Origin of the sequence: Natronoarchaeum philippinense (assembly GCF_900215575.1) — an archaeon.
Classification (GTDB): Archaea; Halobacteriota; Halobacteria; order Halobacteriales; family Natronoarchaeaceae; genus Natronoarchaeum; species Natronoarchaeum philippinense.
Window position 1 is genome coordinate 1,107,894 of the sequence record NZ_OBEJ01000001.1, and the last position, 109,026, is coordinate 1,216,919.

Here is a 109,026-nt window from a genome sequence, read left to right on the forward strand (position 1 = left end):
GGCATGGACAAGGACACCTCCCAGAACGTCGAGCACATCCACGGGACGAACGTCCTGATCGACGACACGAAAGGTATCCAGCACCTCAACGAGACGATGGAACTCGTCATCGAGGGGCTCGAGGACGCTCTCGACGACGGTCCGCTGGCCGCCGAGCCCGTCCAAGGCGCACTGCTGCGTCTTCACGACGCCAAGCTCCACGAGGACACCATCCACCGCGGTCCCGCGCAGGTCATCCCCGCGGTCCGCAACGCCGTCCACAACGCGCTGATCGACGCCGACATCAAGCTGCTCGAGCCGATCCAAGACGTCCGGATCGACGTGCCCAACGACTACATGGGCTCGGCGTCCGGCGAGATCCAAGGTCGTCGTGGCCGCGTCGACGACATGTACCAAGAAGGCGACCTGATGGTCGTCGAGGGCATCGCGCCCGTCGAGGAGATGATCGGGTTCGCCAGCGACATCCGCTCGGCGACCGAGGGGCGTGCCTCCTGGAACACCGAGAACGCAGGCTTCCAGGTCATGGCCGACAACCTCCAGCGCGAGCAGATCATGGAGATCCGCGAGCGCAAGGGCATGAAGCTCGAACTGCCCGAAGCGATCGACTACCTCTAAGCCGTCGACGCTCTCTCCGTCTTTCTCCCGTTTTCGCGGTGCATAGCCGTGCGGCTGCCGCGCCCGTTTCGAGCAGTCACTAACCGAGAGCCTTTTACGTCCGCGCCATCCAGCCACGAGGGGTCATGAACGATATACGCACCGGTCTGAGCTACGGTGACGTGCTCCTCGTGCCGAAGCGCTCGCCAGTCGACAGCCGCAGCGACGTCGATCTCTCGACGACGCTGACGCCGAACGTCGAACTGGAGACGCCGCTGGTCTCGGCAGCGATGGACACGGTCACGGAAGCCGAACTGGCAATCGAACTCTCGCGCGCCGGCGGCATCGGCGTCCTGCACCGGTTCCTCGAACCCGACGAGCAGGCTGCACAGGTCGAGGAGGTTGGCGCGGCAGGCGAGCAGGTCGGCGCCGCGGTCGGCATCGACGAGGACTACGTCGCCCGGAGCGAGGCGCTGGTCGACTCCGGCGTCGACGCGCTCGTCATCGACGTCGCCCACGGACACATGGAGCGGACGATCGACGCCGTCGAGACGCTCGCAGAGACGTTCCCCGAGACGGATCTCGTCGCAGGCAACGTCGCAACGCCGGAAGGCGTCGAAGACCTCGCGGCCGCCGGCGCCGACTGCGTGAAAGTCGGTATCGGGCCGGGGTCGCACTGCACGACGCGGAAGGTCGCAGGCGCAGGCGTCCCGCAGCTAACCGCGGTCGACGACTGTGCCGACGCCGCCGAGGAGGCCGGCGTGACGATCTGTGCCGACGGCGGCATCCGCACGTCCGGCGACGCCGTCAAGGCCCTGATGGCTGGCGCCGACACCGTGATGCTCGGGAGCCTCTTCGCCGGCACCCGAGAGGCCCCCGGTGCAGTCGTCGAGGTCGACGGCGCACGATATAAACGGGCCCGAGGGATGGCGACGACCGCCGCCGCCGAGGAGCGCGACGACAAAGAGGAGAACGTCCGCGCCGACGAGGGCGTCGAGTCGCTGACGCCGTACAAAGGCGAGGTCGGCGATGTCGTCCAAGAGTTCTGTGCCGGCATCCAATCGGGGCTGTCCTACTGTGGCGGTCACACGATCACCGACGCTCGCGCAAACGCCGAGTTCGTCCGCGTCGCCGCCAGCGCCAAAGAACGCGAAGGGTTCCACGCGGACCACGACTGGGAGGGCGTGAGCGTCGACAGCGAAGCGACCGAGTCGACGACGGACGGGTCGTCTACGACCGGCACAGCCCAAAGCGACGACTGATGACAGAAGACGGCGACCCGACGCGTGCACGGATCGAATAACCGAGTTCTTATACCTCCCACCCGTCATGGACGGGTATGACCACGGTCGCCGCACAGACGACGCCGGAGGTGTTCGGGCGCGCATGAGCGACGAAGAGGAAGACGAGGGTGCGCCCAGCACCGACGGCGGCGAAGACCTGCAGGCGTACACCATCCGGCTCGAACTCGTCGACGAGCCGGGCGAACTGCTCAACGCGTTAGAACCGATCTCCGAACGCGGTGGGAATCTCCTGTCGATCTTCCACGAACGTGGCAACCTCACGCCACGCGGCCACATCCCCGTCGAAGTCGACATCGAGTCGCCCCCGGATCGGTTCGAGGAGATCGTCGCCGCGCTTCGGGACGCCGGGATCAACGTCATTCAGGCCGGCGCAGAACGCTACAGCGAGGAGTTGACGGTGCTGCTCGTGGGCCATCTGATCGACACTGACCTCTCAGATAGCCTCCGACGGTTCCAGCAGTGCTCGCAGGCGTCGGTTGTCGACATGTCGCTGTCGGCGCCCGAAGGAACCGAGGAAATGTCGAGCGCGCGTCTTCGACTGGCGACCGAGGCCGACCGGGCCGAGCAAGTGCTCGAAACGATCCGCGAGATCGCCGCAGACAAGGACATCCGCGTGATCGAGCCACAGCTACCTACGGAGGGATCCCAATGAAACTCGCAATTCTCGGCGCCGGTGCAGTCGGTGGATCGGTCGCAGAACTCGCTGGCGGATACGGCCACGAGATCGTCGCTCTCGCGGATTCGAGCAGCGCGGTCGTCGACGAGGACGGCGTCGACACCGCGGCGGCACTCGACCGCAAGGCTGCAAACGGTGCGGTCGGCGGCGACGATCCCGCCGACGCGCTTGCAGCGGACTACGACGCGCTCGTCGAGGCGACGCCGACGACGCTCGGCGACGCCCAGCCCGGGTTCGATCACGTCGCGGCGGCGTTGGAGCGCGATCGCCACGTCGTGCTAGCCAACAAGGGACCCGTCGCCGAACGCTACGGTGAGGTCATGGCACTGGCCGACGACAGCGCCGGCGAGGTGCTGTTCGAGGCGACCGTCGGCGGCGCGATTCCGGTGCTCTCGACGATCTCCGACTTTGGCGCCGGCCAGATCACCGCCGCCCGGGGCGTTCTCAATGGGACGGCGAACTTCATTCTCTCGCGGATGGCCGCCGAAGGGTTGGATTACGAGCACGTCCTCGCGGAGGCCCAAGATCTGGGCGTCGCAGAGGCCGATCCGACCTTCGACGTGGACGGCACCGACGCCGCACTGAAGTGCGTGATCCTCTCGAACGTGCTATCGCGGGGCGAGCGCGAGTACGCTCTCGAGGACGCCGCTGTCGAGGGAATCGAGGAGATTCCCGGGACTGCGCTGGAGTTGGCCGCCGAGGACAATCGGACGATCCGGCTTATCGGCGAGGCGACGCCCGACGGCGTCACCGTCGGCCCGAAACTGGTGCCCAAGAACAGCGCGCTGGCGGTCACGGGTACGCGCAACATCGTCCAGTTCGAGACCGAACACGCCGGCCAGCTGAACGTGAGTGGTCGGGGTGCCGGTGGACCTGAGACCGCGTCGGCGGTGCTGGCTGACGTTGGTCGGTTGCCGCCGCTGGAGTAGGCTGCACGTAGCAGCAGAGCGGATCATTTTGCTGTACGACCGACACACAACAGCGCCGAAACAGCCGCGGCTCAAGTTGGCAATGTCACGTTCTCAATGCGGACCGCAGCGCGTACGACGTTTGTCATGACCGACTTGTCCGGCCGAGTAGCTGCCCGGTTCCATCCCGGTGCAGAACGTTCGCTGAGATGCGCGACCGGGGCATCGGGCGTGTGAGAGACACACAAACCGCAAGAAGGCGCCGGGGGTGGGGGAACACCGTATCGAAATGGTTTTAACCGCCTCGCGGCAAAGAGACGGATATAGCGCCTCTGCGCGTGAGATACCAATGAGCGACGAACAACATCAGAACTTGGCCATCATCGGCCACGTTGACCACGGTAAGAGCACGCTCGTCGGGCGACTCCTGTACGAGACAGGATCTGTCCCGGAGCACGTCATCGAACAGCACAAGGAAGAAGCCGAGGAGAAGGGCAAGGGTGGCTTCGAGTTCGCCTACGTCATGGACAACCTCGCTGAGGAGCGAGAGCGCGGTGTAACCATCGACATCGCCCACCAAGAGTTCAGCACGGACGCCTACGACTTCACCATCGTCGACTGTCCCGGCCACCGTGACTTCGTGAAGAACATGATCACGGGCGCGTCCCAGGCCGACAACGCAGTCCTCGTCGTCGCGGCAGACGACGGCGTCGCACCCCAGACCCAAGAGCACGTCTTCCTGGCCCGTACGCTTGGGATCGACGAGCTGATCGTCGGCGTCAACAAGATGGACCTCGTCGACTACGAGGAATCCAGCTACAAGGAGGTCGTCTCCGAGGTTTCGGACCTGTTCAAGCAGGTTCAGTTCAACTCGGACGACGCTTCCTTCATCCCGATTTCGGCCTTCGAGGGCGACAACATCGCCGAGGAGTCCGACAACACGCCCTGGTACGACGGCGAGATCCTGCTCGAGGCCCTCAACGACCTCAAGCCCCCGGAGCCGCCGACGGACGCGCCGCTCCGACTCCCGATTCAGGACGTCTACACCATCTCCGGTATCGGTACCGTCCCCGTCGGACGTGTCGAGACCGGCATCCTGAACACCGGCGACAACGTCTCGTTCCAGCCCAGCGACGTGGGCGGCGAGGTCAAGACGGTCGAGATGCACCACGAAGAGGTGCCCAAGGCCGAGCCCGGTGACAACGTCGGATTCAACGTCCGCGGCATCGGCAAGGACGACATCCGCCGTGGCGACGTCTGTGGCCCCGCCGAGGAGCCGCCGTCGGTCGCCGAGACGTTCCAGGCACAGGTCGTCGTCATGCAGCACCCCAGCGTGATCACGTCCGGTTACACGCCGGTCTTCCACGCCCACACCGCACAGGTCGCCTGTACGATCGAGTCCATCGACAAGAAGATGGACCCCTCCAGCGGCGAGGTCGCCGAGGAGAACCCCGACTTCATCCAGTCGGGCGACGCTGCGGTCGTCACCGTGCGCCCGCAAAAGCCCCTCAGCATCGAGCCGTCCTCCGAGATTCCGGAGCTCGGTTCCTTCGCCATCCGCGACATGGGTCAGACCATCGCGGCCGGCAAGGTCCTGAGCGTCAACGAGAAGTAAGATGCAACAGGCACGAGTCCGCCTCGCGGGGACCAACCCCGAGGACCTCGACGATATCACCGAGGATGTCCGCGAAATCGCGGACAAGACCGGCGTCGCGCTGTCGGGCCCGATTCCGCTCCCGACCAAGACGCTGGAGATCCCGGCCCGGAAGTCCCCCGACGGAGAGGGGACGGCCACCTGGGAGCACTGGGAGATGCGCGTCCACAAGCGTCTGATCGATCTGGACGCCGACGAGCGCGCGCTCCGTCAGCTCATGCGGATTCAGGTGCCCAACGACGTCAGCATCGAGATCGTCCTCGAGGACTGAAGCGACGGGTGCTCGCACGCCTCTCGCAGGCTGTGCGTCGCCGTCGCCATCCACGCGTTCGATCTCGGCGTCGTTTTCGCTACGACCGGTAGCGACTGCGACGCGGAACCGATCTCGCTCGACTCACGTTTCTCCGATCGTTTTTGTAACTCGCTCTCCTAGATGCGGTACATGCGAACCAGTCCGACGATCGAGACGCTTGGTGTCTTCGCGGTCGTGTTTGCTCTCCAGCAAACGCTCACGCTCGTCGACGCCGGGCTGTCATTCGCACTGTTCGTCCTCTCGGCGCCGCTGGACGTGCGACCTTGGACGGTCGTGACGAGTGTCTACGCCCATACAGGCTGGCAACATCTCCTCTCAAATTCGATCGCACTGGCACTGGTCGGGTTCGCGCTCGAACGCCGGACGACACGCTGGCGGTTTCACACGTTTTTCATCGTCACAGGTGCAATCGCAGGCATCTTTCAGGTCGTGTTCAATCGGCTGCTGTTACAGCTCGGGCTTGTCGAACACCAAGCGCTCGTGCTCGGCGCCAGCGGGGCCGTCTTCGCACTGTTCGGGTACGTGATCGCTGGAAACCGACTCACGGGCGGGCTGCTCGACCGGATCGGCCTCGATCCACGCTGGCAGGCGTTGCTGTTCGGAGTTGCTGCCGTGCTCGTCACGCTAGCGACGGCTGCACCGGGCATCGCGCTGGTCGCTCACTTTGTCGGCGTCCTCCTCGGGTTCGCGGCCGGACGGATGAATCTATTGCGTCCGACCGATCCCGAGCCTGATACACCACCGATGCCGGAGTACTAACGCCGTGGGAAGCACTCGCGCTCGTTCGGCGAAACGCAAGCCTGAAATACCGCCCGCGGGTTATACGTTGATGTCGCGGGCTCGTAGATCAGTGGCAGATCGCTTCCTTCGCAAGGAAGAGGCCCCGGGTTCAAATCCCGGCGAGTCCATCCCGATTTTGGTGTCTGTCGAAGTATTGCCGTAGCGCCCGCTCTCGGCGCTGATACCGTATTCTACAACCCCACCTACGCCCGTAGAAACCCGTCTCGAAATCGAGTGATTGCGGGCGCGGGATTCGCCCCGGCGCTGTCGGGCGATTTAATCGAAGGTTTCCGGGGGTGGTCGGCATGACGATCGCCCCGTGGTCGGCACCGACCAGTACCGACTGCCTCCACTGCGAGGCCCACGTTTCGAGCGACTTCCGGCGCGTCTACGGCGACGCCGACGACCGCGCCCATCGTTGCCCACGGTGCGATACGTGGGTCCGGCTGCAGGAGGGAAGCGGCGCCGGACTCGACGTACCGACGCCCGATCCTGAAACGTCGCTCGGCCGCCATGGCGGCGATTCGGCCGAGGGGTGGTCGGCGTGACGCCCACAGACGAGACTGCGTGTGAAGCCTGCGGATCGACGCCCGCCCACGAGCGTCCCACAATGGGGCTGTGGCTGTGTGAAGGCTGCCACGACGCCGGCGTCCGGGCGTATCTTGACGCGACAGTCGGCCGATCAGGAGGTGACGGGCAGTGAGTTCGCAGTCGCGGACGGCCAGCTCGAAACGCGCGGGCGAGCGCGCCGAAGGGAACGTGATCGACGCCGTGCCCGAGCTGGCGCACCTGCCGGATACCGAGGTCGAGCACGTCGACGCCGAGGTCGAGACTGCGATCTCGCCCCGGCCCGCCCTGCCGACCGTTGCGCTGCCGGTGGTCGAACAGGGAACGCTCGTCGAGATCAAGAGCGCGATGGTCCGCCTCGACAGCGGTGGGCATGGGCGCTTCTACCTTCGGCGTGAACAGCACAAGGCAGTCCTCGACGCTGAAGGCGTCTACCTGTTCGCCGTCTGCGAGCCGACGCCCGACCGCGCGATTCTCGCACTGAAGTTCGTCCCAGCAACCTCGATCGACGACGTAGTGAGTTCGTGGCGTCGCGCCGGTCCCGATCGGCCGGAGTACACACAGTTGCGCTGGGGTCGAATCTTCGACGCCGACGAGATCGGCGCCGCTGCTGGAGGTGATCGGCGTGGCGAGTGAGCCGTCCGACCGCAATCGCGCCGCTGAGTTCGACGCGCCCGAGGCTGGCGAGCGCGGTATCCCCTTCGACGCGGTCTGTACCGGCTGTGGACAGGTCCGGGTGAAGCGGGCCGACGAGGATCCGGACAACCCCACGTCGTTCAAGCACGTCTGCCACAAGTGCCAGAAGTCGACGTGGTGGAACCCGATCCGGACACTGACCGGCCTGATGCGCCAGAACGGCCATCCAGCGGTTGAGGGCGGTGATCGGTCGTGAGCCACGTCCGAACGTCACCCCACGAACTCGAAGGCAACTTCAATTTCTTCGAGCATGGGCTTGGGCCGTACTGGGCCGTCTCGAAGCTGCTATTCGACGGGTTCGACGGCGATTCGGACGTGCTCGACGCCGAGATCGGCGGCGAGGAGTGGACGGTCGAACTCCGGTACCAGAAGGGCGGTATCGCGCCCCGGCCAGAAGACAGCGACGGGATCGAACGCCTCTACGAGTTCCGGATCGGCATGAGCGGCCGCGGCGAACGCAAGATCAACTTCCACGTCCGCCCGCGGTTCGCCGGGATGGAACACTACGAGAGTGGCGACGAGATCACGTCGCCGTGCGACCACGACCAGTACGCCAACGAAGCAACGAACGTCCGCTTCAGCGGGAGCAACATCGAACCGGATTCGTACCCGGTGCTGCTCCGGAAGGCCGTCCAAGCGCTCGCCGAGGCCGCCGAGATTCGGGTGAATCCGAACTACTTCGTCCAGCTCCACGAGACGAGTAACATCACCTCCTACGAGCGCTACGTCCGCGTTCGGCGCACTATGGCCAAGAAGTACGTCCGCTCGACCGGCGCGATGCGACGGATTCTCGAATTGCTGGCCCAGATGGAAGGGTCGGACACGGTCTACAAGCCGGGGAACTCCGGACCGAACGAGGATATTGTGGGCTACAACCACCGTCTCGTCCTGCCGAAAGCCGATGCCCGCGAGTTGATCCCCATGCACACCCGCGGGAAGCAGCTCAAGCACTACCACCCACAGTACGTGAACGGCGACGAGGAGAACCCGCTGCACCATCCGAAGATCGGCGTCTTGCTGAAGAAATCGCTGAACAAGAGCCGCGCGTTCGCGTGGAGCGAGCGCGATGGGCTCCGGCAGGAGATCGACGAGACGCTGATCAACACGCTCCGGTGGTCGGGCATCCCGATCGGCGCCGACAGCACCACCTTCGTCGCCGATGACCACTTCAACGCGACCGCGGCCGACGAGTCGGTCGAGTTCTACGAGGACCCCACGCCCGAGATCGAGGCCCAGCAGGAAGCGCTGCTGGTGACGACGCTGCGGGAGATGACCGACGCCGATGTCGACGTGCTCGAAGCGCTGGTGTCGGACGGCAGCGGCCAGCACCCGCAGGAGTTGGCCAACAACGCCGAGCGCGGTATCTCGACGCTGTACCGGGCGCTCGACCGCCTCGATGGGCTGGTCCACAACGACAACGCCTCGGTCGAGTTCGTGAGCCGGAAGATCGAACAGGAGATCGCCGGGATCGTCGATAGCACCGAGCATCGGATCGAAAACGCGGCCGACCGCGCGGCGAAGCTCATGAACGTGAACGCCCGGCAAGCGGCGTCGAGCGCGTTCCAGAAGTGGATGCAGAAGTACACCGCGAGCTTCGAGTTCGACGAGGACCGCGGCGAGCGTACCGTCCGGATCGACACGCTGCTGGGCGAACTCAAATCGTCATCGTTCCCCTACATCGCCGACGTGATTGACGCGGCGAAGACGGCGTGGGTGAAGGACGGCCGTGATCCGCGCGATCTTCGAGAAGCGTGGGTCGAGTGGCTGAACGCCGACGGCGATCGGCGCCGCTCGAAGCTGTCGACGCTCACCCGGTAGCGCCGCCCTCGGTAGTGGCAACACTGTTCTTCGGTCGGGTTTCTACAAGCGAGCTTGTGCTTTTCAGCTGGTTGCGGACAACTTAGGATTAGTTGCGCCCAGCGGCGTCGACGCGATCGAGGCGCTCGACGCCAGCTCGGCACCGGGGGATTCCCGCCCGGCGGGAGATCCCCCTTAGGAAGTGTGCCTAAGGGCACCCGGCGGAAAAAGTACCACAGCCCCCGCAGACTCCAGTTGAAACACTCGAAACACTCGTCATGCAGGACAGGAAGATGACTTCTATGTCATCACCATACAAGACCGGACTTTATTGTCATGGGACAAGTTTGAGTAGAGTAGTTGAATGAGATGGAGATCGCTTACGGTGCTGAGTTTTGCGTCTCTATTTTCATATGGTACTGCAGTTTTTATTCTTGTAACCCCGATGGCGATTTTAGGACATCTCTTGGGATCTGCAGGACCGGCTTTCACCCTGATCATTCTGCTATTTTCAATACCGTTAGTTGCCTTTCTTTTCTCATTTATTACACATGCAATCATAATCTCATTCATAACGCTTAGATCCAGCCTTCGATACTACTGGGCGAGACACACACCTCCCTACTTTATTGAGAAGTCTGATCTTCCAGTTCGAAAACCAGAGTCGCAGGAGATCTTAAAAGAAATGACTCAGCTATTCTCGTCTCTGGTTAAAATATACGCTTTTTCTGCCACATCGTCGATATACATAGCTGTACATGAGCCGAAGATCATCTCAGTGGTGTTCAAGTCAGATGTTGTCGAGATCTTTCTCATCATTTTCCTTGCTATTTTGCAAGTGCCTATTGCTGTTCTTGATTTTGGCCTCCTCCCACAGACACTTACAACAACGCCCAACAATCTCGCAATAATACTTTTACTCATCATTTTCCCGATGCCAATAATGACAATGATAATAGACAACCTCATATACTATATGGAACAGGTTTATTTAAATAACATTATATTATATTTCCCTGACAGTGAGATCGACCCGTCATTAAAACAACAGGCAATAACAACCACTGGAGTTATTTCGACAGTCACAGTATGTCTTGTGGCACTCTCATATTTAACACTCTGAGCACGTGTATCCTGTCATAAAGAGACTTCGTAACTAATAGTTCGGTCCGTTCTTGCACAATTCTTAAATGACTGTGGCACCTATAACATCACATGGTGAAGTATTGGTGCAAGAACTGTCAGGCATGGTTAGAAGAAGAAGATGTTTCTGAAAAGATAGAGCAAGCAAAGCGCGGCACTCCCCCCGGAACTGTGTATATCCATGATAGTTGTGGGAATCACGTAGAGCGGGCCGATGAAAATTCAGCGGTATAGTCACCCTATATATTAAATATATCTGGTAGGTCTATTTTAGCTTGTTGCGTATCCCGGTGATCGCCGCCACCGTGCCACTGGATTAGCGGGAGATCGCCCGCGCGAACCATCTTGTCGTCGAGCACGGTACAGCCTGAGCGCCCGTGTGGCCGGTACACCACGAAACAGTACCAGCCGTCAGCCCGCCGAAGCCGGTCGTGGTACTTCCGATAGATCTTGAAGTTACCCGGCTGGCCGTCGGCGTGCTCGACCATCGTGCTCTTGATTTCGACCGGCGTTCCGTTCTGAAAGCGCGCGTCGTGCCAGCTCGCGCGGTCGAGATCGAACCGGCGCTTCTTGGCCATCCGCTTCTCGCAGATCGTCCCGAAGTGGTTCGCTCGGTGGGACCGACTCATCGCGCACCACGCGCTCGCCGCGCGCCGATATATATACGCCTCCGCTGGGTGCTCGACGCCGCGCCCATCGGAGTCGCTCGACTCCCGGCAGGGAGGCGAGCACGCGGTGGGCCAGCACGTTCTCTAAAGGGGGGTCGGTTGAACTTGCAACGTTGGAACCCCGATGCCGTCATGCTATCACTCGGTCGACGGTTTCAACCCACTCGCGCTTCTCTCGGTCGCCCTCGTCGTAGTCGTCGAGCCAGTTGTAGACCGTCGTGTTGCTGAAGGGTACGAACTCGGCGGCCTGATTCGGCGTCATGCCTTGATCGCGCACGCACGTTTTGATGGTCCACATGGCGACGCGCTTGATGTCGTCGCGCTCCAGATCGTCTGTGGCGGGTTCGTCGTTCGACGGGGCTTGCCACGACCACTCGCTTGCCTCCTTGGTGTTCATCGACCAGTCGGTCGGCGGGATGCCTTCGAGCGGGCGTGGGTCCACGTCGACGAGCTTCCCGCCCGAGATCCGGTCGGCGACGACCGCTTTCTTCTTCGATTGCTTTTTGATAATCGTCCCGACGCGCCACAGCATCGGATGAATCGAACTCTCGTCGTGGCCGATGTAGATGAGAGCGCCGCCGTACTTGCGGATCTTGAACACGAGCGGCCCCATCAACTTCCGCACGAGGTGGCCGTCCTCACCGGTTCCGCTGGCGTTGCTGGAGAACTCGTCGCCGATGAACAGCTTCGGTTGCTGGGAGTTCTCGACAGGATCGCCGTCCTGTTCGACCCACTCGGTCAGCAGCGGGTAGTGGGGAATGTAGCCGTCCTCAACCGAACCGTCCTCGCGGACCCAGTCGTCGTTGCGCGAGAGCGTCCGGATATTCGAGCCCACAAGGAGATCGCCGTCGACCCAGCGCTGTCGGAGCTGGCCCAACAGCCCAGCGAAGTCTGACTTGCCGGCGCCCATCTCACCGAGCACAACGATCACCGGCGCCGGGCCGGCGACGAGTTCCTGCATTCGCGTGACGGTTTTGATACCGGCCATGTCGGCGTGCTGGGACGGATCGCCGACGTAGTGTTTCAGCGTCACCGTGTCGCCGTTCTGCATGGCGTTGCGCGCCGTCTCGCTTCCCTCAGCGCGTAAGATATCGCGGTTCTTCTGGACGCTCAGGTAGTCCGCGGCAGGCTTGCCGGTCCACCGGTCGGCGTCGTGGTGGATCGCCCGCATCGTCATCTGCCGATCGACCTGTTCGTCCCGGACGAAGCCCGAGTGAGGCAACACTTCGTCGGGATCGCGTTCCAGATTGCCCTGCTGGAACTCGCGGAAGCCGCCGACTGTGTAGTTGTCCTGTTCGTCGGTCATTTCTCCAGATCACCCTCCGGTTCCAGTCCGGCGAGTTCTCGCGCGTGTTCAAGGTCGTCGGCTTCCTCAAGTACCTGTGCGACCGTCTCCTGAACGATGTGAGGGAGTTGGGTGCGTAGCGCGGTCGCCTTCATGGCTTCCTGCTCTAGCTGTTGTCGCTGTTCGCGTTCTGCCTCCCTGAGTAGGTCATCTACTGTCATTGGTCGGTCCCTCCGTCGGTGGCTGCCTGTTCAGACGAGAGCGTTGCTGGCGGACCGTGGGGCGCGTCGTGTTCCTCGGCGTAGTCTTCGACGTAGCCGCCAATGTCCTCGATCTCCTCGACAGCATTGTCCTCGGCGTCGTCTTTGGCGTCCTCGAAGCGTTCCTTGACGGCCGTCTTGGGGTTCATCAGCCCGCGCTCGTCGGCCTCGGCTTCCTCGTTGATCACGTCGCTCTGGATCTGGAGCCCCATCTTCGAGATACGGCCCCGAAGCCGGTTGAGTTCCAGATACGCCTCGACGAGATCGCCGTGAACATCGTCGAGCATCGCCTTCGTCGTGACGAGTTTTGAGTCGGCCATCTGGCTCATGTAGCACCCGCGAACGGTCAGGTTCTCAGTGTCCTCGAACCAGTTGAACTCGCGCACCTCGAAGGCGTCGCCATCGTTGCAGAGGTATGGGCTTGGGCCGTCGACGGTCTTCTCCGACCAGACGCCGGGCTCGACGTAGAACTTCCGGCGCGTGTCGGTCTGGCCGTTGATGTGGTAGACGGTGATCATGTTCCGATTGCGTAGTGCTCGGGCACCCGTGACGAACAACCCAACCAGTGGCGGCCCGAGCAACAGGAGCGCCGCGAAGATCCCGCCGACGATCGGCGGGATGCCCGGCAGGCTGGGCTTGAACCAGACGAACAGGATGCCGACCGAGACGGCCAGCCCCGCCGCGAGGAGCTGGCCTTCGGCCAGCAGGTAGGTGAGCCGGTCGGACCATCCACTGAAGGTGCCACTTGTCTCGGTCATGCTTCGATCACCCCGGTGTTCTCCGAACGGACCACGTACCACGCCGAGAGCGCCGCCAGAACGATCGTCATGATGACGCCAGTGAACAGTCCGGACTCCCCGCCGAACGTCTTCAGCGGGTTCGCCTGCACGTCCTCGGTTGCTGTCGAGATGACCGCGCCGCCTTGCTCGGCTTCGCGCGCCGTCTCTGACATGATCCCGACGCCGGCGCCGTCGCGTTGGTAGACCGTGAACGTCACCGAGGTCTCGCCCGACGTGATCACCTTCTCGGAGTAGGCGAACCGCTTGCTGTCCTTACTCCAGTCGCTGGCCTCGGTCAGACCGATTGTTTGGGGCGAATCCGCCTCGGACCAGAAGGTGAGGGTAAACGTCCCCTCGGCGTAGCTCCAGTCCGTCACGCACGTCTGCGAGTCTACCACGCGCTCGCAGGTCACGTCCGTCGACGCGTTCGCTTCGATCTGTGTGGCCGCGCTCGCGTTCGCCGTGGATTCCTGCGCGATCGCGCCGCCCGCGCCCATGCCCATCGCCAGAACTGCCGCTGTCGCCAGCAGCAGCGCGAAAAATAATCGACGCATGGGTTAGGTCCAAGGCAGCAGGTCGGTCACGAGACTCACAACCAGCAGAATCACCGCGCCGACTATCACGAGCCCGACGAACGGACTCCCGCCGAATCCGGGCACGTCCACGTCCCACGTCGGGAGTGTGAGATTGGTATCGTTGTCCCCGCCCTTGACGTTCTGCTCTTGCTGTTCCAAATCTTGCTGGAGTTCCAGAACCCGCTGAGTCAACTTCTTGATATCGCTGCTGTTGTAGGTGCTATAGTCGTTTTCCTGCCACGAGAGATTACCCACCTCGTTTCCATCGCCGTCGACCGCTTTGGTGATGTTCAGGTGGCCGCGCACATCGATGATCGACCCGTTCTGAGTGGCGATCGCTTGGACTCCGCCGACCTGCCCAGAGTAGTATTCGGTGCCGATCTCGAAGCTTCCCGAGGCGGGCATCTGATCGCTGAACAGGATTCCTTTGACCGTCTTCTCCTGCTCGACTGTCGCGTTTTCAGCAATTCCGTGTAACACCTCGACACTCACGTTGCTGACATTCTTATTGATTCCATGATCCCAGTCCTGCACCGAGACGTTCGTGGTCGTGTAATCAGGGACCAGCCACTTTTCTTCAGGAGCCTGAACGCTGGTGTGGTCCTCGAAGTTGACCCGAACCTCATAGACACTCATATTGCTTGCCGTCAGGTTTTGCCCAGTGTCGATTTCGACAGGTAAAGAGCCATTCACGCCGGAAATGCTGGTGCTGTCGTGTCCCGGCGGGGTTGCTTTCACGCCGTCGATGACAACAGTCTCTTTCTGCACCTGATCTATCGCAGTCGAGTCCAGTCCCAGCTGGGCGAGCGTCGCAATCGCCAGCGAGTAATCGCTCGTGTTGGCGATCGAGGAATCAGACATCTCCTCGACCAGCAGCGACGGAGGGAGCAGGTCCGATGTCGAGATCGTGCCGTTGTCCAGACCGTTCCATATTGGGTCAATGGTCTGGTCGATATTGTTTTTCAGATATGCTGAAGATTGATTCATCTCGTGGAACTGATCTCCCCAATTAGAGGCGTAGAACACAGGCCGAGATTTGCTATATACGTCTGTCTTCTGCCACTGGATATAGACCCGTTCTCGGTAGGTGTCAACTTGGTTGTTTACTTGGTCGAATTCGAACGTCTCAGAGTAATTACCCGGCTTATCAAACGGATCGAACACTCTCGACCCATATTTCTCATTCGTGTATTTCCAGTCAATCCCGAGCGTCTCATACTCGTAGGTTGAACCATTCGCAAGAGTGACCGTCTGGTTAACCATGCTCCCATTAAGCCAGTAATCCATGTAGGTCGCACCAGTCAGATAGAACATCTGATTATTGAGGTCGTCGTCAGTGGTGCTGAGATTAGCATTATACTGGAATTGAGCAGCATGAGACTCATACCGGTTGAGCAGATTTACCTGCATTCGAGAATAGTAATTCTCGATGGTCATATTGGCCCGCTGGCGGGCGGTTGACCGGGTTGTGCCGTTCGCGTAGGAGTTGGCAATATCCTCCCGTGCGAACCCGTCCGCAACCATCCGCGAGTCTTGCAGATAGTTGTTATAGAGGCCAGCTAGGAACTGCTCGTTCTCGTAGCGAGCGTTCGCAGTGTACCAGAGTTCGTTTCGGCGTTCCTGTGTGCTCAGGTCGTCCATCCGCTCGACCTGATACTCGACACACCCGAGTTCGTGAACGCCGACGATGTCCATCAGGTGCCGCGCGTCGGAACAGGCGTCGGCCGCCGTCTCACCGGTCTGTGCCGAGGCTGTTCCGGCGACCGGACTCACGGCGAGCGAGCCGACGAGCAGCACGACGAGCAGAAGTGATCGAGCGCGGTGGGCTGTGGGCCGTGCCACTCAGACCACCCCCGCCGTCGCCGCGATCAGGCCGCCGGTCCCGGCCAGCGCGGTCGCCGCACCCGAGAGCGCGAGGAACGCGACTGTCCACTTGTCGATCTGTGCAATATCGTCCGAAATATGGTCCGTCATGAGTTGTGAGTCGGGTTTCCGCGATCTACTTGTAGGCGATAATCCAGAAGCCGGCGCCGTTCAGCATCACCATGAACACGCCGATGTACCACGCCGCGCCGACGGCCACCGAGACGGCCGGCACGAGCGCGATCAGGATGTTCAGAATCACCATCAGGAGGACGATCACCGTCTCGATGTCGGTCAGGTCCTCGCGCGTCGTCTGGCCGTTCGTGATCCACGCGATGAAGATCACCGCCATCGTCACGACGAACGACCACGTGATCTCGGTGCCGTGGGCGGCGTAGAGTGCGTCACTGAACGACCACTGGTAGGGGAACGTCCCCGTCTGCAGGGTGAACAACTTCGTCATGGCGATCGTTGCCATCACGAAGATCGGGGAGAGGACGCTGTCTGTGAGGTCAATACCGTTCTCCCGGCGAACGCCGGACGGAACCATATTCTCTGGTAAGTTCAATGCCATGCGAACACGGCGGCTATCCGCTGCATTATCAAACTCCGGATTTCGGGGATAGCGTGGCGATGCCGTGGCCACAGTACAAACCATTAAGTGCAATCGGGTAGCCGCCGATTCCGTCGATGTTCAGAAAGCTCTGTGACCGCGACGGAACGCCGATGGTCTCGCTCGACAAAGGAGAACTGCGATTAGACGGTATTGTGGATGCTGACGGCGAGATTCCGGAGGATCAGAAAATGTACGTCAACCGCGTGGCCGAAGGCGCGTATCTCGTGCGCGCGGTCGACGGCGACGACATTCCCGAGGTTGGCGATGCGCTGTGACGCCAGCCCGCTGGAACCCGGTCTTCAGCCCCGACCCCACGGAGTCCGGCGCGGATTGAATGGCAAACCCGGATTGATGTATTTTTGCGGGGGCCACCCCACCGCAGGAGTACATCAAACGCGGGCGATCTCCGGCGCCGATCACCGCGATGGGCATGGGCGCCGAGCACCGTTTATGAATAGCGGCCGAGTTCGTCACTCCCGAGCGACGGTTTCGGCCGGTTTCGAGCAGCGGTACATCAATCGGTATTTATGAGCCACTACAGCTACCCCCTGAACGACGAGCGCGAGCGACTCCTCGGCCAGCTCGAAGGCGCGACTGATGCAAACACTCGTGCCGACGCGATCGACGCCGCGATCCGGCACTATCTGGAGGATAAGGAGAATCGGCAAGAGCACTGGCGGGAGTTCACGCCCGAGCAACTGGAACTGTTGAGCACGTCGGAGTTGTCGATATCGTACTACCCAAAAGTTCGATAGGCACCTAGACAAAGATCCGTTGAGTCGGATACCTGCTGCTGGTGATCGAGTTCTTTGAAAAATGAGACTAGTGGGGATTATCCACTAACGTCGTATTCGTGCGTCGAGAGTTCCGTGGACTGACTTCCATCAGACGACTGCCAAGTGAGCGTTGCGGTGCCCGTATCACTGGATACCTCAAAGCTGGCAGATTGCCCAGCCGTCCATGATGAGGCATTGTTGTCCAGCGTGAATGCACTCGGCACCATGTTGTCAGCATCGAGTGTTATTTGGCTAGGGGAATTAACAGTGTCACCGCCTCCGTGGGAGGTAGTGACCGTTCCTGCGTTCCCGTCAAAGGTATTTGTTGAGTTATCACTCCAGTCCCACTGCACCTGTGGCGCGCTCTCTTGACTACCACCGATGTCGAGGACGAACGCCCCAATCACAGCGGCCAGAATGACAGTTATCGCAACCATCAGGATGACGCCGATAACCGGCGAGACGGCGTCATCGTCGGTGAAGAGTTCCTTCAGATCCATCTTAGTAGTTGTACTCGTGACTGGTCAGTTCCGTAGACTGGCTACCATCTGAGGATTCCCAGACTAGGGACGCAGTACCCGATGCGCCAGAACCGGGCGTGACTGCACCTGCGTCACCTGCTGTCCAAGTCGAGCCACCCCCCATAGTATCTAATGTTTTGTCATTGAAGTTCCCATTGGAGTCGGTGATGGTGATCTGGCTCGGACTGTTAACGGTGTCACCACCGCCGTGAGCAATCTGAAGCGAGTAGTCAGTGCTTCCGCCACTTGCGGTGGTATTGTCCGACCATTCCCACTGAACTTGCGGTGCACTCTCCTGACTGCCACCGATGTCGAGGACGAAGGCCCCGATCACGGCGGCCAGAATGACGGTTATCGCAACCATCAGAATGACGCCGATGACCGGTGACACAGCGTCATCGTCGGTAAATAGCTGTTTGAGTTTCATTGTTTTGATCGTTCACGCCGGGTGAACGACGGCAAAGACTTTATCATAAGCCTAAGTGGCTCATGACGAGGAACGAAGGGATTTGTGATCCCATCCCTTACCTCAGATGTCCCTTCTGTCGCGGTTCCGGCGTTACAAGTCACATATGAGCTATCCGTAATAAATCCATCCCTAACAATGACAGTCCAATACGTAAATAGGTCAATTCGAACCTATACTGCAATAATCAATGCCTAATCCATCGCTGATCACCGACGCCGATCTCGCCCGCACCTACCACAGCGGGGCGTACGAAGATCCGTACGAGCGCATCGAGGACTACCGACGCGTGATCGAGTACGCTGCAGAACATCCAAACCGGGGTTCGCAGGCCATCGCCACCGCCTTGGAGTTGCCCCGCGGTCGGATTCGCCCGTGGGTCGACAGCGACGCGAAGCCCGATCCGATGCGCGGCGTCGAGGCCGCCGAGCGCAACGGGTGGCTTCGGTTGGCCTACGACGACCCGGAGTTTCGGGCGTTGAATCGACTCGTCGCGTGGGTGTTCTCCGGCGGTAGCATCGCAGAAACGAACTTCACGCCGAAGTTCACGGTCGAGTCCGATGCCGAAGCCGATCAGCTTCGGTCGGACTTCGAGACGCTCGGCGTCGAGCCCACGACCGAGCGCGACGACGACCCCGATCGGGCGACCGAACTCCGGCCCACCGAACACGGGACCGTGCTTGGGCGCGTGTTGCACGTGCTCGGGGCGCCAGTCGCCCACAAGAACCCGGACGCGACGATCTCGCTTCCGGCGTACCTCGACGACGCTCCCGACGTGATCCGGCGGGACTTCGTCGACGTGTACCTTTCGAATCGCGCCGTCGACTTCGAGGACAAGCGGATGCTACAGGTCACTGAACAGCGTTCGTCGGAGTTCCTGAACGAACTCGCCGCGCTATTCGAGGATGTTTCGGGCGAGTCCGTGAACGTCTCGGCGACGAACGTCTACCTCTCGGCAGCGGCCGCGGAAGCGCTGTGCGAAAAGTAGCGACTCAGTCGGTGCTCGCGTCGCGCTCGCCTTGGAGGTACGCCCGACCGCGCTCGGTGATCTCGAAATGCGAGCTGTAGTCTTCGTGGCGAGCCACGTACTCGCGCGCTTCGAGTTCTTCCAGTGCGGATTTGATCGTTCGATAGGACGGCTGTAGCTCAGTGTCGAGCACGCCGATCGGGACCGCGATCTCGTGCTCGTCGAGAAATTCGAGGACGGGGTCAGTCGCCGAGTTCATCCACGGACCCCGTTGTCGCCGCGCCATTGACCGTCCTCACTCCCACTCGATACTTACCGAGTTTGGTTCTTAGCTCGGTTTTCTATTTTGAGTGCGGATATTGCAGTTTAGACTGCAATCTATAAGTGACTGGCATGGAAACCCAGTGGATACGGAAGCTACACGGCCCCGTCGCTCGGCGTCGGGATTCCGTGAGAATCGCGGACCCGGTGTATGGGCACCGGCCCGCTGTGGCCTCCGTAGCTACGATACGGAAGCATGACCGGATTACAGCACTCGGGGTATAAATTCCCCGCTCGACAGGAGGTATCGCCGCCGACTACTTTCACCGACACCCGCCGAAGCGATTGCGGTGGGCTATGGGCGTCGCCCCCGGCAGATCGGCGTTTCAGTCGCTGGACTGTTCAGTTTCACTTTCACCCTCCGGCCTTGACTGACTCCTTTAGTACCACATTCCAAACTGGTCAGGTGGACATGTCGGTGACGATCAATACAGACGACGACGCAGACCGCTGGAAGTGGGTATGTCCACAGGGCCATCGGACGTGGGAGCCGACGAACTACCACTTCTGGTGCGCCGAATGCGCGAAGAATTGGAGCCACAACGAGGATCTCGATCCGGAGTTCGACGAGCTGCGGAACAAGAAGACCGGCGAGACGGTGACGCGCGACGAGATCGTGCTCATGACGCCCGCCGGTCCCTACGAACACACGGGTGGTTCGGCGTGAGCGGCGACCTGCAGCCACTCGGTCCCGAGGAAGGCGTCGAGCGATTCCTCCAGCATCGAGAGCCTTCAGTCAGAGAGAGCACGCTACAGAATGCACGCACGCGGCTGGCGGCGTTTCTCGACTGGTGCGAGGAACGAGAAATTGAGAACCTGAACGAACTGACTGGGCGGGACTTGGCAGACTTCGTGGCGTGGCGTCGCGGTGATCTCGCGGCGATCACACTCCAGAAGCAACTGAGTACGATCCGCGTCGCGCTCCGGTGGTGGGCTGACATCGAGGCCGTGTCTGAGGGGCTGGCCGAAAAGATCCACGCGCCCGAGCTACCGGACGGTGCCGAATCCCGCGAGGTGTTTCTCTCGAAAGACCGGGCCGAAACGGCACTCGCGTACTACTCACAGCACCACTACGCGAGTCGAGAACACGCCCTACTCGCCCTGCTGTGGCGAACAGGGATGCGGCGCGGCGCCGCTCGTTCGATCGACGTAGGAGATCTGGAACCGGACGAGAACGCAATCCGGCTTGAACACCGTCCGGAGACGGGAACGAAGCTCAAGAACGGAGAGGATGGGGAGCGATGGGTGTTCCTCGGTCCGCGCTGGTTCCAAGTGCTCGACGACTACGTCTCGAATCCGGACCGGACCGAAGGATCCGACGACTACGGCCGTCGGCCGCTATTCACGACGCAAGACGGCGGTCGGCCTGCCGGCGGAACGATCTACAAGTGGGTGATCCGGTCGCTGCATCCCTGTATGTACGACGAGTGCCCGCACGACCGGACGCCGAAGTCCTGCGAGGCACGCAGTCGCGCTGGGACGGTCAGCCAATGCCCGTCGGCGCGATCTCCCCACGCCGTCCGCCGCGGCGCGATCACGACGCACCTGAACGACGACGTTCCTCCCGAAGCCGTCAGCGAGCGCATGGACGTTTCGCTCGACGTTCTGTACCAGCACTACGATGCCCGTACCGAGCGCGAGAAGATGGAAGTTCGAAAGCAACACGTCAACAACTGAAATTATGAACGCAAACATCGAAGCCAACCCGCGAAATCGCTGTAGGGCACCTTCCCGGCGAGTCCACTCGTCTCACTGCATCCGACTCGTTTCCTCGCCGACTTCTCGTTCGCGCCGCTCACGAGAATCCCGACGAGTCCATCCCGATTTTGGTGTCTGTCGAAGTATTGCCGTAGCGCCCGCTCTCGGCGCTGCTTCTGGTGGTGTTCGGCGTGGCGAGTGAACAGGCTGGAAGCGTTGCTCAGTTCGACCGCGCTTCACGTTGCTGCTCAACAGCATCTAAAATCAGATCGACCGCTTCCCAAACCTTCCCGTCGGAATAGAGGTTTTCAACAGCAGCAACGGCCTCTTGATCTTCCAGAATATCTTCTTCGAGGTAGCGCTCAACAACTTTCTCGGCGTGGTGCCGAGAATTGTTTCTTTGATTGTTGTGGGCGGGACCACTTGCCATATCTGACACAATCAGTTACTGGTTTTCAAAAGTTCGCCCTAAATGAGTATGCCATCATGATATAACAGCCTCATATATTAGGAATCGAAATAGTTCTGGCTCTCCCGACATGTCAGTATTATCCAGTCTCTCCGGGGAGGCATCGTTGAGTCGGATTTTACCCCGAATCCGATAGCAAAGCCAATCGCATCTAGTCAGGCGTTGAAACGCGTCGAGGTTGCGGTCGATGGGCCAACACCGATGGAACGACGAAACGACCGTCAGTGGAAGACAACTTGACCAAACAAAGTAGGCGTTAATAAGTGACTCGACATAAAAAGCCATTTACTGTCCTATACGAAATTCTAGTTCGCGGTGGTCGGGGGAAATGGCTTCCGCGCGTCTATCCACGTAGCTCATGAGTGTAGTACGCAGGTGACCATCTGCGGGCGGATGGGAATCCGCCACTCGATTCGAAAGTACTACGAAATAAGTGTTCACAAATACATAGATATCGATCAGTAACGCGACGTACGAGCACAATTCTGATATATGTCTGGTTCCTACGTACGGCTGCCAGCGCGGCGCTGGGATACCACCACAGACGGATCGAGCATCCCCATCCCTGACAGTATCCTTGCGTGATGGTATCGGGTGTAATACGCGGAATCGGCCGCGGGCGGGATGATAGCCCCGCCACCCCGTGTTTCCACTTCTGACGCCGCGACTGTGCTGAGTCAGAGAGCGCCGTCGGAACGTAAAAGTACCCGCCGTCCGGTCGTTGGGCTATGCTCGACAGGGTGCTCGGCCGCGCGTCGCTCAAAGAGCGCATCGCCGAATTGGAAGACGAGCGCGACAGCCTGCAAAACAGGCTCGACGCCGAGCAGGAGCGCCGCGCCGACGCCGTCAGCGACAGGCAGGACGCCCAAGAGCGGGTCAACCGGCTCGAAGACAAGGTCACGCAGCTGGAAGATGCTCTCGATCGGACGCAGGACGGTGACGACGACATCGACTTTCGAGGCGTCGAGGAACTGCAGGGGCCGCGAGTCGACGCCGTCCTCGATCGGCTAGCGAGTGTCGACGCGGGGCCAGAAGGCGTCATGACCGCGATGGTCGAAGAGACGCCGTCCGAACCCGTCCGCGAAGCGTTCGGCGAGCGCGCGCCGCTCGTGGCCCGCGCGGCGCCGTGTCTCGCTGTCACCGACGATGCAGGCGTCGTTTCAGCCGCCCTCGACGTACCAGCCCCGCCGACGCGCTTCGAGCGATGGAGCGACGGCGTCGAGCTGGACCGTGAGTGGTTCCGGCCGACGGGGCGATACGCCGTCGCGCTGGTCCGCGCGGACCTGTTCGCGCTCGGCGAGTACGACGGGCGCGAGCAGCGCTCGGTCTCGGGCTTTCACAGCGGCGTCAAGAGCGACCACTCCAAGGGCGGGTTCTCGCAGGGGCGGTTCGAGCGCCTGCGCGAGGAGCAGATCGACGAGCATCTCGGGAAGTGCCGCGACCGGATCGCCGAGCGCAAGGCCGAGCGGCTGTATCTTCTGGGAGACCGCGAAGCGATCGATCGGCTAGATGTCGGCGCCGAGGCGACCGATGCCGTCGACGCGACCGGCGATCCCGAGTCGGCGCTGGCAGACGCCGTTCGCGAGTTCTTCTCGGTCAGGCTGTATCGGCTGTGACGGTCGCCACCGGGAACAGCCGTCCCGAACGCCGGCGGAGCGTGCCACGGCCCCGTTTTTTATCCGCGTCGACGCCGTAGTGGGGCCGATACCAGCGGTGCGGCTGGAGAGGATACAGCATGACAGATCACGATACCCAGACTGGCGACGGAACCACTTCGGGCGTCGACGCGCCCGGGAATGTGGCATCGGTTCTTCGAGAACGACTCGCCGACGGCAGCGCCGCCTACGCAGTCGGTGGCGTCTCGTTGGTGCGGGCGCTCAAAGCAGTGCGCAGCGACCGCAAGCGCGCGGCGGGACACGCCCTCCTCGGGACAGCCCTGATCGCACTCGGTCGCGCCCAGCGACAGCGAGATGGCGACGGCGGCGAACCGACCGGGACGACGACAGAGCAGTTGAGCAGTTCGACGCCGGAACACCGCGAGGACGACGAACTGTCCGAGACGAGCGTCGCAAACGAACCCGCAGAAGCGACCGGTCCCACCACGTCCGACGCCGTCCCCGAACAGACCGAGTCGACCGAGCCCGAGACGACACCCGAAGCGGATCCGAACATCGACGCGGAGGACGATGCCGACGAGGCCGCTGCGAAAGACGACGGCGCGGACGACGAAGCCGACGAGTAGAGCACGAGAATCGAAGAACGCCCAGAACTGCAAACGCCCGAGGCGGAACGTCCCCACGGCCGTAACTGTCGGCACACTTTTTTGTCGGCTATCGAAATACGGTCCAATGGCCGGAAACAGTAAGTCAGTCGTCCTCGCTGCGCTGGTCGCTAACGGCGCCATCGCTATCCTGAAGTTCGCCGGGTTTCTCCTGACACAGAGCCCCGCGATGCTGGCCGAGACGTACCACTCGCTCTCGGACACCGGCAATCAGGTGTTCTTGCTCATCGGCATCAGATACGGCTCCAGAGAGCGCGACCGGGAGCACCCCTTCGGCTACGGTAAAGCGCAGTTCTTCTACAGCTTCCTCGTAAGCGTGTTTCTTTTCGGCATCGCGGGCTGGGAGAGCGCCAAGCACGGCTACAAGGCGGTGATGCACGGCGAGACGACCGCCGTCGAAGGATCGGTGACGATTCCAGTGATCGCCACAGAGGTCCCCGGCGTCTACGTCAACTACGGCGTCTTGCTCGGCGCAATCGTCTTCGAGACGTACGCGCTGATCAAGGCCAGAGCCGCCATGCAGGCCGAGATCGAGGAGAAAGGATACAGCGGCTACGTCGAAGCCTTCCGCAAGACCAGCCGGACGACGCTTCTCACAGCGCTGACCGAGGATACCATCGCGCTGGCGGGGCTCGGCCTCGCGCTCGGGGGGATCTTCCTCACGCGGTGGACGGGCAACTACATCTTCGACGCCTCGGCGGCGCTGCTGATCGGCATCATGCTGATGGGCTTTGCACTCGCGCTGGCGTGGGAGAACAAGCGACTGATCATCGGCGAGAGTCTGCCGGCCGACGAGGAGCGCGCGCTTCGCTCGACGATCGAAGGCGTCGGCGGCGTCGCCTCGATCGTCGGCTTCCGGACCGTCTACTTCGGCCCCGAGGAGATCCTCGTCACGGCCGACGTTGCGTTCGACGACGGTCTCGACACTACCGAGATCGAGCGCGCCGTCGCCGATGCGGAAGCCCGCGTCAGGGAGCAGAATCCCGATGTCGTGAAGGTGTACGTCGAACCGGAAGTCAGGTCGGCCGACTGACCCGCGGCGCTGATCGCTCGCAGACTCACCGATCGCCGTGTTCGTCGAGCGCCTCGTCGAGCGTCAACTCGCCGGTCGCGACCTGCCGGGCGAGGGCTTCGTCGATCGCTCTGTTTTCGGCCGAGCGCTCCCGGGACCGGTTTTTGATCACCTGCAGCTCGCCGTCGGTGGGCTCGATCTCGCGACTCTCTATCGGCTCGCCCTCCAGCCGAGCGATGTTGACCGCCGCGAGCACGTCGCCCATGCCGCGGGCGCCGGTGCCGAGATACGGCGTCGTGCCGGTCTCGTCGACGAGTTCGACCCGAACCTCGTCGAGGCCGTCGACGATCCGTGCGCCCGCCAACCGGGCGCCGTCGCCGATCCGCACCACGGGGTCGTCGGCGTCGCCGACTTCGCGGCGGACAGTCTCGACGGCGTCGTCCAACGGGACGTGGAACGCGCTGATCACCATCTCGCCGGACAGGACGGCGATGCCGGGGTTTCTCCCCGGATCGACGCCGACGATCAGCCGGCCGCCGGCCTCGCGGAGCAGCGCCATCGCGGCCTCGACGGCCCGACGCGGATGCTCGGGGTCGGCAACAACGACTTCGGCGTCTGTGTGGTCCTGTCCCGCAGATTTCTCGGGGCCCGTGATGACGACGCTGGTCGCGTCGGGGAGGTCGTCGTCGGGTTCGACGGTGGTGAACTGGACGCCGCGGTCCCGCAGCTCGTTGACGACGCCGTGGTACACCTCGAAGTCCTCAGTGGCGACGACGATCACAACCGGCGGTTGGCGTCGGGCCGTGTTAACTCTTAAGACGGAGCCGAGTCGTGAGACCGAGGAGTTTTTGCGGAGACCGAACCAACCGCCGGTCGTGAACGCGAGCGAGCCGATTTCGACGGGCTGTAGCCCGGTCGACGAACTGCTGGATGGCGGCTTCGAGCGCGGGACCGTCACGCAGGTGTACGGCCAGCCCGCAGCGGGCAAGACCAACCTCGCGCTCGGCGCCGCCGTCGAGGTGGCCGCCGACGGCGGCCGCGCGGTGTACGTCGACACCGAAGGCATCTCCGTCGACCGGTTCGAGCAGTTGCTCGAAGCCCGCGTAGGCGAGGATCAATCGGCGGTCGAGGCCGCTGCGGGCCGGGTCGTCGTCGAGAGCGCCCACGACTTCGAGGAGCAGGCCGAGGCCGTCCGCGACGCCGAGGAGTTCGCCGCCGACGCCGACCTGATCGTCGTCGACAGCGCGACCGGCTTCTACCGGCTCGAACGCACCGCCGACGCCAACGCCGGCGACGCGTTGCGACAGGTCGCAAGCCAAGTGACTCATCTCCTGTCGCTGGCTCGCAAGCACGATCTCGCGGTCGTCATCACCAATCAGGTGTTCTCCGACCCCGACAGCGACCGCACCCGGGCGCTGGGCGGGCACACGCTGGAGCACTGGACCGGCACCGTCGTCCGCGTCGACCGGTACCGGGGTGGAAATCGCAAGGCAACGCTGGAGAAACACCGCGCCAAACCCGCCGGCCAGACCGCGCAGTTCCGGATCACCGACGAGGGCTGTGTGGCCGTCGACGAACCGGCACCGTAGCTGAATCGGCGGAAGCGCTCGCACTATCGTGGGGCTGTCTCGGCTCCGACGCGCAAAAAATACTGACGCTGCCTTACAGCTCGCCGAGCTTTCGCAGGAGCTGCCCGCGGTGTTCCTCGTCGCTGATCATCCCCTTGCGTTCGAGGACGTTGCGCTCCAGTTTGTCGAGCGCGACGTGGAACGCGTTGTCGGCGCCGTACCCCTCGCCGGTGCCGGCGAGTTGGCCCTTGTTGGTCCGCATGCGGATCTGGGCCTGGATCAGCGGCGTCCCGCGGAGTTTCTCTTTGTGCTTGTGGAACCGCACGTGGACGTGTTGGACCTGCATCTTCCGGTACTTATCGGCGACCTGCGTGATGGCGTCGCGCACGTCCTGCCGGGAGAGCGTATCGAGCAGTTGGATGTTGGTGATCTGAACGTCCATCTGCTCCTCTTCGGTGTAGGACAACGCCCGGAGCACGTCGGTCTTGGTGAGGACGCCGACGACGTTGCGATCGTCGTCCTCCGGCGTCACGACGAGTCCGCCGAAATCCGAATCCAGCATCTGCTGGACGGCGTCCCGGACGGAGGTGTCGACGGTCGTCGTCTCGACGGGACTGGACATGGCGTCGTAGACCGGCACGTCCATGATCCGGTCGGCGTCGCCCGAGCGGTCGCCCGTCGTCTGGCGCTGGCTCTTGCGGACGGCGATCTCGCTGATGTCGTGGGTCGTAATGACCCCCGAGAGGTAGCCGTTCTCGTTGAGCACCGGGAGCCGCGAGACGCCGTGCTCTCGCAGGCGGTTGATCGCCTTTCCGATCCCGTCGTCCTCGCCGACGGCGATCACCTGATCGGTGTAGATCTGCTCGACGGTCAGCGCGTCGAGGTTCTCGATGACGGCCTCGAGGATGGCATCGGCCGTGATGATGCCCCAGAGCTCGCCGTCTTCGAGCACCGGCGCGACCTTGGTGCCGCCCTCGACGAGTTTGCGGGCGACATCGCGGATGTTCTCGGTCCGGTCGATCTTCGGCGCCGGGTCGTTGCGACTCGGCTTGATGTGAGACCCGACCTTCGCGTCGTCCTCGACGTGAGACTGCAACAGGTCGCGTTCACCGACCACGCCGGCGTACTCGCCGTCGCGGGTGACGATGATCCCCTTGGGGTTTTCGTCGTCGAACAGGGAGCGCACCTTGCCCAGTCTCGTCTCGACATCCACTTCGGCGAACTGCTGTGACGCGATGCCAGAAATATCCATAGTGCTCACAATGGGTGTACTCCGGCGACCCTATTTAAGCTACCGGCGAATGTTAACACGTGAAAATTGGAATCAAAGTTGATAGTTAAGTGGAAAACAGGACGGACAGCGCCGCCGGCCGAGCAGCCGCGACGGCGACCGAACGCCGGCGTCGAAGCGGGAATCTAAACGCCGCGGTCCTGCAACTGCTCTTCCTCGGGAAGATCGGCGTTGGCGTCGCCTTTCATGCCCGATCCGATGTTCGAGGAGATCTCGGCCAGCGCCTCGGGATCGTCCCAGTTGTTGACGGCCTCGACGACGGCCGTGCCCATCGCCTCGGGGTCCTCGGCGCCGAAGATGCCCGAGCCGACGAAGATGCCGTCACAGCCGTGGTGCATCATCAGGGCGGCGTCGGCCGGCGTCGCGATGCCGCCGGCGGCGAAGTTGACGACGGGCAGGCGACCCATCTCGGCGGTCTCGTGGACCAGATCGGCGGGCGCCTCGTGCTCGCGGGCCCACTTCTCGCGTTCCTCGTGAGTCATCCCTTCGAGCTTGCGGATCGCACCCTTGATGTTGCGCTGGTGGTGGACGGCTTGGTTCACGTCGCCGGTGCCGGCCTCGCCCTTGGTGCGGATCATCGCCGCGCCCTCGTCGATCCGGCGCAGCGCTTCTTGGAGGTTCCGGGCGCCACAGACGAACGGCGAGGTGAACTCGCGCTTGTCGATGTGGTAGCGGTCGTCGGCGGGCGTCAGCACTTCGGACTCGTCGATCATGTCGACGCCGGTGGCTTCGAGAATCTGGGCCTCCTTGGTGTGGCCGATCCGGGACTTGCCCATCACTGGGATCGACACCTCGTCGATGATCGACTCGACGTCGGCGGGGTCGGCCATCCGCGCGACGCCGCCGCGCTTGCGGATGTCGGCGGGGACGGCTTCGAGAGACATCACGGCGACCGCGCCGACGTCCTCGGCGATGCGGGCCTGCTCGCGGTTGACCACGTCCATGATGACGCCGCCCTTCTGCATCCGGGCGAAGCCGCGCTTGACGAGGTCGGTGCCGCGCTTGAGATCCTCTAGATCGGTCTCCTCTGGCATACTCGCGTGTTAGGACTCACCCACTTAACGCGTTTCGTTGTCGCGGCGACGACTCGACGCCAGACGGCAGACCGGACCGACGCCGCGCCCGCTACTGCCGCAGAATCGCCATCGCCATCGGCCCCGACACGAACAGCGACAGGAAGACGAACAGCCACCCCAAGAAGTACAGCACCACAACGTTGAGGCCGACGATCGTGAGGAGGGCGACGAACTTCTGGCCGAGACTCATCATGCGTGTGTGCCGATTCGTCCCGACTGACAAGTGCTTTCCGCAGGGGCGGGTACCACCCGACAGCCAGCCGGAACCGCTATCGTTTTGAGCGCGTCCGAAAATCCATAGACGATGCGAACGACTCCCGAACGCGACAGGTTGCCGCGGTGGCTCGCTCCGGTCCCCGACGCCGTCGAGGATCTCGGACTCCGGTTCGTCTGGGTAGTCGTGGCGATCAACCTCGTCGGGACCGCCTTCGGTTTCTGGTTCTACGCCTTCGAGACGGGCCAGTTGCTCGACACGCAACTGGTCATGTGGCCGTGGGTCCCCGACAGCCCCGCCGCGACGCTGCTTGCAGCCGGTGCCTTCGCCTCGTGGGCCCGCGGAAATCGCCGGGAGTGGCTCAGCGCACTGGCCTTCTTCGGCAACGTGATTCTCGGCCTTTGGACGCCGTACGTCCTGCTCGTGTTCGCCGACACGTACCTCGCGTACCAACACCCCGCGATGTACCTCTTCTTGTTCTTCAGCCACCTCGCCATGGTGGTGCAAGCGCTGGTGATCTACCGGATCAGCGACTTCCCGCCCGAGGCGGTCGGCGTCGCCGTCGCGTGGTACGGGCTCGACCTCGTCGTCGACTTCTTCGTCCCCGTCGTCGGCGAGCCCCACCACACGATCATTCCCGTCGAGCGCTCGACGCCGATGTGGCTGGGGGCCGACGCGCTCGATGTCGTCGCCGCGGGCGCGGTGGCGTTCACGCTGCTGGCGACGTATCTCTCGCTGGCGATCCGCTCGAAGAAGCTAGAGCGCCGGCAGTCAGGATCAGGGAGCGGCTGAACCGTCCGGGTCGCTCAGCGCGTAGCCGAAGCCGACCAGAAACGCCCCACAGAGCGCGATTACCGGGAGCAGCGGCGCCGACGGCGTCCCGCCGCGGACGACGGCGATCGCCGAGAGGATGGCCGCCGCGCCAGCAGCGCCGACCGCCACCGCGGCGGCGCGACGCCGCAATGCGACGCCCAGCAAGGGCAAAAATGCGACGGCGGCGACCAGCGCGCCGACTGGCCATCCGCCGGGGTCGACGACTACGTCGATCGCCAGCCACGCGAGAAGGGCGCCGACAGCCGGACCGGTCGCAGCACCAAGCGTGAGCGCGTTGCCGGACGGCGCTGCTGACTTGTCAGTGGCCATGATCGAAGCGACGGCGCCACCGAGCAAAAAATTTTGCACGCGATGCGGATTGTAGCTGTCGACGAGCGGCTGACGCTCAGTTCTGAACGACGACGACCAGCTCGTCGGCCTCGATCATCTCGCCCTCGCCGGCGTAGGTGCGTTCCTCGCGCACCTCGAACAGGTCCGCGCCGAGTTCCTCGTCGGCGACGTGGAGCGCGCCGTCGTCGAGTTCGTACTCGCCACTCTCTAGGGCGGCGTCGATCTCGCCGACCTTCTCGCCGTACTTCGGCCCGACCTGCGAGTAGTCGAGGCTGATCTCGGCGATTTCGGTCGTCACGTCGGCTGCCTCGTCGAACGCGTCGAGTTCCTCGACGTGCATCACGTCGCGGACGACGTCCTCGAACCCGTCGATGCGGCCGTACACCTCGACGCGGTCGAGTTCGGCGTTGAGCGCGAGCTGGTGCTCGCTCTTGTATCGGCGGAGCGCGCCGATGACTTCGAGCGCCGTCTCGCCGGATGCGAGGTCGGCGTCGTAGCCCGACGGCGTCGGCCAGTCGCGCAGGTGGACGCTGTCGTCGTCGGTCGACTCGTCGGCGTACAGCGACTGCCAGATCTCCTCGGTGATGTGGGGCAGCAGGGGAGCGAACAGCTCGACGAAGCGCTTGTGAGCGGTCTGCAGGGCGTAGGCCGTCGACTGGCTGTCCTCGCTGTCGAGGCGCTGCTTGGCGATTTCGAGGTAGTCGTCGCAGAACGTGTTCCAGAAGAACACGCGCAGTTCGTTGCGCGCCTTCGAGATCTGGTAGTCCTCTAACTTCTCGGTGAGGCTCCCGATCACGGCGTCTTGGCGGGCCAGCAGCCACTCGTCGATCGGGTCCAGTTCGTCGGGCTCCTCGACGGCGCCGTCGGGCGTGAGCTGGTCGACCAGCTTCGAGGCGTTCCAGAGCTTGCGCAGCAGCTTCTCGCCGGTGACGAGATCCTGTTCCTTGAACGGGAAGTCGTCGCCGACCGACGCGCTGGCGGCCCAGTAGCGGATCGCGTCGACGGGGTATTCCTCCATCACGTTCTCGGGGTCGACGACGTTGCCCCGCGACTTGGACATCTTCTCGCGGTTCTCGTCCAAGACGTGCCCGTTGATCAGCGTCGCGTCGAAGGGCACCTCGCCGGTGTGCTCGTAGCACTTGACAATCGTGTGGAACAGCCAAAAGGAGATGATGTCGTGGCCCTGCGGGCGCAGGTCGAAGGGGTAGAGTTCGGGGTGATCCATCGAGAACGCCTCGTCCTCTGCGTCCCAGTCCCAGCCGGCGTTGATCAGCGGCGTCAGCGAGGAGGTCGCCCACGTGTCGAAGACGTCCTCTTCTGCCTCGAACTCGTCGTGGCCACACTCGGGGCAGGCGTCGACCGGCGGCTCGTCAGAGAGCGGATCGACCGGCAGGTCCGCCTTGTCGGCCATGACTGGCTCGTCGCAGGACTCGCAGTACCACACCGGGAACGGGATGCCCGAGTCGCGCTGGCGCGAGATCAGCCAGTCCCACTCTAGGCCCTCGATCCAGTGTTCGTACCGGGTGAACATCTTCTCGGGGTACCAGTCCATCTCCCGGCCGGCATCGAGGTACTCCTCTTTGTGGTCGAGGATCTCGACGTACCACTGCTTGGAGACGCGGTACTCGACGGGCGTGTCACAGCGCTCGTGGACCTGCACGGCGTGGGAGATCTCCCAGCGGTCCCGAAGGTCGCCGGTTTCTTCCAAATCCTCGACGATGGCCTCGCGGGCCTCCTCGGTCGACATGCCCTCGTAGTCGCCGGCCAGATCGGTCATCGTCGCGGACTCGTCGATCGCCACGCGCAGGGGGAGGTCGTGGGCCTGATACCACTCGATGTCCTTCTGGTCGCCGAACGTACAGCACATCACGACGCCGCTGCCTTTCTCCATGTCGACGCGCTCGTCGGCGATGATCGGCACCTCGTGGCCGAAGATCGGGACGCGCGCGGACTCGCCGACGAGATCCTGATTGTCCTCGTCGTCGGGGTGGACGAACACCGAGACGCAAGCGGGGATCAGCTCGGGACGGGTCGTCGAGATGACGAACTCGTCGCGGGGAGCGTCGTCGCCGACAACGTCGAACGCGATGTCGTTGAAGTGCGAGCCGCGCTCGTCGTCTTCCATCTCGACCTGCGAGATCGCCGTCTCGCAGTCGGGACACCAGATCGCTGGCGCCTTCTTGCGGTACTCGCGGCCCTTCTCGTAGAGATCGAGGAAGGAAAGCTGGGAGACGCGCTGGACGCGCGGTTCGATCGTCTTGTACGTGTGATCCCAGTCGATCGAGCAGCCCAGCGACTGCATCTGGTCGGTGAAGGCCGCCTCGTAGTCCTGACAGACCTCGCGGCACTTCTGTTGGAACTCGCGGCGCTCGAACTCCTGATGGCGAATCCCGAGATCGCGCTCGGTCAGGCGTTCCGAGGCGATGCCGTTGTCGTCGTAGCCGAAGGGAAAGAGCACGTCGCCGTCGTACATCCGCTGGAAGCGGGCGGCGAAGTCTTGGAGCGTGTGACCGTAGAGATGCCCCATGTGGAGGCTGCCCGACACCGTCGGCGGCGGCGTGTCGATGGCGTAGGTGGTGTTGGGGTCCTGCTCGGGGTCGCCCTCGTAGGCGTAGGTCTCGGCCTCGACCCAGTGGTCCTGCCACTTGGGCTCGACCGCGTCGGCGTCGTAGCCGCCGTCGAGGCCGTCTCCAGCCTGCTCGTCGCCGTCAGCGCTCATGCTCTCACCGCCCGCGACGGGCGTCGTCGATACCTGCTCGTGGCGTCGTGTCTGTCGTACATACTGATCGTTGGTCTCTGAATGCCGGTCGGGTGCAATACATCCGTCGAAACGGGAGGAGAGATAGGGGCTAGGACGCCCCTACGAAAACGCCGTGCGAGCCGTCGTGCCCACGCGGATCGACAGCGGTGACGGACATACCTACGCGTACCGGCGCGCGGATCTTAGGGGTTTCGAGAGCGTGGCGAAGCCACACAGCGGCGTCACGCGGCGTCGAGGCGCAACACGGCCAGCGCGTCGTTTCGGTATCGCACCTCGGCGTCGAGATACTCCGCGAGTCGGTCGACGTGCGCGCGGTCGTCCTCGTCGTCGAGACGGAGCGAGATGCGCTCGTAGTCGTCGAGCGCGCGCTCGCCCTCCATCACCAGCGAAAATAGCTCGCGGGGCGCGACGGGGTCGCCGTCGTCGAGGCGTTCGGCGATGCCGTCGAGTCGGGCCTCGACGGTCGTCTCGACGTCGAACTCCACGTCGACGGTGACGTTGGCCGACTGCTGGTCGATGCCGTAGGCGCGCTCGGCGCCCTCGATCGCCGGGACGAGCGCGCGCTCGAAGTCGACGCCCTGCTCCTTGAGCCCGATGTAGGCAAACGAAAGCATCGCGGTGATGCCGTCGAGGAACGTCTCTTCGTCGGTCGCGCGCTCGAACACCTGCCTGCGATCCCTCCGGTCGAGCGAGTGAACGAGTAGGTCGAAGTCGACGATCCCCTCTCGGATTCGATCGCGGATGCGCGCCTCGGCGTTGCGCTTTGACTGTTCGTGGCTCATCTCGGCCTCGCCGAGCAGGTAGGCCCGGTCGGCGGGCGTGAGGATGCCGCGGTCGCGGTCGATGTCGGTGTTCATAATCTAAATCCGATTATACACAGTCGGATACCATCCGAACGTATATCAGTGCTGGGATGTCACCCCGAGGTATGTACGATCCCGCGGACCGGCGTCGAGGCGAACTTGGGGAAACGAGGCGACAACTCGACGGCACGCCCGTAGACGGTGAGCGAGCACGAACCGCCGACGGTCCGCGGACAGCGAGCCGATGAACCGGGGACCGGTCGATCGGTACGCCGACGCGCTGGTCGAGCACAGCCGGCTCGTGATCGTCGTCCTGCTGGCCGCGACGCTGATCGTCGGAGCCGGGGCGGCGCTGGGGGACGCCGGCGACGGCGGCATCGGCCAGTTCGAGACCGAGTCCGAGGAGCGGGCCGCGCTCGACGAGATCGAAGCGACCTACGGCACCGACGACGCCATCGTCACCCAGATCGTCGTCCGCGACGAGGGCGGCGACGTGCTGACGAAGGAGTCGCTGCTCGACGGGCTGGAACTCCAACAGGAGCTGCGGACCGACGACTCGATCAACAGCACGCTCCAGGCCGAGAGTCCGGTCGTCGGCGTCGAGAACGTCGTCGCCACGGCGGCGTACTACGAGGAACAGGCCGGGGCGGGCAACCAGACGAACGCCAGCGCCGCCGGGCCGCCGACGATCGACCAGCAGATCGCGGCGCTGTCCTCGCGGTCCGACGCCGAAGTGGAGTCCTTGCTCGACCGCGTCCTCGATCCCGAGACCGAGACGCGCGGCGGCGACCCCTACCAGTTCCTGCCGTCGGACTACCAGCCCGGCTCGACCACCGCCGACGCCCGGATCACGTTCGTGTTCCAGACCACCGGCGAGGAAACCAGCCAGCAGGCGGCCTACGACGCACAGCTTGCGATCGACGCGCTGGTCGAGGAGCGGTTCGACGACGCGTTCGTCTTCGGGCAGGGGATCACCGACGACGCGTCGACTCGCGCCGTCGGGGACAGTTTCACCATCATCACGCCCGTCGCGCTGGTGCTGGTGCTCGGGGTGCTTGCGATCGCCTACCGGGACGTCGTCGACGTGCTGATCGGCGTGTTCGGCATCGCCGTCGTGATGGTCTGGCTCGCGGGGATACAGGGCTGGCTGGAGATCCCCTCCAGCCAGTTGCTGATCGCGGTCCCCTTCCTGCTGATCGGGCTGAGCATCGACTACTCGCTCCACGTCGTGATGCGGTATCGTGAGGCCAGAGAGGGCAATCTCGATACCGACGACGGATCGACCGGCCGGCGCGATCCGACCACGGCGATGCGGATGGGCGTCGCCGGCGTCGCGGTCGCGCTGGCGGCGGCGACGTTCTCGACGGGGATCGGCTTCCTCTCGAACTACGTCAGCCCGCTGGTGGCGATTCAGGACTTTGCGCTGTTGTCGGCGGGCGGCATCCTCGCGGCGTTTATCGTGTTCACCGCGCTGGTGCCGGCAGTAAAAGTAGAGGTCGAGCGCCTGTTCGATCGGTTCGGCCGAGAACGCCGGAAACCGGCCGTCGGCGTCTCCAGCGGGCGGATCAACCGAGCGCTCTCCGCGGCGGGCTCGCTCGCCCGACGGGCGCCGATCGGCATCGTCGTCGTCGCGGTGGTGTTGGCGTCGGTGGGCGCCTACGGCGCGACCGGCATCGACACCGAGTTCAACCGCACCGACTTCCTGCCCGAGGACGCCCCCGACTGGGCCGAATCGCTGCCCGGACCGCTCGCGCCCGGCGAGTTCGACGTGCGCCAGAACGCCGAGTACCTCGGCGAGAACTTCCGCCAGCGCGGGCAGGGCGCCGAGGCACAAGTGCTGATACGTGGGTCGGTGACCGATCCAGCCGCCCTGACGGCGATCGAGAGCGCCACCAGCCAGAGCGACCCGAACGACGCGCTGGCCGACCGGCCGGGCGGCGCCGTCGCGGCCGAGACACCGGTGACGGTGCTCCGTTCGGTCGCCGCCGAAAACGAGTCGCTGGCGGCCGCGATCGACGCCCGCGATAGCGATGGCGACGGACTCCCCGACGAGGACGTTGCGGGCGTCTACGACGTGCTGTTCGACGTGGCGCCCGAGCAGGCCGCCGGCGTACTCTATCGCACGGACGGCGGGGACTACGAGTCCGCCCGGCTGACGGTCGGCGTGCAGGGCGACGCCTCCGCTCAGACTGTCGCAGACGACGTGCGCGCGTTCGCGGCGTCGATTGAGGCCAACGCCCCGGTGACGGCCGTCGCCACCGGCGGACCCGTCGTCACGGCGGTGCTGCAGGACGCCCTGCTGGAGACGCTGATTCAGGCGCTGGCGGTCACGATCGTCGTGATCGGCGTCTTCCTGACCGGGCTGTACTGGTGGCGTCACGGCACGCCCGAGATGGCCGCCGTCACGCTCGCGCCGGTCGTGCTCGCGCTGGCGTGGCTGCTGGGCACGATGGCGCTGTTCGACGTGCCGTTCAACAGCGAAACGGCCGTCGTGACGAGCTTAGCAATCGGACTGGGCGTCGACTACAGCATCCACTTCTCCGAGCGCTTCGTCGACGAACGCAGGCGACGAGACGACGCCGACGAGGCGCTGGCGGCGACCATCGCCGGCACCGGCGGCGCGCTGCTCGGAAGCGCCGCGACGACGGCGATCGGCTTCGGCGTCCTCGCGCTGGCGCTGGCGCCGCCGCTCCAGCGCTTTGGCATCGTGACGGGACTGAGCATCATCTACGCCTTCGTCGCCTGTATCACGGTGCTGCCGAGCCTGCTGGTGCTCCGCGAGCGCGCGCTCGAACGCTTTACCAGCCACGGGAGCGCGGCCAGCGGCGACTGATCGCGGCCGGCAGGTTTCCAACCTAACATTCAACAGACCGGCGCCGGACCAGTCGAGTGATGGTCCGGTTCGAGAACTGGTTCGATTACTACGCGCTGGTCTGCGGCGTGCTGTCGCTGTGTGGCGCCGCCGTCGCCGTCTATGGAATGACCGAGGGAGCGACGATGACGATCGTCGGGGGGTCGGTGCTGGTCGGTGGCGCCGGCGCCGCGCTGCAGGTGGGTCTCACTCGTTACGACGCCGACGACTGATCGCGCCCGTGCGCTACCTTCATCACGCTCGGTTCGCTACCGGCACCTGATGGATCTCGAGGAGGCAGGACGACGGGCCGCCGCGTACGACTCCGTGCTCGGCGCGGTGCTCGTCGTCGTGTATCTGCTCACGGTCACGGTGGTCGGCGGGGCGCTCGCCGGCGATCCGACCGCCACGACGCCGATCGTCTCCGACGCCGTCGCGCTGGTGCTGGTCCTCGATGCCTATCGCCGGGACAGGCTGTGGGGGCTCGGCGTCTCGCTGGTCGTCGCCCTGATTCTACTCGCGTGGGCGCTGGCCGCGCTGCCGGCGGTCGGCGCCGACGCCGCCGCGGCGCTGCCCGGCTGGCTGGTTGGCGATTCCGGAAAACCACTGGCGCTGGCGGGTGCGCTCGTCGTCGGCGACGCGCTGGTGCGCCGCGGCGTCGTGCCGACGCCCGGCACGAGTCGTGGATGAAACGCTACAGTTCGACGCTCTCGCCGTCCTCGTTCGAATGGGAGCGCACCCACAGTTCGCCGATCCGCGAGAGGCGCGTCCGGTAGGATTTCCCGCGGGACTCTTGCTCGATATAGCCCTTGCCGCCGGGGCCGAGTCGATCGACGTTGTAGATCACTTTCGACCGGAAGCTGTCGGTGTACTCCTCGTTGAGTTCCGACGCGAGCGCCTTGGCCAACTCGGAGATGCTGTCGAACTCGCCGTGCTCGCCCAGCGTAAAGAGGATCAGCTCCTCGAACGGTTTGACGTTCGAGAACGAGGCGACCGGCAACTCGACGATGTGGCGGCCGTCGATCTCTTTGGCGCCGATGGTCGTCCCGCGCTCGTCGAACTCCGAGAGCAGTTCCCGGGCGCTGTCGAGGCGCTCGTCGACCCGTTCGTCCTCCGGCGCGCCCTCGTCTTGCAGATCGGCGAGCAGTTCGCGCTGCTTGCGCAGTTCCTTGGCCAGTTCGGTTTCGAGGTACTTCTCGGGGGCCGTGTAGTAGGTGTGGATCTTCTCGCGGTCCTCCTGGCGCTCGACCATGATCGAGTGGGCCGCCGTCGCAAAGGCAAAGGAGACGGGCCGGGGCATCGCGCTGATGTTGACCCAGACCTCGTTGCCCCGATCGAGTTCGTCGTTGATCATGGCGAAGGCCTCCTCGAAGGCGGCGTCGTAGTCGTAGACGTCTTCGAGGACGAACCGGTCGGTTTCGGCGCCCAGCAGATTCCTGAAGTCCTTTTCGAGTTTCTCGGAGAGGTTCTGGGCGTACTCGACGTTGGCCTCGCTCCCGACGGCGCCCTCCAGCAGGATGACCCGATCGACGTCCAACTGATCGCGCACGAGCGGCGCGATCAGCCGGTCGTAGTCGAACCCGACCGGAACGATGTGCGTTTGCATACGTGAGACGTGGGGCCGGTGTTTATAAAAATCACCAGTCTCGGGCCTCGGACGCTCGGCGGGCAGTGTTGCGTGTAAGAAAGCCAGCGGTCGCTACTCGTCCGTGGTGTCGATACCGAGCGCCTGATTCAACCCGCAGAAACACGTCGTCGCGTTGAATCCGAGCCCGACGGCGCCGAGCCCGGCGAGCAGCCCGGCCTTCTGTTTGCCGTTCCGCAGAGAACTGATCGCCACGACGGTCAGCACGGCGGCGAGTAGTGCGCGGACGAGTCGGTCGCGGCCACCAACGTTCGTGTCGGCCATGTCAGAACGATAGGGGCCCGTCGGGCTTGTATCTTTCCGGAGGAAGCCGATTCGGAGAGAACGGAGACCGCCGCCGCGCGCAGAGCAGACAGCCGACAGTATCGAGAGGGTCGCTACTCCGCACTCTGGAGATTTGCGAACTTGGCGGTGCGCTCGTCGGCCGTCTGGGTCGTCGCCGCCGAGACGACGATAGTCAGGACGAGCCCGATGAGCATGCCGAGGATCGAGGCGTCCCAGCCCCAGTACGTCGCCGGGACGGCGCCGAGAAACACCGAGGCGAGATAGAACGCCTGACTCGCGCCGACGCCGGCGAGCATGCCCCGCCGAGTCGTCCCCGACCAGTACAGCGCGACCAGCACGGGCAAGGCGAGCTGGGCGAATCCGCCGAAGGCCGTCGAGCCGATCTGGACCAGCCCGCCGGGCCGGTAGAGGCTGGCGACGAACGACGCCGTTGCGAAGACGACGACGCCGACCCGTCCCAGCAGATCCTCGCGCCGGTCGCTGGCGTCGGGCGAGACGAACGGCCGGTAGAGGTCCCGCGTGAAGTACGACGAGCCAGAGAGCAGCATCGAGTCGGAACTGCTCATCATCGCCGCCATCGCGCCGGCGATCACGAGCGCGGCGAACCAGCCGGGCGCGTACTCGTTGAGCAGGATCGGCAGGACGTTCTCGCCGGCCGGGACTTCGATGCCGAGTCCGGCCGCCCACGTGCCGAGGAGGAAGGCGGGGACGAAGAGCAAGACGACCAGAATCGGCCAGAGCGCGAACGTGCGCTTGAACACTTTCTTGGAACCGGCGGCGAAAAATCGCTGGTTCACCTGCGGGAACATGGCAACGCCGAAGGCGATGCTGACGGCTTGGGAGAGCATCCACGCCGGTGAGTAGACGCCGCCGCCGAGCGAGAGGAACTCGGGGTTCGAGTCAGCGACGGCAGCGGTCGCGGCGCCGGCCCCACCGACGGCGTCGAGCACCCACAGCGCGGCGGCCCACGTCGCAAGCAGCATGAACGCGCCCTGGATCGTGTCGGTCCACGCGATGCCGCGCATCCCCGCCAGCACGACGTAGACGATCATGAACACGGTCACGAGCGCCGCGCCGGACCAGTAGGGGAGCCAGCCGCCGGTCAGCCCCGCCAACGCGGTACCGGCGCCCATCTGCTGGAGCATGACGTAGGGGAAGAGCCAGAACAGGCTGACGACCGCGACCAGTCCGCGCAGCGCCCGCGAACCGAAGCGATCGCCCAGCATCTCCGGCAGCGTGACGTAGCCGTGGCGCTTGCCGACGAGCCACTGCTTGTAGCCGATCACGTACCACAGGATCGCAAACAGGATGCCGTCCATCACGCCCATCACGAGAATCCACTCGGGGCCGGAGGCGTAGGCGATGTTCGGCCCGCCGAAGAAGGTAAACGCCGATAGCAGAGTCGCAAACGTCGTGAAGAGCAAAACGACGGTGCCGAGCGTCCGCGAGGCCAGATAGAAGTCCTCGGCGGTGCGGTCGGTCAGCCGATAGGCCAGCAGGCCGACGCCGAGCGCGAGCAGGAGGTACGCGACGACGATGCCCAACTGGAGAGCGACCTGACTCATCGACCGTCACCTCCGGTGTCAGACGCCGCCGCGCCCGACGCGGACGCCTCGGCGGCGCCGGCGTCCTGACCGGGCGGCGTCGCGCCCGGCCGGTCGTCGGCGTCGCTCTCGATCCAGACGCCCCAGCCGCGCCGAGTGAACAGCCAGAACACGCCCGCGGTCACGACCATCCAGCCGACGTGCCACCACAGCCAGACGGGCAAGCCGGCGGCGACGCTGTTTGTTCCCCACAGGAACCATGGGATGCCAAGCGCCGCCAGCACGAGAAAGGCGACGGCCCACCCGATGCGCTCTATCGTCGAGGTCATTGCTATGCCGCTCACGGTCAGACTCGCTTAAAGATTGCCGTTTTTCACCAGTCGGAGTAACTGAAGAGAAAATTTGTTCAACGTCGAGAGATGGATGCAGATCACCGGAATCGGTCGGTGGATGCGCCATAAGAGTGGCTTGAGGACGGCGGGGACCGGGTAGATGGCATTTTGATGAGACGCCACTGGTCTCGCAGATTCCGGGAAAATGCCAGTTTACTGCCGCTAGCCGAGCAGTACCGACCGTATACTGGTCGTTATTTGCTCTATTCGTCACCGCAGCGTCGCTCGGTTTCGGTCCAGCGGAGAGAACTGACGACAGGTATTTGAACGATCCGACCCAAACATATATAACGTACCATGAGGCCGTTCATGGGTCATTCACAATCACGCCCCCCATCGGGGCAGATCATCAATGGACGATACAACGAAATATCTCATTCACGCCGACGTGACCGCAAACGGGGTGGTCGAACGAAGTGACGTGGTCGGCGCCATCTTCGGGCAGACCGAGGGGCTCCTCGGGGAGGAGCTCGATCTGCGAGGTCTCCAGCAGTCCTCGAAGGTGGGCCGCATTGACGTCGAAATCGACAGCAGCGGCGGGGAATCCCGCGGCGACGTGACGATAGCGACGAGTCTGGACAAAGTCGAGACCGCGACGCTCGCGGCCTCGCTGGAGACGATCACGCGCGTCGGCCCCTGCCGGGCCACGCTCGACGTGACAAACATCGAGGACGTGCGCGCCGCCAAGCGCCGCCAGATCGTCGACCGCGCTCACGAACTCCTCGTCGAGGCGTTCGACGAGACCGCGATGAGCAGCCAAGAGATCCTCGAAGAGGTTCGCCAGCGCGTCCGCGTCGCCGATGTCACCGAGTACGAGGGGCTGCCCGCAGGCCCTCGCGTCGAGGACAGCGACGCGGTCGTGGTCGTCGAGGGCCGGGCCGACGTGCTGACGCTGTTGCAGTACGGCGTCAAGAACGCCATCGCGGTCGAGGGGACCGACGTGCCGGAGGTCGTCGCGGACCTGACGGCCGACCGGACGGCGACGGCCTTCCTCGACGGCGACCGCGGAGGCGACCTGATCCTCCAAGAACTCTCGCAGGTCGGCGACATCGACTACGTGACGTTCGCGCCCGACGGCCAGTCGGTCGAGGACCTCTCGCGCCACGAGGTGTTCGAGGCGCTCCGGGACAAGGTTCCCTACGACGCCGTTTCCGACGCCTCGACGCCGCGAACGGCCGTCGCCGCGACCGACGGGAGCGCGACGCCGGCGCCCGAGGCCGACGACGCCGGAGTCGAACCGGACGCCGAGACCGAGTCGCCCGATGCGCCGGCGGCTCCCGACGCGGCCGCTGGCGAAGACGATGTCACCGTGGAGACCGACGACGAGGACGAAACACTCGTCGATCCGGACGCCACCGCCGAGGTGTCGCCAGCCGACGCATCGGCGTCATCCAGCGCTGAATCGGACGACGAGGCCGAAGCCGCTGCCGACAACGAGGCGAGCGACGAGGATACCGAAGTTGCCCCGGAGACGCTGCAGGGCCACGTCGAAGCGGTCGTCGGCGACGAGCAGGCCACCGTCCGCTTGCTCGACGGCGAGTTCGCCGAGGTCGACGAAGCGCCCGCCGGGGACGCCGTCGAAGTCCTCGACGCGGCGTCGACGGTGCCTCACGCGATCGTGCTCGACGGCGAGTTGAGCCAGCGCATCGCGGACGTGGCGGCCCAGCGAGGCGTCGCGCAGGCGGTCGCGCGCTCGCTCGGCGAGTTCACGAAACGACCGACGAGCGTCCGGCTTCGCACCGCCGAGCAGTTGCTCGACGCCGATCTGTAGGCGGCGTCCGACGCCGACGCTGGGCACGCACGACACAGGCCGGGCGGCGCGCTCGGCTCAGAGCGGGCGAGCGAGCAACAGCGCCGGGTCGCCGTCGTAGTACTCCGGATCGCGGTCGACTTCTCGGAACCCCCACTGTTCGTAGAACTCCAGCGCGGCGTCGTTGTCCGGCGCGACCGCGAGCGTGACGAGCCGAGCGCCGCGCTCGTCGAGTCGGTCGAACAGCGCCTCGAACAGCGCCGAGGCGACGCCCTCTCGTCGGTGGTCGGGGGCGACGACGAGTTCGGCGACGTACGCGCGCTCGTCGCCCGGCATCGCAAACACGTAGCCGATCGGGCGACGGCGGTCGCGGTCGGCAACCGCTCCGACGGGCGCCGACGTGGCGACGAGTACCTCGCCAGATCCATCGAGTGCCGCGTCGAGCGCCTCGGGCGCCGGTTCCGGAAGCAGCGACTGGAGCGCCAGCAGCGCCGGCCGGTCGGTCTCGACGGGGTCGCGGATCACGTGAACGCGGCCAGCCCGACGGCCAGTGCGAGCAGGGTTCCGGCGATGCCGCCCGACAGCGTCGCCAAGAAGTTGACACTCTGATTGCCGATCCGATCGCCTTCGATGGTCGCCCCGAGCAGGCTGTCGACGGTCATGCCGACGACGCCCGCGCTGGCGATCACGAGCGCGCCGCGCCCCGCGATACCCGAAAACAGCGCGCCCGAGAGCGCGGCGACGACCGCGGCGCCGGCGATGCCCGCGAGTTCGCCCTGCCACGTGACGCCGCCGTCGGTCCCCGGTTCGACGCGTTCCAGCGTGGTGATCAGCCGCGGGGTGTCGAAGACGCCGCCGACCTCAGAGGAGAGCGTGTCGGCCAGCGCCGTGGCGAGTGAGCCGGCGAAAGCAAACGTGAAGATGGCGGGATCGACCGGGAGAAGTCCAGCGGCGGCGGTGGCGTAGCCGAGCACGGCCACCAGCGCGACCGCGGCGTTGCCCAGCACGTTTGCGCTCCCGCGGGCGCCGTCGTTGTCCTCTGCGACGCCGCGGTCGCGCTTCTGGTCGTAGCGGAACTTCGTCGAGAGCCCGCCGATGCCGAAGAAGGCGATCATGACGGCGAACCACGGGTACCCTCCGAGGACGATCGCCAGAAACGCCAGCACGACGCCCGCGAGCATCCCCTCGACGGAGGCCGTCTCCAACGCGTAGGAGGCATAGCCCAGTGCGGCCGTCACCGCAAGCGCGACGAGCACGTCCGGCGTGGACGTGCCGAGATCGAGTTCGGCGAGCAGCCACAGCAGGAAGCCGACCGAGAGGAGCACCGGCGGATCGTCGCGGCCGAGCAGGATCGAGCGGAGCAGTGCGCCGACGAGGGCGCCCGAGGTCGCCAGCACCGTCACCTCGGCCAGCGGGAGGACGGCGGCGTCCGTCGACATCGCAGTCGCCTGAACGCCGACGACGCCGGCGATCAGTCCGCCGACGACAAAGCCGACGGCCTCGAACACCTCGCCCCCGAGGCGGTTGCGGGCGATCTCGCCGACGAAATTCCCGTACGAGTACAGCACGACCGTCCCGACGAACACGGTCGCCGGAAGCTCGCCGAACGCGGCGAACGCGCCAAGCAGTCCTGCGGCGACGGCGAAGCCGACCAGCCCCTTGAGGCGCTCGTCGCGCCGGTCGCCGGGGCGGGCAAACAGCTCGAAGGCGGCGCCGTCGGTGATCGTCGCGGCGCCGATGGCCACCGCCGCGAAGGCGGCGACGGCCACTGCGGGTGCGACGGCGGCGAGAAGCGAAAGCGTCCCGACCGCGGCGAACGCACCCGCACGTCTAACGGTCGATGTCACGTTACTGCCTTCCTTTTGCTGAGGCTTACTTAACCTTCCCGAACCGACGAGGCGAGTGACTACGACCGGGTCGCATCATTTACGACCGTGCGCGATGACCTCCCTCGCGTGGGACTGTACGACCGATATCTCGCTCTGCGGGTTCGGCGCGACGACACCCCGCCGCCGGATCACGTCGCGCTGATCGTCGCCGAGCGCGACCTGCTGGAGCGAGGTTCTTACGAGACGCTGGAGACGTTCTTCCGGTGGGCCGTCGAGTACGGCGCCGAGCGAGTGACGGTGTACGTCAGCGTCCTCGACGAAGCCGCCGTTCCGACGCTCGAACGGTCGCTGGCGGACGTGTCGGCACCGCGCGAGATGGCCGTTCGCGGGCCCGACGACCGGACGCGAGCCGACGCCCCGATCCAGATCAGCATCGGGCTCGGCGGGAAACACGAGTTCACCGCCGCGGTGCGGTCGCTGGCCGCCGAAGTCGAGGCCGGCGAGGTCGCGCCCGAGGAGATCACCGAGTCCGACGTGGAGGGGCGGCTCGTGTTCCCGGACGCCCCCGACCTCGTCATCAAGACGGGCGCCGAACGGCTCTCGGATTTCATGATCTGGCAGTCGGTGTACTCCGAACTGTACTTCACGGACGTGAACTGGCGGGACTTCCGCAAGCGAGACTATCTGCGCGCGATCCGCGAGTACAAGAACCGGACGCGGCGGTTTGGACGCTGAGCAACGCGAAGCGTCCAAACGCCGGAAGACGAACGGAGCGAGTCTTCCGGAAGTTTGGGCGCTGAGTCATGCGAACCGGCCCGGTCGTCGGCGTCAGTCCGCAGCCCGGTCGTCGGCGTCAATCCGCAGCCCGATCGTCGGCGTCAATCCGCAGCCCGATCGTCGGCGTCAATCCGCAGCCCGATCGTCGGCGTCAATCCGCAGCCCGATCGTCGGCGTCAATCCGCAGCCCGATCGTCGGCGTCAATCCGCAGCCCGATCGTCGGCGTCAATCCGCAGCCCGATCGTCGGCGTCAATCCGCAGCCCGATCGTCGGCGTCGAATTCCTCGGCGTCGAGACGTTCGCGCTCGCCGCTGGGGAGGGCGTCGCGGAACCGCCGGAGGACGCTCTTTGCCTCGTCGAGTTCGGCGCTCCCGGTCGCACGGAGTAGCGCGAGCGCGCGGCGGGCCCGCGCGGTGCGCCACGACTCTTGGCGGTGTTCGTAGGTGCGGATCGCTCGCAGGAAGTCGACCTTGCGGAACTCCGGCCAGTAGGGCGTACAGAAGAACACGGCGGCTTCGTTGCCGTTCGCGTACCACGGCAGGAAGTTGCTCGTGCGCTCGTCGCCGCCGGTTCGGATGATCAGGTCCACGTCCCGGACGGGGCGCTCGTACAGCCGATTTTCGACGGTTTCGATGTCGATCTCGTCGGGCGAAATGGCGCCGTCCTCGACGCCGCCGAGCACCGACTGGGCGGCAGAAAGCAACTCGGCGCGGCCGCCGTAGGCCAGCGCGATGTTGAGGACGAACTGGTCGTACTCTTCGGTTTGACCCTCGGCGTAGTCGACTGCATCCCGTACGCGCTCGGGCAGTCGATCGATGTCACCGAGCGCGCGGATACAGACGCCGTTGTCGTGGACGCGTTCGGCGTCGGCGAACTCGCGGAGTTTTCCCTCGATCAGATCGAACAGCGCCTCGAGCTGGTCCTCGGGGCGATCGAAGTTCTCCGTCGAAAACGTGTACAGCGTCAACTCTTCGATGCCGAGGTCTTGGCACCACTCCAGAACTTGTTCGGTCGTCTCCGCGCCGTGTTCGTGCCCCTCGGTCGCGGAGTCTCCGTTCTGCCGGGCGTAGCGTCGGTTGCCGTCTTGGATTACCGCGATGTGGGTCGGGACCCCCTCGATCTCCCGCCGGAGTAGCCGCTCGTACCCCGATCGGACGCGTCGTCCGAACCACTCTCTCATACTGGATCGGTCACGACGGCCACGTATGTGTCTTACGTCAGGCGAGACACGCTGTACCCCGAGAACGGCCGAGATAAAAGTAACCCCCTCCGTTTTTATGTTCGGGGCCCCTCTGGTCACATGCAATGGCGAAAGGCGAAGTTGATTTCTTCAACGACACTGGCGGTTACGGTTTCATCGACACTGACGAGGCTGACGAGGACGTTTTCTTCCACATGGAAGACGTCGGCGGTCCTGACCTCGAAGAAGGGCAGGAAGTAGAGTTCGAGATCGTGCAGGCCGACAAGGGCCCGCGCGCAAAGAACCTCGTTCGCCTGTAGGTGGGCGACGCCACAGGTGCGGTTCCGGGCGTCGCGTGGACCCAGTCCGCCGGGTCGCCCGTGCAGCGAACTTTTCCGTATTTTTCCGTTTCGTAGTGGTTACGCCGTCGTACCGTCTCGGTAGGACGCCGCTGGCACGCTGTTAGACACCGCCGTAGCGCCGCGGCAGGACGCCGCCGATCAGAGCGACAGACCGTAGGCCGTATAACCGTCCTGGCGAAACCTCAGGACATGACCGAAGTACTCGACGAGGAACTCTACCGACGCACGAAGCGACTGCTCGAACCCGGCGAGGTCGATCTCAACGGCGCGATCGTCCACACCGAGTTCGACGGCGACGACGAGATCGACATGATGCAGGCGACGATCGACGCGGGTGAGATCATCGCCGAGCACTCCGGACACGACCCGAAAGACACGTACGTCTACTCGGGCAACGACGACAGCGATTTCTCCTCGAACCAGCACCAAGGGCTGACGCTCGACGACGAGGAGTTCGTCTGGGAGTGCCAGCAGCTCCTCCGAGAGGGGAGTTTCGACATCGTCATCTACTACGAGGCCAGCGCGGACCACGAGGCGATTCTGGAAGACATCGAAGAACTGGGCTTCGACGTGACCGGCGTCGAAGGCGATCACTGAGGCCGAGATCAGTCGGCGGCCGTCACAGCTGTAGGTGCGATGTCGAACTGGGACCGCCGTCGTCATCGTCGTCGCGGCTCGGTCCAGCGCGCAGGAACGTGACATCGTCGTCGACGAGGTACACCTGCCCGTCGTCCACGTCGATCTCGACGCCCGGAAGCGTCGTGTCGGCGGCCTCGCCGTTGTCGCAGTAGCCCGAACAGGAGTCGAACATCGAGCCGTGTTTCGGGCAGACGACGCCGCCGTCGCGGACGATTGCGCCCACATCTTCTCGATACAGGCGCTGGTTTTCGTGCGTACAGCGGTTGCGCCACGCTTCGACGGGCGGGCGGTCCTCGTCTGCACAGGGGACCAAGAAGAACTCCTCGTCGTTGCCGTGCTGGTCGCGGGCGGTGAACAGCCACGAGCCCTCCGATTCTACCGTCTCGACGCTCGTCAGTCGATAGCGACCGGCCATGGAAAATCCTTGGAGTCGCCGGGTGTCAATGGTCCGGTCGGAGCACGCTCTGCCGGTGGCCGAGCGACGACGACCGGCGCCAATGCAAGCAGACAGTCAGGACGCCGTTGCCCCGCCGACTAACTGTTGGGGCGAAGTAGCACCAGTATGTCCTACCAGACGACGATCGGCTGGTCGCTGTTGTCCTCGGGCGTCGTGACGCTCGTGTTGAAAGTCCTTCCCGGCGACTCGCTCTGGTGGGGGATCGGCTTACTGGTGCTCGGCATCCTGACGCTGTACGTCAGGCAGTAGTGCGTCGTCGACCGACGCCGAGGCGCTTATGTCTCGCCGGTCCTGACTTCGGCGTATGGACACAGACGCCGGCCTGAGCGAGCGCGATCGGGCTATCGTCAACGCGTTTCAGGGGGGCTTTCCCGTCGTCGAAGAACCGTTCGAGTCGGGGGCTGCCGCACTGCGCGAGCGGGGCATCGAGATCGACGCCGACGAACTGCTGGCACGGGTGCAAGACCTCGACGAGGAGGGCGTACTGACCCGCTTTGGCGCGTTGATCAACGCCCAAGAGATCGGCGGCGCCGCGACGCTGGTCGCCATGCACGCCCCCGAGGAGCGCTTCGACGAAGTCGTCGACGCCGTCAACGACCACCGCGAGGTCGCGCACAACTACGAGCGCGAGCATCCCCACCTCAACGTCTGGTTCGTGGTGTCGGTCGCCGACCCCGAGCGCGTCGACGAGGTTCTGGCCGAGATTGAGGACGAGACGGGCCAAGAGACGTACAACCTGCCCAAGCAACAGGAGTTCCGCGTCGAGGCGAAGTTCTACGTCGACGGACCGATCCCCGATGGCGATATCGATTGCTCCGATCTCGGCCCCGACGTGACGCCGAGCGGTCGCGGAACCCTGACGCCCGACGAGCGCGACCTCGTCCTCGAAATTCAGGACGGCCTGCCGATCACGGCGACGCCGTATGCCGACGTGGCCGCGGCGATCGACGCCGATCCCGCGTGGGTGCGCGAAACGATCAAACGGTTCGACGCCGAAGGAAAAGTCAGGCGGGTCGGCGTCATTCCGAACCACTACGCGCTGGGCTACACCGAGAACGGGATGACGGTCTGGGACGTTCCCGACGAGGTCGTCGAGGAAGTCGGGCCCGAAATTGCGAGCCTGCCGTTCGTGACCCACTGCTACGAGCGCCCGCGCCACGACGGCGTCTGGCCGTACAACTTCTTTGCGATGACCCACGGCCGCAGCGAAGAAGAGAGCGCCGAGCGCGTCGAGCAGGTCCGCGAGCGCATGAGCGAGTTCTGGGACGTGGGCGAGGACGACTGGGACACGCTGTTCTCGACCCAGATCCTCAAGAAGACGGGGATCAGGATGGCCGAGCGCGCAAGTGCCAACACCGAAGCTACGGACGGCGAGACGCCGTCGACCGGTAGCGCGGAGTGACCGAACGTGTTCGGGCAAAGCGGCGAGTGGGCGGGACAGCAACGAAGCGTACGACCGAGTAGACTCGCATGATACCGCTACTCCACGACTTCACTGGCGCGACGGTGCTCGTCGTCGGCGGCGGGAGCGTCGGCGCCCGGAAGGCCCGACGGTTCGCCCGCGAGGCCGAGGTGATCGTGCTCGGGCCCGACTTCGGCGACCGCGAGTTCGGCGACAGCGAACTCGTCCGCGCGGCGCCCGACCCCGGCGAGATCCGGGCGTGGGTCGAACGAACCGAGCCGGCGTTGGTCGTCGCGGCGACCGACGACGAAGCCGTCAACGACGCCGCCGCCGAGGCTGCACGGGACCGGGGCGCGCTCGTCAACCGGGCCGATCGGAGCGGCTCGCGCGAGGCCGACAGCGTCGTCGTTCCCGCGACGGTTCGGGACGACCCGGTCGTCGTCGCCGTCGCAACCGGCGGGGCGAGTCCGGCACTGTCCCGACAACTCCGCAAGGACATCGAGGCCGATCTGGCGGGGGCAGGAGCGATGGCCGAACTGACGGGCGAACTCCGGACGGAACTGAAAGCCCTGGAGGACGATCCGGCCGCGCGCCGCCGTGCGATCCGGGCCGTCGTCCAATCGTCGCGCGTTTGGAAGGCTTTACGTACCGGAGACACTAATGGCCGTCAAGTGGCACGGGACGTGATCAACGAGGAACTGGGCGAGGGACCCGGTGAGACATCATGTTGACGGGCTCGGGCGTCATCTCCGGCGTGAGCGTCGCCCACGATCGGGCCAGCGTCGACGAGATCGCCGACGCCGGCGCCGACGACCAGCGGGCCGAGGTCGAGCGCCTGCTCACACGGCCCGGCGTCGAGGAGGCGTTCGCGCTGCACACCTGCAACCGGACCGAGGCGTACGTCGTCACCGACGACCAGACAGTCGGCCGAGCGACGCTGGCCGGGTTCGCCGACGAAGCGTCCGAGGACGCCGTCGTCTACACGGATCACGAAGAGAGCCTTCGACACCTGATGCGTGTCGCCGCGGGGCTTGAATCGCTGGTGCTGGGCGAGGACCAGATCATCGGCCAGGTCCGCACCGCCTACGAGGACGCCCGCGGCGTCGGCGGCATCGGACCGATGCTCGACGAGGCCGTCACCAAGGCGATCCACGTCGGCGAGCGCGTCCGCACCGAGACGGCGTTCAATCAGGGCGTGCTCTCGCTTGGCAGCGCCGCCGCCGAGGTGGCGACAGAGGAACTCTCGCTGGAAACGGCGACCGCGCTGGTCGTCGGCGCCGGCGAGATGGGGACGCTCGCGGCAAAATCGCTGGCCGACCGCGACGTTGCCGAGCTGGTGATCGCCAACCGCACCGTCCCTCACGCCGAGCACGTCGCCAAGGAAGTCACCGTCGACGCGAGCGCGGTCGCGCTGCCGGCGGCCGAGACGGTCGCCGAAACGGCCGATCTGGTCGTCACGACGACCGCCAGCGACGAGCCGCTGCTCGACGCCGAGACGTTCGCCGACGGCGGCGAGACGACCGTCGTCGACATCGCACAGCCCCGTGACGTCGATCCGGAGGTGGCCGAACTGACGACGGTCTCGGTGTTCGACCTCGACGATCTGCAGTCGGTGACCGCCGAGACCGAACGGCGCCGCCGCGAGAGCGTCGCGGAGGTCGAGGCCATCATCGACCGCGAGTTCGACCGCCTGCTCGAACAGTACAAGCGAAAGCGCGCCGACGAGGTGATCGCGGCGATGTACGAGAGCGCCGAGCGCGTCAAATCCGAGGAGGTCTCGACCGCCGTCTCGAAGCTCGAAGCCGATATCGACGGCGAGCTACCCGAAGCCCAGCGCGAGGTCATCGAAGCGATGGCAGACTCGCTGGTCAGCCAGTTGCTCGCAGCGCCGACCAAGAGCCTACGGGAAGCCGCCGCCGAGGACGACTGGACGACGATCAACACCGCCCTGCAGCTGTTCGACCCCGACTTCGGCGGCGACGACGGGCCGCCGGCGTTCGTCAGCGAACTACTCGACGAGGAGCCGGAAGAGCTACCGACCGGCGTGTCGGCCGACATCCCCGACGAGATTGCAGAGAAGATTCCCGAAGACATCACCGCGAAGGGATTGAGCGACGACTGACGCGGCACTCGCGGCTTACTGTTCTATCGCACAGGTATCGGCGTATTCCACGTCGCGGACCGACTCGATCGCTGGATCCTCGCCACAGACCGGACAGTCCGGATCGCGCTCGAACTCGACGGTCTCGAAGGAGAGTTCGCGGGCGTCGTAGACGATCAGCCGCCCGGCCAGCGGATCGCCCTCGCCGAGCAACAGTTTGATCGCCTCGGTCGCCTGCAGACAGCCGACGGTGCCCGGGAGGACGCCGAGCACGCCCGTCGTCGCACAGTCGGGGACGGTTCCCGCGGGCGGCGCTTCGGGAAACAGACACCGGTAACAGGGCGCCTCGTCGTTCGCCGGGAACGTGGTGATCTGGGCCTCGAACTCGAAGACGGCGCCGTGCGTGAACGGCACGCCCGCGAGCGTGCAGGCGTCGTTGAGCAGGTAGCGCGTCCGGAAGTTGTCGCTGCCGTCGACGACGAGATCGTACTCGTCGACCAGTTCCTCGACGTTCTCGCTCGTGACGCGCGTCTCGTGGGGCTCGACATCGACATCGGGATTCAGTTCTCGGACGAACTCGGCCGCGCTCTCGACTTTCGGCCGCCCGACGTCGGCGTCGCCGTGGAGCACCTGCCGCTGGAGATTCGACCGCTCGACGGCGTCGTCGTCCGCGATGCCGAGCCGGCCGATCCCGGCGGCCGCGAGATACTGGATCGCGGGCGAGCCGAGGCCGCCGGCGCCGACGACCAACACGGCGGCGTCGAGCAGGCGCGCCTGCCCCTCCGGGCCCACGTCGTCCATGATGACGTGCCGGGAGTACCGGTCCAACTGGACCGGATCGAGGTTCAGATCGGTCATACGAAACCGTTTCCCGGCGATTTGCTTAAGCCCGGGGATGCGCGTGTCGGAGAGTGCGCGTCCGTGGGCCCCTGTCGAAGCGCTTTACACCGCGAATCCCGAACGGAGCGCCAGATGGTCCAAGACGTCACGCCCGAGGAGATCGAAGAGCAAGTCGAGAACGGCGACGCGCCCCAGATCGTCGACGTTCGAAACCCGATGCAGTTCCAGCAGGCCCACATTCCCGGCGCGGAGAACGTCCCGATCTCGGCGCTGCCGCGGCGCGTCGACGACATCGACTGGGACGAGGAGATCGTCGTCTCCTGTGCGATCGGCCAGACCTCCCAGAAGGCCGCCCGCATGCTCGAATCCTACGAGGGCATCGACGCCGACACCGACGTGTACAACCTCGAAGGCGGGCTCCGCGCGTGGGAGGGCGACGTGGCGTCGGGCCGCGAGGAGAACGGAGACGAAGCCGGAACCACATCGAACGAGGAAGGGCCGAGCGCGACGGCCGGCGATGCCGACGCACCCTTCTAAATCGGTACTGTTTCGGCGTTTTAGTCGTCGTTCGTTGTCCGAATAGCTACATTTCTAACGGAAGCAGGTAACGGCTGTCGGAGCACCACATTTTAAGTGCGTGGTGTGCCAACGAATACCTTGTATGGCGTCCGCACCCAACGATGCCGGCGACGACGTGCTCGACAACTTCCTCTCGCGTCGCGGTCACGAAACAGAGACGGTAGGATGGGAGCGGGACTATAACAAGAAGCAGTGCCCGGAGTGTGGCGGTCTCCACGACACCGACGCAACCGAGTGTTCGGTCTGTGGCTGGGGTCCAACCGGGTCGCCACGGGTCGCCGACGACTGACCGATTCGGCCGATTTCGGCCGCTTCGGGTTTCTTCTGCGGTAGCTAGTAGTTGAATGCGTACCGTAGCCGATAGTATTATAATACATTATTTCCTCAGGAAGTGGTAGAGATAGAAATGCCTCGATGCCAGAACTGCGAATCGTTCGTCACCCGAGCGTACGCGCGAGTGTTCACGCCCAGAGAGACGGACGAGCCACGCGTCTGTCCCCAGTGTGAAGACAAGATACGGGACGGTAACGACATTCGGGACGCACGCTCCCCGCGAAGCAACTAAATTACGGCGCTCGCAGTAGCGAACCCAGAGGCTTATGGGGTTTCGTGGCGTTACCCATTGTAATGACTGACGCCGATGCGACCGTGACCCGCCTGTTCGGCGGTCCGGGCAGCGGTAAGACGACCGCGCTACTCGATCGGGTCGACGAACTGCTCGACGACGACTCGGTCGACGTGCGCGACGTGCTGGTCGTCTCGTACACCCGTGCGGCAGCCCAAGAGATTCGCGAACGACTCGCCGAACGCCTCGACGAAAATCCCCGCGCCCTGCAGGGGAACGTCTGCACGATGCACGCGAAAGCGTACGAACTGCTCGATCTCTCTCGTGGCGACGTGGTCGGCGAATCCGACAAGAGCGACTTCTGCGAGGAGTTCGGCATTGAGTTCGAAGACGAGTACGGCGGCGCCGGACGGCGAACCGCCCGATCGACGACGCTCGGCAACAAGATCATCGCCACCAGTCAGTGGCTCCAACGGACCCGCCGTGACGTCTCTGACTGGTACGACGTTCCCTTCCAGTGGGACGAAGAAGAGGTGCGCCTCCCGCCCGAGATCGACCCCAACGCCCAGGAGGGCAACAAGTACACGCCGACGTGGCCGAGCGACGACGACCGAATCGACGTGCCCGAAGCGATTCGAGGCTGGCGAAACTACAAGGGCGAGAACGGGCTGACCGGCTTCGCCGACATGCTCGAACGCGTGAAACAGCGCTCCCTGCTCCCGAACGTCGACTATCTGGTGATCGACGAGTTCCAGGACATTACGACGCTGCAGTACGACGTGTACGAGGAGTGGAAACCCCACATGGAGAAGGTGCTGATCGCAGGCGACGACGATCAGGTCGTCTACTCGTGGCAGGGCGCCGACCCCGCGCTGTTGCTGGACGAAGACGTCGACGAAGACGAGATCCTGCCGAACTCCTATCGACTGCCCTCGAACGTGCTGAACGTCGTCAACCGCGAGATTCGTCACATCGACAAGCGACAGGACAAGGACCTCAAGCCCCGCAAGGAAGGCGGCGTCGTCGAAGGAATCAACAGCCCCTCGATGCTCGATCTGGTCCGGAACGTCCGGTCGACGCTCGAAGAGGACGACGGGACGATCATGCTGTTGTTCCGGGCACGCTACCAGATGTTCCGGTTTATCGACGAGTTCATCACCGAAGGCGTCCCCTTCAGCTGTCTGACCGACCAGCGCATGTGGACCGACCGGCTCAGCCAGTTCGTCAGCGCGATTCAAGCGATCGACGCCGACGAGCCGATCGACGGCCTGCAGGCGCGCCGACTGGCCGACATGCTCGCCGATTCTGCCTTCGGCTCGAACGACCGGGACGCGCTGTTCGACGCCATCGACGAACGCGAGGAAGAAGCCGGTGTCGACGATCTGGTCGATCTGACGATCGAGCCAGACGTGATCGGCGACCACGTTCCCTTCATGCCCGGCCCGGCGTCGGCGTCGGACATGTCCCGAAAGATCACGAGCTTCCAGAAAAAGAGCATCAAGGCCTACTTCGCGGTCGGCGAGTACCTCGACACCGACCCCGAGCGCGTCCGACTCGGAACGATCCACAGCGCGAAGGGCCGCGAGGCCGACCACGTGTTCGTGGCGACAGACCTCACCGAGAAGGTCGTCGAGCAGATGGCCGCGACGGTCGAGGACCCGACCGACGTGCCCGGCTGCGAGGAGTTCACCAAGACGACCGATCCCGTCCCGACGCTGACCGACAACGAGCGCCGCGTCTTCTACGTCGGAATGAGCCGCGCACGAGAGCGCCTCGTCGTCATGGAGAATCTCGTCGACGGCGCCCCCACGCTGCCGATCGACGTGTTGCTCCGCAACGAGCCCAGCGAGGAGCCGATCGAGGAGTTGCTGACCGAAGCGCGCGAGCCCGTCGAGGCCCAGTGAGGGGATGGCGGCCGACACGACGCCGTCACCCGACTACGAGCGGCTGGCAGCCGAGCTAGCCGAACGCGACGCCGCTGCGCTGGTTGTCGTCGGCGACCGGCACGACGCCGACCTCGCGTACTGCGCCGGCGGCGCCCAGCCAGCGCGACAGAGCGCCGTTGTCCTGACGCCCGCGGAGACGCTTCTGTATGTGCCCGATCCGGTCGCCGGCCGCGCAAGCGAAACGTTTCCCGGCGACGCCGTCCGGACGTTCGATGCCGAACGGCGCCATCCAGCACAGGTCGCGGCCGACGCGCTCGACGACGCCGCCGAGGGGGAAGTGCTCACGCCGGCAACGATCGGCCACGACGCCGCGCTGTACCTCGAACGCGCTGGCTACGACGTGGCGTCGACCGACGCCGTCGCCCAGGCGCGCGAACGCAAGAGCGACGCCGAACTAGCGCGGATCGAGCTCGCCCAACAGATTGCGGCCGCAGGCATCGACCGCGCGCGGACGGTGCTGGCCGAAGCGACCGTCGACGGCGAGCAGCTCCTGTGGGACGACGAAGTGCTGACCACCGAACGATTGCGCCGGGAGGTCGACGCGGCGATGGCCGGCGCGGGCGGCGACCCGGCGCGAAACACGCGCGTCGGCGTCGACGGGCCGCCGGTCGATCCTGCGCTCGACGGCGCCGGCGCGACGCCGTTGCGGCCGGCCGCGACGATCACCGTGTCGGTCGCGCCGAGAGAACCGGCCGGCTACCACGGTCGCCTCTCGCGGACGCTCGTCGTCGACGGCGAGGGCGGGTGGGAGCGGCGGGCTAACGTCGCCACCGAAAACGCTAGAGCGGCCGCGCTGGCCGAACTATCCGACGGTGCTGGCGCGGCGCCGGCGTCGGTGCGGGGCGAGATCGTCGCGGAGCTGGGCGCCTACGGCTTCGACGCCACGCCGGAGTCGGGCGTCGTCGTCGCGGAACTGGGCGGCGGCGTCGGACTGGAGCGACGGGAAGCGCCGCGATTGACCGACGGCGGCGAGATCAGCGCGGGCACCGCGCTGGCGATTCGACCCGGGCTTTCGGCTCCGGAGCAGGGCCACGTAGAACTGACTGATATTGCGGTGGTCCACGAGGACGGCGTCGAACTCCTCGGCGACTACTCGACATCGATGGCAGTACAACAGTAAGGCGTCGGCTCACTCCTCGTCGTTCGATTCGGACTCCTCGGGATCGGGCAGGACGCCGCCGGCGATTTTCTCGACGGCGACGAAGGGCAGGTCTTGGGGCGTCGTGAGCACGTGCTCGGCGACGACGAGCAGGACGCCGAGCCCGACGAAGAGCAGGCCGATCGGCTCGCCCGAAAGGTAGAGGCTCCCGCCGGCGTAGACCATCGGGATCGCCACCGCGAGCGTGCCGACGAACGTGATCGACTCCAAGATGCCCAGTTTCATCGGTCGGTGGTAGGCCGGTAGCGCGGAAAAACGCATCGGGACCGACAAAGAGCAACTGTTAGGGGCCGGGCCCGCAACGCCAGAACCATGACCGATCCCGAAGACCTCGCGGAGCGCGTGCGCGAGGGCGAGGTGCGCCTGCACGAACTCGAAGACCACGCGGACCACGAGACCGCGGCCGAGGCCCGGCGGCGCTACGTCGCCGCCGAAACCGGTACCGATCTGGAGACGATCGGCGAGTACGCGTTCGACGCCGAGGACGCCGAGCCGAACGTCGAGAACATGATCGGCGCCGCCCAGATTCCGATGGGCGTCGTCGGCCCGGTCTCGATCGCCGGCGGGGCGATCGAGGGCGAACATTTCCTCCCGCTGGCGACGACCGAGGGCGCCTTGCTCGCCAGCGTGAACCGCGGCTGCTCGGCGATCCGCTCGGCGGGCGGCGCCGACGCTCGGATCACCGACTCGGGGATGACTCGCGCGCCCGTGTTCCGCGTCGACGGCGTCGTCGAGGCGAAGCAGGTCGTCGACTGGGTCGCCGACAACGAGGAGAGCTTGCGCGAAGCCGCCGAGTCGACGACCAGCCACGGCGAGTTGCTCGGCGTCGAACCCTACGTCGTCGGCGACTCGGTCTACCTTCGGTTCGCCTACGACACGAAAGACGCGATGGGGATGAACATGGCGACGATCGCCACCGGCGAGGCCTGCGACGTGATCGAAGCCGAGACGCCCGCCGAACTCGTCGCGCTCTCCGGAAATCTCTGCTCGGACAAGAAACCCGCCGCGATCAACGCCGTCGAAGGACGCGGGCGAACCGTGACCGCCGACGTGGAACTCGACCGCGAACTCGTCGAGGAGCGCTTTGGCACGACGCCCGAAGCCATCGCGGAGGCCAACACGCGAAAGAACCTCGTCGGGAGCGCGAAGGCCGGCAGTCTCGGATTTAACGCCCACGCCGCCAACGTCGTCGCCGCGGCGTTTCTGGCGACCGGGCAGGACGAAGCGCAGGTCGTCGAGGGTGCAAACGCCATCACGACGATCGACGATCGGGGCGATTCGCTGTACGCGAGCGTCAGCATCGCCAGCCTCGAAGTCGGCACCGTCGGCGGGGGGACGAAACTCCCGACGCAGGCAGAAGCACTCGACGTGCTCGATCTGCGGGGCGGCGGCGACCCGCCGGGGTCGAACGCCGACGCGCTCGCGGAGATCATCGCCGTCGGCGCACTCGCTGGCGAACTCTCCTTGCTGGCGGCGCTGGCGTCCCGGCACCTGTCGAGCGCCCACGAGGATCTCGGGCGCTGAGGTCCGGGGTCGACCGGCGAAACTGAAATTTTGCGGTTTTCGCGGTTTCTGCAGAATCTACCGTGTTATGACGGGTCGCTATTAGTTTCACTTTCACCGTGCGCACGTGGCTCGCTTTTACGTTAGGACGGCCGGAAGATCGTGATGCGTCCGTCCGGGAGCCCCGGCGGGCGTATCCACCCATGACTGCAACAGACAACAGCGACGGCGCTCCCGACGAACAGCGCTGCGAGTGCGAGCAGGCGCGCTACCCGCGGCTTGCGCTCCTCAAGCGCGTTCTCAGGATCGTCGCCCTGATCGCGTCGATCTGGACCGCCCTGCAGACGCCGTAGTCGAGCCCGGCGACCGGAATCGTCGGTCGTCGAGCGCGGCGCGGTGTCCGCTGTCGACGTGCAGCACCGCGAGAAGAACACTCAGAGCAGCCGATAGACGCCGCCGTTCTCCGAGACGCGCCCTCGTTGCGCGAGCTTGTTCAGACTCTTTCGGACGTACTCCGCCGGGACGCCGCGTTCGGTCGCGTACTCGACGACGGCGTCCTCGGTCGGCTCGTCGAGCGTCCGGAGCGCGTCGAGCACCGTCTCCTTGCGGCTCTGACTCCCACCGGTCGAGGATTCCATCGCCCGATCCGCGGCGTCGTCGACGGCGTCGGCGTCGATGCCCGAGCCCTCCAGATACTCCTGATCGTCGACGACGGCGTCGCCGACCTGTGTTTCGAGTTCGGCAAACGAGTCCACCTCGGCGAACGCCTCGCCGTGGTCCTGCCGGTTGGCCAGCATCGACGCCCGAACCTCGCGGGCGTGGTCCTCGTCGTCGGTCTCGACGAACTTCTTGAGCCTCTCGAACTGGTGGGTCTTCCCACAGCGCTGGCACTGGGCGGTCTGCTGGCGCCCCTCGACGAGCCAGAGCGCGCTGCAGTCGGTACAGCCCACGACGGCGTACATGCGTCGTGCTATCGGTCGGCGGCTAATAACGCCACCGCCAACGGATGACTGATCGGGCACCGTCGACGGGCGGCGGGTCCGATACCGCCGCCCGAACGCTTAGGAGAGGGTCGGCTGTAGGGAACGCCATGGATGTCGTCTCACCGTCTGACGAAGCATCGACCGAAGCCGTCGAGGGCGTACACCTGTCGCTGCTGGCCGGCGGCGACCGGATGAACCTCCAGCGCTTCGAGATCGAGCCGGGCGCCGTCGTGCCCGAGCACAGCCATCCTCACGAGCAGACCGGACTCGTCGTCGAGGGGACGTTGACGTTCGTGCTGGCCGACGGGACCGAGCGACCGGTCGGCCCCGGCGAGACGTACGCGCTCGCTGGCGGCGAGGCCCACGCCGCGGAGAACCGTGGCGACGATCCGGTCGTCGGCGTCGACGTGTTCAGTCCGCCGCGGACGGACCCGGACTGGCAGGACTGAGTTACCGGCCGTAGGCGTCCAGCAGGTCCCGCTCCTCGCGCATGAGTTCGCGGACGCCGCGGGTCAAGATCCCCTCGCCCAGCGAGGTCGCGCGGTAGTACGAGTAGAGCCCGTCGCTGTCGGGGGTCTTGCGCTTGCGGTTCTCGACGAGTCCGACATCGACCAGTTCGTCGAGGTGGTAGTGCAACGTGTTGGACTCGACGCCGAGCGCATCGCGTAGCTCCGCGGCGCTGTGGGGGCCGTCCTCGACGAGCGCGTCGAGCACCCGAAACCGGGTTTCGTTGCCCACGGCGCGTTGCATTGCGAGGTACTGGTCCAGCGACAGCATACTCTGGTCGGGGAGTATCGACGACTCTGGCCGGTCGTCCTCGCCGCGCGCAGGGGGGCCGCTCTCTGCCATGCTATTCACGAGTGGCTTCGCACCGCAATCGGTTAAGCGTTCGCTGACTCAGCACTCGCTGATTTCGTCAATATTTATATACTCAACGGGAGTGAACCGTTCTATGCGCGATCGGATCGTGTCGGAACTCGGCGATCTACCCTATGGACGATTTCTCGTCTACGTGATGGGACCCTACCAAGCGTTCGATCCGCGAGCGCTCCGTGAGACGACCGATCCCGAGGCGATGCCGGCGTCGGTCGACTTTGGCACGCTAGTCGACGCCGAGCCGGAGATGGACCGCGACGAAGCCGCGCTCGACCTGCTGCTGGAAGTTCGTGACTCGCTGCGAACGGACGTGGGAGTGAACGCGTTTCTCGCGATCGACGCCGACGTTCCGCTCGAAGAGATGGACGCCGCGACCCAAAGCGTCGCCTTCTCGAAGGCCAGCAACGCGGTCGTCTACGTCGTCCCCCGCGTCGGCGACAACCTCGGCGTCGGGATCGAGGTCGGGTCCGTGCTGGAGGCGTTGTTCGCTGACGGACAGAACGACCACCGCGAGCGAGTCGTGTTCGCCCACGAGTCCGGCGTTCGCAGCGCGATGATCGCGGCGGTCAGAGATCGCTGGGACGCTAGGATCGTCAGTTACGAAGACCGGACGGAACTCGTCGAGCAAGTGCAGCTGTTCGTCCGCGACATCGCACGCAAGGAGCTCCGCGGCGACCTCGATCGACTCGACGAGTAACGGCCGATCACGTTCCACCGGACAGCGACCGCCGCATCTCGACGTGGGGAATGCCGGCCTCCTCGAACTCTTCGCCGCGAGCCTCGTAGCCCAGTCGTTCGTAGAAGCCGGCGGCACGCGTCTGGGCGTGCAGTTTCAGGGTCTCGACCCCATGGTCGCGCGCAGCGGCGTGCACGGCGTCCATCAGATCGCGCCCGAGATCGTCCCCGCGGTGGGACGCCAGCACGGCGACGCGCTCGACCTTCCCGATGCCCTGCTCGGGGAAGCGAAGCCGCGCCGCGCCCACGGGGTCGTCGCCGTCGTAGGCGACGAAGTGGACGGCGTCGGCCTCTGGCTCGTCGTGCTCGTCGTACTCCAGTTCCTCGTCGACGCCCTGCTCGTCGACGAAAACGTCTTCTCGCACTGCGAACGCGTCCTCGCGCTCGCGCTCGTCGGTGACGACGCGAACTTCGGTCATGGAACGTGGGTGGCGCTAGGTCGTGGAGAACGTTTCGACACCGGCGGCTCGTGATGGTCGGAGACCGCAAATAGAAAATCGGAGAGTCAGACCGCCCGAGAAGTTGTTTACGACAACTTCTCGATGTCGTCAGAACGCGAAGCGTTCTGACTGCTCGAGAAACTTTCTACGAAAGTTTCTCGATGTTCTCCACGACGGTGTCGGAGAACTCCGTCGTCGAGAGCTTCTCGGCGTCCTCGAGGTTGCGCTCGAGGTCGTAGGTGACCTTGCCCGAGGAGATCGTCTCCTCGACGGCGTCCTTGACGAGCTGGGCGGCGTCGTCCCAGCCGATGTAATCGAACATCAGGACGCCCGACAGGGTCAGCGCGGTCGGGTTGGCCTGATCCTGCCCGGCGCGCTTGGGCGCGGAGCCGTGGACGGGCTCGGCGAGACAGCGTGCCTCACCGAAGTTGGCGCCCGGCGCGATGCCGAGGCCGCCGATCTGGGCGCCGGCGGCGTCGCTGAGGTAGTCGCCGTTGAGGTTCGGCATCGCCATGACGTCGAACTCGTCGGTGCGCAGCTGCATCCACTGGAGCATCGCGTCGGCGAGGCGCTCCTCGACCATGACGGCGCCCTCGGGGATGTCGATGTCCTCCTGAGTCTCCCACAGGGAGTCGGGTGCGGCGAAGACCTCGTCGTCGGGGTACTCCTCGTCGGCGACCTCCATGCCCCACTCGGAGAACTGCCCCTCGGTGAACTTCATGATGTTCCCCTTGTGGACGAGCGTGACCTTGTCGCGGTCGTGCTCGAGGGCGTAGTCGATGGCCTCGCGGACGAGGCGCTTGGAGCCCTTCTCGGTGATGGGCTTGATGCCGATGCCGACCGGGCCCTCGTGGATGGTCGAGTCGAAGCCCATGTCCTGTTCGACGAAGTCGCGGACCTGCTCGACTTCGTCGGTGCCGGCTTCCCACTCGATGCCGGCGTAGACGTCCTCGGTGTTCTCCCGGAACGTCACCATGTCCATCTCCTCGGGCGACTTCATGGGCGACGGAACGCCGTCGAGGTAGTAGGTCGGGCGGACGTTCGCGTAGAGGTCGAGCGTCTGTCGGAGCGCGACGTTCAGCGAACGGAAACCGGCGCCGACGGGCGTCGTCAGCGGGCCCTTGATCGCAACGCGGTGCTCTCGAATCGCGTCGACGGTCTCCTCGGGGAGGTTCTCGTCGTACTTCTCGCGTGCGCTCTCGCCGGCGTAGACGCGCATCCAGTTGATCTCGCGGCCCGTCGCGTCAGCGGCGGCTTCGAGGATCTTCTGGGCGGCGGGACCGACGTCTTTCCCGATTCCGTCGCCGTGGATGATCGGGATGATCGGATTCTCGGGAACGTCGAGCTCCTCGCCTTCAGCGTCCGAGACGGTGATCTTCTCGCCGTCTTCGGGGACTTCGATCTTGTCGTAGCTCATGGTCGTTACTACGGTATCTAGTCGGGGCTAAAAGGCCTGCCATTTGGCGCTGGCGCGCAAAACTTACTCGCCCCCGAGTTGGGCGAGCTATCAAGGTCGCGGCGTCGAGATGAAGACTCATGCAGGTGATCGTCCACGGCGGCGCCGGCGGCGCACCCGACGAGCCAGAACAGCGACAGACCGTCCTCGACCGGGCGGCCGAGCAGGGAGCCAGCGCCGAGACGCCGATCGACGCCGTCGAGAGCGCTGTCGGCGTCCTCGAAGCCGCACCGCGGTTCAACGCCGGCACCGGCGGCGCGATCCAGAGCGACGGCGGCGTCCGCACGGACGCCGGGATCATGACCGGCGACGGCGAGGTCGGCGCGGCCTGCTCGATGTCGGGCGTCGAGCGGGCACTGGAAGTCGCGCGCGTCGTGATGATGGAGACACCACACGTACTGCTCAGCGGTGAGCACGCCGTCGCGCTCGCGGCGGACTACGGCGTCGAGACTGGCCTCGACCTCAAAACGGAGCGAACGCGCGAGCGCTGGGAGCAAACGACACCGCCGGAGGGCACGCCGAGCGAGCAACTGGCGTGGATTCACGACCACTTCGGCGCGACGGGCGAAGCCGGCCCGGACGCCGATCCGTCGGACCACGACACCGTCGGCGCGGTGGCGTCCGACGGCGATAGCGTGGTGGCGGCGACCTCGACCGGCGGGCGCTGGTACGCGCTTGCGGGGCGAGTCGGCGACGTGCCCCAAGTCGGGGGCGGCTTTTTCGCCGCCGAGTCCGGCGGTGCGAGCGCGACCGGCGCCGGCGAGGAGATCGCGAAGACCGGACTCGCACGGCGGGCCGTCGGCTTACTCGACGAGGGGCTGACGCCAGACGCCGCCGCCGAGAGCGTCATCGGCTCGTTCGACGCCGAGACCGACGCCTCGGCGGGCATCATCGTCGCGGACAATCACGGTCGCGTCGGCAGCGCGTACAACAGCGAGGCGATGCAGACCAGCGCCGCCGGGACGGTCGAATGAACGGCGTGGCGAGCGCTACCCGGTTGCGGACCCGAAAAATCAGCTGACGGGGCGTCGTCAGGCCGCTGCGTCGTCGCTCCCGGCAGACGTGGCCGGGCTCGCTTCGAGGAACGGCCCCTCAGCACTGGCCGCGGTGGCGGTCAGAACCGCCGTGCCGCCGTCGGTCATCTCCGCACCGCCGTCGGTCGCGTTGTCGTCCGCCATCGCGTCGCCCTCATCCGCAGTGGTGTTGTCGTCGTCCGCCATCCCGTCGTCCGCGCCCGCGGTCGCGTTGTCGTCACCGGTGGTGACGTTGTCGTCGGTCGTTTCGTTGCCGGTGGTGACGTTGTCGTCGGTCGTTTCGTTGTCATCTCCGACTGCGATGCCGCCGTCAGTTGCGTTGTCTTCGGCTTCGTCGTCGGTCGCGTTGTCTTCGGCTTCGTCGTCGGTCGCGTTGTCTTCGGCTTCGTCGTCCATCATCTGCTGGCCGATGGCGACGGAGTCGACCGAGAAGTTGTGGGCACTGGCGTTGCCGATCGTGACGTTACCGGCGCTCAGTTGCTCGATTGTCAGCTCCTCGGTCTGGTTCATCCCGGATTCGTTCATGCCGTCCGTGGCATTCTCGCCGTCGGTGGCGTTGTCCTCCCCGCCGTCGGTCTCGTTGTCGTCCATGCCGTCATCGGCGCCCATGCCGTCGTCCATCTGGTCTTGGGCCCCGACGTGGAACGACTGGACGGACATGTGCTCGACGGTCATGTCGGTGACGTTGAACTCCTCGACGGTGAGCGACTGGATCTGGTGGTCCTCGCTCATGCCGTCGGTCTCGTTCATGCCGTCGGTCTCGTTGTCCTCCCCACCGAGGATGCCGCCGTCGGTCTCGTTCATGCCGTCGGTCTCGTTGTCCTCCCCACCGAGGATGCCGCCGTCGGTCTCGTTCATGCCGTCGGTCTCGTTCATCCCATCGGTGGCGTTGTCCTCCCCGTCGAGGATTCCGCCGTCGGACTCGTTATCGTCGCCGCCGAGAATGCCGCCGTCGTCGGATTCGTTCATCGCACCCTCGTCCATCTGGTCGGCCTGCCCGACCGAGAACTGCTCGATGGTGAGCTGCTCGACGGTCATCTGTTCGATCGTCGTCTCCTCGACGGTCACGTTCTGGCCGCCGTCGGCGTCTGCGCTGGACGCGTTATCCATCGTGTCGGCCGAGGTGTTGTCGCTCGGCTGGAGCGCTTCGGTGTCTCCATCGAGATCCTCCATCGAGACGTTCTCGAGCGAGAGGTTCTCGAAGTGGACATCCTCGAACATCAGCATCGCGTCGTCGCTTTCGTCACCGTCGCTCGGTTCGGCCGCGGCGTCACCGAGCTGTGCGCTCTGGACGTCCAGTTGCTCGATAGTCACGTTGTGCAACGTGGCGTTCTGTAGTTCGAGCGTGTCGACGCTGGCGTTCTGGACGGTCGCGTCTGTCTCGTTGTCCGCATCTGTACCGTCGTCTGTCGCGTTGTCTTGTTGGAATCCCGCGTCGCCTGCCGCGCCCGCGATACCGGCGACTCCCATACCGGTTGCGACGAGCACGACGACGAACACGACTCCTAGTTTGTTGACTGTGGCTCTCATGCTGGCGCCACGGATATGTCCGCCGGTCAACGGGATAAACGGGTTCGAACGTTTAGCGGTTTTAGCCCGTCTAGAGCGCTAACAAGACCATCTGAGTAATTTTGAGAGTATTTCACATCGCTTCGAAAGGTCCCGCGAGCGGGTAGCGTGGACTTTCCTGCTGGCAAGTGCCGGCACGGTCGCGGAGTTTCGCCGCGGTCGACGTTACTCGATCAGCAGCTGCCAGCGATTCGTCCCCGACGACGGACCGGTCACGCTCGCTATAGTTACTCTCGGTCGGAATACGAGTGTGGCGTTGCGATGAGATGTCGGTGAAAGTAATCCGACGAAACTCGCGGCTGGCGGCCGGCCGTCGATGGCAAGGTGCCCCCTCGACGAGGTCGGTACCGGCGTAGCGCCGTAGGCGTCTTCCGGCGGTGGTACTGCGTAACGCCTTTGGCCGTTTCCGACCACGTCCACGGTATGGCAGAGACCGACGTCGATCTGGACGCCGAGCAGTACGAGAAACACCGAGAGGCCGGCGAGATCCTCGCACAGGTACGCGAGGAGGCCGCCGAGCGCGTCGAGGTCGGCGCCAGCCACCTAGAAGTCGCCGAGTTCGCCGAGGACCGCATCCGCGAGCTCGGCGGGAAGCCGGCGTTCCCCGTCAATATCAGCATCGACGAGGAGGCGGCCCACGCGACGCCGAGCGTCGGCGACGAGACTACCTTCGGCGAGGAGATGATCAATCTGGACATCGGCGTCCACGTCGACGGCTGGCTCGCCGACACCGCCGTCACCGTCGACCTCTCGGGTAACACCGAACTCGCCGAAGCCCCCGCCGAGGCGCTCGACGCCGCCCTCGACCTGATCGAGCCCGGCGTCGAGACCGGCGAGATCGGCGCCGAGATCGAGTCCGTGATCGAGGGGTACGGCTACAACCCCGTCGTGAACCTCACGGGCCACGGGCTGGGCCACTGGGAGCAACACACCGAGCCGACGATCCCCAACCGGTCGGTCTCGCAGGGAACGACCCTCGAAGTCGGCGACGTGGTCGCCATCGAGCCGTTCGCCACCGACGGCTCGGGCAAGGTGAGCGAAGGCAGCGACGAGGAGATCTTCGCGCTCGAACGCGAGGGCTCGGTCCGCAACCGCCAAGCCCGCCAAGCGCTCGAACAGATCGCCGAGGAGTTCCGGACCCTGCCGTTTGCGACCCGGTGGCTGGATGTCAGCCGGGCGTCGATGGCGCTGCGACGCCTGAAATCGGCGGACATCGTCCACGGCTACCCCGTGCTCAAGGAAGACGACGGAGCGCTCGTGAGCCAGAAAGAGCACACGATCATCGTAACCGAGGACGGCTGTGAAGTGACGACCGAACGGTAATCAGGCGTTGTTCATCCGCTGGCTGGACCGGCTCCCGCAGTGCTGACACTCCGAGACCCGGTAGGGTTCGCGGGAGAACTGGGCGTTTTCTTCCTTGCGACTCTCCGTGCGGATCTGGACCGAAACCTGATGGGGGGTCTGCGTTCCACAGTCGTCGCAGTGCTCTGTCATCCCGTCGAACGAGTCGTCTGTCGTTGCCATCGTTGCACTCGCCTACGCCGTATCGGGGTATAAAAACACGACTCAGTTGGGCTCAGTTTATGCGTTTAATCGCAAGACTGCATCGGTTTAGCTAGCTTTACTGTCTTAGAAGGCTCGAAATCGTTCAAGAAGACGTTAGAACAATCAATTAACTCTCTAATCCTCTCTCGGTCATAAGGTTTAAATGACCAAATCTGCGGTGACCGAAGCCGTTCGGCGGCGTCACGTAGCACCTATGCGGCCGGAACGACGAGCGAGCACATGGAGCAGGTCTTTGCACCGTGGCGGATCGAGTGGGTCGAACGCGACGGCGACGGCGGCGACGATCGGTGTCCGTTCTGTGCGTTGCCCGAGGGGACCGACGACCGCGAGAACCGGATCGTCGCCCGGAGCGATCGGGCGTTCGTGCTGCTCAACAACTACCCGTACAACCCCGGGCACGCGATGGTGATTCCGCGGGTCCACACGGGCGACTACCGCGATCTCGACGAGGAGACGCTGCTCGATCACGCGCGGCTCAAGCAGCGGACGGTCGACGCCATCGAGACCGCGTTCGATCCCGACGGCTTCAACGCCGGACTGAACCTCGGTGGCGACGCCGCCGGCGGGTCGATCGACGACCACCTCCACACTCACGTCGTGCCGCGCTGGAGCGGCGACACGAACTTCATGGCCGTGATCGGCGAGACGAAAGTGATCGTCGAGGCGCTCGACGACACCTACGAGCGCGTCCGCGAGGCGTTCGCCGCCCAAGACGGCGTCGAAGTGCCGGCCGACGGCGACGCCGCCGTCGAGATCGTCGACCCGCGGTCGTAGGACGGCAGTCGACACCTCCTTACTGGTGGCTCGCAAACCGGGGGTACGATGGAGCGCAAGGCGGCGCTCAGACGCGTCGGGTTGGTCGTGCTGGTGGGCAACGTCCTGCTGGTGGCGGCCAAAGCCGCCGTCTGGGCCCGGACGGGAAGTCTGGCGCTGGGGTCGGAAGCCGTCAACAGCCTCACCGACGTTGCCTACAGCGTCGTCATTCTGGGCGGGCTCTACCTGACCACCCAGCCGCCGGATCTCGAACACCCCCACGGCCACGAGCGGATCGAGCCGTTCGTCTCGCTGTTCGTCGCCGCGGGCATCTTCGCCGCCGGCGGAGCGATCCTCTGGCGGTCGATCGGGTCGATTCTGAGCGGCTCGATCGCCGTCGCGCAGGGACCAGCCGCGGCCGTCGTCCTCGTCCTGTCGGCCGCAGTCAAGTTCGGGCTCTACCGCTACTGCCTGCGCGTCGCCGCGAGCAACAACTCGCCTGCCGTCACCGCGACGGCCGTCGACAACCGTAACGACATCCTCGCGTCGGTCGCCGCGCTGGTGGGCGTGCTCGGCGCGCAGGCGGGGTACCCGATCCTCGACCCGATCGCGGCGACGCTGGTCGCCGGGGCGATCCTTTATACCGGCGTCGAGATCGTCTCCGACAACGTCAACTATCTGGTCGGCGCGGCGCCGCCGGACGACCTGCGCGGCGAGATCGTCCGTCGGGCGCTCGCCCACCCGGAGGTCGAGGGCGTCCACGACGTGGTCGCCCACTACGTCGGCCCGGAGATCGACGTGAGCCTCCACATCGAGGTCGAGGGCGAGCACACGCTGCTGTCGGCCCACGAGATCGAGTCCGAAGTGATCGAGTCGATCCGCGATCTGGATGAAGTCGACGACGTGTTCGTCCACGTCGACCCGCGCGAACTCGGCGAGTGGAAAGACGACTACGCCGAGCAACTGGCGGCCAGAGACGGCGAGTGATCGCTGGGCAGCCCCGAACACCACACCGGGACGCCGTTCCCACGGCGCGGGAATCGGTTTGCTCGTTCTTGCCCCGTCGCAATCAACTACCGAGTAGAGCCACCGATGGAACCGACGGATGCGGTACGCGACGAGGAACGGGTCGAAACTGAGGCCGCGACGGCCGGCGAGGGCGCCGTCGCCATCGAAACGGAAACTGGGGTCCTCGTCTACGAACCGGGGCGTCCGGACGCGTGGATCCACGCCGAGTTCGACGCCGCCGTCGAGGAGTAGTCCCCCGAGCGAACGCCAGAGCGAGCTATGACACCACCCACCGACGACAGCACGGTCGACGCAGCGCTTCGCGCAGTGCTCCGGATCACGCCGGATTCGGACGCTGCCTGTGGAGTGCTCTCGGCGGCGTCCGAGGAATCGGTGTCGGTCCGAGGCGGCGTCAGCGGCGGCGCCGAGGTCGGGGCGGCCTGTCACGCCGATGTCGCCGTCGAGGGCGACCGCCGGCTCGTCAGCGACGCCGCCACCGGGGAGTGTATCTGCCCGGTGTTCGCGGACCATCGCTGTGTGCCACGCGTCGAACGGGCGGTCGACGGCGCGGTCGTCGTCCGGTTGTCGGTCCCCGACCGCGAGACGCTCCGGAGCGTCGTCGCCGATCTCCGTGACCGCGGCGCCGGCGTCGAACTCGAGCGGCTGAACGCCGGCGCGGACGCCGAAGGAGCCCAGACAGTCGAACTCGACGCCGGAGAGATCACCGACAAGCAGCGCGAGGCGATCCGCGTCGCGGACCGACTGGGCTACTACGACACGCCGCGAGAGGCCGACCTCGGGGAGGTAGCAGCGGAACTGGGCATCTCTCGATCGGCAGCGTCACAGCGGCTCAACGGCGCCGCCTCGACGCTCGTACTCGAACTGATCCGGGCGGAATCGGGCGACAGTCGGGCGGACGGCTGAGCGTTTCTTCTTAAGGCCTTCAATATCAACGGCAGGTGAGAGGGGAGCTGGGGACGTACAACTACCTGTGATGATCGACGCTCTCGCCAGAACGATCCGACAGTCCCGCTCGCCCCGCCAGCGCGTGTCGACCCCCGAACGGGCGCTCCCGTCGACCGGCGGTGATCGCCGATGAGCGAGCGCGCGATGGCGGCGTTCGTCTTCGGCGCCGCGGCCGACGGCGATATCGACGAGTGCGTCCTGTTCGACGCCGTGCTCGATGTCGTCGCGGTCGCGGGCGTCCGGAGCGTCGACATCGACCGGACGAGATCCGACGACGGCCCGCAGTTGCTCGTCACCGTGGAGTTCGAGAACGAGCGAGCGCGACGCCGATGGGTCGACGGCGACGACGAGGACTTTCTCGACGCGATCGGTGACGCGCTTCCGGGCCACGGCGGCATCGACGAAGCGGATCTGACGCCCGCCTAATCCGACTGAACGGCCGGTTCTCAGAGACTGGGAGCCGCGTCGCCATCTTATGCGTGGCGGCGACGAACGGAGAGATATGAGCACCGACGACCTCGTCTGCTCGGCGTGGACGCCCGGAGCGTGCGAAGGGACGCCGCACTGTCCACCGCGGTGCCCGCGGTTCGTCGACCACGAAGGACAGTCGTGGACCATCGAACCGCCGCGCGAGGGCGACCGGGCCGCGTTGGCCGAGATGTACGACGACTTCGATCCGAGCCAACGAGCGCAGGGAGTGCCGCCGATCGGCGACGATCGGATCGCCTCGTGGCTGGACGGCCTGCTCGACGACGGCTGTAACTTCGTCGCCCGATCGGGCGAGCAGGTAGTCGGACATGCAGTGTACGTCGCAACCGACGATCCCGAACCCGAACTCGCGGTGTTCGTCCATCAAGACTACCAGAATCGCGGGCTCGGCACCGAGCTGTGTCGCCACCTGATCGCCACCGCGGCGGCCGCCGACCGGCGTGCGCTGGTGCTCGAAGTCGAACCCACGAACCAGAACGCGATCGCAGTCTACGAGAAGCTCGGGTTCGAGCGCGTCCAGCAGCGGACGGCGGACGACCCGCTCCGGCGCTCCCGGTCGTTCGAGATGCGGCTTCCCTTGACCGACGACCGGGCCGCAAGCACACAGCGGCCGCCGGTCCTCGGGGACTGAGTCGCCGCCGAGAGAGCGCTGCACGGGTTTGATACGCCGCGACGACGTACGGCGCCTATGAGCGTCAGCGGCCTCTGTCAGGTCTGCGAGGTCGAACCGGCAACCCACGACTGTGCGCGCTGTGGAACGTTCGTCTGTGATAACCACTTCCACCGGACGAGCGGGCTGTGCTCGCAGTGCGCGAGCGAGTCGTCACCGGGTGAGGGCGGCGGCCCCGCTCGGAAGTTCTAAGCGTCGGCAGACGGACGCGTGGCTACGGCGTCGATCGAAAAGTGAAAGAAGAGCGTTACTCCTCGACGAGAACGGCGTTGACCTGACCGGTCTGGCCGGGTCGGGACGTCACGCGGGCCTCGCCCTCGCTGGTTGCGATGACGGCGCCTTTGGTGATGATGTTTCGGCGGGCGTAGTTCGGGTCCGCCTCGTTCTCGACGACGTCCTCGATCTCGGCTTCGACGGTCTCCTCGCCGACGGCGACGTTGGCGGTGTCGATCTGGAGCGCGCGAATCTTCACGGTGTTGCCGCGGGCCTCGATGGTGCTGAGCTTGGTCTCGCCCAGTCGCGTCTCGGTGGGCTCGCTGCCGAGCTGGTGCTTCTTTCGGTCGCTGTTCGGTCGCAGCCGCCCGCCCGTTCGCTTGCGCGTGGAGCGTCCGTGATCTTCCATACGGAACCGAAACGCCGGGGCGTACTTGAATGGATCGACTTTCGCCCCGGAAATCGGCAGGTTTACCGGCCCCCTCGCTCCAACGAGTGACGATGAGTCTGGAGGTTGCCGTGGCGGCGCCGTTCCGCCAGCGCGGCGTCGATCGGATGGCCGAAAACGAGTTCGTCGTCGCGCTGTCGCTCGATCGGGACTGGTTCTCGCCCGATCAGGCAAAGCGTCTGATCGACGTGGCGACGGGACGGGGACTGCTCGAACGGGACGGCGATCACCTCGTCGTCGGCGTCGAGCCCGACGAGGTGACGATCCCCGAGAACTTCGTTCCGGACGAGGAGATCATCCAAGAGCGCTCGCCGTTCGAGCAGGCGCTCGCCGCGCTGGTCGACGACGGCATGCAAAAGCAAGACGCCGTCGCCGGGATCAACTCGCTCCAGTCCGACCTCGGCGTGACGATCGAGACCGCCGCCGTCGTGTTCGCCCGCCGCAACGGCGTCGACGTGCCACAGATAGCGACGCAGGCGCGCGACGCGCTGGCCGGCGAGGAGTAGTTTCTCTCCCGATCGTCGTTCGGTCCCGATCATCGTTCTCGCCCGATCGTCGGCGTCGACGCGCCGCGGCGTCGTGACGCCGAATCGGAACCTCGAAACGGCGGCGGCCGAACGGGTAGGTATGGTCGAGAGACGCGTCACCGACGGCGTCCGGATCGCCCAGCTACTCTCCTCTGAACTCGACGGCCGCGAGGACGGCGCGCTCGACCGGCTCGCGGTGACCAACGCCGACCGGTCGGTCGAAGCCGCGCCCGGCGGCGAGCGCGCCTACGACGTGGAGTGCGGTGGCGAGCCCTTCGCCAGCGCGTTCGTCCACGAGGATCACGTCCGACTCGATCTCGACGCCGGCGCCGAGACGGTCGCCGAGCGGGTGCAGGGCGAGGACCTGCGCGCGTCGGTCGACGACGGGACGGGCAAACTACTCGTCGAAAGCGGCGCCGCGGTCAAGCGGGCTGTCGACGCGCTCGGCGGCGCGGTAGAGGAATTGGGAGAGAATAGCAGGAAAGACTAGTTATGGGACCGGGTTCGACGTGCTACAGGGGTCTTCCAAGTACGTTGGACCGATTCCGATCTGGGCGTTTGCAGTCTCGTCGCGGGCGCCAACCGTGACAACGGCACCGATACATCCCGGGTCTTCGTGACTGTCTCCATAGTACGTAGTATAGTCTTCCTCGGTGAACGAGTATTCTTGAGGGATAGCCTCGGTGTCGCCGGACTCGTCGACGTGGCGAGCACGGACAGTATACTCTCCCGACGCTGACCACAACGGCTCGATGATCGCCGACGCCGCCTTGTCACCGGCGTCGGCTGCCGTGAACTCGATAGTTCGGTCCAGGAGTTCTTCGCCATCTCGATGGACCATGAGGCGAATTCTATTTCGTGCGAACGAGGAGTTGATAACGACAATTCTCCCGAGTACGGTTCCCGTTGCTCCGAAACCGAGGGGTGACGAACAACCAGCGAGAGAAGCGCTGCCAACTGCAGGCACACTTTTGAGGAGATCACGGCGATCCATCTATTGACCGGTTTACATATACGCCGGTATATAATTACTGCACAACCGTGGTGCGGCCGCTCAGTCGTCTTCCAGTGTGAGCCGCGCCAACACGTCGGGAAGCCGCGCAGCCAGTTCCGCCCGATCCACGTGAGCGTCGGCGCGCTCGTCGGGCGCGGGACCGTCCGGGAAGACGACCTGCACGGCCGCCAACCCGGCCTCGGTCGCGCCCCGAACGTCGGCGTCGACCTCGTCGCCGACGTAGATGGCGTCGCCAGCCGTGACGCCGAGCGCGCTCAGGGCGGCCCGAAACGCGCGCTCGTCGGGTTTGCCAGCGGGGAGTTCGCCCGTGACGACGCTGGCGTCGAACAGCTCCGTCCAGCCGAGCGTCTCCAGTTTGTCGCGCTGGGCGCGGACGGGACCGTTCGTGAGCAGGCCGACGCGGTAGTCCTCGCGGAGGCCGGCGACGAGGTCGGCCGCACCGTCGACCGGCGTCAGCGCGTCGGCGATCGCCGCGCGGTAGGCATCGGCCGCCGCGGCCGGGTCGGCGTCGCGCTCGCGGCCGTCGAACAGTTCCGCGAAGATCGGTTCGCGCGAGTCGCCGGTCAGATTGCGGGCGTGCGCGTCGAGGTACTCCTCGCGGGAGGCCTGCGGGGCGTCGACGGCATCGAGCGCCTCCGAGAGTAACGTTGCGCGGTCGCGGCGCGGCACCGCCAGCGTGTAATCGAGATCGAAGACGACCGCGGAGCGGCTCATACCCGGAGCTATCGGCCGCGAGTAGTTGAGCGTGCCGGCTCGGTACGATCGATATCTTGTAGTGGGCCGCCCGCCCACGAGCGCCCATGAGCTTCTTCGAGCGACTCGGCGAGCGCATCGACGCCGTCGACAGCGTCGTCAGCGTCGGACTCGACCCCGATCCCGACCGGCTTCCCGAGCACCTCTCCGAGCACGACCTGCCGCGCTGGGCGTTCAACCGACGGATCATCGACGCCACTCACGAGCACGCCGCCGCCTTCAAGCCGAACGCCGCGTTCTACGAGGACCCCGACGGCTGGCGCGCCTTAGAGGAGACCATCGCCTACGCGAAGGGCAAGGACGTGCCGGTGATCTTGGACGCCAAGCGCGCCGACATCGGCAACACGACGCGCCAGTACGCCAACCTGCTCGACGACGACGCCGACGGGCCCGCGGCGGACGCCATCACGGTCAACCCCTACATGGGCCGGGACTCGCTACAGCCATTTTTAGATCAAGAAGACAAGGGCGTGTTCGTCTTGTGTCGCACCTCCAACCCCGGCGGCGCCGACATTCAGGACCTCGAACTCGCCGAGGGCGATCTGGTGTACGAGCGCGTCGCCGCGATGGTCGACGGCTGGAACCGCCACGGCAACGCCGGCCTCGTCGTCGGCGCCACGTCGCCCGACGAACTCGAAGCCGTTCGGGAGCAAGTGCCCGATCTTCCCTTCCTCGTGCCGGGCGTCGGCAGTCAGGGCGGGGACGCCGAAGCGGCCGTCGAGCATGGCCTCGCAGGTGGCGTCGGCGTCGTCAACTCCTCGCGAGGAATCATCTTCGCGTGGGAAGACGGCCAGTCGCGCCGTCGGACGACCGAGGGCGACGAGACGGAGTTCGCCGACGCCGCCGGCGAGGCGGCCCGCCGACTAAAGCGGCGGCTGAACCAGTACCGATAGCGTCGCGGCGGGTTCGGCGTCCGATCGCCCGTCGTCCCGGCGAGATTCGGCCCAGCGTGCCCGCGACGGAACCGGTAATGAGTAGCCTACTGGTTGCTAATAGTAGCTTTCCGCACGCATACGACACATAACAATCAACGAATGGTTCGCATCCTGTGGTAGAACAGTGCTACCTAGCAATCGTACAGCAACGCAGTCGCCAGCGGCGCACACCGGCGTCGCTGGGGCGGTTCGTCCGGATCGAGGTGGTCGGCGGTGAGTAGCGTCCTCAAGCCGACTGGTGACAGCTCGGACACGTCCCCGTCTGTGTCCGAGATCGGCAGTAGCGGGGGCGATGCCCAACCGCTCTCGCAGGACATCGCCTTCGAGATGCTGAGCTGTAAGCGTCGGCGCGACGTGCTCCACTACCTCCGGCAGCACGGCGGCGACGCCGAGCTACGCCCGCTCTCGCGTCAAATCGCCGCGTGGGAGAACGACGTCCCGGTCGAGGCGGTGACCTACGAAGAACGGGCACGCGTGTACACCGCGCTTCGGCAAGGCCACCTCCCGAAACTAGACGGCTGTGATATCGTCGAGTACGACGCCAATCGAGGGACAGTGACCCTGACCGAGCGCGCGAGCAATCTCGATGTGTATCTCGACGTGGTGCCCCACGACGACATCTCTTGGAGCGCGTACTACACCGGACTCGGCGGGCTCTCGGTTGCGTTTGCGGCGTTCACGTTGGCGGACACGTTCCCGTTCGGCCTGCTGCCGGCGGGCGGTGGCGCGCTGATCGTCGGCGTCCTGCTTCTTGGATCGGCGGTCGCCCATCGGCTCTACGAACGCCGGATGCGCGTCGGCGGGGACGGGCAACCGCCGGGGTAGGTCGGGAAGCGCGCTCGGGCAAGGCTTCCCGCGAACATCTCGAACGGGTGCTCAAAAAAAAAGCGAGCGCGATCGAAAGCCACGACACGTCGTTCGCGCCCCTCACGCTGAGCAGCTACGTGTCGTGTTTGCCGTCGGGACAGCCGTCGTGGCCGTTCCCACCGTTGCAGATCTCCTCGAGTAGGTTTTCGTTGCACGGACCGCCGCTTTCGCCCTGCTCGTCGCAGTCGCCGAACTCGGATTCGTACGCGTCGACGCCGGTGTCGGCGCACTGGTTCGGGTTACAGTAGGAAGTCCCGTCGATCTCGACGGCGACGATCTGGCCGCCGGGCGGCGAGGCGTCGCCGGGCGTCGCACAGAACGGTCCTTCTTGAGTGAAGCTCACCACGCTGCCCTGCATCTGTGGCTTGTAGACGTAGACCGTGGCGTCGTCACACGCACAGACGCGGCCGCACCCGCAGAAAACGGGCGCGACGGTGCCGTTGCCGTTCCCGTTGTCTTTGCAGGGCTTGGCCTTGAAGTCGAAGTTCGTCTTGAACTTCTTTTTGCCCTTGAGGTCGACGTGCTTCGGGATCCACCACTCGAAGCCGATGTAGCCGGTGTTGGAGTTCTCGATGCAGTAGTCGTCCTCGTCGTGGTCGTCGCAGACGCCAAACTGGACGCCCGTCATGGGACGGCGGCGGTGCTTTTTCTTGCCACCGTTCATCCCGCCGTTGACGTCATTCATCCCGCCGCCCTTCTTGCCGTAGCGCGGCGCCAGCGCGACGCCTTCGGTCGCTCGGTCGTAGACGTTGAGTTTGGTGTGCTCGCCGCTACGGAGTTTGATCCGGCAGAGCGGCAGGTTGCTCTTCCACTTGAACCCGACCGGCTTGCCCTTCTTGCCCTTGATTACCTTCTTGATGTAGATACAGAGCTTCGGAAGCGGCTTCTCCTCGTTTCGGGCGACGTAGCCCGTCCCGTCGATGCAGAGCTTGACGCCGTCGTCGAGGTGCTTGAGCTTCTTGACCTTCTTCTCGTCGACGCAGTCGTCGACGTTGTCGTCGGTGATCCACCCGGGATCGTACATCTCGGCGGGCGGCGTCTCCATCTCGCTCGTGTTCTCTCGCGGGTACGCGTAGTAGTGGATGCCCTCTCGGTCGAACGGCGAGGCGACGTACGGATCGCCGGAGATGTGAATGCCCTTCTTGAGCTTGCGGAGCACCTTCTTGAGCGAGCCCTGTGCGATGATCGGCTCGTACTGCTGGTAGACGTTGTCGCCGCGGTTGTCGTGGCCGTTGCCACCGTTGCCGCCGTTGCCACCGTTTCCGTTGCCGTTGACCGCACAGCACACGTCGATGTTGCTGATTCCCTGCCCGGTGGGCGTCGAGAAGGTTGCGCCGTCGAGAATGACGGGCTCTTCGAACACGTAAACGTTCTCCCCCTCGTTGCCGCCTTTGATGCTCACGATCAGGACGGGGCCGTCCGACGAGAACGTAACCGTCCCCGACGTTCTGGCGTCGACCGTGATCGTGCCACAGTCGCCGGTCTCCATGTCGCCCGCACTGAAGTCCCCGCCGAAGAGTTCGTCGCCTTCGAGGTCACCGTCCTCGAAGCGAGTGAGACGGTCCTCGTAGTCGTCGCAGTCGTAGTTTCGCGCGCCGGGTTCGGGGAAGCGAGGATCGTCACCCGTGACGATGATCTCGTCGATCTCCGGGGTTGATCCGGTGATCGGTCCCGTGACGACCGGATAGTTGCCGTTGTTGTTACCGTTGCCGTTGGTCGGTGGTTTCGCCCCGTCGAACGCGTCGTACCAGACGCGCGCCTTGGCCAAGTGGGCGAGTTTCTTGTCGACGTGAGTGTCCTTGGCTTTGAGCTTGACTTTCCCGGGCTTGTCACAGACGTGGTAGCTGAGCGTTACCTCGCCGCGCGAGCCGGGCTTGAGGCCGTGGTAGTTGATCAGCGGATCGCCCGGATCGGTGTACTTGTTGTCGGTCCGGAGATCCGAGCTGAGCGGATCGTCGATCTCGACGAGAGACTTCTTGCCGTTGCCGAGAGGAATGTCGTTCTCCGGGCAGAACTGGATATGCTTGTCCTGCTTGCCGTCGTTGTTCTTGTCCGGGAACGCCTCGACGTGTTTTCGCTTGCCGCCCTTGTAGAGCGACTCCTGCCAGTCGATCGCTACTGGGAGGTCGTAGTGGTCGTGTTTACCGTTCGATTCGCCTGCGACGACGCCGTGCGCCCCGAGCGCGAGGCCGGCACCGGATGCGCCGATCCCCGCGAGGACGTTGCGTCGCGTGATGTTTGGACTGGAGTTGTTCGACATGTTTTCACCGTGTGTCCCCGCACCGACGGAGACACTACACGAGACGCTGACCGGAACAGCCACAGTATATATACACAGCAAGATGGCTCCCGAACGAACGCTTCGTAAATCGAAGCAAAAGCGTACCAAAGCGCCCGTAAACGGTAGTGCATAGATGTGGCAAGTAAAAGCGAGTACTCTCGGTGAGGCGCCTGCGGTGCGAAGAGCCTAGAGGCGGCCGACGCGGAAAGTCAAGGGCTCGAAGCCGAAAATCAGGGTCCGACACCGAAGATCGGCACCGGGAGGAACTGAGGCACTGCGGCGTGTCCGGGCAGCGGCGTCGCTCAGGGACGCGGGGCGGCCTTCTGGAGCGCGGTCTCTGCGATGTTGCCGCCGTAGTCGGCGCTCCGGGACAGCGAGTCGACGATCAGCCCGAGTAGCTGGGCTTGCTGGGGATCGAGTTCCCGGAGCAAGTCGTCGATGCGACGGGTTCGTTCGTCGAGTTCGAGGATCGACTCGCGGACCTCGTGGGCCTGCTCGGAGGAGGTCGAGCTATCGTCCGCCAGCAGCGCCTCCATCGCCCGGTCGACGATGTGGGCGGCGTCGTCGTGCAGCGACTCGATTTCGGCGGCAACATCCTCGGGAACGTCGTCGAGTTTGCGAGTCAGTTGGCCGATTTTCGCGGCGTGGTCGGCGATGCGTTCGAGTTGGCGCGCCGAGGAGTGATAATCGAAACAGTCCTCGCGGGGGAGGCCAAGTTCGGTCGCTGCTCGCGGCGAACGCAGCGTCGCTCGGAAGATCCGAGAGACGACGAACCAAAGCCGGTCGACATCGTCGTCGCGCTCGATAACGTCCAGTGCGAGATCCTCGTCGTTCTCGACGAGTGCGGTGACGGCGTCTTCCAGCATCGACTCGGCGATCAGACGCATCCGGGTGACGGCGTTGGTGATCGACAGCTCCGAGGAGTCGAGCAGGTCCTGTAACACGACCCGATCACCAGTCTCTTCGAGCACTTCGACCCCGACGAGACTCTGGGTGGCGCTGCGAATCGCCCGGCGCTGGTCGCTGGTGATCTTGGTCCCTTCCAGCGAAATGCGGTCGAAGCCGCTGACGTACATCGTCATCACCGCACGGGTGAGCCGCTCGCCCTCCAAGTTCGTGATGTCGAGGGTTCCTTCCGTCCGTTCGGTCTCGGTCTTGGGCGTCAACAGCAGCGAATCGTCTTCGCTGTGAAACTCGACCTCGCTGCCCGCGCTGACATCGTTCTCCGTCGCCCACGACTTCGGGAGCGAGACGGTGTAGGTCGACCCACCGGTCAACTGGACCTTCCGCGTTTCCATAGTCGAACCCTTTCGATCGGACCCATATAAATATACACGAAGCTATAGATTCGAGTACAGATAACAATACACCGAAGCGGAGAGGTCGAACATGGGACAGCCACGGCGTCCTGTGGCATCTGTCTCCGGAACCAATCCATATATACCAGTATATAGCAATCATAGAAGCGTATTTAGACCCTCGTACACCTCAATGGACACAATGGGAAGCGACCGCCACGCCGACCGCCACACACCGAGGCGTCGAAGCGGTCCGCCCGCTGCCCGTGGCGACTACCTACGAACACCGGTGAACGATCAATGAGCGATCCAATCGGAAGTACGACGGCCCCCGAGATAGAGACGGAGACAGACCACGATCAGGACGCCGTGTCCGACGCCGGGACGACAGAGCCCGAGACGAGCGATCCGACGATCGCCTCGGTCAGCGATCCGGTCGTCGAAGCGCGCGATCTCACCGTTCACTACGACGACGTGCAAGCGCTCCAGCCCGTCTCGATGGGCATCCCCGACGGCGAAGTGACCGCGATCATCGGTCCGTCGGGCTGCGGGAAATCGACGTTCCTGCGGTGTATCAACCGCATGAACGATCTGGTCGACGCCGCGAACGTCGACGGCGAGATGCTGTTCGAGGACAAGAATATCTACGACGAGGATGTCGATCCCGTCGCGCTGCGACGCAAGATCGGGATGGTGTTCCAGAAACCGAACCCGTTCCCGAAGTCGATCTACGACAACGTCGCCTACGGGCTGAAGGTCCGCGGTGACACCGATAACCTCGACGAGCGCGTCGAGGAGGCGCTCAAGCGGGCGGCGCTCTGGGAGGAGGTCAGCGACCAACTCGACAAGAGCGGCCTCGATCTGTCCGGCGGGCAGCAACAGCGGCTCTGTATCGCACGGGCGATCGCAACCGATCCCGAAGTGATTTTGATGGACGAGCCCGCGAGCGCGCTCGACCCCGTCGCAACCTCCCAGATCGAGGACCTCATCGCCGAGCTCGCGGAGGACTACTCGGTGGTCGTGGTGACGCACAACATGCAGCAGGCGGCGCGAATCTCCGACAAGACCGCGGTGTTCCTGACCGGCGGCAAGCTCGTCGAGTTCGACAACACCCAGAAGATCTTCGAGAACCCCGACCACCAGCGCGTCGAGGACTACATCACCGGCAAGTTCGGATAGATCGGTCCGTTCGAGTGGGGCGGCTGCCGGCCCCGTCGCTTCTTTTGTTGAGGAGTTACCTCAGTAGAACGCGAACAGTTCGCTCTGTCGTACGTACAGCTACAGACCAGTAGCTCGAAGCGTGTTCTGATACGAACGAGCACATAGGCGTTCGCTGTACAGTGGCGTCGACGGCGCCGACAACCCAATCGCGCTGTACGCGGCCCGAGAACGCCGTCTCGAATAACTATATAGGGCTATGGTCTATGCTATAGCAAAATTAGAACCCTATTTCAGTGGGTGTCGACTCCATACACTCGATGGCAAGCAACCGACCCGACTCGCAGCGTTCGATCGTCTCCCGACGAAAGTTCTTGGGCGCGGCCGGCGGCGCCGCAGCGCTCTCGGTCGCCGGCTGTCTCGGCGGCGGCGGCAGCGGCGATGGACTCTCGGGCGAGGTCGTGATCTCCGGATCGAGTACGGTGTTCCCGGTTTCGAATGCGATGGGCGAGGAGTTCAAGAAAAAGCACTCGAACGTCGGAATGTCGGTCGACCCGACAGGAACGGGTGCCGGGTTCGAGAACAACTTCTGTACCGGCAGCAGCGACATCAACGGTGCCTCGCGCCCGATCACGGAAGGTGAGCTCGAAAGCTGCCGGAGCAATGGCGTCGAGCCGGTCGAGTTCCAGGTCGCAAGCGACGCCCTCACGATGGCCGTCAACACGGAAAACGACTGGGCAGAGTGTGTCACGATGGACGAACTCCGACAGATCTGGAAGCCCGATCCCGCCCAGACGTGGAGCGACGTACGGTCGGAGTGGCCCGACAACGAGTTCGAGCGGTACGGTCCCGCGACCACGTCGGGGACGTTCGACTACTTCACCGAGCACGTCATCGGCGAGGCACGCTCGCACACTGACGACTACCAGTCCTCGGAGAACGACAACAGGCTGATCCAAGGCGTCCAAGGGAGTCCCTACACGATCGGGTACTTCGGATACTCCTACTACGAGCAGAACAAGGATTCGCTCAAGGCGCTCAGCATCGACGCCGGAAACGGCTGTGTCGAGCCGAGCCTCGAGAACGCACAGGACGGCTCGTACCCGCTGGCTCGCCCGCTGTACATCTACGTCAGCCGCGAGGAAGTCAAAAACAGCGAAACCGTTCAAGAGTTCGTTCGGTACTACCTCGAACAGTCCGCGACGGACTTCGTCAGCCGGATCGGCTACGTGCCGGTCAGCGACGAGATCCAGCAGCAGAACCTCGACAAGCTCGAAGCGATCACGAGCGGCGACGACGGCGGCTCGGGCAACACGTCCAGCGACAACCAGTCGGCCTGACCGATCTGGTTCCGAAGACGGTAACTAACCCCCCTCCCTCAGTAGACCTATATTCATGTCCGGAGAACAGGCCTCACTAACCACGGACGGCTCCCGGTCGCGCAAGGAAAGCGCCATCAAAGTGGTGCTCTTTGCCTGTGCGGCCCTGTCGGTCCTCGTGACCGGCGGGATCATCCTGACCCTCGGGATGGACGCCATCGAGTTCTTCACGCGCGTGTCGCCGGTAGCGTTTTTCACCGGAACCGAGTGGAGCCCCGTGATCAAGCCGTACAGTTACGGCGTGTTGCCGCTGATCCTCAACACGCTGCTGGTCACCGTCCTGTCGGCGCTGATCGCGCTGCCGGTCGGCCTCGCCGCGGCGATCTACCTCAGCGAGTACGCTTCCGATCGGATGCGCTCGATCATCAAACCCGGTTTGGAGATTCTGGCCGGGATCCCGACGGTCGTGTACGGCTACTTCGCGCTGGTGTACATCACGCCGTTTATCGACGACTACCTGTTCCAGGTCAGCACGTTCAACGCGCTGTCGGCCTCGATCATGGTCGGCGTGATGATCATCCCGATGGTCTCCTCGATCAGCGAAGACGCGCTCAGCGCCGTCCCGGACGAACTCCGACAGGCCGGCTACGGCATGGGCGCGACGAAGTTCGAGGTCTCGACCGGCGTCGTCGTTCCGGCGGCGGTCTCGGGGATCTTCTCGTCGTTCATCCTCGGCATCTCGCGGGCGATCGGCGAGACGATGATCGTCGTCGTCGCGGCCGGTCAGAACGCGAAGATGATCTATCCGGGCAACATCGACGAGGTCGTCGTCTCCTCGATCGAGACGATGACCGTTGCGATGGTCAAGCTCGTCACCGGCGAGCTGTCGGCCGACGCCACCCAGTACAAGGCGATGTTCGCAATCGGGCTGACGCTGTTTGTGATGACGTTCGCGCTGAATCTGGCGAGCAGCCTCATCGAGATGCGCTACAGAGAGGAGTACAAATGATCGAGACACGCTACGACGCGGCGACTGATGTCGAGGTGACGGCCTGATGGCGACTGAACCGTCCGATTCCGGCTGGTTCGGCGGTGGAACCGAGACCGGCGCAATCAAGGGAAGACTGTTCGCGTGGGCCTGTCTCGCGGCCACCCTGTTCGGCATCGGCATGGTGATGATCCTGCTGGTGTACGTGGTGCTCGACGCCTTTGCGATCGGTCAGCCCAACACGGCGCCGTGGCTCGATTGGGGCTTCCTGACGAACGCGACATCACGGTTCCCCGAGCAAGCCGGTCTCTACCCGGCGATTATCGGCTCGGTGATGATGATGGGCGTGATCGCGCTGTCGGCGCTGCCGATCGGCGTCGGCGCCGCGATCTACCTCGAAGAGTACGCTCCGGACAACGCGCTCGTCCGGTTCATCGAGATCAACATCGGCAACCTAGCGGGCGTCCCCTCGGTCGTCTACGGCCTGCTCGGACTGGCGGTGTTCGTCCAGATCATGAACCTCGGGATGGGGACCGTAATCGTCGGCGGGTTCACGGTCGGACTGCTGATCCTCCCGATCGTGATCATCTCGGCCCAAGAGGCGCTTCGCGGCGTCCCGGACTCCCGGCGTCAGGCGTCGTTCGGCATGGGAGCGACGCGCTGGCAGACGACCAAAAACGTCGTGCTGCCCGAGGCGCTGCCCGGTATCCTCACCGGAACGATTCTGGCGCTCGGCCGCGCGATCGGTGAGACCGCACCGCTGCTGATGATCGGCGCCGCCGCGTCGGTGTACTCGCCGCCCAGCGGTCTGTTCGATCGCTTCTCCGCGATGCCCCGCCAGATCTACGCGTGGGTGGGCATGCCGGCGGAGGCGTTCCAGTACGGCGTGATGGCCGCCGGCGTCGTGACGCTGCTGACGATCCTGCTGCTGATGAACGCCACCGCGATCATCATCCGCAACAAGTACCAGCGCAGTTCGTAGTCACGATACCGCGGCGCTTTTTTCGTCTCGGCCGAGGGCAACACCTAACCGCCGGCCGTCCGATTGCCGAGATATGGCCTCAGGCCGGGACCCAGTACAGCAGGCCGCAGACGAGGACCGTGACCTCTACGAAGTGTCGACGTGGGAGCCCCGGTCCCGGCTCGACCGGCTCATCGTCGGCGTCGACGACGGCGTTCGGCGGACGGCGCGGGTGCTCGCGTACGTCGTCGCGGCGCTGATCGGCGTCTCGATCATCGCGCTGTCGGGGCTGGTGTTGCTCTCGGAGTTTCAGGTCGGCGAGTTAGACGGCGTCACCGATCCGGTCGTGACGGCGCTTGTCGTACTCTCGATCGTGCCCGCGCTCGCGCTTGCGGGCTACGTCTGGCGGGCCGACGTGACGACCGGCGAGCCGGTTACCCTGCTCGCGGTGACGTTCGTGGTGATCGTGTTGCTCGCGGGCTTTGTGGCGATCGTCAACGAACTCGGCAGGCTTGCCCTCGGCGTCGAGGAGACGACGTTCGGGCTAGGGACGATCCTGTTTTACTATCTGGTCGTCGGCCCCGTCGAGGAGACGGCGAAGTTGGTCGCGGTGCGCGTCCACGCCTACCGGAGCGACCGCTTCGACGCCGTGATCGACGGGGCGGTGTACGGCGCCGTCGCCGGAGTCGGGTTCGCCACCATCGAGAACGCGCTGTACATCACCCGAGCGCTGGAGCCGGCCGCGACCGCGCTGGGGACGATCCAAGCCGGCGACGGGATCACCGCCGCGCGAGCGCTGGCCGGCCCGGGCCACGTGATCTACTCGGGCATCGCCGGGTTCTACCTCGGGCTGGCGAAGTTCAACCGCGAGTACGCGGTGCCGCTGGTGCTCAAGGGGCTGGTGATCGCTGCCCTGCTCCACGGCACCTACAACGTCGGCGCCTCGATCGTCCCGGGGATCGTCTACCAGTCGACTTCGCTGTCGCCGCTGGCGTCGACGATGGCCTTCGTCGTTCCCTTCGACGCGCTCGCCGGCTACTACCTCTATCGGAAGCTCAGAGCCTACCGCGACACGTACCAAGCTGTCGACGCCGGGCGGTGGGACGACAGCGTCCCCGCGCCGGAACTGGTGGAGTTCGAGCCATCGACCGATCGACCGGCCATCGGCGCCGCAGCGGCGCAGTCCGAAGCCGTCGCGGAGTCCGACGCCGACTCCGGCGCGCATTCGGACGCCGAAGCGCCGGAACGGCGTCCCGATGCCGAGGAGCGATCTGAAAGCAGGTGGGAGCGTCGCTCCGAATCCGACGAGCCGGTCGATTCGATCGACGACTGGGAGTTCTAACGACGTTCTCAGTCCGCTCCGCGGAATCCGCCGGATCATCAGTGGTCGGTAGTATGTATCGTATCCATCAGAATTTTGCCACTGCTCTCCGGAGCGTGCAGCATGTCCGTCCAGAACGCGATCCTCGTCGAGTTGTTCGCAATCGTCCTCGTTCTCTACGGGTTGGCGACCGCCTCCTACGAGTACACCGTGGCTGAGCCGGTCTATTTCCACATAGGTCTGTATATCGGGGTTGCGGGGATGCTCTACGCTGGCATCAGCGGTGCGTGGTCGGCAGTAAATGAGAGCGAAGGATAAGGACATCGCCACGTCGAGCGAACCTACCGCGCGTTCGGTGCTTACGGCCTGCAGACGGCGAATCGCGGTGTGGCGTCGAATCTGACGAGTTACCGATACCCATCGACGAGCTGCTCGGCGTACTTTGCGATTACGTCGACCTCTAGGTGAACCGGATCGCCGGGCTCCTTCTCAGAGAGCGTCGTCAGCTCGTAGGTCGTCGGGATGATGGCGACGGTGATGGCGTCGCCGTCGCGAGCCGCCACGGTGAGGCTGATGCCGTCGAGCGTGATCGACCCCTTCTCGACGACGTACTGTTCGAACGCCTCTGGGAGCGCGAACTCGAACTCCCAGTCGTCGCCGACGCGGCGCACGTCCCGGACCTCGGCGGTGGCGTCGACGTGGCCCTGCACGACGTGGCCGTCGAAGCGGCCGTCGGCCGGCATCGCGCGTTCGAGGTTGACCCGGTCGCCCTCGTCGAGGTCGCCGAGGTAGGTCTTTGCGACCGTCTCAGCCGCGAGGAACGTCTCGAACCAGCCGTCTGCAGACTCCTCGACGGTGAGACAGGCGCCGCTGACGCTGACGCTCTGGCCGTGAGAGAGGTCGGCCGTCACCTCGTCGCCGCCGATGCGCAGTCGGACGCCCTCGTCGGTCTCGGTCCGGTCGAGGATTTCGCCGGTCTCCTCGACGATGCCGGTGAACATGGGGCGTCGTTGGCGCCAGCGCGCCGAAAGGATTCCGCTTGCGGCGGCGTCCCAACCGTTTTGCCGACGGCGCGCGCCGACTCCTACATGACCGAAGCCGCCGACCTGCTCCTGACCGGAGCGACCGTCCACACGCTCGAAACGCCCGATCGAACGGCCGACGCCGTCGCCGTTCGGGACGGCGAGATCGTCCGCGTCGGCAGCGAGTACGAGGTTCGATTTCTGGAAGGCATCGAGACGGAAGTGGTCGACCTCGACGGCGGCGTCGTGCTGCCAGGGTTCGTCGACGCTCACACGCACGTCCAGTTGCTCGGCCAGTACGAGTTGCACGCCGACCTCTGGGGGATCGAGCGCCGCGAGGACTGTCTCGACGCGCTCGCCGAGCATGCCGACGAAATCGGTGAATCCGACGCCGAAGACGAGTGGGTGATCGGCTTCCGATACGACGAGAGCGCGTGGGACGACGACCGGCCGCTGACCCGCGACGATCTCGACGCCGTCGCTGAAGATCGCCCGGTTGCGGTCTTCCGGATCGACGTTCACAGCGCGTCGCTCAACTCGGCGGCCATAGAGCGGCTTCGGGACGACCTCCCCGAGAGCGACGTTCGCACCGAAAACGGCGAGTCGACCGGCGTGATCGTCGAGGATGCGCTCGACGCGCTCTGGGAGCGAGTCGCACCGGGCCGAGAGGACGCCCGCGAGTTGCTGGTCGCCGCCCAAGAGCGTGCCCACAGGCTTGGCGTCACCGGCGTCCACGACATGGTTCGCAACACCGAACTACCGTGGGCCTACCGCGCGCTCGACCGGGAGGATCGCCTGCGCCTGCGCGTCCGACTCAACTACTGGTCGGATCATCTCGACGCCGTCGCGGAGACCGGCCTCGCGCCGGGTGCGGGCAGCGAGTTCGTCCGGACGGGGTCGATCAAGAGCTACACCGACGGGTCGATCGGCAGCCACACCGCCCGATTGCGGGAGCCATACGCCGATCTCGACGGGGGCGGCGCGGACGGCGGGGACGTAGACGGCGCCGGCAGGGACGGCGACGACGCCGAGGACGTTCGAGGGCAGTGGGTGGTCGAGCCCGACGAACTGCGCGAGACCGTCGAGAATGCCGCCGAAGCGGGCTTTCCGGTCGCGGCGCACGCGATCGGCGACGCCGCCATCGACGCCGCGCTCGACGCGTTCGAGGACGCCGACGCCGCGACCGACGACCCGAACCGCCGCTACCGAATCGAGCACGCCGAGCTGGCCGACGACGAGCAGCTCGATCGGATGGCAGACGCGGGAATCGTCGCCTCGGCCCAGCCGAACTTCCTGCAGTGGGCCGACGAGGGCGGGCTGTACGACCGCCGCCTCGGCGTCGAGCGCCGGCAGCGGGCCGACCGGTTCGGGCGCTGGCTCGACGCCGGCGTCCCGCTGGCGTTCGGGAGCGACTGCATGCCGATGGACCCGCTGTACGGCGTCGATCTCGCGGTGAACGCGCCGACCGACGCCCAGCGAATTTCGGTGACTGAAGCGCTACGAGCCTACACCTACGGCGGCGCATTCGCGGCGGGCGACGAGGACAGACTGGGGACGATCGAAGTCGGCAAGACGGCCGATCTGGTCGCGCTGGAACGCTCACCGTGGGAGCACTCCGAGGCGATCGACGAGATCGGCGTCGCGCTGACCGTCGTCGACGGCGACGTGGTCTACGGCGGGTAGCGCTCAGCCCCAGCGTCGTTTTTTATACAGCCCGCTCCGAGAGGAAGTATGCCCTCCGGAGTGGTCGATGTCACAGTAACGGGCGGACTGGTACTCCTGTGCGCCGCAGGCATCAAGCACGTCGTCGACAGGCTGTACGAGCGAGTGGCGTGGAGGAACGTCTACGCCCGAGCGGCCATCACCGCGGTCCTCGCCGGTGTCGGCGGCGTCGTCGCGGCCTACACGATCTTGGGCACAGTACAGTAGTTCGTCGGCCCCGAGCGTCGTAATCGGGATCATCGCCAAGTATCCTCCGTGAATAGCTCGATCGTTAGCTCCGAGTGGCGCCACAGAGATATTGAAAACAAAATCTTTTCAATACTGCTCTCTGAAGTTGCTAGCAATCACTGGTGTCCCAACGTGGCACGAATGGAAACAGCAGACATCGAAACCGACCTCAGCCTCTTCAAGTACGACAACCTCGAACAGTTACCCGAACAGTACCGGGGACTGGACGAGTCCGAGCGTTCGGAGCGCATCGACGCCGCGCTCGACGCGCTCGGCGACGACGTCGTCATTCTCGGGCACAACTACCAGCGCCGGGAGATCGTCGAGCACGCCGACTACATCGGCGACTCCTACCAACTCTCGAAGGAGGCCGCCGCGGCCGACGCCGAGTACGTGATCTTCGGCGGCGTGACGTTCATGGCCGAGAGCGCCGACATCATCACCGACGACGATCAGACGGTTATTCTCCCGAGCATGGAGGCGTCCTGCCCGATGGCCGGGATGGCCGAGGCGCTGCAGGTCGACGCCGCGTGGGCCGAGATCACCGAGGCTGCGCCAGACGAGGAGATCATCCCGATTACCTACATGAACTCCTACGCCGACCTCAAGGCCTTTACCGCCGAGCACGGCGGTGCAGTCTGTACCTCCTCGAACGCCCACCTCGTGTTCGAGTGGGCCCTAGAGAAGGGCGACAAAGTCCTCTTCCTGCCCGACAAGCACCTTGGCGAGAACACCGCCCATCGGCTCGGCCTCGAAGACGAGACGGCCGACTGGGACCCGTGGGACCCCGAGGGCAAAGACGCCGAAGAAGTCGCCGAAAGCGACATCATCCTCTGGGACGGCTACTGTCAGGTCCACGAGCGCTTCCGTGATCATCACATCGAGAGCATCCGCGAGGACCACGACGACGTGAACGTCGTCGTCCACCCAGAATGCCGCCGCGAAGTCGTGGAAGCCGCCGACGTGGTCGGCTCGACCAGCACGATCTGCGAAGTCGTCGAGGAGGCCGACCCCGGCGACACGTGGGCGATCGGCACGGAGATCCACCTGACGAACCACCTCGATCGCTGGCACCCCGAGGTCGAGGTGGTGCCGCTGTGCGGTGACGCCTGCATGGACTGCAACGCGATGCGCCAGATCGACCCCAACTACCTGACGTGGGTCCTCGAAGAGCTCGTCGCGGGCCGCGAGCGCAACGTGATCGAAGTCGCGCCCCGCGAGAAGGAACTCGCCGAGGTGGCGATGAACCGCATGCTGGAGCTACAGGGCTGACCGATGAGCGAGGACCACCTCACCGCGGACGTGCTCGTCGTCGGCTCCGGCATCGCCGGCTGTGCGGCCGCGCTCGCCGCCGCGCGCGAGGTAAGCGAGGGCCGACGGCCCTCGGAAAAGCGAGCGGCCGACGGCCGCGAGCACGCCGACGTACTCGTCGTGACCAAAGCCGAACGCCCCGAGGACGCCAGCACCGACTGGGCCCAAGGTGGCATCGCCACGACGCGGAACGACGCCGAGCAGTTCAAGCGGGACGTGATCGACGCCAGCGCCGGCACCGCCGATCCGGACGCCGTCGACGTGCTCGTCGAGGACGCCGACACGGCCGTCGAGGACGTGCTGCTCGACACGCTCGATGTCGGCTTCGATACGAGCGACGACGCTAACGGGGTAGCCGACGAGACCGGTGAGACTGGCGAGGAGTTCGATTACGCTCGTGAAGCCGCCCACTCCGCCGAGCGGATCCTCCACGTCGACGCCTCGACGGGGACCCACATCCTCCGGCCGTTCCTCCAGTATCTCGACGACCACGAGCGCGTGACGATTCTCGAGGACACGGCCGCGCTCGACCTTCTCACCCACGAGGGGCGCGTCCACGGCGCTCAACTCGACCGGACGCCGTCGGGCGAGCGCGCACCGACGGGCTATCCCGTGTTCGCGGGCGCGACGGTGCTTGCGACCGGCGGCATCGGCTCGCTGTATCCGCGGTCGACGAATCCGGCGGGTTCGACCGGCGACGGCGTCGCCATGGCCGCGCTGGCCGGCGCCGACGTGGAGGACATGGAGTACGTCCAGTTCCATCCGACCGCGTTCGATCCGGACGCCGACGCCGAGCGCGGCGACGCCGCCGACGGGGACGCCGACGGCGAGACGACGTTCCTGCTCAGCGAGGCGGTCCGCGGCGAGGGCGCCCTGCTCAGAAACGCCGAAGGCGAGCGGTTCATGCCCGAGTACCACGAGGACGCCGAACTCGCACCTAGGGACGTTGTCGCCCGCGCGGTCGACCGGGAGCGCGAAGCGACCGGCGAGGTCGTGCTAGACGTCGAGCCGGTCGACTTCGAACGCGAATTTCCCGACCTCGCCGCGGAGTGCGAGGCCCGCGGCGTCGACTGGACCGAGGGCATCCCCGTCGCGCCCTGCGAGCATTTCCTCTGTGGCGGCGTCGCCGTCGACGACCGCGGCCGAACGAGTCTGGATCGACTGTTCGCGGTCGGCGAGTGCGCGCGCACCGGCGTCCACGGCGCCAACCGACTGGCCAGCACCAGCCTGCTCGAAGGGTTGGTCTGGGGGCTCCGGGCCGGCGAAGCGTCGGTCGGCGCCGAACCCGAGCCGATCGAAGCGCCGGACCTGCTCGACAGCGATCCCGCGCTCCCCGACCGGTTCGCCGCCGAGAAGTTCACGCGCCTGCGCCGGGTGATGGACGAGCGCGTCGGCCTCCGCCGCGATTCGGACGGACTCCGACGCGCGGCCGCCGTGCTCCGGCGACTCAAGGGCGAGGTCGACGCGTACGTCCGGACCCGTACCGCCAGAGATCTCTACGAGCTTCGCAACGCCAGCGTCACCGCCCTGCTGATCGCCCGGGCCGCCGCCGAGAACCCCGAATCGGTCGGCTGTCACTACCTCGACGACGCCGACGCGCCGGAAGCCACCACACGGGCGGGTGCGGGCGACTGAGATGCCCGTCACCGATCGCCGAGTCGAGCGCTGGCTGCGCGAGGACGTGGGCCATCACGACGTGACCAACGACGTGCCGGGCGAGACGGCGGGGCGGCTCGTCGCCAAAGAGCGCGGCGTCCTCGCCGGGATCGAGGCCGCGACGGCCGTCTTCGAGTACCTCGGCGTCGGCGTCATCGACGCCGCGGCAGACGGCGACCGGATCGAGCCGGGAGACGCCGTGCTTCGGGTCGAGGGCGACGCCAGAGACGTGCTACGCGCCGAGCGCGTCGCCGTGAATCTCGCGGGCCACGCCTCCGGCGTCGCCACGACGACGCGCGCCGCGGTCGATCGCGCGCGAGAGGTCAGCGAGACGGTCGAGATCGCGGCCACCAGAAAGACCACGCCGGGACTGCGCGGCGTCGAGAAGCGCGCGGTCGTCGCCGGCGGCGGCGACACCCACCGGCTCGATCTGTCCCACATGGTGATGATCAAAGACAACCACGTCGCCGAGATGGGGCTGGAGGACGCCGTCGAACACTTCCGCGAGAAGGCGTCGTTCGCTACGAAGCTCGATGTCGAAGTCGAGGAGCCGGCAGACGCGCCGCGGGCCGCCGACGCCGGGGCCGACATCGTCCTGCTCGACAACATGACGCCCGACGAGACGAGCGAAGCCGTCGAGTTGCTCCGAGCCGCCGATGCTGACGCCCTCGCGGAGGCGTCGGGCGGCATCACCGTCGAAACGGTCCCCGAGTACGCGGCGACCGGCGTCGACGTGATCTCGATGGGAGCGCTGACCCACAGCGCGCCGACGCTGGATCTGTCCTTCCGGACCGGGTGAGTCAGGGGCGGTTTTTTGCCTCGGCGAGGACAACGGACGCCCAAGCGCGCCGTACACGACAGCGTGCCGAGCGTGCCCCCAAACTCATGCGAGAGACGGCTTCCAGACCCGACCCCGGCGTCGTCGCGCCCCTCGAAGAGACGCTGTTGGCGCGATTCGATCGTCCGCGCGTCGACGACCCCGTCAGGCTCGCCGTGCTGGCCGACGCCCACCTTGCGACGCGAGCCGAGGGGTCGTGGAAAGTGCTCCATCGCACCGAGGCAGCGCTCGAACGCGCGATCGACGATCTCGGGGAGCGATCGCTCGACGGCGTGCTGGTGGCCGGCGACCTCACCAAAGACGGCGAGGCGCGGAACTTCGACCGCTACGAGTCGCTGATCGAACGGGTCGACGCGCCGACGGCGACCGTACCGGGGAACCACGACGTGCCAAAGGCCGGTCTCGACCACTCGGTGATGTCGGTCGAGGCGTTCGCCGACCGCTTTTGCGAGCACGGGCTTCCGGCTCGTCGGTCGTTCGGCGGCGTCGACGTACTCCTACTGAACACTGCGACACACCCCCACGGACGACTGCGCACGAGCGCCGGCGGTGTGGTCGCAGCGTCTCAGCGCGAGTGGCTCGACGACGCGCTCGCCAGCGCCGAGACGCCGATCGTCCTGCAACATCACCCCGTGATGGCGCTCCCCGAGCACGAGCGGTTCTCTAGGAGCCATTTCACGCTGCGGGACGCCGACGCGACACTCGACATACTCGCGGCCCACGAGGTGCCGCTCGTTCTCTCGGGCCATCATCACCTGCCGGCCGTCAACCGCGAGCGCGGCGTCCGGGAGATGATCGCGCCGGCGCTTTGCTCGTTCCCCAGAGGCTACCTGCTCGTCGAGGTCGAGCCCGTCGGAACGACGGTGCGATTCGTCCCCGTCGAGACCCGAGACGCCGCGTTCGACGTGCGCGTCCACGGAGCGGCCGGGAATCAGGTCGGGCGCGCAGTGATGGAGTGGGCAGAACACCGGCTCGCGCGCGCACCGCTCGTCGACGAGCGGACGGAGGAGTAACCGTGCCGCGCGAGGACGCCGATACCACTGGAGACGCCGATTTCGGCGGGGCGTCACGCCGAACGCTACTGCGCTCGCTCGGCGCCGTGAGCGTGGTCGGTGCCGTCGCCGCCGGGCGCTGGATCGGCCCGTGGGATCGCCCGTTCACGCTGGCACGGCCGCCTGCCTCGACGCTGTCGAGTGCGGACGGAGCCGGCCCCGCAGACGACAGCGCAAACGATCAGCCGTTCGATGCCGACGACGCGCTGGCCACCGAGCGCGTCCCGACGCCGACGACCGCACTCCGTCGGCTCGTCGCGGGCAGCGTCGCGGCGGCCGAACTCGACCCGCTCACTGCGCTACTGGCCGAAAAAGCCGGCCTAGGAACCGTCGTGCTGCAGGCGTCCGGCGGCATCCCTGCGGGCGAAGATCCGTGGACTGTCGAGAGCGTGCTCGCGGCCGGGGGCGACGGCATCGACTCGGCGGCTGCGCTGGGAGGTGAAACGGTCGTGCTTGGTGCCCCGCTTCGGGCAGTCGACTCGCTATACCCGATGGCGGCAATCGAGGAGGCAACAGCCGAACCGCCCACGCTGCGCTGGATCGAACGCGGCAGCGCAACGGGCGCGGCGACCGTGGCGGGTGCGCCGGAAGCGACGCCGGTAGTGGGGACGGCCGCCCGGAACGCCGAGCGCGCCGGGCTTTCGATCGTCGCCAGCGCCGGAAAACTTCCTCGGCCCGTGATCGTCGCAGGAAACCCCCTACCAGCCGCCGAGCGCGAACGGTTCGTCGCCGCCGCGTTCGACGCCGCCGACGATCGGCAGGGCTGGTTCGGCACCGTTCGGCGCCGTGACGCCGCAGCGCTCGATGCCGTCGCCGAGCGGGCCGCAGACGCCGGTATCCACCTCGACGCACTGTGAGCTGGGAGCGAGGGAAACAGAGCCACAGCGTGCGGCCGGCCATTTATATCGGATGGGGCGGCGAGCGCCCGTATGCGAACGCACGAAGCGTTCATCTCGGACGACAGGGCCATCGAAGGACTGCCGATCAGACTGGTGATCGCACTGGTCGTCGGCGTCGCCAGCCTGAGCATCATGATGTCGATGCTCGGCGGTATCGGAACCTTAGGAGCGACCGAGTTGGACGCACAGCCCAACGAGGAAGTGATCGACGCCGCCGAGCAGTCCCTCTCGGTGACCGTCGTCGACGAGAGCGGCGAACCGGTCGAAGGGGCGACGATCGTCGTCGACGGCGACTCCGCTCAACTCGACGAAATCGCCACTGGAACATCGGGTGCCGACGGCTCAGCGTCGGTACGGATCGATCCCGAGCTCCGCCAGAATCAGGATCGCGGGACGCTCAAGATCGACATCAAGCCGCCGAGCGGCACGGACTTTCAGGACGAGCGGCAGAACACGGAGGTGCTGGTAGTCGACCGCTAGCTCGTTCCCGGCCGAGCGGGGCTTTCAGCGGTCGTCCCAGTCGATCCAGTCGCGTTGCCAGCCGTGTCGGGACTGGGCCTCGCGACGGGCGTGCTCGCGGTCCTCGCGGGCGGTACGGTTGCGCTCGACGGCGTCGATCTGCTCGCCCTCGACCAGCAGCGGCGCGAACGCGACGCCGCCGAGTTCTTCGGCCCCGCCGTCGGCGTCGAACGCGGTCAGCGTCTGCTCGCTCGCGCCGCGGGGCATCACGAGCCGACCGTCTTCGGCCAGTTGCTCGCGCAGCGCATCGGGAGGCTGGATCGCAGCCGCTTCGAGCAGAATGCGATCGTAGGGTGCGTACTCGGCCAGCCCGTCGGCGCCGTCGCGGCGGTCGACCAGCACCTCGCCGTAGCCGGCCTTTGCGAGGTTGTGCCGCGCCTCCAGCACGAGCGAGCGCGTGATGTCGATCGCGTGGACGTTGCGCGCACCCGCGATTTCGGCGGCGACCGCGGCGGTGTAGCCGACGCCGGCACCGACGATCAGCACCGAATGATCCGGTTCGACGTCGAGGGCTTCGAGCAGTCGAGCGGCGTCGCTCGGCGCGAGGACGCGCGTTCCGAGACGTTGGTGGCTGGTGTCGGCGTACGCGCCGCGGTCGTCCTCGACGAACTCGTGGCGGGGGACCTCCCGCATCGCAATGCTGAGCCGATCGCTGCGCACGACCCGCTTTGCCTCGTGTTCGAGGCTGTCGACCATGTCGTCGCGCAGCACCGCCAGTTCCATGTGTCGATTGTGGGTCCGGACGGTTATCAATCGCGCGCCTGAAAGCGCTGGCCGGGCCGGCGATCGCAAGCAGCGACAGGTCACGGCTCGCCGGGACGATGCCGAGCGGACGAAGAGAAATGAGACGAGTCAGCCGCGCAGCCGAACGAACCGGACGCTGCCGCGGTCTTGGATATCGAACTCGCCGTCCGAGCGCTTCCGGTAGCGACAGAGCGTCTGCCGGCGCGTGCCGATCGGCGCCAGCGCGACGCCGCCCTCGCGCAGTTGCGCGCCGACCGCATCGGGGAGCTCCGGCGCCGCGCAGGTCAGATACGCCGCGTCGTAGGGAGCGTGCTCGGCCCATCCATCGCGGCCGTCGTCGACCCGAATCGAAACGTCGCCATAGCCGAGTTCGGCGAGCGTCTCGCGGGCGCGTTCTGCGAGGGCGGCGCTGTACTCGACGCTGTAGACGTGCTCGGCGCCGACGAGTTCGGCGGTGACGGCGGCGTGGTAGCCACAGCCAGTCCCGATTTCGAGTACGTCGTCGCCCGGCCCAACGTCGAGCAGCTCCGCCATGATGCCGACCATGTGTGGCGCGCTGATCGTCTGGTCGTCGCCGATCGGTAGCGGCCGATCGGCGTAAGCGCTCTCGCGTCGGTTGTCAGGGACAAATAGGTGGCGCGGCACCGCACGGAGCGCGTCGAGCGTCGCAGCGTCGGAGATCTGTCCGCTCTCTGCGAGTCGATCGACCAGTTGCTCGCGTCGGCGCTCGTAGGCAGCGTCCTCGGAATTATCGGTGCCGAACATGGTGCTCGTGGGGCGACAACCCCGATAGCTACCTCACCAAGCCGACCACGCGGTCGACGTCTCGTCGCGGACGTACAGCCGCTTGACGTCCTTGGCGATGGCCGAATCGCCAGAGTGGTCGAGCTTGTCGTGGTTGTAGCCGACGGCGTCGTCGCGGACGTAGATCCCCTCGACGGTGAACTCCTCGCCGCCGAGTTCGTCGACCTCGTCGACGGTGAACTCGTAGTCGCCGGGGACCTGCAGCGTGACGCTCCGGGTCTCCTCGCGGCGGCCGTCCTTGGGGTGGATCGTCGCGTTGACGCCGACGTTGCCCACCGCGCGCGTCCAGATCGTGTCGACATCTTCGGCCGTGGCTTCCTCGACGCGCCCGCCGGTGTCGAGTTCGAGGCTGGTGATCCGGACGGTCATGATCGCTTCCTCGGTGTCGAGGACGAACTCCTCGCCCACCGCGAGCGTCTCGTCGGCCGGCGGCTCGGCCTGTGCGGTAAAGGAATCGCCTTCCTGCGAGACGACCACACTTCGCTGAATCGTGGTGTCCTGTTCGATCGTCGTCTTGTGGACGTGATCGCACTCGGTACATCGAACCGTCGCCTGACCGCCGGGCTTGAGAACCTCGTGGACCGTCTCTACGTCCGGCGAACACGAGGGGCACGTGGCGGCCACGCGCTCTGCTGTCTCTGTCATGTTCGTCGTATAGCGGACGGGAGCGTATAAGGAGTGGGAGTGCGGTCGAAGCGACGCTACTCCAGATATCCGAGTTCGCGCAATCGATCCTTGACTTCGTCTTCTTTCTCGTCGTCGCCGGTCACGCCGCCCTCGGTGACGGCGTCCGCGCCGATAAAGTCGTATCGGTCGGGGGTGCATTCAGCAGGGTCACTGCCCTCCGCAAACACGTCGAGCACGTCGCCAGTCATCGAGGCCGGCAGGCGATAGCCGAGCGCGTGCAGGACCGTCGGCGCCACGTCAGTCAGCGTCGCACCCTCGGTCGAGCCGTCGCGGAACGACGGTCCCCGAGCGAGGAAGATGCCCTCGCGGGCGTGCCCGCTGGTACCGACATCGAACAGCACGTCGTCGGCGTCGAATCGCGAAGAGGCGTGGACTTCCGGCGTTTCGATCACCATACAGAGATCCGGCGTGTGCGGGCCGCCCCTGTCGAGTCGCACGAACCGGGCGTCGAGTCCTTCGCGCTCTGTGGCGTCCCGCAGCGCGGATTCGGCGTCGTCACAGATCCGATCGACTACGTCCGGGTCGTCGGCCAGCGCGTACACCATCGTCGTCTTCTGGCCGACATCAGCGAGCGCACGCGTCTCGGACCAATCGATCCGGCCGGTGCTCAGGGCGTTGTCGAGTCCGAGCGAATCCCCGGTGGGGATGTCGGTCAACGCGCTTTCCGGAATCACCTTCCGAGCGAGCGTTAGCAACCCGGCGCGGCCGAGCACGTCGCTAGCGAGATCACGGGCAGAGCCGAGTGCGGCCTTGGTCGCGTCACCCGAGTCAGTCAGCGAGACGAGGCCGGCGCGCTCGAGAACGACGTTTGCCGCGAACTGCTGTCGAACTTTCTCGAAGCCGTGGTCGCTCATGACGACGAGATCCTCGTCCTCGTGAGCATCGAGCAACTCGCCGAGGCGCTCGTCGACGCGCTCGTACACCTCGAAGACGGGGTTGTCTGTCGTCGCGGGAGGGACGGACTGCTCGCCCCAGTAGTGGTGGGCAACCCGATCGGTCGCCCGGATCAACCCGACCGCGAGATCGGGGTCGTCTTCGGCGATGAAGTGCTCGAAGGCGTCGAACCGCTTGTCGGCCAGTTCGAGACTCAAGTCGACGTAGGCGCGCGAGCCCGGCGGCTCGTCGTTGCGGAGCTTGTAGCCGTCGACGAGATCGTCGAGGTCGTCCCAACGCTCGGGCGGGTGAGCGTACTCGTCTTTGTACTCGGGCGCGGCGGCGATGATGGTGCCGTCGATTGCCTGCCAAGGGTAGGAGCCGGGGATGTTGAACACGACCGACGAGCCGCCTTGGTCGTCAACAACGTCCCAAAGCTTGCCGGGGACGAACTCGTCGTGGCTCAGGTCGTTCTCCAAGGTGTCCCGGTTGAAGTGCGTGAACCCGTACATATCGAGTTCGGTCGGATCGCGGCCGGTGGCGAACGCGGGCCAGGCCGGGACAGTGATTTCGGGAACCGTGCTTTCGAGATCTCCGTGAACGCTCTCGTCGAGCAGTCGTTGGAAGTTCGGCAAACGGCCGGACTCCGCCCACGGCTCGATGAGAGAGAACGTCGCGCCGTCGAGTCCGAGAACGATCATGTGCGGGGTGACGAGGGGTATCGTCTAAAGGAATGCGGTCCGACCGTCCCAGCACGCCGCCGCGAAGCCGTGCTATTCCAGATAGCCCAAGTCCGACAGCCTTCGCGCGACCTCGTCGTCCTCGGTCGCGGTCTGCTCGGTGGCGGCGTACTCGTCGTAGGACGCCGTTTCGGGGGCGTCAACCGCGGGTAAGGCGTCGCCGTCCATCACTTCCGCCGGAGCGATGTCGAGGGCTGCCAGAACGGTCGGCGCAACGTCGAACAAGTGCGCACCGGAGAGATCCGCTTCGGCGTCGACGCCGTCGCCCGACAGCGCGACGACGCCGTCGCGTTTGTGGTTGTACGGCTCCGGATCGCCGAAGGGGTCGCCGACGACCGCGGATAGCGAGTGCTGGAAGTCAGTCGGGACGGCGATAACGTCGACCGCGTCCTCGGCGTAGGGGCCGTGGATGTACGCCTCGCGCGGGACGACTTCCTCGAACACCGGCGTCCCGTCCGGCGCGGTGACGGTCTCTAAGAGCGCGATCAGCTCGTCGCGGACGCGCTCGTACTCGTCGGGATCGACGACGCCGTCGGGGTCGCGCCCCGCGACGTTCAGCCGGACGCCGAGTTCCGAGGGCGACCGCAGGTACGCCTGCGAGGCGGTGAAATCGACGGCCTCGCTGGCCGCGAACACGGCGCCGACGGGGACGTGCTTGCCAACGAACTCGGCGAGGCCGAGCCGTTCGAGCACGGCTTTCCCGCGCTGGTAGGTCAGGCCGACGCCAGCGGCGGCGCCGGCGAGGCGTTCGAGCACCGGCGCGCCGCCGTCGGCCTCATCGCTCTCGGTCAGGCGTTCGTCCTTGATCTGGAACCACGACGGGACGCCGCGACCGTCGGTCGTCGTGTCGAGCCAGCCCTCGTCGCGCAGATGGCGGTTGAGTCGGACCTCGCTGCCGTCGTACTCGCCCATCCCGTGATCGCTGGCGACGACGACGGCGTCGGGATCGCAGGCGTCGAGGATCGCGCCGACCTGTTCGTCGACGGCGCGGTACACCTGCCGGACTTTCTCTTGGTCACCGGGGAAATCGTGAAACACCGCGTCGGTCTTCTGGAACTGCACGAAGCCGAAGTCGGGGTCGAACCGATCGGACAAGTGGCGGAACGCTTCCCCCCGCAAGCGAGTGAGTTCGAGGTACTCTTCGAACTTTTCGTCGCCGGCACGCTCGTCGGTCTCGTTGCGGGCGTACACCCGATACTCGCCGATCGCGTCGCGCACGTCGTTGAGGACGCCGTCGGGATGGCATGTTGGGTCTTCCGAGGCGAGATAGCCCGGAATCACCGCGCCGTCGATCTCAGGGGGCGGGCTCGTCACGGGCGCGTTGACGACGACGCTCGTCAGGCCCGCCTCGTCGGCGTACTCCCAGAGCGTGCGCTGGCGAACGTCGGTGGCGTTGACGATGTCCCAGTCGTACCCCTCGAAGCGCAGGAAGTCGAACACGCCGTGCTTGCCGGGGTTTGCACCGGTGTACAGCGACGGCCAGGCGCTGGCGGTCCACGGCGGGATCTGCGATTCCAGTTCGGCGGCCGCACCGGCCTCGAACAGCGATTCGAGGTGCGGTAGCTCGTCGTCCTCGAAGAGCGGTCGGAGTACCGGGAAACAGGCCGCGTCGAGTCCGACCAAGAGCGTCTGCATACGTCGATCCAGCAGAGCCCGCGATTTAAAGTTGCTTCTCCGCGGGACGGACGCCGAACCGGGGTTTTAACCGCACGGGACGCACCCGGTTCAGCATGAACCCCGACACCGCCGACGTGGCGATGCTCCATCAGGACCCGCATCCTGCCCATCGCGGGTTCGCGGAGGCGGTCGGCGCGGACCTGATCGACTACCACCGTCTGGACCTCGGCCCGCTCGACGGCACGGTTGCAGAAGACGCCGTCTCCGGACTGACCTACCCGGAGTATGACGTGTATCTGGTCGAGGGATCGCGGCCGCTGTACGCCGCGCTGACGCGACGGTTCGCCCGTAGCGGGAAACTCGTCTATCTCGCCGCCGACCACGGCCTGTACGAACTGGGCAGCAGCGACTTCGAGGGCGACTCCACGCTCAAATCGCTGGCCGGTCGGTTCGGTCGGCCGGCCGCCCGCGCGCTCGGCCGCCGCGGCATCGACGGCGTCGTCGCCGTCTCGGACTTCGTCGCCGAGTTTACCCGGCCGTTCGTCGGTCCGGAAACGCCGATCGAGATCGCGCATCCGTTCGTCCAGCCCGAAACCTACGACGCGCTCGGCGGCGTCGAGCCGAATCTGGACGCCAACGTCGCCGTGACGGTCGCCCGCCCGTGGCGTTACAAGGGCGTCGACCTGCTCGTCGAGACTTGGCCGGCAGTCCGAGAGGAACATCCTGACGCCGAGTTGCACGTCGTCGGGAAGGGCCACCCGGAGTCGTACGCCGAAACTCCCGGCGTCCGCGTCAGAGGATTCGTCGAGAATCTCGCCGACGCCTTCGCCCCGGCGTCGCTGTTCGTCCAGCCCTCGCGGGTCGACGCGTTCCCGGTCAGCACGCTCGAAGCCATGCGGGCTGGCGTGCCGCCACTGGTCACGCAGACGGCCGGAACCCGGTCTGAAGCCCGCCAAATCGACGACTCGCTCGTCGTCGGGGCGACCCCGGGCGCGCTGGCCGAAGGGGTCTGCGAGTACTTCGGACGCGGCGCCGATGAGCGCCGCGAGTTCGCCGATCGAGCCCGTGAGCGCGGCGCGCGCTTCGACGCCGACACGCGGACGGCCGCGTTCCGCGAGGCGTTCCGAGCGGTCCTCAAAGCACTTTAGCCGCGCGGGGCCGAGTCGGTAACCATGACAGTGTACGTCGTCGGCCTCGACGGGGCCGACTGGTCTCTCCTGCGGCCGTGGATCGAGGAGGGACGCCTGCCGGCGTTCGCCCGCGTGGTCGAGGAGGGCGTCTCCGGCGACCTAGAGAGCACGCTCCCGCCGGTGACGTTTCCGGCCTGGAAATGCTACTCGACTGGTAAGACGCCGGGCAAGCTCGGCGTCTACGAGTGGTTCGCCTACGACCGGGCGACGAACGAGATCGGCGCGAACGATGCCAGCGACTTCCGGTCGCTGGAGTACTGGGACGTGCTCGCCGACGAGGGGCGTCGCGCCGGCGTCGTCAACATGCCGACGACGCACCCGGCGAGCGCCCGACAGCGGGACGGTGCAGACGGCGGCGAGAGCGAAGACGACGGCGAGGTGTTCCTCGTCGCCGGGAGTCCCGCCAGCGAGCGCAAGGAGCTCACGAAGCCGACCGAACTGAAGGCCGAGCTGCTCGACGCCGTGCCGGAGTACCGCGTCAAGCCCGACCTCGTGCTCGACGAAGCGACGCCGGGCGAACTGGTCGCCGAAGCGACGGCGCTGTTCGAGCAGCGCTTCGACGCCGCGACGTGGTTGGCCGACGAGAAAGACTGCGAGGTCGTCCACACGACGCTGTTTGCGACCGACACGCTCCAGCACCGCCTCTGGGACCGCCCGGAGAAGCTCCGGGACGCCTACGAACGGATCGACGAACTGCTGGGCGACCTGCTCGATCGGGACGACGCCGAAGCGGTCGTCCTCATGAGCGACCACGGCTTCCAGAAGATCGACGAGATTTTTCTCGTCAACCAGTGGCTGCTCGACCGAGGAGACCTAGCGATCGAAGCGTCTGAGACGCGCGACGTGCTGTCGAACGTCGGTCTCACCGAAGAACGACTCAAGCGCGTCGTCGACAGGCTGGGACTGGTCAACCTCGCCCAGTCGCTCGTCCCGGAGTCCGTCCAGCGGCTGTTCCCCAGCGAGAGCGGCCGAGTAGCGATACAGGACGCCGACATCGACTGGGATCGGACCAAGGCCGTCTCGCTCGGTCGCGGGCCGATCTACCTGAACCGCGACGCGTTCGGGAGCGACGACGAGGCCGACCGGTACGCCGAGGAGATCGCCGCCGACCTCGAAGCGCTGGAGACGCCCGCCGGCGAGCCGGTGGCGGCCGCCGTCCACGATCCTACCGACGTATACACCGGGGAGATGCCAGACGGCCCGGACCTGCTCGTTGAGTACGGCCCCGGTGTCGACGCCCCGGAAGCCATCGGCGGCGACGTGTTCGGGGAGACGACCGAGTGGCTGGCGACACACCGGCGCTCGGGCGTGTTCGCGGCGTGGGGCGAGGAGATCGCCGAGGGTGACGCCGACCTGCAACTGTACGACCTCGCGCCGACGCTACTCCACTATCTCGACACGCCGGTTCCCGAGGATGCCGACGGCGACGTGCGCGTGGACGTGCTGACCGGCGGGCCCGCAGAGCGAGACGTTCTGGACGGGCCGCCGTCGAGTGTCGACGAGGGGGGTCGCGGCGCCGGGCGCGAAGTAGAGGAGACACTGCGGGAGCTGGGCTATATGGAGTGAAGCGACCCCACCGGTAGGTTTTACTCGCTTCGATGGGCCTATCTGAGCAAATGGGTTCGGAACGATATCTCGGGTACAGCGGATGTTTCACCGGCGTCGTCCAAGCGTACCAAGAGACCGCAAGCCGTCCGGTGAGCGCATAGATGCATCTCATCGGCTACTTTCCGGGATCGGATTTTGCCTCAGATTCCCAGTACGGTCGACAGGTACACGTCTACAAGTTCATCCAGACGGCATTGACGATGGACGAGGTCACGTGCGAGTTCTTCGTCGGCGACGACGGCGGGCAGTTCCCCGGAGACAACGTGCGCTCGGTTATGACGACTGGCTCATTTCCGGCGCGGCTCTATCACGAACTGCGGCGCACGCTCGCGCTCGTACGAACGATCCGGGCTACCGACGAGACGACCGTGCTATACACCCGTGAATCGCCGCATTTCGCGCCCATTGTGGCCGCCGAACTCACCGCCGCAAAACTCGTCGTGGAGTCGAACGGCGTCCCGAGAAACGTCCGCGAGAACGTCGACTCGGACCTTCAGTATCTAACGCTGACGGGCGTCCGGCGGGCGAAGTGGCGCCGTGCCGATCACGTGATCGCGGTTTCCGAGAGCGTCGCTGACTATCTCCGGGAGAATCACGGTGTCGAAGCGATCACTGTCGTCGAAAACGGCGTCGACACCGACCTGTTCGATTGCCGTACCGAAGTGGCCTCGTCGCCACCGTACACGATCTGTTACGTAGGGGGACTCCAGCCGTGGCAGAACATCGAACTCATGCTGCAGACGATCTCGAGGATGGACATCGACGCGGAACTGCTCATCGTCGGCGGAGACGAAGATCGACAGACGTACCTCCAGTCGATCGCCGCGGACGAAGGGATCTCTGATCGAGTGACGTTCGTCGGACGCGTTCCGCACGAAGATGTCCCGGAGTACATCAACAGGTCGGATCTCTGTTTCGGACCGTTCGCCGAGGAGCGCCCGGCGTCGCCGTTGAAAATGTACGAGTATCTCGCATGCGGGCGGGAAGTCGCACTTGTCAACGATGATGGACTTGAATTTCTCGACGACTATCCGGGGGTTCATCGGTTCGGGTTCGACGATCCGGATGTGCTGGCAGCACAGATCGACGACGTTCTCTCAGCGGTCGCAACCAACGACGCAGGGACCGAAAAGGTTCAACGAGACCGATCGTGGCGAGCCGTAACGGAAACCGTGATATCGGTGTGTCAGACAGTCAGCACAGACGCGAATTAGAGGTACCCCATCTGACGGAGATTCGCTTCGACATCACTGCTGATCTCGTCGTCAGTTTGCGTCGTGATCTGAGAGAGTGACGCCTCGTGGTATAGGAGTGACTTTTTGAGTTCATCATCGTCTGCAGATGGTCCGTCGAACTCGTCGTCATCGGGGTACCACACCACCTTCTTTTCGGAGGATTTCCACATGGCGTACTGTCGTGCCGGTGGCAGGGCGTTAACGTCGAATAAACAGAATATCACGATCGCAGTCAGACACAGTAGGATGAATACGTTCCTGTGAGAACGACACTTTACGAGATGTCATGCCGTACATCCTGCAGAAGTGATCGGACGGTAGTGCGGAATAGATTACTGATAGCCCCCAACGTGACGAAGTAGACACCGGCCCCGATAGCCAGAAGCGCCAGCAGAGGCACCCACGAATCGACGACAATCTGCTGATGGGCGAGTTCGACGACGCCGAACATCACAACGCCTGCGCCAAACTGTTCAAACAGCGGTCGGGGGAGGAGAGTCGCAGATGTTTCGCTCCGAACGACGAAGAAAAAGACGCCGTAGCGGAAGACTTCCGCGAGGATGGTCGCCACGACGACGCCGATCGGTCCGTACTCCAGCGTCGCCGGGACGCCCACGGCGACGTTGATCACGAGTGCGACAGCGGACCCGCGGAGGACGATATTAGGCATTTCCAGACCGTTGAGAACGTCGCCAAGCAGTGCCGACTGCGTTCGAACGATGGTGAACAGTGCGAGACCCACTAACAACTCCGTCGCAGCGATGTATTCTGCGCTGTAGGCGGTGACGATCAGCGGCTCCGGAATTGCGAGAGCACCGAAGAACATCGGAACGGCGATGATACTGCCAAAGGCCGCAGTGTTCGTTACGTCCGCATCGATGCCTTGGCCTTTGCTATCGCGGTTGCTAACCTTGGCCAACAGGCCCGACGATGCAATGACAGTCACGAACGTACCGGGAATCGTGAGCCGATAGGCGACCTGATAGTAGCCGACAACCGAAGGAGTGAGCAAAAACCCGAGTAGCAACGGATCGAGCTCGTCGTACGCTCGGCCGACGAGACGACTCCCGATACTGTAGCGGGCGAACTTCCACACCGACGTGAGCGTCTCCCAACCGGGGGCCGACGGCGACGTGCGCAGATAGTATAACGTGATCGGAACGCACAGCAGTGTCGCTATCGAGAGTCCAAACACCATCCCGGCGGCTCCGAACCCGAGCAAAACCAGCGCCAACTGGAGAGGGAAGGTAAACACCGACCGTAGCGTGTCGATCCAGACAGGCGCACTCACTTTTCCACGCCCCGCCACCAGCTCTTGGGTGGGCGCAAACGTCAGTATCGACCCGAATAGGATGACGAACAGTGCAGCGGAATGGGAAACTCCAGTGTACGACTCGATTGGATCCGCTAACAGGAATACCACAATCGCGGCGGTGCTGAAAATGGCCACGTTGAAGACCAGTTGTGCACCGAAGATCTCTGAGCGATTCGCGTTCAGTTCTGCGAATCGCTTTTTCGTTGCGACGGCGATGCCCATGATCGGACGGTTCGCCAGCATGACGAGCGAGAGCAAGAGGTAGAACCCACCGAAAGAACGAGGACCGAGAGCACGTGCGAAGAGAATCGTTCCGACGAAGCCGAGCACGGCTTGCAGCAACTTGCCCCCAAAGCCCTTGAGAACTTCGAGGCCGAGCTTCATATCGCCGGGGCCGGAATCAGCCATCCTGTATCAACCTCCGATCATTCGCGGAGCGCTCGTACGAACGAGTGTCCGCCTTCACGCGTCCCCAACCGCTCGACGGTAAACCCGAGTGACCGAAGCGCGTCGAACACGTCCTCCTCGTCGATGTGCTGGGGATGAACCTCGCAGTAGACTACTCGGGCATCCGCGAGTGCGGTCGATAGCCCTTCGATGACCTGTAGTTCGGCACCTTCGACGTCGATTTTCACCACGTCAGGGGATGGGAGGTCGTCGCGGTCGATCAAACTGTCGCCCGGTATCACATCGACGGTCCACGAAGTTACCTCTGCCTCTGTTTCCAGAATCGAGAACTCACCGGATCCGATATCGGAAGAGGTCTCTTCGGGCAGAACGAGTTGCGATGTCCCGCGGTGATCGCTGAGAGCTAGCTGGTACGTCGTCGCGGAGACGCCGTTGCGGTCCAAGTTATCCTCGAGCCTGCGGGCCGTCTCGGGATGCGGTTCGAACGCGACGACGTTTCCGGCCACCTGCCCTGCGAAGCAACTATGTGTTCCAACGTTGGCTCCGATATCGTAGAACGTGTCGTCGGAAGAGAGCTGAGAAATCATATCCGAAATAATCGGCTCTTCGCCGGTAAAAGACTGGAACCGTCGAAACTCACGGAACGTTTCGGGAACGAACTCCGCCTCGACGCCGTCGATCGATCGGCGCTGGCGGGCGGACGCAAACGAGTAGCGAAGGCGGTTGAGCCACCAGCCAAGGTCGACGGAGGACGGGAGCAGATGCGGCACAGACACGTGTCCGCCGAGACAGCAAATAAATCCCCTGTTTCGGGGCGGTGTACATCCCACGGGACGAAACGACAGGGGTGGTTATATGTGCAGGAGGCAACGTAGAATCGAACGAGAAGCCGCGTCACGGCAGATAGCAGACGGGCTGCGAACACCATAGATGACAGTATCCGAGTGGATCACAGACACGGCAGGTCGAATACGGAACGACCCAATTAGAGGCACAGCCGACAGCGTATACGAACTATATCTCGGCGGACTTCGCCGGGCGAACACGTTATATACAGGCGGAGAGAGCGTCTACAACCGCGACTGGGATGTACTCATCCTTCTCGATGCTTGCCGCGTCGATTTGCTCGAAGAAGTCGCAGCCGACTATCCGTTTCTCGGCGAGGCAGATACGCTGACCTCCGCCGGAAGCTCTTCGATCGAGTGGATGGAGCAGACGTTCGACGAGGAGTACGCCGAGGAGATGCAGACGACAGCCTACGTCACTGGAAACCCGTTCAGCAAGCGCGTCCTCGGCAACGGTGACGTACTCGCACTCGACGAAGTCTGGCGCTACGGCTGGGACGATGAGGCGGGGACGATCCCGGCGCGGAACGTCACCGATCGAGCGATCGCTGCCGGACGAGAGTACGACTACGAACGGCTGATCGTCCACTACATGCAGCCACACTTTCCCTCGGTTCCTGATCCACTCACCGACGGAATGAACACCGAGACGCTCGGTGACGGCGAAGGGTGGGACTCGCCGTGGCACCGACTCCGGCGAGGCGAGATCGACCGTGATCGGCTCTGGGAGTCGTATCGAAGCAATCTCAGATACGTTCTCGAAGACGTGGATGTGTTGTTGCGAAATCTCGACGCCGAGCGCGTCGTTATCAGCGCGGATCACGGCAACGCCGCGGGCGAGTGGGGCGTGTACGGCCATCCGAAAGTGCCGCTCACGCCGATCAGGGAAGTCCCGTGGTACGAGACGACGGCAACCGATACCGGGGAGCGCGATCCGGAGATAGAACCCGACACCGAGCGCGGAGATATAGAGGGAAAACTCGGGGCACTGGGCTACCTGTAGCTACTCCATGTAGCCGAGATCCTTGAGGTGTTCTTCGACGATTTCGGCGTCTTCCTCGATCCCAGCCAAGCCGCCCTCACGCAGCCGCTGCATCCGCTCTTGGTGGTCGTCGAGAGCACTGGACAGTTCGTCGTACTCCGGCGGCTGGTCTGCACTGCGATCGTCTTCGGCGCGTTCCTCGGGCGTCTCACTGATGTCGAAACAGAACTCACCGTCCTCGGCGTGACGGAGCAGCTTCCAGCCGTCCGACCGCCGCGCGTAGCAGCGCCCGTAGTCGACCTGCCGGCCGACATCGCCGAACGCGTACTCCCGCGCGTCGACATCGCCGTCGACGAGTTCGAGCGCCGATTCACCGGTCCAGTCCGCAAACGGTTCGACGCCAGCCGCGTCGGCGATCGTCGGCGCCACGTCGAGGAGTCGGATCTGTCTGTCGACGGTATCGGCGTCGCGGCCGGGCACGTGCAGCGCGAATGGAACGTGGACCACGCCTTCCCAGAACTCGGGAGGATGGCCCGCGTGTCCGTGTTCGCCGATAAGTTCGCCGTGGTCGGCCGTGAACAGGACGATCGTCTCGTCGAAGAGGTTCCGCTCACGGAGCGCGCCAAGCAGCGCGTCGAACTGGTCGTCGGCGTAAGCGCATTCAGCGTCGTACAGTCCTCGGATCAGTTCCCACTCGCGGTCGGACAGTTCCTCGGGGTGGTGTGTGCCCTTCCGAGCGAGGCCGCGACAGCGCGCGAGCGACAGCGGTTCGTCGAGGAACTGGCGCTGGTACTCCTCGGGCGCCTCGTAGGGGTGGTGAACGTCCATGTAGTGGAGCCAAGTGAACCACTCGCCGGACTGATCGTCGATCCAGTCGAGCGCGCGCTCGTTGAGCGACGCGGCGCGCTCGTACTCGCTTTCCTGTCCGGTCGCACTCGCAAACAGCGCGTCGGCGCGGTTGTACACCGTCTCGATCGTCCTGAACAGCGGACCGTCCTTGTCGAGATTCGACTGGACGAACTGCTTGAGCCGGCCGGCTTCGGCCGTCCCGCTGGCGTCGTACATCTCTTCGAACCCGCGATCGTAGTGGTACGAGCCGCTGGCGAAGTGGTTGTCAGTGTACCCGGCGGTTGCGTAATCCGTACCCTGAAGCTGCTCGGCCAGCGTCCGGATGCCGTCGTCGGAACCGGCTTCGGGGATACCGAGGCCTTCGATGCTCGCAAAGTGCCTGCTCGCGTGGATCGAGGGAAACGAGGCGGGCGTCGAGGGGCCGTTGGCGACGCAGTCGGTGAACTCGATGGCGCCGTCGGCGAACGACCGCGCGGCGGGCATCACGCGGTCGGTCACCCGATCGGCCCGCAGCGAGTCCACGGTCACGAGAACGACGTTCATACTGGGTCACTGGCCCGGCGGCGTAAAAACGCTACTCGTGCGGACGGCCCGCCGTCTCGAAGACGGCCAGCAGACGGTCGGCGACCTCGTCCCAAGTCGGCAAGGGATCGCTCGGCGCGTCGTGGCCGGTAGCACGCTCGACGGCGTCGGCAACAGCTGGCGGTGCGATCCCGGACGCCGCGACGCAGTCCTCGCGGTCGATCCAGTCGACGAGGGCACCCGCCGGCCGGACGACACAGGGCGTCCCCGCGGCGAGCGCTTCGGCGACTGTCATCCCGTAGGCCTCGAACGAGGACAGCGCGAGCAGCGCGTCGGCACCGGCGTACAGCCCCGGGAGGCGGTCGTCGTCGACGTAGCCGAGAAACGTCACGCGGTCGGCGACGCCGGCCGAGTCCGCGACGCGGCGGAGTTCGTCGCCGTACTCGCCCGAGCCGGCGACCAGCAGCTCGTAGTCCGGGAGTTCGTTCAGCGCTCGGATCGCGTGCTGGACGCCTTTGTACTCCTCCAGACGGCCCACACAGAGCAGATAGGGGCGGTCGCGGTCCGACGGCTCGGCGTCGGCGAAGCGCTCCACGTCGACGCCGTTGGGGATCACGGTCGGTTCGACGCCGAAGTCCCCGCGAAGTCGGTCGCGCTCCCAGTCGCTGACCGCGACGACGCGGTCGGCCCGGTCGAGCGCGTGGCCGCCGAGCGGCCGATACGCCGAAAGCAGCCTGTCGCGGACGCCGCTGGCGCTGGTGCCGTGGTAGTGGGGCGTGACGACCAGTCGGGCGTCGCCGGCGCCCAGCGCGGCGAACAAGAGGGGAAGGGAGTGGTAGTTGTGCGCGTGGACGACATCCGGGTCAGCGCGTCGAACGGCCGGCAAGATGGTCGGTGCGACGTGGAAGGCACCACCCGGCGCAACACCGCGGAACCGGCGCACGGAGACGCCGTCGATCGTCTGGCGCGACGGCACGTCGTCGCCGGCATCGGCCGTGTAGACGGTTACGTCGTGGCCCCAGTCGGCGAAGCGTCGGCTGATCTCCGCGACGTGAGTC

125 protein-coding genes and 1 tRNA gene (2 of these 126 running past the window's edge) are annotated in these 109,026 nt (G+C 65.2%); 75 read left to right on the top strand and 51 right to left on the bottom strand.

Features of this window, described 5'->3' with window-relative positions:
* The 14 genes from CRO01_RS05630 to CRO01_RS16330 form a co-directional block, all read left to right on the top strand.
* Positions 1 to 615, top strand: partial view of an elongation factor EF-2 gene (locus CRO01_RS05630; protein ID WP_097008098.1) — the end only. Its footprint begins 1,572 nt before the window's first position; 615 of the gene's 2,187 nt are visible here — the last part of the coding sequence; its start codon lies beyond the left edge, outside the window; it ends in the stop codon at positions 613 to 615.
* A gap of 125 nt (positions 616 to 740) precedes the next feature.
* Positions 741 to 1,856, top strand: coding sequence for a guanosine monophosphate reductase (locus CRO01_RS05635; RefSeq protein WP_097008099.1), 1,116 nt, complete (start codon positions 741 to 743; stop codon positions 1,854 to 1,856).
* A gap of 124 nt (positions 1,857 to 1,980) precedes the next feature.
* On the top strand, positions 1,981 to 2,550 hold the full coding sequence (locus tag CRO01_RS05640) for an amino acid-binding protein (RefSeq protein ID WP_097008100.1): 570 nt from the start codon (positions 1,981 to 1,983) through the stop codon (positions 2,548 to 2,550).
* Positions 2,547 to 3,503: a homoserine dehydrogenase gene (locus tag CRO01_RS05645; protein WP_097008101.1), complete on the top strand. Its 957-nt coding sequence runs from the start codon at positions 2,547 to 2,549 to the stop codon at positions 3,501 to 3,503. Before CRO01_RS05640 ends, CRO01_RS05645 begins: the two co-directional genes overlap by 4 nt.
* 328 nt (positions 3,504 to 3,831) lie before the next feature.
* Positions 3,832 to 5,097 carry a translation elongation factor EF-1 subunit alpha gene (gene tuf / locus CRO01_RS05650; RefSeq protein WP_097008102.1) on the top strand — a complete coding sequence of 422 codons (1,266 nt, stop codon included), beginning with the start codon at positions 3,832 to 3,834 and terminating at the stop codon, positions 5,095 to 5,097.
* A gap of 1 nt (position 5,098) precedes the next feature.
* Entirely contained in the window at positions 5,099 to 5,407 is a 309-nt protein-coding gene (rpsJ, locus tag CRO01_RS05655) for a 30S ribosomal protein S10 (RefSeq protein ID WP_097008103.1), read from the top strand.
* Positions 5,408 to 5,578: 171 nt separating this feature from the next.
* On the top strand, positions 5,579 to 6,208 hold the full coding sequence (locus CRO01_RS05660; RefSeq protein WP_310731930.1) for a rhomboid family intramembrane serine protease: 630 nt from the start codon (positions 5,579 to 5,581) through the stop codon (positions 6,206 to 6,208).
* Between the two features lie 77 nt (positions 6,209 to 6,285).
* Positions 6,286 to 6,357, top strand: a tRNA-Ala gene (locus CRO01_RS05665).
* Between the two features lie 177 nt (positions 6,358 to 6,534).
* The gene (locus tag CRO01_RS05670; RefSeq protein ID WP_097008105.1) at positions 6,535 to 6,777 is read left to right on the top strand and encodes a DUF7563 family protein; all 243 of its coding nucleotides are present in this window, start codon (positions 6,535 to 6,537) and stop codon (positions 6,775 to 6,777) included.
* Positions 6,774 to 6,932, top strand: coding sequence for a hypothetical protein (locus CRO01_RS16535; protein WP_179747401.1), 159 nt, complete (start codon positions 6,774 to 6,776; stop codon positions 6,930 to 6,932). Before CRO01_RS05670 ends, CRO01_RS16535 begins: the two co-directional genes overlap by 4 nt.
* A complete protein-coding gene (locus CRO01_RS05675; protein ID WP_097008106.1) occupies positions 6,929 to 7,432 on the top strand; it encodes a hypothetical protein in 504 nt (167 codons plus the stop codon). Before CRO01_RS16535 ends, CRO01_RS05675 begins: the two co-directional genes overlap by 4 nt.
* A complete protein-coding gene (locus tag CRO01_RS05680; protein ID WP_218839132.1) occupies positions 7,422 to 7,688 on the top strand; it encodes a hypothetical protein in 267 nt (88 codons plus the stop codon). The genes CRO01_RS05675 and CRO01_RS05680 overlap by 11 nt, the downstream gene beginning before the upstream one ends.
* Positions 7,685 to 9,310 (top strand): DUF7845 domain-containing protein, encoded by a 1,626-nt coding sequence (locus CRO01_RS05685; protein ID WP_097008107.1) that lies wholly within the window; start codon positions 7,685 to 7,687, stop codon positions 9,308 to 9,310. The genes CRO01_RS05680 and CRO01_RS05685 overlap by 4 nt, the downstream gene beginning before the upstream one ends.
* Before the next feature lie 364 nt (positions 9,311 to 9,674).
* The gene (locus tag CRO01_RS16330; RefSeq protein ID WP_143824918.1) at positions 9,675 to 10,412 is read left to right on the top strand and encodes a hypothetical protein; all 738 of its coding nucleotides are present in this window, start codon (positions 9,675 to 9,677) and stop codon (positions 10,410 to 10,412) included.
* Between the two features lie 259 nt (positions 10,413 to 10,671).
* Here the strand turns inward: CRO01_RS16330 and CRO01_RS05695 are convergent, their stop codons facing one another.
* The 8 genes from CRO01_RS05695 to CRO01_RS05725 all read right to left on the bottom strand — a co-directional run bounded on the left by CRO01_RS05695 (position 10,672) and on the right by CRO01_RS05725 (position 16,436).
* Entirely contained in the window at positions 10,672 to 11,061 is a 390-nt protein-coding gene (locus CRO01_RS05695) for a hypothetical protein (RefSeq protein WP_097008109.1), read from the bottom strand.
* Positions 11,062 to 11,230: 169 nt separating this feature from the next.
* Positions 11,231 to 12,406 carry a hypothetical protein gene (locus CRO01_RS05700; protein ID WP_097008110.1) on the bottom strand — a complete coding sequence of 392 codons (1,176 nt, stop codon included), beginning with the start codon at positions 12,404 to 12,406 and terminating at the stop codon, positions 11,231 to 11,233.
* Positions 12,403 to 12,606: a hypothetical protein gene (locus CRO01_RS05705; RefSeq protein WP_097008111.1), complete on the bottom strand. Its 204-nt coding sequence runs from the start codon at positions 12,604 to 12,606 to the stop codon at positions 12,403 to 12,405. The genes CRO01_RS05700 and CRO01_RS05705 overlap by 4 nt, the downstream gene beginning before the upstream one ends.
* A complete protein-coding gene (locus tag CRO01_RS05710; protein ID WP_097008112.1) occupies positions 12,603 to 13,403 on the bottom strand; it encodes a hypothetical protein in 801 nt (266 codons plus the stop codon). Before CRO01_RS05710 ends, CRO01_RS05705 begins: the two co-directional genes overlap by 4 nt.
* The gene (locus tag CRO01_RS05715) at positions 13,400 to 13,978 is read right to left on the bottom strand and encodes a hypothetical protein (RefSeq protein ID WP_097008113.1); all 579 of its coding nucleotides are present in this window, start codon (positions 13,976 to 13,978) and stop codon (positions 13,400 to 13,402) included. Before CRO01_RS05715 ends, CRO01_RS05710 begins: the two co-directional genes overlap by 4 nt.
* Before the next feature lie 3 nt (positions 13,979 to 13,981).
* Positions 13,982 to 15,841, bottom strand: a complete 1,860-nt coding sequence (locus tag CRO01_RS05720) for a hypothetical protein (protein WP_097008114.1) — start codon at positions 15,839 to 15,841, stop codon at positions 13,982 to 13,984.
* The gene (locus tag CRO01_RS17000; RefSeq protein WP_259370008.1) at positions 15,842 to 15,973 is read right to left on the bottom strand and encodes a hypothetical protein; all 132 of its coding nucleotides are present in this window, start codon (positions 15,971 to 15,973) and stop codon (positions 15,842 to 15,844) included.
* Positions 15,974 to 15,998: 25 nt separating this feature from the next.
* Positions 15,999 to 16,436 (bottom strand): hypothetical protein, encoded by a 438-nt coding sequence (locus CRO01_RS05725; protein ID WP_097008115.1) that lies wholly within the window; start codon positions 16,434 to 16,436, stop codon positions 15,999 to 16,001.
* Between the two features lie 116 nt (positions 16,437 to 16,552).
* Here CRO01_RS05725 and CRO01_RS05730 point away from each other — a divergent pair, with 116 nt between their 5' ends.
* The gene (locus CRO01_RS05730) at positions 16,553 to 16,753 is read left to right on the top strand and encodes a hypothetical protein (RefSeq protein ID WP_097008116.1); all 201 of its coding nucleotides are present in this window, start codon (positions 16,553 to 16,555) and stop codon (positions 16,751 to 16,753) included.
* A 252-nt stretch (positions 16,754 to 17,005) separates the two neighbouring features.
* Entirely contained in the window at positions 17,006 to 17,233 is a 228-nt protein-coding gene (locus CRO01_RS05735) for a hypothetical protein (protein WP_097008117.1), read from the top strand.
* Positions 17,234 to 17,310: 77 nt separating this feature from the next.
* Here CRO01_RS05735 and CRO01_RS05740 read toward each other — a convergent pair whose 3' ends face one another.
* Positions 17,311 to 17,754 (bottom strand): type IV pilin, encoded by a 444-nt coding sequence (locus CRO01_RS05740; RefSeq protein ID WP_097008118.1) that lies wholly within the window; start codon positions 17,752 to 17,754, stop codon positions 17,311 to 17,313.
* 1 nt (position 17,755) lies between these two features.
* Positions 17,756 to 18,202: a type IV pilin gene (locus CRO01_RS05745; RefSeq protein WP_097008119.1), complete on the bottom strand. Its 447-nt coding sequence runs from the start codon at positions 18,200 to 18,202 to the stop codon at positions 17,756 to 17,758.
* A gap of 229 nt (positions 18,203 to 18,431) precedes the next feature.
* On the opposite strand from CRO01_RS05745, the gene CRO01_RS16920 reads away from it, so the two are divergent.
* A complete protein-coding gene (locus tag CRO01_RS16920) occupies positions 18,432 to 19,229 on the top strand; it encodes a hypothetical protein (protein ID WP_097008120.1) in 798 nt (265 codons plus the stop codon).
* Between the two features lie 4 nt (positions 19,230 to 19,233).
* On the opposite strand, the gene CRO01_RS05755 is transcribed toward CRO01_RS16920, so the two are convergent.
* Positions 19,234 to 19,467, bottom strand: a complete 234-nt coding sequence (locus CRO01_RS05755) for a phage repressor protein (RefSeq protein ID WP_097008121.1) — start codon at positions 19,465 to 19,467, stop codon at positions 19,234 to 19,236.
* Between the two features lie 480 nt (positions 19,468 to 19,947).
* Between CRO01_RS05755 and CRO01_RS05760 the strand changes: the two genes are divergently transcribed.
* Both CRO01_RS05760 and CRO01_RS05765 read left to right on the top strand, forming a co-directional pair.
* Positions 19,948 to 20,196 (top strand): hypothetical protein, encoded by a 249-nt coding sequence (locus tag CRO01_RS05760; RefSeq protein WP_245838505.1) that lies wholly within the window; start codon positions 19,948 to 19,950, stop codon positions 20,194 to 20,196.
* Entirely contained in the window at positions 20,193 to 21,206 is a 1,014-nt protein-coding gene (locus CRO01_RS05765) for a tyrosine-type recombinase/integrase (RefSeq protein WP_097008123.1), read from the top strand. The genes CRO01_RS05760 and CRO01_RS05765 overlap by 4 nt, the downstream gene beginning before the upstream one ends.
* 241 nt (positions 21,207 to 21,447) lie before the next feature.
* Here CRO01_RS05765 and CRO01_RS05770 read toward each other — a convergent pair whose 3' ends face one another.
* Positions 21,448 to 21,657 carry a hypothetical protein gene (locus CRO01_RS05770; protein WP_097008124.1) on the bottom strand — a complete coding sequence of 70 codons (210 nt, stop codon included), beginning with the start codon at positions 21,655 to 21,657 and terminating at the stop codon, positions 21,448 to 21,450.
* A gap of 767 nt (positions 21,658 to 22,424) precedes the next feature.
* Here CRO01_RS05770 and CRO01_RS05775 point away from each other — a divergent pair.
* The 3 genes from CRO01_RS05775 (at position 22,425) to CRO01_RS05785 (ending at position 25,010) form a co-directional block, all read left to right on the top strand.
* Positions 22,425 to 23,312 (top strand): Vms1/Ankzf1 family peptidyl-tRNA hydrolase, encoded by an 888-nt coding sequence (locus CRO01_RS05775; protein ID WP_097008125.1) that lies wholly within the window; start codon positions 22,425 to 22,427, stop codon positions 23,310 to 23,312.
* A 119-nt stretch (positions 23,313 to 23,431) separates the two neighbouring features.
* Positions 23,432 to 23,938, top strand: a complete 507-nt coding sequence (locus CRO01_RS05780; protein ID WP_097008126.1) for a hypothetical protein — start codon at positions 23,432 to 23,434, stop codon at positions 23,936 to 23,938.
* Between the two features lie 106 nt (positions 23,939 to 24,044).
* Positions 24,045 to 25,010 (top strand): cation diffusion facilitator family transporter, encoded by a 966-nt coding sequence (locus tag CRO01_RS05785; protein WP_097008127.1) that lies wholly within the window; start codon positions 24,045 to 24,047, stop codon positions 25,008 to 25,010.
* Positions 25,011 to 25,035: 25 nt separating this feature from the next.
* On the opposite strand, the gene CRO01_RS05790 is transcribed toward CRO01_RS05785, so the two are convergent.
* A complete protein-coding gene (locus CRO01_RS05790) occupies positions 25,036 to 25,770 on the bottom strand; it encodes a hypothetical protein (protein ID WP_097008128.1) in 735 nt (244 codons plus the stop codon).
* A 94-nt stretch (positions 25,771 to 25,864) separates the two neighbouring features.
* On the opposite strand from CRO01_RS05790, the gene radB reads away from it, so the two are divergent.
* On the top strand, positions 25,865 to 26,578 hold the full coding sequence (radB, locus tag CRO01_RS05795) for a DNA repair and recombination protein RadB (RefSeq protein WP_097008129.1): 714 nt from the start codon (positions 25,865 to 25,867) through the stop codon (positions 26,576 to 26,578).
* Between the two features lie 73 nt (positions 26,579 to 26,651).
* Here the strand turns inward: radB and CRO01_RS05800 are convergent, their stop codons facing one another.
* The 3 genes from CRO01_RS05800 to CRO01_RS16540 form a co-directional block, all read right to left on the bottom strand.
* Positions 26,652 to 27,809: a CBS domain-containing protein gene (locus CRO01_RS05800; protein WP_097008130.1), complete on the bottom strand. Its 1,158-nt coding sequence runs from the start codon at positions 27,807 to 27,809 to the stop codon at positions 26,652 to 26,654.
* 164 nt (positions 27,810 to 27,973) lie between these two features.
* Positions 27,974 to 28,882: a pyridoxal 5'-phosphate synthase lyase subunit PdxS gene (gene pdxS / locus CRO01_RS05805; RefSeq protein ID WP_097008131.1), complete on the bottom strand. Its 909-nt coding sequence runs from the start codon at positions 28,880 to 28,882 to the stop codon at positions 27,974 to 27,976.
* Between the two features lie 91 nt (positions 28,883 to 28,973).
* Positions 28,974 to 29,117, bottom strand: coding sequence for a hypothetical protein (locus CRO01_RS16540; protein WP_179747402.1), 144 nt, complete (start codon positions 29,115 to 29,117; stop codon positions 28,974 to 28,976).
* A 111-nt stretch (positions 29,118 to 29,228) separates the two neighbouring features.
* Here CRO01_RS16540 and CRO01_RS05810 point away from each other — a divergent pair, with 111 nt between their 5' ends.
* Entirely contained in the window at positions 29,229 to 29,930 is a 702-nt protein-coding gene (locus tag CRO01_RS05810) for a DUF1405 domain-containing protein (protein ID WP_097008132.1), read from the top strand.
* Here the strand turns inward: CRO01_RS05810 and CRO01_RS05815 are convergent.
* From CRO01_RS05815 to CRO01_RS05825, 3 genes are all read right to left on the bottom strand, one after another.
* Positions 29,916 to 30,281: a hypothetical protein gene (locus CRO01_RS05815; RefSeq protein ID WP_097008133.1), complete on the bottom strand. Its 366-nt coding sequence runs from the start codon at positions 30,279 to 30,281 to the stop codon at positions 29,916 to 29,918. The genes CRO01_RS05810 and CRO01_RS05815 overlap by 15 nt on opposite strands.
* 76 nt (positions 30,282 to 30,357) lie before the next feature.
* Positions 30,358 to 33,021: a valine--tRNA ligase gene (locus CRO01_RS05820; protein ID WP_097008134.1), complete on the bottom strand. Its 2,664-nt coding sequence runs from the start codon at positions 33,019 to 33,021 to the stop codon at positions 30,358 to 30,360.
* 263 nt (positions 33,022 to 33,284) lie between these two features.
* On the bottom strand, positions 33,285 to 33,920 hold the full coding sequence (locus tag CRO01_RS05825; RefSeq protein WP_097008135.1) for a hypothetical protein: 636 nt from the start codon (positions 33,918 to 33,920) through the stop codon (positions 33,285 to 33,287).
* A gap of 190 nt (positions 33,921 to 34,110) precedes the next feature.
* Between CRO01_RS05825 and CRO01_RS05830 the strand changes: the two genes are divergently transcribed.
* From CRO01_RS05830 to CRO01_RS05840, 3 genes are read left to right on the top strand one after another with little or no spacing between them, the layout of a single operon-like run.
* Positions 34,111 to 36,699 carry an efflux RND transporter permease subunit gene (locus tag CRO01_RS05830; RefSeq protein WP_097008136.1) on the top strand — a complete coding sequence of 863 codons (2,589 nt, stop codon included), beginning with the start codon at positions 34,111 to 34,113 and terminating at the stop codon, positions 36,697 to 36,699.
* A 59-nt stretch (positions 36,700 to 36,758) separates the two neighbouring features.
* Positions 36,759 to 36,950: a hypothetical protein gene (locus CRO01_RS05835; RefSeq protein ID WP_097008137.1), complete on the top strand. Its 192-nt coding sequence runs from the start codon at positions 36,759 to 36,761 to the stop codon at positions 36,948 to 36,950.
* Positions 36,951 to 36,999: 49 nt separating this feature from the next.
* Positions 37,000 to 37,407 (top strand): hypothetical protein, encoded by a 408-nt coding sequence (locus CRO01_RS05840; protein ID WP_097008138.1) that lies wholly within the window; start codon positions 37,000 to 37,002, stop codon positions 37,405 to 37,407.
* Between the two features lie 4 nt (positions 37,408 to 37,411).
* Here CRO01_RS05840 and CRO01_RS05845 read toward each other — a convergent pair whose 3' ends face one another.
* The 4 genes from CRO01_RS05845 to CRO01_RS17055 form a co-directional block, all read right to left on the bottom strand.
* Complete coding sequence (locus CRO01_RS05845; protein WP_097008139.1) at positions 37,412 to 38,323, bottom strand: HFX_2341 family transcriptional regulator; 912 nt, start codon at positions 38,321 to 38,323, stop codon at positions 37,412 to 37,414.
* Between the two features lie 93 nt (positions 38,324 to 38,416).
* Positions 38,417 to 38,626, bottom strand: a complete 210-nt coding sequence (locus CRO01_RS05850) for a YgaP family membrane protein (RefSeq protein WP_097008140.1) — start codon at positions 38,624 to 38,626, stop codon at positions 38,417 to 38,419.
* A gap of 113 nt (positions 38,627 to 38,739) precedes the next feature.
* Complete coding sequence (locus CRO01_RS05855; protein WP_097008141.1) at positions 38,740 to 40,212, bottom strand: sodium:solute symporter family protein; 1,473 nt, start codon at positions 40,210 to 40,212, stop codon at positions 38,740 to 38,742.
* Entirely contained in the window at positions 40,209 to 40,520 is a 312-nt protein-coding gene (locus CRO01_RS17055; protein WP_097008142.1) for a DUF3311 domain-containing protein, read from the bottom strand. Before CRO01_RS17055 ends, CRO01_RS05855 begins: the two co-directional genes overlap by 4 nt.
* A gap of 415 nt (positions 40,521 to 40,935) precedes the next feature.
* On the opposite strand from CRO01_RS17055, the gene dnaG reads away from it, so the two are divergent.
* Positions 40,936 to 42,354 (top strand): DNA primase DnaG, encoded by a 1,419-nt coding sequence (dnaG, locus tag CRO01_RS05865; RefSeq protein WP_097008143.1) that lies wholly within the window; start codon positions 40,936 to 40,938, stop codon positions 42,352 to 42,354.
* Positions 42,355 to 42,411: 57 nt separating this feature from the next.
* Here the strand turns inward: dnaG and CRO01_RS05870 are convergent, their stop codons facing one another.
* On the bottom strand, positions 42,412 to 42,858 hold the full coding sequence (locus CRO01_RS05870) for a GNAT family N-acetyltransferase (RefSeq protein WP_097008144.1): 447 nt from the start codon (positions 42,856 to 42,858) through the stop codon (positions 42,412 to 42,414).
* Positions 42,855 to 44,180, bottom strand: a complete 1,326-nt coding sequence (locus CRO01_RS05875) for a DUF92 domain-containing protein (protein ID WP_097008145.1) — start codon at positions 44,178 to 44,180, stop codon at positions 42,855 to 42,857. Before CRO01_RS05875 ends, CRO01_RS05870 begins: the two co-directional genes overlap by 4 nt.
* A gap of 108 nt (positions 44,181 to 44,288) precedes the next feature.
* Here CRO01_RS05875 and CRO01_RS05880 point away from each other — a divergent pair, with 108 nt between their 5' ends.
* The gene (locus tag CRO01_RS05880; RefSeq protein ID WP_097008146.1) at positions 44,289 to 44,897 is read left to right on the top strand and encodes an undecaprenyl diphosphate synthase family protein; all 609 of its coding nucleotides are present in this window, start codon (positions 44,289 to 44,291) and stop codon (positions 44,895 to 44,897) included.
* A gap of 293 nt (positions 44,898 to 45,190) precedes the next feature.
* On the opposite strand, the gene uppS is transcribed toward CRO01_RS05880, so the two are convergent.
* Positions 45,191 to 46,120 (bottom strand): polyprenyl diphosphate synthase, encoded by a 930-nt coding sequence (gene uppS / locus CRO01_RS05885; protein ID WP_097008147.1) that lies wholly within the window; start codon positions 46,118 to 46,120, stop codon positions 45,191 to 45,193.
* A 125-nt stretch (positions 46,121 to 46,245) separates the two neighbouring features.
* Between uppS and CRO01_RS05890 the strand changes: the two genes are divergently transcribed.
* Together CRO01_RS05890 and CRO01_RS05895 are read left to right on the top strand one after the other, a co-directional pair.
* Entirely contained in the window at positions 46,246 to 46,440 is a 195-nt protein-coding gene (locus CRO01_RS05890) for a cold-shock protein (protein WP_097008148.1), read from the top strand.
* A gap of 231 nt (positions 46,441 to 46,671) precedes the next feature.
* On the top strand, positions 46,672 to 47,079 hold the full coding sequence (locus CRO01_RS05895; protein ID WP_097008149.1) for a DUF5778 family protein: 408 nt from the start codon (positions 46,672 to 46,674) through the stop codon (positions 47,077 to 47,079).
* A gap of 22 nt (positions 47,080 to 47,101) precedes the next feature.
* Here CRO01_RS05895 and CRO01_RS05900 read toward each other — a convergent pair whose 3' ends face one another.
* Positions 47,102 to 47,536, bottom strand: coding sequence for a Rieske (2Fe-2S) protein (locus tag CRO01_RS05900; protein ID WP_097008150.1), 435 nt, complete (start codon positions 47,534 to 47,536; stop codon positions 47,102 to 47,104).
* Positions 47,537 to 47,683: 147 nt separating this feature from the next.
* Between CRO01_RS05900 and CRO01_RS16545 the strand changes: the two genes are divergently transcribed.
* The 4 genes from CRO01_RS16545 to hemA all read left to right on the top strand — a co-directional run bounded on the left by CRO01_RS16545 (position 47,684) and on the right by hemA (position 51,102).
* Complete coding sequence (locus tag CRO01_RS16545; protein ID WP_179747403.1) at positions 47,684 to 47,827, top strand: hypothetical protein; 144 nt, start codon at positions 47,684 to 47,686, stop codon at positions 47,825 to 47,827.
* 55 nt (positions 47,828 to 47,882) lie between these two features.
* The gene (gene ahbB, locus CRO01_RS05905) at positions 47,883 to 48,980 is read left to right on the top strand and encodes a siroheme decarboxylase subunit beta (protein WP_097008151.1); all 1,098 of its coding nucleotides are present in this window, start codon (positions 47,883 to 47,885) and stop codon (positions 48,978 to 48,980) included.
* Positions 48,981 to 49,048: 68 nt separating this feature from the next.
* Positions 49,049 to 49,711, top strand: coding sequence for a precorrin-2 dehydrogenase/sirohydrochlorin ferrochelatase family protein (locus tag CRO01_RS05910; protein ID WP_097008152.1), 663 nt, complete (start codon positions 49,049 to 49,051; stop codon positions 49,709 to 49,711).
* The gene (gene hemA, locus CRO01_RS05915) at positions 49,705 to 51,102 is read left to right on the top strand and encodes a glutamyl-tRNA reductase (RefSeq protein WP_218839133.1); all 1,398 of its coding nucleotides are present in this window, start codon (positions 49,705 to 49,707) and stop codon (positions 51,100 to 51,102) included. Before CRO01_RS05910 ends, hemA begins: the two co-directional genes overlap by 7 nt.
* Before the next feature lie 15 nt (positions 51,103 to 51,117).
* On the opposite strand, the gene ubaA is transcribed toward hemA, so the two are convergent.
* Positions 51,118 to 51,939 carry an SAMP-activating enzyme E1 gene (gene ubaA / locus CRO01_RS05920; protein WP_097008153.1) on the bottom strand — a complete coding sequence of 274 codons (822 nt, stop codon included), beginning with the start codon at positions 51,937 to 51,939 and terminating at the stop codon, positions 51,118 to 51,120.
* Between the two features lie 114 nt (positions 51,940 to 52,053).
* Here ubaA and CRO01_RS05925 point away from each other — a divergent pair, with 114 nt between their 5' ends.
* The 5 genes from CRO01_RS05925 (at position 52,054) to CRO01_RS05940 (ending at position 56,131) form a co-directional block, all read left to right on the top strand.
* The gene (locus CRO01_RS05925) at positions 52,054 to 52,458 is read left to right on the top strand and encodes a rhodanese-like domain-containing protein (protein ID WP_097008154.1); all 405 of its coding nucleotides are present in this window, start codon (positions 52,054 to 52,056) and stop codon (positions 52,456 to 52,458) included.
* Positions 52,459 to 52,582: 124 nt separating this feature from the next.
* Complete coding sequence (locus CRO01_RS05930; protein ID WP_097008155.1) at positions 52,583 to 52,789, top strand: HVO_0416 family zinc finger protein; 207 nt, start codon at positions 52,583 to 52,585, stop codon at positions 52,787 to 52,789.
* 117 nt (positions 52,790 to 52,906) lie between these two features.
* Positions 52,907 to 53,065 carry a DUF7563 family protein gene (locus CRO01_RS17145; RefSeq protein ID WP_449289585.1) on the top strand — a complete coding sequence of 53 codons (159 nt, stop codon included), beginning with the start codon at positions 52,907 to 52,909 and terminating at the stop codon, positions 53,063 to 53,065.
* A gap of 62 nt (positions 53,066 to 53,127) precedes the next feature.
* Positions 53,128 to 54,969, top strand: a complete 1,842-nt coding sequence (locus CRO01_RS05935) for a UvrD-helicase domain-containing protein (protein WP_097008156.1) — start codon at positions 53,128 to 53,130, stop codon at positions 54,967 to 54,969.
* A gap of 4 nt (positions 54,970 to 54,973) precedes the next feature.
* Complete coding sequence (locus tag CRO01_RS05940; protein WP_097008157.1) at positions 54,974 to 56,131, top strand: M24 family metallopeptidase; 1,158 nt, start codon at positions 54,974 to 54,976, stop codon at positions 56,129 to 56,131.
* A gap of 9 nt (positions 56,132 to 56,140) precedes the next feature.
* On the opposite strand, the gene CRO01_RS05945 is transcribed toward CRO01_RS05940, so the two are convergent.
* On the bottom strand, positions 56,141 to 56,395 hold the full coding sequence (locus CRO01_RS05945; protein ID WP_097008158.1) for a DUF7533 family protein: 255 nt from the start codon (positions 56,393 to 56,395) through the stop codon (positions 56,141 to 56,143).
* Positions 56,396 to 56,482: 87 nt separating this feature from the next.
* Here CRO01_RS05945 and hmgA point away from each other — a divergent pair, with 87 nt between their 5' ends.
* Together hmgA and CRO01_RS16550 are read left to right on the top strand one after the other, a co-directional pair.
* The gene (hmgA, locus tag CRO01_RS05950; protein WP_097008159.1) at positions 56,483 to 57,694 is read left to right on the top strand and encodes a hydroxymethylglutaryl-CoA reductase (NADPH); all 1,212 of its coding nucleotides are present in this window, start codon (positions 56,483 to 56,485) and stop codon (positions 57,692 to 57,694) included.
* A 182-nt stretch (positions 57,695 to 57,876) separates the two neighbouring features.
* A complete protein-coding gene (locus CRO01_RS16550) occupies positions 57,877 to 58,026 on the top strand; it encodes a hypothetical protein (RefSeq protein WP_179747404.1) in 150 nt (49 codons plus the stop codon).
* A gap of 81 nt (positions 58,027 to 58,107) precedes the next feature.
* On the opposite strand, the gene CRO01_RS05955 is transcribed toward CRO01_RS16550, so the two are convergent.
* Complete coding sequence (locus CRO01_RS05955; protein ID WP_097008160.1) at positions 58,108 to 58,635, bottom strand: DUF5817 domain-containing protein; 528 nt, start codon at positions 58,633 to 58,635, stop codon at positions 58,108 to 58,110.
* A gap of 128 nt (positions 58,636 to 58,763) precedes the next feature.
* On the opposite strand from CRO01_RS05955, the gene CRO01_RS05960 reads away from it, so the two are divergent.
* Positions 58,764 to 59,105: a cupin domain-containing protein gene (locus CRO01_RS05960; protein WP_097008161.1), complete on the top strand. Its 342-nt coding sequence runs from the start codon at positions 58,764 to 58,766 to the stop codon at positions 59,103 to 59,105.
* A 1-nt stretch (position 59,106) separates the two neighbouring features.
* Here CRO01_RS05960 and CRO01_RS05965 read toward each other — a convergent pair whose 3' ends face one another.
* A complete protein-coding gene (locus CRO01_RS05965) occupies positions 59,107 to 59,505 on the bottom strand; it encodes a winged helix-turn-helix domain-containing protein (RefSeq protein ID WP_097008162.1) in 399 nt (132 codons plus the stop codon).
* Between the two features lie 103 nt (positions 59,506 to 59,608).
* Between CRO01_RS05965 and CRO01_RS05970 the strand changes: the two genes are divergently transcribed.
* On the top strand, positions 59,609 to 60,229 hold the full coding sequence (locus CRO01_RS05970; protein WP_097008163.1) for a DUF7509 family protein: 621 nt from the start codon (positions 59,609 to 59,611) through the stop codon (positions 60,227 to 60,229).
* Between the two features lie 7 nt (positions 60,230 to 60,236).
* On the opposite strand, the gene CRO01_RS05975 is transcribed toward CRO01_RS05970, so the two are convergent.
* Complete coding sequence (locus CRO01_RS05975; protein WP_097008164.1) at positions 60,237 to 60,686, bottom strand: GNAT family N-acetyltransferase; 450 nt, start codon at positions 60,684 to 60,686, stop codon at positions 60,237 to 60,239.
* Between the two features lie 166 nt (positions 60,687 to 60,852).
* The gene (gene icd / locus CRO01_RS05980; RefSeq protein ID WP_097008165.1) at positions 60,853 to 62,124 is read right to left on the bottom strand and encodes an isocitrate dehydrogenase (NADP(+)); all 1,272 of its coding nucleotides are present in this window, start codon (positions 62,122 to 62,124) and stop codon (positions 60,853 to 60,855) included.
* Positions 62,125 to 62,243: 119 nt separating this feature from the next.
* On the opposite strand from icd, the gene CRO01_RS05985 reads away from it, so the two are divergent.
* Complete coding sequence (locus tag CRO01_RS05985; RefSeq protein ID WP_097008166.1) at positions 62,244 to 63,137, top strand: isoaspartyl peptidase/L-asparaginase; 894 nt, start codon at positions 62,244 to 62,246, stop codon at positions 63,135 to 63,137.
* A gap of 57 nt (positions 63,138 to 63,194) precedes the next feature.
* Here CRO01_RS05985 and CRO01_RS16555 read toward each other — a convergent pair whose 3' ends face one another.
* A complete protein-coding gene (locus tag CRO01_RS16555) occupies positions 63,195 to 64,727 on the bottom strand; it encodes a hypothetical protein (protein WP_097008167.1) in 1,533 nt (510 codons plus the stop codon).
* 462 nt (positions 64,728 to 65,189) lie between these two features.
* On the opposite strand from CRO01_RS16555, the gene map reads away from it, so the two are divergent.
* Positions 65,190 to 66,089: a type II methionyl aminopeptidase gene (gene map / locus CRO01_RS05995; RefSeq protein ID WP_097008168.1), complete on the top strand. Its 900-nt coding sequence runs from the start codon at positions 65,190 to 65,192 to the stop codon at positions 66,087 to 66,089.
* Here map and CRO01_RS06000 read toward each other — a convergent pair whose 3' ends face one another.
* Positions 66,090 to 66,290 (bottom strand): DUF7835 family putative zinc beta-ribbon protein, encoded by a 201-nt coding sequence (locus CRO01_RS06000; protein ID WP_097008169.1) that lies wholly within the window; start codon positions 66,288 to 66,290, stop codon positions 66,090 to 66,092. It lies immediately after the preceding gene.
* A 261-nt stretch (positions 66,291 to 66,551) separates the two neighbouring features.
* Between CRO01_RS06000 and CRO01_RS06005 the strand changes: the two genes are divergently transcribed.
* The 7 genes from CRO01_RS06005 (at position 66,552) to CRO01_RS16565 (ending at position 70,410) form a co-directional block, all read left to right on the top strand.
* Positions 66,552 to 67,106 carry an HIT family protein gene (locus CRO01_RS06005; protein WP_097008170.1) on the top strand — a complete coding sequence of 185 codons (555 nt, stop codon included), beginning with the start codon at positions 66,552 to 66,554 and terminating at the stop codon, positions 67,104 to 67,106.
* 48 nt (positions 67,107 to 67,154) lie between these two features.
* Positions 67,155 to 68,072, top strand: a complete 918-nt coding sequence (locus CRO01_RS06010; RefSeq protein WP_097008171.1) for a cation diffusion facilitator family transporter — start codon at positions 67,155 to 67,157, stop codon at positions 68,070 to 68,072.
* 105 nt (positions 68,073 to 68,177) lie between these two features.
* Positions 68,178 to 68,345 carry a hypothetical protein gene (locus CRO01_RS16560; protein WP_179747405.1) on the top strand — a complete coding sequence of 56 codons (168 nt, stop codon included), beginning with the start codon at positions 68,178 to 68,180 and terminating at the stop codon, positions 68,343 to 68,345.
* 27 nt (positions 68,346 to 68,372) lie between these two features.
* A complete protein-coding gene (locus tag CRO01_RS06015; RefSeq protein ID WP_097008172.1) occupies positions 68,373 to 69,017 on the top strand; it encodes a helix-turn-helix domain-containing protein in 645 nt (214 codons plus the stop codon).
* 171 nt (positions 69,018 to 69,188) lie between these two features.
* Positions 69,189 to 69,485, top strand: coding sequence for a hypothetical protein (locus CRO01_RS06020; protein WP_097008173.1), 297 nt, complete (start codon positions 69,189 to 69,191; stop codon positions 69,483 to 69,485).
* Between the two features lie 76 nt (positions 69,486 to 69,561).
* Positions 69,562 to 70,179 (top strand): GNAT family N-acetyltransferase, encoded by a 618-nt coding sequence (locus CRO01_RS06025; protein WP_097008174.1) that lies wholly within the window; start codon positions 69,562 to 69,564, stop codon positions 70,177 to 70,179.
* A gap of 57 nt (positions 70,180 to 70,236) precedes the next feature.
* The gene (locus CRO01_RS16565) at positions 70,237 to 70,410 is read left to right on the top strand and encodes a hypothetical protein (protein WP_179747406.1); all 174 of its coding nucleotides are present in this window, start codon (positions 70,237 to 70,239) and stop codon (positions 70,408 to 70,410) included.
* Between the two features lie 55 nt (positions 70,411 to 70,465).
* On the opposite strand, the gene CRO01_RS06030 is transcribed toward CRO01_RS16565, so the two are convergent.
* The gene (locus CRO01_RS06030; protein ID WP_097008175.1) at positions 70,466 to 70,840 is read right to left on the bottom strand and encodes a 30S ribosomal protein S8e; all 375 of its coding nucleotides are present in this window, start codon (positions 70,838 to 70,840) and stop codon (positions 70,466 to 70,468) included.
* Positions 70,841 to 70,932: 92 nt separating this feature from the next.
* Here CRO01_RS06030 and CRO01_RS06035 point away from each other — a divergent pair, with 92 nt between their 5' ends.
* Together CRO01_RS06035 and CRO01_RS06040 are read left to right on the top strand one after the other, a co-directional pair.
* Positions 70,933 to 71,385, top strand: a complete 453-nt coding sequence (locus CRO01_RS06035; RefSeq protein ID WP_097008176.1) for a DUF2240 family protein — start codon at positions 70,933 to 70,935, stop codon at positions 71,383 to 71,385.
* Positions 71,386 to 71,506: 121 nt separating this feature from the next.
* A complete protein-coding gene (locus CRO01_RS06040) occupies positions 71,507 to 71,896 on the top strand; it encodes a hypothetical protein (protein ID WP_097008357.1) in 390 nt (129 codons plus the stop codon).
* Here the strand turns inward: CRO01_RS06040 and CRO01_RS06045 are convergent, their stop codons facing one another.
* Positions 71,897 to 72,400 carry a hypothetical protein gene (locus CRO01_RS06045; RefSeq protein ID WP_143824919.1) on the bottom strand — a complete coding sequence of 168 codons (504 nt, stop codon included), beginning with the start codon at positions 72,398 to 72,400 and terminating at the stop codon, positions 71,897 to 71,899.
* A gap of 60 nt (positions 72,401 to 72,460) precedes the next feature.
* Positions 72,461 to 73,135, bottom strand: a complete 675-nt coding sequence (locus tag CRO01_RS06050; protein ID WP_097008178.1) for an HAD family hydrolase — start codon at positions 73,133 to 73,135, stop codon at positions 72,461 to 72,463.
* Positions 73,136 to 73,221: 86 nt separating this feature from the next.
* Here CRO01_RS06050 and pyrF point away from each other — a divergent pair, with 86 nt between their 5' ends.
* Positions 73,222 to 74,067 (top strand): orotidine-5'-phosphate decarboxylase, encoded by an 846-nt coding sequence (gene pyrF / locus CRO01_RS06055; protein WP_097008179.1) that lies wholly within the window; start codon positions 73,222 to 73,224, stop codon positions 74,065 to 74,067.
* Between the two features lie 255 nt (positions 74,068 to 74,322).
* On the top strand, positions 74,323 to 74,934 hold the full coding sequence (locus CRO01_RS06060) for a DUF7344 domain-containing protein (protein WP_218839134.1): 612 nt from the start codon (positions 74,323 to 74,325) through the stop codon (positions 74,932 to 74,934).
* A 115-nt stretch (positions 74,935 to 75,049) separates the two neighbouring features.
* Here CRO01_RS06060 and CRO01_RS06065 read toward each other — a convergent pair whose 3' ends face one another.
* Positions 75,050 to 77,236, bottom strand: coding sequence for a hypothetical protein (locus CRO01_RS06065; protein ID WP_097008181.1), 2,187 nt, complete (start codon positions 77,234 to 77,236; stop codon positions 75,050 to 75,052).
* A gap of 323 nt (positions 77,237 to 77,559) precedes the next feature.
* Positions 77,560 to 78,555: a phosphate uptake regulator PhoU gene (locus tag CRO01_RS06070; protein ID WP_097008182.1), complete on the bottom strand. Its 996-nt coding sequence runs from the start codon at positions 78,553 to 78,555 to the stop codon at positions 77,560 to 77,562.
* Positions 78,556 to 78,855: 300 nt separating this feature from the next.
* Between CRO01_RS06070 and pstB the strand changes: the two genes are divergently transcribed.
* From pstB to CRO01_RS06100, 6 genes are all read left to right on the top strand, one after another.
* Positions 78,856 to 79,734: a phosphate ABC transporter ATP-binding protein PstB gene (gene pstB / locus CRO01_RS06075; RefSeq protein ID WP_097008183.1), complete on the top strand. Its 879-nt coding sequence runs from the start codon at positions 78,856 to 78,858 to the stop codon at positions 79,732 to 79,734.
* Positions 79,735 to 80,033: 299 nt separating this feature from the next.
* Positions 80,034 to 81,053, top strand: coding sequence for a PstS family phosphate ABC transporter substrate-binding protein (locus CRO01_RS06080; RefSeq protein ID WP_097008184.1), 1,020 nt, complete (start codon positions 80,034 to 80,036; stop codon positions 81,051 to 81,053).
* A 55-nt stretch (positions 81,054 to 81,108) separates the two neighbouring features.
* A complete protein-coding gene (gene pstC / locus CRO01_RS06085) occupies positions 81,109 to 82,041 on the top strand; it encodes a phosphate ABC transporter permease subunit PstC (RefSeq protein ID WP_097008185.1) in 933 nt (310 codons plus the stop codon).
* A 46-nt stretch (positions 82,042 to 82,087) separates the two neighbouring features.
* Positions 82,088 to 83,002 (top strand): phosphate ABC transporter permease PstA, encoded by a 915-nt coding sequence (gene pstA / locus CRO01_RS06090; RefSeq protein WP_097008186.1) that lies wholly within the window; start codon positions 82,088 to 82,090, stop codon positions 83,000 to 83,002.
* Positions 83,003 to 83,075: 73 nt separating this feature from the next.
* A complete protein-coding gene (locus CRO01_RS06095) occupies positions 83,076 to 84,323 on the top strand; it encodes a PrsW family intramembrane metalloprotease (protein WP_097008187.1) in 1,248 nt (415 codons plus the stop codon).
* A 102-nt stretch (positions 84,324 to 84,425) separates the two neighbouring features.
* Positions 84,426 to 84,620, top strand: coding sequence for a hypothetical protein (locus CRO01_RS06100; protein ID WP_097008188.1), 195 nt, complete (start codon positions 84,426 to 84,428; stop codon positions 84,618 to 84,620).
* A gap of 89 nt (positions 84,621 to 84,709) precedes the next feature.
* Here CRO01_RS06100 and CRO01_RS06105 read toward each other — a convergent pair whose 3' ends face one another.
* Positions 84,710 to 85,303 (bottom strand): riboflavin synthase, encoded by a 594-nt coding sequence (locus CRO01_RS06105; protein ID WP_097008189.1) that lies wholly within the window; start codon positions 85,301 to 85,303, stop codon positions 84,710 to 84,712.
* A gap of 87 nt (positions 85,304 to 85,390) precedes the next feature.
* Between CRO01_RS06105 and CRO01_RS06110 the strand changes: the two genes are divergently transcribed.
* The 8 genes from CRO01_RS06110 (at position 85,391) to CRO01_RS06145 (ending at position 93,510) form a co-directional block, all read left to right on the top strand.
* On the top strand, positions 85,391 to 87,007 hold the full coding sequence (locus CRO01_RS06110) for an amidohydrolase (protein ID WP_097008190.1): 1,617 nt from the start codon (positions 85,391 to 85,393) through the stop codon (positions 87,005 to 87,007).
* Between the two features lie 48 nt (positions 87,008 to 87,055).
* Entirely contained in the window at positions 87,056 to 87,253 is a 198-nt protein-coding gene (locus CRO01_RS06115; protein WP_097008191.1) for a hypothetical protein, read from the top strand.
* Between the two features lie 162 nt (positions 87,254 to 87,415).
* A complete protein-coding gene (nadA, locus tag CRO01_RS06120) occupies positions 87,416 to 88,546 on the top strand; it encodes a quinolinate synthase NadA (protein ID WP_179747407.1) in 1,131 nt (376 codons plus the stop codon).
* 3 nt (positions 88,547 to 88,549) lie between these two features.
* Positions 88,550 to 90,220 (top strand): L-aspartate oxidase, encoded by a 1,671-nt coding sequence (locus tag CRO01_RS06125; protein WP_097008193.1) that lies wholly within the window; start codon positions 88,550 to 88,552, stop codon positions 90,218 to 90,220.
* Between the two features lies 1 nt (position 90,221).
* A complete protein-coding gene (gene nadC, locus CRO01_RS06130) occupies positions 90,222 to 91,040 on the top strand; it encodes a carboxylating nicotinate-nucleotide diphosphorylase (RefSeq protein WP_097008358.1) in 819 nt (272 codons plus the stop codon).
* 86 nt (positions 91,041 to 91,126) lie between these two features.
* A complete protein-coding gene (locus CRO01_RS06135; protein ID WP_097008194.1) occupies positions 91,127 to 92,092 on the top strand; it encodes a metallophosphoesterase family protein in 966 nt (321 codons plus the stop codon).
* Between the two features lie 2 nt (positions 92,093 to 92,094).
* Positions 92,095 to 92,988 (top strand): PhnD/SsuA/transferrin family substrate-binding protein, encoded by an 894-nt coding sequence (locus CRO01_RS06140; protein WP_097008195.1) that lies wholly within the window; start codon positions 92,095 to 92,097, stop codon positions 92,986 to 92,988.
* A 72-nt stretch (positions 92,989 to 93,060) separates the two neighbouring features.
* Positions 93,061 to 93,510 carry a DUF7382 domain-containing protein gene (locus tag CRO01_RS06145; protein ID WP_097008196.1) on the top strand — a complete coding sequence of 150 codons (450 nt, stop codon included), beginning with the start codon at positions 93,061 to 93,063 and terminating at the stop codon, positions 93,508 to 93,510.
* Between the two features lie 24 nt (positions 93,511 to 93,534).
* Here CRO01_RS06145 and CRO01_RS06150 read toward each other — a convergent pair whose 3' ends face one another.
* From CRO01_RS06150 to CRO01_RS06170, 5 genes are all read right to left on the bottom strand, one after another.
* A complete protein-coding gene (locus CRO01_RS06150; protein WP_097008197.1) occupies positions 93,535 to 94,272 on the bottom strand; it encodes a protein-L-isoaspartate O-methyltransferase family protein in 738 nt (245 codons plus the stop codon).
* Between the two features lie 129 nt (positions 94,273 to 94,401).
* Positions 94,402 to 95,058 carry a protein-L-isoaspartate(D-aspartate) O-methyltransferase gene (locus CRO01_RS06155; protein ID WP_097008198.1) on the bottom strand — a complete coding sequence of 219 codons (657 nt, stop codon included), beginning with the start codon at positions 95,056 to 95,058 and terminating at the stop codon, positions 94,402 to 94,404.
* Positions 95,059 to 95,091: 33 nt separating this feature from the next.
* Positions 95,092 to 95,742 carry an HVO_0476 family zinc finger protein gene (locus tag CRO01_RS06160; RefSeq protein ID WP_097008199.1) on the bottom strand — a complete coding sequence of 217 codons (651 nt, stop codon included), beginning with the start codon at positions 95,740 to 95,742 and terminating at the stop codon, positions 95,092 to 95,094.
* Between the two features lie 56 nt (positions 95,743 to 95,798).
* Entirely contained in the window at positions 95,799 to 97,358 is a 1,560-nt protein-coding gene (locus tag CRO01_RS06165; RefSeq protein ID WP_097008200.1) for an alkaline phosphatase family protein, read from the bottom strand.
* Positions 97,359 to 97,430: 72 nt separating this feature from the next.
* Positions 97,431 to 99,032 (bottom strand): alkaline phosphatase family protein, encoded by a 1,602-nt coding sequence (locus CRO01_RS06170; RefSeq protein WP_097008201.1) that lies wholly within the window; start codon positions 99,030 to 99,032, stop codon positions 97,431 to 97,433.
* A 95-nt stretch (positions 99,033 to 99,127) separates the two neighbouring features.
* On the opposite strand from CRO01_RS06170, the gene CRO01_RS06175 reads away from it, so the two are divergent.
* From CRO01_RS06175 to CRO01_RS06185, 3 genes are all read left to right on the top strand, one after another.
* Positions 99,128 to 100,162 carry a glycosyltransferase family 4 protein gene (locus tag CRO01_RS06175; protein WP_097008202.1) on the top strand — a complete coding sequence of 345 codons (1,035 nt, stop codon included), beginning with the start codon at positions 99,128 to 99,130 and terminating at the stop codon, positions 100,160 to 100,162.
* A 24-nt stretch (positions 100,163 to 100,186) separates the two neighbouring features.
* Positions 100,187 to 101,770, top strand: coding sequence for an alkaline phosphatase family protein (locus tag CRO01_RS06180; RefSeq protein ID WP_097008203.1), 1,584 nt, complete (start codon positions 100,187 to 100,189; stop codon positions 101,768 to 101,770).
* Between the two features lie 143 nt (positions 101,771 to 101,913).
* Positions 101,914 to 103,026: a glycosyltransferase family 4 protein gene (locus CRO01_RS06185; RefSeq protein ID WP_097008204.1), complete on the top strand. Its 1,113-nt coding sequence runs from the start codon at positions 101,914 to 101,916 to the stop codon at positions 103,024 to 103,026.
* On the opposite strand, the gene CRO01_RS06190 is transcribed toward CRO01_RS06185, so the two are convergent.
* From CRO01_RS06190 to CRO01_RS06200, 3 genes are all read right to left on the bottom strand, one after another.
* Entirely contained in the window at positions 103,023 to 103,217 is a 195-nt protein-coding gene (locus CRO01_RS06190) for a hypothetical protein (RefSeq protein ID WP_097008205.1), read from the bottom strand. The two genes, CRO01_RS06185 and CRO01_RS06190, sit on opposite strands and share 4 nt — an antisense overlap.
* A gap of 104 nt (positions 103,218 to 103,321) precedes the next feature.
* Positions 103,322 to 104,770 (bottom strand): lipopolysaccharide biosynthesis protein, encoded by a 1,449-nt coding sequence (locus tag CRO01_RS06195; protein WP_097008206.1) that lies wholly within the window; start codon positions 104,768 to 104,770, stop codon positions 103,322 to 103,324.
* 17 nt (positions 104,771 to 104,787) lie between these two features.
* A complete protein-coding gene (locus tag CRO01_RS06200) occupies positions 104,788 to 105,540 on the bottom strand; it encodes an FkbM family methyltransferase (protein ID WP_097008207.1) in 753 nt (250 codons plus the stop codon).
* Positions 105,541 to 105,892: 352 nt separating this feature from the next.
* Here CRO01_RS06200 and CRO01_RS06205 point away from each other — a divergent pair, with 352 nt between their 5' ends.
* Positions 105,893 to 106,618, top strand: coding sequence for a hypothetical protein (locus tag CRO01_RS06205; protein ID WP_245838506.1), 726 nt, complete (start codon positions 105,893 to 105,895; stop codon positions 106,616 to 106,618).
* Here the strand turns inward: CRO01_RS06205 and CRO01_RS06210 are convergent, their stop codons facing one another.
* Both CRO01_RS06210 and CRO01_RS06215 read right to left on the bottom strand, forming a co-directional pair.
* Entirely contained in the window at positions 106,619 to 107,989 is a 1,371-nt protein-coding gene (locus CRO01_RS06210; protein ID WP_097008209.1) for a sulfatase-like hydrolase/transferase, read from the bottom strand. It abuts the gene before it with no gap.
* Positions 107,990 to 108,020: 31 nt separating this feature from the next.
* Positions 108,021 to 109,026 carry the 3' portion of a glycosyltransferase family 4 protein gene (locus tag CRO01_RS06215; protein ID WP_097008210.1) on the bottom strand. The gene runs 53 nt beyond the window's last position, so 1,006 of the gene's 1,059 nt are visible here — the last part of the coding sequence; its start codon lies beyond the right edge, outside the window; it ends in the stop codon at positions 108,021 to 108,023.

Bases quoted from the DNA above. Each gene is read 5' to 3' on its own strand.
- CRO01_RS06040 (WP_097008357.1), top strand. From the start codon at position 71,507: ATGGTCGAGAGACGCGTCACCGACGGCGTCCGGATCGCCCAGCTACTC.
- tuf (WP_097008102.1), top strand. From the start codon at position 3,832: ATGAGCGACGAACAACATCAGAACTTGGCCATCATCGGCCACGTTGAC.
- CRO01_RS06155 (WP_097008198.1), bottom strand. From the start codon at position 95,058: ATGTTCGGCACCGATAATTCCGAGGACGCTGCCTACGAGCGCCGACGC.
- CRO01_RS05930 (WP_097008155.1), top strand. From the start codon at position 52,583: ATGGCGTCCGCACCCAACGATGCCGGCGACGACGTGCTCGACAACTTC.
- CRO01_RS05745 (WP_097008119.1), bottom strand. From the start codon at position 18,202: ATGAAACTCAAACAGCTATTTACCGACGATGACGCTGTGTCACCGGTC.
- CRO01_RS16920 (WP_097008120.1), top strand. From the start codon at position 18,432: ATGCCTAATCCATCGCTGATCACCGACGCCGATCTCGCCCGCACCTAC.
- CRO01_RS05940 (WP_097008157.1), top strand. From the start codon at position 54,974: ATGGCGGCCGACACGACGCCGTCACCCGACTACGAGCGGCTGGCAGCC.
- CRO01_RS05925 (WP_097008154.1), top strand. From the start codon at position 52,054: ATGGTCCAAGACGTCACGCCCGAGGAGATCGAAGAGCAAGTCGAGAAC.
- CRO01_RS16565 (WP_179747406.1), top strand. From the start codon at position 70,237: ATGAGCGTCAGCGGCCTCTGTCAGGTCTGCGAGGTCGAACCGGCAACC.
- CRO01_RS05820 (WP_097008134.1), bottom strand. From the start codon at position 33,021: ATGAGCGCTGACGGCGACGAGCAGGCTGGAGACGGCCTCGACGGCGGC.
- CRO01_RS05705 (WP_097008111.1), bottom strand. From the start codon at position 12,606: ATGACAGTAGATGACCTACTCAGGGAGGCAGAACGCGAACAGCGACAA.
- CRO01_RS06170 (WP_097008201.1), bottom strand. From the start codon at position 99,032: ATGCAGACGCTCTTGGTCGGACTCGACGCGGCCTGTTTCCCGGTACTC.
- CRO01_RS05695 (WP_097008109.1), bottom strand. From the start codon at position 11,061: ATGAGTCGGTCCCACCGAGCGAACCACTTCGGGACGATCTGCGAGAAG.
- CRO01_RS06050 (WP_097008178.1), bottom strand. From the start codon at position 73,135: ATGAGCCGCTCCGCGGTCGTCTTCGATCTCGATTACACGCTGGCGGTG.
- CRO01_RS06160 (WP_097008199.1), bottom strand. From the start codon at position 95,742: ATGACAGAGACAGCAGAGCGCGTGGCCGCCACGTGCCCCTCGTGTTCG.
- CRO01_RS06110 (WP_097008190.1), top strand. From the start codon at position 85,391: ATGACCGAAGCCGCCGACCTGCTCCTGACCGGAGCGACCGTCCACACG.
- pdxS (WP_097008131.1), bottom strand. From the start codon at position 28,882: ATGCCAGAGGAGACCGATCTAGAGGATCTCAAGCGCGGCACCGACCTC.
- CRO01_RS05810 (WP_097008132.1), top strand. From the start codon at position 29,229: ATGCGAACGACTCCCGAACGCGACAGGTTGCCGCGGTGGCTCGCTCCG.
- CRO01_RS06150 (WP_097008197.1), bottom strand. From the start codon at position 94,272: ATGGAACTGGCGGTGCTGCGCGACGACATGGTCGACAGCCTCGAACAC.
- CRO01_RS06125 (WP_097008193.1), top strand. From the start codon at position 88,550: ATGAGCGAGGACCACCTCACCGCGGACGTGCTCGTCGTCGGCTCCGGC.
- CRO01_RS05955 (WP_097008160.1), bottom strand. From the start codon at position 58,635: ATGTACGCCGTCGTGGGCTGTACCGACTGCAGCGCGCTCTGGCTCGTC.
- CRO01_RS06185 (WP_097008204.1), top strand. From the start codon at position 101,914: ATGCATCTCATCGGCTACTTTCCGGGATCGGATTTTGCCTCAGATTCC.
- uppS (WP_097008147.1), bottom strand. From the start codon at position 46,120: ATGAGAGAGTGGTTCGGACGACGCGTCCGATCGGGGTACGAGCGGCTA.
- CRO01_RS06105 (WP_097008189.1), bottom strand. From the start codon at position 85,303: ATGTTCACCGGCATCGTCGAGGAGACCGGCGAAATCCTCGACCGGACC.
- CRO01_RS05895 (WP_097008149.1), top strand. From the start codon at position 46,672: ATGACCGAAGTACTCGACGAGGAACTCTACCGACGCACGAAGCGACTG.
- CRO01_RS05815 (WP_097008133.1), bottom strand. From the start codon at position 30,281: ATGGCCACTGACAAGTCAGCAGCGCCGTCCGGCAACGCGCTCACGCTT.
- CRO01_RS06145 (WP_097008196.1), top strand. From the start codon at position 93,061: ATGCGAACGCACGAAGCGTTCATCTCGGACGACAGGGCCATCGAAGGA.
- map (WP_097008168.1), top strand. From the start codon at position 65,190: ATGGCAGAGACCGACGTCGATCTGGACGCCGAGCAGTACGAGAAACAC.
- CRO01_RS06020 (WP_097008173.1), top strand. From the start codon at position 69,189: ATGAGCGAGCGCGCGATGGCGGCGTTCGTCTTCGGCGCCGCGGCCGAC.
- CRO01_RS05640 (WP_097008100.1), top strand. From the start codon at position 1,981: ATGAGCGACGAAGAGGAAGACGAGGGTGCGCCCAGCACCGACGGCGGC.
- CRO01_RS05730 (WP_097008116.1), top strand. From the start codon at position 16,553: ATGTTCAGAAAGCTCTGTGACCGCGACGGAACGCCGATGGTCTCGCTC.
- CRO01_RS06030 (WP_097008175.1), bottom strand. From the start codon at position 70,840: ATGGAAGATCACGGACGCTCCACGCGCAAGCGAACGGGCGGGCGGCTG.
- CRO01_RS05830 (WP_097008136.1), top strand. From the start codon at position 34,111: ATGAACCGGGGACCGGTCGATCGGTACGCCGACGCGCTGGTCGAGCAC.
- dnaG (WP_097008143.1), top strand. From the start codon at position 40,936: ATGGACGATACAACGAAATATCTCATTCACGCCGACGTGACCGCAAAC.
- nadA (WP_179747407.1), top strand. From the start codon at position 87,416: ATGGAAACAGCAGACATCGAAACCGACCTCAGCCTCTTCAAGTACGAC.
- CRO01_RS06175 (WP_097008202.1), top strand. From the start codon at position 99,128: ATGAACCCCGACACCGCCGACGTGGCGATGCTCCATCAGGACCCGCAT.
- CRO01_RS06000 (WP_097008169.1), bottom strand. From the start codon at position 66,290: ATGGCAACGACAGACGACTCGTTCGACGGGATGACAGAGCACTGCGAC.
- CRO01_RS16540 (WP_179747402.1), bottom strand. From the start codon at position 29,117: ATGATGAGTCTCGGCCAGAAGTTCGTCGCCCTCCTCACGATCGTCGGC.
- CRO01_RS06010 (WP_097008171.1), top strand. From the start codon at position 67,155: ATGGAGCGCAAGGCGGCGCTCAGACGCGTCGGGTTGGTCGTGCTGGTG.
- ubaA (WP_097008153.1), bottom strand. From the start codon at position 51,939: ATGACCGATCTGAACCTCGATCCGGTCCAGTTGGACCGGTACTCCCGG.
- CRO01_RS16560 (WP_179747405.1), top strand. From the start codon at position 68,178: ATGGAACCGACGGATGCGGTACGCGACGAGGAACGGGTCGAAACTGAG.
- CRO01_RS05970 (WP_097008163.1), top strand. From the start codon at position 59,609: ATGCGCGATCGGATCGTGTCGGAACTCGGCGATCTACCCTATGGACGA.
- CRO01_RS05975 (WP_097008164.1), bottom strand. From the start codon at position 60,686: ATGACCGAAGTTCGCGTCGTCACCGACGAGCGCGAGCGCGAGGACGCG.
- CRO01_RS05755 (WP_097008121.1), bottom strand. From the start codon at position 19,467: ATGAACTCGGCGACTGACCCCGTCCTCGAATTTCTCGACGAGCACGAG.
- CRO01_RS06005 (WP_097008170.1), top strand. From the start codon at position 66,552: ATGGAGCAGGTCTTTGCACCGTGGCGGATCGAGTGGGTCGAACGCGAC.
- CRO01_RS05780 (WP_097008126.1), top strand. From the start codon at position 23,432: ATGACAGATCACGATACCCAGACTGGCGACGGAACCACTTCGGGCGTC.
- CRO01_RS05775 (WP_097008125.1), top strand. From the start codon at position 22,425: ATGCTCGACAGGGTGCTCGGCCGCGCGTCGCTCAAAGAGCGCATCGCC.
- CRO01_RS06095 (WP_097008187.1), top strand. From the start codon at position 83,076: ATGGCCTCAGGCCGGGACCCAGTACAGCAGGCCGCAGACGAGGACCGT.
- CRO01_RS05770 (WP_097008124.1), bottom strand. From the start codon at position 21,657: ATGGCAAGTGGTCCCGCCCACAACAATCAAAGAAACAATTCTCGGCAC.
- CRO01_RS06100 (WP_097008188.1), top strand. From the start codon at position 84,426: ATGTCCGTCCAGAACGCGATCCTCGTCGAGTTGTTCGCAATCGTCCTC.
- CRO01_RS05785 (WP_097008127.1), top strand. From the start codon at position 24,045: ATGGCCGGAAACAGTAAGTCAGTCGTCCTCGCTGCGCTGGTCGCTAAC.
- CRO01_RS06115 (WP_097008191.1), top strand. From the start codon at position 87,056: ATGCCCTCCGGAGTGGTCGATGTCACAGTAACGGGCGGACTGGTACTC.
- CRO01_RS06135 (WP_097008194.1), top strand. From the start codon at position 91,127: ATGCGAGAGACGGCTTCCAGACCCGACCCCGGCGTCGTCGCGCCCCTC.
- CRO01_RS05740 (WP_097008118.1), bottom strand. From the start codon at position 17,754: ATGGATCTGAAGGAACTCTTCACCGACGATGACGCCGTCTCGCCGGTT.
- ahbB (WP_097008151.1), top strand. From the start codon at position 47,883: ATGGACACAGACGCCGGCCTGAGCGAGCGCGATCGGGCTATCGTCAAC.
- CRO01_RS06195 (WP_097008206.1), bottom strand. From the start codon at position 104,770: ATGGCTGATTCCGGCCCCGGCGATATGAAGCTCGGCCTCGAAGTTCTC.
- CRO01_RS05725 (WP_097008115.1), bottom strand. From the start codon at position 16,436: ATGGCATTGAACTTACCAGAGAATATGGTTCCGTCCGGCGTTCGCCGG.
- hmgA (WP_097008159.1), top strand. From the start codon at position 56,483: ATGACCGATCCCGAAGACCTCGCGGAGCGCGTGCGCGAGGGCGAGGTG.
- CRO01_RS16555 (WP_097008167.1), bottom strand. From the start codon at position 64,727: ATGAGAGCCACAGTCAACAAACTAGGAGTCGTGTTCGTCGTCGTGCTC.
- CRO01_RS05635 (WP_097008099.1), top strand. From the start codon at position 741: ATGAACGATATACGCACCGGTCTGAGCTACGGTGACGTGCTCCTCGTG.
- CRO01_RS17055 (WP_097008142.1), bottom strand. From the start codon at position 40,520: ATGACCTCGACGATAGAGCGCATCGGGTGGGCCGTCGCCTTTCTCGTG.
- CRO01_RS05985 (WP_097008166.1), top strand. From the start codon at position 62,244: ATGCAGGTGATCGTCCACGGCGGCGCCGGCGGCGCACCCGACGAGCCA.
- CRO01_RS05735 (WP_097008117.1), top strand. From the start codon at position 17,006: ATGAGCCACTACAGCTACCCCCTGAACGACGAGCGCGAGCGACTCCTC.
- CRO01_RS05900 (WP_097008150.1), bottom strand. From the start codon at position 47,536: ATGGCCGGTCGCTATCGACTGACGAGCGTCGAGACGGTAGAATCGGAG.
- pstA (WP_097008186.1), top strand. From the start codon at position 82,088: ATGGCGACTGAACCGTCCGATTCCGGCTGGTTCGGCGGTGGAACCGAG.
- nadC (WP_097008358.1), top strand. From the start codon at position 90,222: ATGCCCGTCACCGATCGCCGAGTCGAGCGCTGGCTGCGCGAGGACGTG.
- CRO01_RS06035 (WP_097008176.1), top strand. From the start codon at position 70,933: ATGAGTCTGGAGGTTGCCGTGGCGGCGCCGTTCCGCCAGCGCGGCGTC.
- CRO01_RS05670 (WP_097008105.1), top strand. From the start codon at position 6,535: ATGACGATCGCCCCGTGGTCGGCACCGACCAGTACCGACTGCCTCCAC.
- CRO01_RS05715 (WP_097008113.1), bottom strand. From the start codon at position 13,978: ATGCGTCGATTATTTTTCGCGCTGCTGCTGGCGACAGCGGCAGTTCTG.
- pyrF (WP_097008179.1), top strand. From the start codon at position 73,222: ATGAGCTTCTTCGAGCGACTCGGCGAGCGCATCGACGCCGTCGACAGC.
- CRO01_RS05700 (WP_097008110.1), bottom strand. From the start codon at position 12,406: ATGACCGACGAACAGGACAACTACACAGTCGGCGGCTTCCGCGAGTTC.
- CRO01_RS05960 (WP_097008161.1), top strand. From the start codon at position 58,764: ATGGATGTCGTCTCACCGTCTGACGAAGCATCGACCGAAGCCGTCGAG.
- CRO01_RS05835 (WP_097008137.1), top strand. From the start codon at position 36,759: ATGGTCCGGTTCGAGAACTGGTTCGATTACTACGCGCTGGTCTGCGGC.
- hemA (WP_218839133.1), top strand. From the start codon at position 49,705: ATGTTGACGGGCTCGGGCGTCATCTCCGGCGTGAGCGTCGCCCACGAT.
- CRO01_RS05910 (WP_097008152.1), top strand. From the start codon at position 49,049: ATGATACCGCTACTCCACGACTTCACTGGCGCGACGGTGCTCGTCGTC.
- CRO01_RS06165 (WP_097008200.1), bottom strand. From the start codon at position 97,358: ATGATCGTTCTCGGACTCGACGGCGCGACGTTCTCTCTCATCGAGCCG.
- CRO01_RS05945 (WP_097008158.1), bottom strand. From the start codon at position 56,395: ATGAAACTGGGCATCTTGGAGTCGATCACGTTCGTCGGCACGCTCGCG.
- CRO01_RS05855 (WP_097008141.1), bottom strand. From the start codon at position 40,212: ATGAGTCAGGTCGCTCTCCAGTTGGGCATCGTCGTCGCGTACCTCCTG.
- CRO01_RS17000 (WP_259370008.1), bottom strand. From the start codon at position 15,973: ATGACGGACCATATTTCGGACGATATTGCACAGATCGACAAGTGGACA.
- CRO01_RS06045 (WP_143824919.1), bottom strand. From the start codon at position 72,400: ATGGATCGCCGTGATCTCCTCAAAAGTGTGCCTGCAGTTGGCAGCGCT.
- CRO01_RS05710 (WP_097008112.1), bottom strand. From the start codon at position 13,403: ATGACCGAGACAAGTGGCACCTTCAGTGGATGGTCCGACCGGCTCACC.
- CRO01_RS05825 (WP_097008135.1), bottom strand. From the start codon at position 33,920: ATGAACACCGACATCGACCGCGACCGCGGCATCCTCACGCCCGCCGAC.
- CRO01_RS05935 (WP_097008156.1), top strand. From the start codon at position 53,128: ATGACTGACGCCGATGCGACCGTGACCCGCCTGTTCGGCGGTCCGGGC.
- pstC (WP_097008185.1), top strand. From the start codon at position 81,109: ATGTCCGGAGAACAGGCCTCACTAACCACGGACGGCTCCCGGTCGCGC.
- CRO01_RS05660 (WP_310731930.1), top strand. From the start codon at position 5,579: ATGCGAACCAGTCCGACGATCGAGACGCTTGGTGTCTTCGCGGTCGTG.
- CRO01_RS05840 (WP_097008138.1), top strand. From the start codon at position 37,000: ATGGATCTCGAGGAGGCAGGACGACGGGCCGCCGCGTACGACTCCGTG.
- CRO01_RS06065 (WP_097008181.1), bottom strand. From the start codon at position 77,236: ATGTCGAACAACTCCAGTCCAAACATCACGCGACGCAACGTCCTCGCG.
- rpsJ (WP_097008103.1), top strand. From the start codon at position 5,099: ATGCAACAGGCACGAGTCCGCCTCGCGGGGACCAACCCCGAGGACCTC.
- CRO01_RS06180 (WP_097008203.1), top strand. From the start codon at position 100,187: ATGACAGTGTACGTCGTCGGCCTCGACGGGGCCGACTGGTCTCTCCTG.
- CRO01_RS05800 (WP_097008130.1), bottom strand. From the start codon at position 27,809: ATGGATATTTCTGGCATCGCGTCACAGCAGTTCGCCGAAGTGGATGTC.
- CRO01_RS05965 (WP_097008162.1), bottom strand. From the start codon at position 59,505: ATGGCAGAGAGCGGCCCCCCTGCGCGCGGCGAGGACGACCGGCCAGAG.
- CRO01_RS05845 (WP_097008139.1), bottom strand. From the start codon at position 38,323: ATGCAAACGCACATCGTTCCGGTCGGGTTCGACTACGACCGGCTGATC.
- CRO01_RS05850 (WP_097008140.1), bottom strand. From the start codon at position 38,626: ATGGCCGACACGAACGTTGGTGGCCGCGACCGACTCGTCCGCGCACTA.
- CRO01_RS17145 (WP_449289585.1), top strand. From the start codon at position 52,907: ATGCCTCGATGCCAGAACTGCGAATCGTTCGTCACCCGAGCGTACGCG.
- CRO01_RS06015 (WP_097008172.1), top strand. From the start codon at position 68,373: ATGACACCACCCACCGACGACAGCACGGTCGACGCAGCGCTTCGCGCA.
- pstB (WP_097008183.1), top strand. From the start codon at position 78,856: ATGAGCGATCCAATCGGAAGTACGACGGCCCCCGAGATAGAGACGGAG.
- CRO01_RS06025 (WP_097008174.1), top strand. From the start codon at position 69,562: ATGAGCACCGACGACCTCGTCTGCTCGGCGTGGACGCCCGGAGCGTGC.
- CRO01_RS16550 (WP_179747404.1), top strand. From the start codon at position 57,877: ATGACTGCAACAGACAACAGCGACGGCGCTCCCGACGAACAGCGCTGC.
- CRO01_RS05890 (WP_097008148.1), top strand. From the start codon at position 46,246: ATGGCGAAAGGCGAAGTTGATTTCTTCAACGACACTGGCGGTTACGGT.
- CRO01_RS06070 (WP_097008182.1), bottom strand. From the start codon at position 78,555: ATGGAAACGCGGAAGGTCCAGTTGACCGGTGGGTCGACCTACACCGTC.
- icd (WP_097008165.1), bottom strand. From the start codon at position 62,124: ATGAGCTACGACAAGATCGAAGTCCCCGAAGACGGCGAGAAGATCACC.
- CRO01_RS16545 (WP_179747403.1), top strand. From the start codon at position 47,684: ATGTCCTACCAGACGACGATCGGCTGGTCGCTGTTGTCCTCGGGCGTC.
- CRO01_RS06190 (WP_097008205.1), bottom strand. From the start codon at position 103,217: ATGTGGAAATCCTCCGAAAAGAAGGTGGTGTGGTACCCCGATGACGAC.
- CRO01_RS06080 (WP_097008184.1), top strand. From the start codon at position 80,034: ATGGCAAGCAACCGACCCGACTCGCAGCGTTCGATCGTCTCCCGACGA.
- CRO01_RS06210 (WP_097008209.1), bottom strand. From the start codon at position 107,989: ATGAACGTCGTTCTCGTGACCGTGGACTCGCTGCGGGCCGATCGGGTG.
- CRO01_RS05645 (WP_097008101.1), top strand. From the start codon at position 2,547: ATGAAACTCGCAATTCTCGGCGCCGGTGCAGTCGGTGGATCGGTCGCA.